Raw genomic sequence first — 114441 nt, forward strand, 5'->3', positions numbered from 1 at the left:
GATGACTTCTCTCTTCTACTCAAAAGGATGAATAGTCTAGTCATTCACTTTTCTAAAAATTCTCGCAGTTTGTTGTGTTCTATTTTTGCATAAATCGTGTGAAATAAAAACTAGTTTTTTGCAAGAAATATGATTCCTTTTCCTGTATGTTAAGTGAGCATACGGATGCAATCGATTGCATAATTACAAAAAAAGTAGAAGAAGATACGTTTCTTCTACTACTTCATTATGTAAACTAAATGGATTCATCGACGTTAATTGATTTTCATTCTCTCTTCAGAAGTCTTCTCGAATTTAGTATTGACAGGTATCGTTAACGCTCTAAGTGTCGGATGAATTAAGAAATAGCCGGCAAAGCCAAAATAGCCGATACCAGAAATCAATAAGATTGCTGTACTAGAAGACCATTCTCCGAAAATGCCTCCCGCAAAATATCCAAGCGGACTTAACGACCCTAACAGTGAAGAGAGAAACGAAAAACCTGTTCCTAAATAATCCGACGGAAGATTGACTTGGATGAGCGTATACAGATATATGCTGTTCACCCCAATTCCAATCCAAGCGATTCCAAATAAAACGATGGGTAGCACCCCAGCATCTTTTACTAAAAACGCACCAATCCAAAACAGACCGGATAAGAGCGCTGCAATCGGCATGACACGATTGAGGGCAAATGTTTCTAAACGACTTGACACCAATGTTCCGATCATCGTTCCAAGTGAAATTGCTGCTAACCAAAACCCGTACTCTGCTGATGTCTCAGAAATGATTGGTAACACCGCAAGTCCCATCGTCGCAAGAAAATTCATCCCGATGATGCCATAAATGATGGTCAGTAATTTCTTCTGTTGCTTGACAACATAAAATCCTTCATTGAAGTCTCGCTTATACTGTTGCCAAAAGTTTCGTAAGGAAATGGGTTGTTCTTTTTTCGAAGATGGGACTTTGAGAACTAACAAAAATAAGAACCCAATTCCTAGTAATACGATACTATTCGCAGCGAATACGATTCCGATGCCGACAAACAAAATCACGATGCCTGCTAACGCATCAGCAATCAAATCAAGCGTTTGATAAGAAAAGGCGAACACCGAATTGACCTTCGTCAACTGATCTTTTGATGCCAGCCGCTCGATGAGTGTATTTTCGGTTGGATACGAGATTTCCGCTAATGTTAACGCTAAAAACAGTATGACGAACAGCAATGGAATCCAGAGTGTCTCGTTTAAATAAAGCAAGGTGATGATTCCGACCAAAACGGCTTGCCCGACGCCTGAGAAAAAGAGGATTTTCTTTTTCGAATAGCGATCAATGATGGGACCGTACAAAAATTGAAGCGTCACAGGTAACACAGCAATCGTACTCGTTAATCCGACCAGGAATGGCGAATTCGTCGTCGTCTTCACGAACCAAACGATGGCAATCATATAAAAACTGTCTGATATGTTCATCAGAATTCTACCAAGTAACAAGATGACTAGTTGCTTGTTCAATCGCCTTCCCCTCTCTCCAATAGTTAAATTTTATTGAACTTTATTGTAGAGTAAAGGACTGGAAGAAAAATGTAAAGCGATAAGTTCAATTTAATTTAACTAAACCCTTAAAAAAATGCTTCTTCGTAAATAGAGCCTTTACGAAAAAGCACGTTTACTACTATGTAGATGATGTCCTTGCGTCGTACATAAAAACGATTCCTTCTTTGATCTATTCCGATTCAACACGATATCGCCTCTAATCCTTCTATCGTCCGCTTGAATTTCGGATGATTCTCGAATCAAACGTTGAAATTCTGAAATCAGCGTTCTAAAACGGTTCATCACGAATTTTCACTTCTCAAGAGATCGTTGTTTTATTGCGTTTGACGATCAAAAGAACGATCACGAACAGAAACTCAAGGACCGTAAAGATGCCGACGAAGAAAAAGACGACTAACACCTGACTGATCCCATCGACTGCGATCGTGTAAAACCACAGTAATGAAATGCCCGTCGTATAAAGAAGATTGATGATCGTTCCGCTAATCAAGCTCGCTTTCAAACTTTTCTTACTCCGCGCCTGACTCACGATGATGACGATGGCTCCGATCACCCAGACGATGAGTATGAGTTCAAGGATAGTCTTATCGTTCCACTGTACTTCCATGTCTCTTTTTCCTCTTTTCAATGTTTTGTTGTTTCGCTTCTATAACACGGTAATCTATTCTTCATTCCAATTCTGTTTTCCTTTTATTTCCTCATACAAAAAGCATGTATTCGACTTACGCGTCAAATACATGCTTCCCTAGTTCCTTATTTAATTGATCCGTTTGCCATCCCATCAATGATATGGCGCTGGAAAAAGAGATACACGACGAGGATCGATACGATGCCGACCACATACGACGCGAACGAAGGACCAAAATCACTAAAATACTGCCCCTGATAGTTGAATTGGAACAAAGGTAGGGTCCAAGTTGACTCATCGCGATTCAGCAGAAGCAACGGTAAGAGGAAATCGTTCCAAATCCAGAGTGCATTCAAGATCAACACAGTCGCGTGCATTGGTTTCATCATCGGGAAGATGATCTTGAAGTACGTATTGAACTTCCCGCTCCCGTCAATCGCTGCCGCTTCATCGAGTTCTTTCGGAATGACGGTTTTTACATATCCTGCGTAAAGGAACAGCGATTGTGGCACCGCGTACGTCAAATACAACAGGATCAAGCCGAATTTACTAGATAATCCGAGTCCTGACATCATCGAAGTGATCGGAATCATGATGACTTGAAACGGAACGAAAATCCCGATGATTAAAAAGATGTAGATGCCTTGAAACACACGACTTCGATCCATCGTACGTGCCAACGCAAAAGCTGCCATCGGTACAATCAGGATGATCAACGCAATCGCTGAAGTCGTGATGAGCATCGAGTTTGCGAAGTACTGGACGACACCATCATCCCATAAACGCTGAAAGTTATTGAACGTGAATGGATCTGGCCACTCAAAGAATCCGCCGGTGATTTGACGTGTTTCTTTGAAGGAATTCAAAATCGTCAGATACATCGGTAGAGCAATCAATACGAGTCCGATGGATAAAAATAGATAGGTCGGAATATGAATACGATCTTTTTTCATGATGCCCTCCTTAAACTTCGAACCGTTTGGACGAATTGATTTGAATGACCGAAACGATCGCGATGATGATGAACAGTACGATCGCAATCGCACTGGCATAACCGAACTGGTTATTTTTGAACGCATAGTTGTAGACGAGTAGTCCGAGGGATGTCGTCGAGCCACTTGGTCCTCCACCCGTTAACGCGTAGATTAAATCAAACGCAGTCAAACCCGCCTTCATGGCAAGGATCAAGACGATGCTGATCGCTGGCGATAGGAAAGGTAGTTCAATTTTTTTAAATGTCTGCCATGCATTTGCTCCGTCAATGGACGCCGCTTCACGAATCTCGTTCGGAATGCTTTGGAGATTCGCTAAGAAGATGACGACCGGAATCGCGACCCCTTGCCAAAGCGCAACGAAGAGTAGACCCCAGAAGGCAGTTCCTTCGTTTGCGATCAAGCTTTGCGACAGCCATTCAATCTGTAAGTATTCACCGAGCGGTACGAGACCGTAGTTGAAGAACTGCTTAAAAATCAAGCCGAGCGTGACGGTGCTGATGACAGCAGGAAAGAAGTAGGCTGTCCGAAACAGCCCGACTCCTTTGATCTTACGGTTCAATAATTTAGCAATCGCGATGCCGAGTACGATTTGACCAGCGACGAGACCAATCGTAAAGAGTAATGTAAAGCCGATGCTATCCCGGAAACGTGTGTCTGATAAAATCAAGATATAATTATCAATTCCGATGAAGTGATAGGAGCTAGTCAGCCCTGTCCAGTCGGTGAAGCTGAAGATGACACCTTGAACCAAGGGAATGAAGAAAAATATGATTTGAAGTAAGAGCGGCACGATGATGAAGAGATAGGGCCAGTAGCGGTTGACGAATCCTTTTTCTTTCATGGAGGCAACTCCCTTTCGATTATTTCATTTCATTGAAGAACGTGTTGAGATCATTCGAAAGCTTCTTCTTATCCCCTTTGTTCATATAATCCACCGTCAAATGCCAAAACTCTTCTTCCGACGGCCACTCGGAATGCAACCAGATGATTTGTTTATCCGAGAAGACGAGATCCGAGACGGCTTTTGTTTCTTTGAAGGATCCGTCTGCTTTCACGGCTTTGACGGACGTTGGCGAGCCATCCTTATCATAGTATTTCTGCATGACGTCCCCTTCCGTTAAGTACGACAAGAACTTCTTCGAAGCTGCCTGCTCTTTTTTCGATCCTGAAGCTGAGACGGATAACGCCAAGTCGGCTGCTCCGACTGTCATCTCTTCTCCCGCTTGTTTTCCTGGGTACGCGAACATGCTGACTTCAAAATCAGGCTGTTGGTCCCGAATGACTGGAAGTGCCCAGATGCCGTTCGGGAAGATCAACGCGTCTTGATTCGCAAATACAGCGACCGCATCGCTGTACGAAGCACCGTTTGCATTCTTTTGCGTATTTCCGCTGACGAGACTCAGTTCGTTCGCGACCGCTTCAAAGTTCGGATCTCCGACTTTGATGCCATTTTTCGGACTGTTCTTGAGTGCATCTTGTGTTTGTTCGAATCCACCTGTGACCGTCGCCCAGGCAAGTTGATGATATCCGTTCACTGTCCACGAGTCTTCTGTCGTCAATGCGCTCGCAAATGGTGTCTCGCCCGCGTCTTTGATTTTTGCGACGACTTCCTTCATCTCATCCCACGTTTTAGATGGCTGTAGACCGAGCTCATCGAATTTCGTCTTATTGTAGAAGAAGCCCCAAGCATTCGAGTTCAGCGGTAACGAGTAGACTTTTCCATCAACAGCATACGACTCGGCAGCACCGTCCTTGAGATTTCCTAAAAACGACTCCTTCGATAAATCAACGAACTTCCCGTCTGCTGCCCACCCTTTGAAATCCGCGTTTTGTGGATAGGTATGAACGATTTCCGGAACGTCACCACCAGCAATCCGCGTTTTTAAAACGGTACCGGCATTGCTGACGCTCGTCAGCTTCACATCGATGTCGGGATTCTTCTTCTCGAAATCTTTGATGATTTGATCTAACGTCGCTTTCATCTCGACTTTTTGTGAAAAGAACTCAATTTCGGTCTGATTCGAATTCGCTCCCATCGTACAGCCTGCTCCAAACAATAATGAAGACGAGAGAATGCCTGCCATTCCTAATTTCATCGACTTATTCATCATGATTGCCTCCTGAATATTCTTGTATTTTTTTCAAGACATATAACCGGCTGTCAAAATCTCCGTTGACGGTTGGTGGCACATACAACCCGATATACATGAGCTCATCTCCGCCGTAACGAGTTCCTTCTAATTCGTAGATCGCTTGAGGATCGAGACCGCTCAATTTCAGTGTCCGAATCGGTGCAGCAGCTTCACTCAAGACGGTGACATCATAGACGATGATCTCGTCTTGCTCCTGTGAGATGAACATCCAAGCTGGATGATTGCTTGTGAACGCACTCTCCAACCGATAAAACGTTCCGTATTGCAGCGTACGCCGATGTGTTTTGTAAAACGCGATTTGCTGTTTGACGATCGCCTTCTCCTGTTCCGATAACCGTGTCGCATCGAGTTCATATCCGAATACACCCGCCATCGCAACGTGACCTCGCATTTCAAGACTCGTCTTGCGATGCGTTTGATGGTTCGGGACCGCAGAGACGTGGGCGCCCATCGACGAGATCGGATAGACCATGCTCGTTCCGTGCTGAATCTTCAGTCGCGCGACGGCGTCCGTGTTGTCACTCGTCCATGTTTGCGGCATGTAATACAACATCCCGGGATCAAAACGACCGCCGCCGCCGGAACAACTCTCGAACAGGATATGCGGATAACGCGCAGTCAAGAACTCCAGTACTTCATAGAGTCCGAGCACATAGCGATGCAGCAGTTCGCCTTGCAACTCGCTTGGTAACGCGGTCGAAAAAACTTCCGTGACGTTCCGGTTGAAGTCCCATTTGATGTAATCAATCTCGACTGCGTCAAGCACAGCTGTCAGCTGTTCGATGATATTGTCTCGCACCTCTTTTCGGCTGAAATCCAGGACGTATTGGTCTCGTCCTTTGGATCGTCCACGACCTGGAATATGGATCGTCCAGTCCGGATGATCTCTGAAAAGTTGGCTGTTCCTTGAAATCATTTCCGGTTCGAACCATAACCCGAATTGCATCCCTTGAGCATGGGCATGATCCGCGAGATGTTTCAGACCGTTCGGTATTTTTTCTTGATATTCGAACCAATCTCCGAGTGAGGAATAATCGTCATCTCGTCGTCCGAACCAGCCGTCATCTAGCACGAACAATTCGATGCCAAGAGCCGCGCTCTCCTCCATGATTTGCTTGATTTTCGTTTCATCAAAGTCAAAGTACGTCGCTTCCCAGTTATTGATCAGAACCGGACGATCAGCGTCACGGAAGTTTCCGCGCGCCAAGCGCTCGCGATACAGTGCGTGAAAGGCTTGTGACATCTGCATCATGCCGTGTTGGCTGTAGGAGATGTTGACTTCGGGCGCTTGAAAACACTCGCCTGGATTCAGTTGCCACTGGAAACCGAATGGATTGATCCCGAGTTGAATCCGCGTCTGTCCATAGGGATCCTTCTCGACCGTCATTTGATGACTCCCGCTATAGACCAAGCTGAACCCGACGACTTCCCCGCTGTACTCCGTCGCCTCCGGTGAGACGATCGCAAGAAACGGATTCATTTGGTGGCTACTCGAACCACGTTTACTGTCAAACACTTTAATGCCTCGTGTAATCGTCTCTCGTTCCATCATCCGCTCACGCCCCCACGTACCATTCAACGTCAGACATTCTAATTCTTGAGACGGGAGATCCAGTGACAGACTCATCAGTTTTTGGATGTCATGTGTTTTCGTACCGACGTTATGCAACTGGACGGATCGCGATAAGATCGGTCGATCTCGAAAGACGGTATATGCTAGACGCAACTCGAGTTCTTCCTTTGCATCTTCTAATATCAAAACGAGTGTCTGCGCCTCTTCCTCCATTTCGATATAGGTGGCGGGAAGACCATCCAGCTTCGGTTTTCCGTTGATTCGCTCATATGAGCGATAGCGAAAGTCTGTTACATCTGACCCATCTTCGTGTTTGATCTGTTGCGCTGGTGAACGATAATCCCCCGTCCCATAACCGGGATACTCTTGCAGTAGCGTATCGAGCGAGAACAATCGATCCGTAGCATCCGGAAAGTTAGGTGAAAACGATCGATCAATCCGTGGGTATTTTCGTGCTCCATGATACGTTTTGATGGGTTGACCGAAATACTCCTGGGCGACGACCTGTCCTTCTTCGATCCGAAGGATATAGCTGTAATGACGATTTGTTAAGTGAAATATACCTTCTGTTTCGTTAACATGAATCAGTTCCAAAACCCAACCCCCTCAATTGATGACGCTTTCATTTTGAGGCAAAATAAAAAAGCGTTTACTAAACATATCTATAACTTAAAGTTTAGTAAACACTTTGTCAACACTATTTTCAATTTTTAGGAGATACACTTTCTCGTTTGATCAGTTGCGCGGGAATCATGAGACGGATGGGCAGATGACGTTCGCCACGAATTCGTTCCAAAGCCATTTTGATAGCGAACTTTCCTAATTCTTCTGTTTCAACCTTCACCGTCGTTAAGGAAGGTGTTAAAAATTCAGCGATTTCGATATCATCAAAGCTCGAGATGGAGATGTCTTCCGGTATCTGATGACCGTTTCGCTGGAATGCCCGGTACACACCGACTGCCATCGGATCACTGGCAACGAGTACCGCGGTGACATCCTGATGTTCAGCCAGCTGCTCCCCTAGACGAAGTCCTTCGAGTGTCTTCCATTCCCCAAGCAGACCGTGTATATGCTCAGACAATTCTTTTTGTTTCATCCAAGAGACGTACGTCTGATAGCGATCCTCTTCTTCACTCATGAACGACTCACCGTTCTGATTCATGATGACACGATGACCACCGATGAACGCGATCTGTCGATGACCGAGCTCATAAAAGTGCTCGAGACTCGCAATCGTCGCACTTTTAAAATCAGAATAGACGGCATCAAACCGTGCATCTGCTTGGGAATCGTCAATCACGATGATGTTCGGATTTTTTTGATATAAGACTTCTAGCATGTCTGGCGCAACGGTACCTAGTACTAAAATCGCACCTAGATGATTCAATCCTTCGAGGTCCGTCTTTTTCTCAGATAGACGAATAATTTTGTTGACACTTACTTTTTGGCGTTCCGCTTCACTTTCGATGCCGCGACGAATTGCCCTGAAATAAGGATCATCGATTTCTTGTATTTCGTTGACCGTCGTCACTAAGCCGACGGTCGCAATCCGCTGGTTATACGATTTTTTTTGCCGCGGACTATAGTTCAGTTGTTTTGCCGTTTGCAATACCTTATCTCTGGTTTCTGGACTGACTGATAACTTTTCATCCGCATTCAACACACGCGAAACCGTCGCAATCGACACACCAGCTAATTTTGCCACCTCTCGAATACTTGCCATGTTTCCTCACTCCTCTGAACAGTAGTAAAATGTGAACTCATTTTACTAAACAAATAGACTTGTTTCAACACAAAGAAAAAAGCAGGCGAATCTCTGCCTGCTTTCGTTCATCCAACGATTCTTTTTAATCGTGTTCAATCATCTAAACGATCGAGATCGATGTCTTTCATTTTCCTAACCCGAATACTTTCCTCCTGACCGATTTGATCGGTCTCTTTCAAGCGGTGCTGAACGACGAGCAGCACTAGTACGATCGCAGAAATCACAGAAATCGTCGCATAGTACGGTTGCGCGACGCGCTCGAACTCTAACGCTGATAGCACCTGTAAGATCGTCAATCCCGCGAGCATCCCGTGGAAATACCGTTGATAGCTGCGCGGCATTCCTGGCTGCCCGAATGTCTCATACCAGACGTATAAGCCGAGTCCGAACGCAAGTCCGTTCAGGATCGGCGAAGGAAGAAGGAAGAGCAGAATGCCGAGACCGAGCATCAACCAGGCGTATCGGATCGCAGGCTTAAAGAAAGCAGGATCGAGCTGCGCTTCCTCTTCCTCGATGACGGGCGTTGCTTTCTCCGCTTCAGTCAACGGTCGAAAACCAAGGGCTTCTTTCGCTTCCGCTAACTCAAGCATTCGTTTCTTCATCCCGAAATAAAACGGAAAACGTTCTTTGACGACCTCCCCTTCATCCGTTTGACCATCGGCTTGTTCTTGCACGGATACCTGATACAGCGTGCGCCCCATCCGGTAACTGACCCAGTAGTCGGTCGCTTGACCATTGTCGCGCTTGAGTTCAATCACCTTCGTTTGTTGATTCGTCATGATATGTGATTCCTTTCGTCGCAAGTTCCTGTAATTGCTCTGACGCATACAACAGGAGAATGAATCCTGAGATGAGACAGACCGCTCCGTTAATCGAGAGATTGATTGGTGATAAATAGTTTTTTGATGAGCCCGCTAACGCGAATAAGAAGAGTCCACCAGACCAAAAATAGAAGCGAGCACGTGCTGATTTTCCTTCGAAATCACGCGGCCAGAACAGAGTCAGAACAACGAATGTCACATATCCTGGAATCGGTAAGCTACCTGTCAGCGTCAGTAATCCACTGAACATGATCAATAAAGCGCTAAAAATACGCAACTTTATGATTCGTCGGTCGGCTCGAAAATCCATCGCTTCAGACAGAGCAAAAGGTGACCGGATGTATCCATTGTCTAATTTTTCACGAACCCACGTTTTTTTCTGACGATACGCGAGGAACGGATTTTTGAAAACAATCCGCTTCGTTGCGGACTCTTCATTCGTTTCCATCATATCCTCGCTATCGATTGCCTGCTCTTTTCGGGCAACTCCTTCCCGGCAAAATAAAGTGCGCCCCTCTTGGTGAAAGACGATGTGATGAACACGATCGCCGATTTGTTTTACTAATTGAATCATGATTTGTGCTCCTTTTATCTTACCTTCTACATTTTTATAGGTCTCACCATGCTGCGCTGACTACGTATAGTATGAACAGTCCACCTAAGACACAGACATAACCATAATGTCTGACGGTCAACGAACAAAATAAGATGACGCCAATTGACAAAATGATACTGAGTACGAATGAATCCACCGTGTCGACGCTATCCCCGTGTCCCGCTAGCGGTGTCTTTTTCGCATGCTTTGAGCGGATAAAATAGATGCCTAACGTCAACAAGAATATCCCGACACCAAGACCAAGAAACGGTACCACCATCGACGTCTCCTCCGACATATGTATTCTTTGAATATGTTTGTTACATGAAGTTATTATACAACTATTAATTACGATATTTTTCTTTATTAAGTTTCATTGAAATTTTTCCTATGTCTAGTCTGCATTTATGATGTTTGGCGTATGATTTTTTCTCTCATATCTCGATTTTTCACAAAAGGAGTGCAGAACTATGTACGCTTCCATCGCACCAGTCTGCACTCCTATTTCGCATGATGTATCTACTTTTCTTATTTAAGATTTTTTTCCGAAAAATAGGGTCATGGACCTGTACCACAAGAGACCGCATACTTTTCTTCACTCACCTTCTTCGAATAACAGACAAAAGGAGTTCCGCCTGTTTCACTTTTCCAATGGTACCAAAACATATGGTAACGCTCCGCTTGTGGATCTTGTTCCGTAATGATTGCAAAGTAACTTTGATAGAAATATCCTTCTTTATAGAGTTCATGTCTTAAAGCACCTCTCGGCGAAGCATCCGTAAACAGAACCGGTGATAGGATTGGCATGAGTAGTACGATGATGGCTAGCGTTCCGAAACAGATCAGGACTATTTTCTTTCTATTCTTTTTCTTAGAATTCGATTTACCCATCTTTTTCAACCTTTCCTTTTTTGGTTTTTTTTGTTATATAGTAACATTATCTATACAACAGAAAGAGGTTTTGATATTGAAGAAAACTATTTTATTATCACTCTCTTTAGGTGTACTTCTATCTTCTGGTTTTTTGATCAGTAACGCAATAGCGACTTCTAATATTTCACAGGAAAAATCTGAAAGCGCGATTTCAAAGGAGCAAGCCTACACTTTTTTCACGAACGTCCTGGAGCAACAAAAAGCGGATTTTTTAAACAATACGCCGTTAGCACACACCAATCAATCGAGATTATCTTCACGCGACGAGGCTGTATTAATTTTTCTATCTAGTACAAAAGTGGATAAACAACAGCTACATTCATTTAGTTATAAGATTTCTAACGTAAAAGTGTACTCTGAAAATCAACGAAATTATGCTGAAGCTTATGTAACACGAACTTTCAACTTCGGAAGTGGGCTTGAAACGGGTTTAGGTGATACATTAGTGCTTGAAATCCAATCAAGTCCAGATGATTTAAATGGATCATCTCCCACCATTTCCTCGAGTAAATCAACGAGTGAAGTAAATGAGAAGGTCTCTGTTGATGAATTTTTAGAGAAGTATGAAGCAGAGGCAACAAAATAAAATCACGTACAGCTACGTCTAAGAAAAACTACATTGGATATTTTGCTAACGTCCTGCTTTACAACACGAGTAATGCTCAGTACTAGTTAATATAGTCATACGAGTTCACTTCTTTTGAATAAAGTACAACTTATGCTATATTTCGTTTTGGTAATTCTTTTAACGAAGGAATCAGTCTTTGTATTTTAATTTTATGGATGAAGGAGTTATCGTGTTGAGTAAATTTAGCATCCCTGTCGAAGCTGCTTTAAAAGTAATCGGCGGGAAATGGAAAGTCGTCATCTTGTGCCACTTGTTTAAAGATAAGTACCGGACGAGTGAGTTAAAACGTCTCATGCCGAATGTCTCTCAAAAAATGCTGGTCCAGCAATTAAGAGAATTAGAACAGGACGGTGTCATTCGACGGGTCCTCTATCACCAAGCTCCACCTAAGGTCGAATATGAGTTAACGGACTATGGACGATCGTTAAAATCGACCATGGATGTCTTATGTGACTGGGGAGAGCAGCATCTCCAAAATGAACACTTGAAGAATAGCTGTTAATGTTTCCGTACTTCCCTAAACAGCCCTGCATTTTCGAATGCAGGGCTGTTTGCTGTTTGATTTTTTTTTACTTCCCTCGTCCCTGTGATTTAGGAAAAGTCACTTTTTGGTGACTATGGAACTTTAAAGTGCCGTCTTCTTATTTCTGATTGCTCCCGATATGATGATGTCACACAGACAGCATGATTTTTTTGCTGTAATTTTGATAAAGGAGCTAGATGAATATGAAAATCTCTACAGTACGGTTAAACAATGGCGTGGACATGCCACAAGTCGGATATGGCGTATTTCGTGTCGAGGACGGTGCGGATCTCGAGCAAGCGGTCGTGACTGCAATTCGTGAAGGCTATCGCAGCATCGATACTGCAGCCATCTATGGTAACGAGCAGAGTGTCGGCAGAGGCATTGCGAAAGCTATCGAAGAAGGACTCGTAACACGCGAAGAACTATTCGTGACATCAAAAGTCTGGAATGCACATGGATCATATGAAGAAACTCTTGCTGCTTACGCAGAATCCTTAGAAAAAATGCAGTTAGAGTACCTCGATCTCTACTTGATCCATTGGCCGGGGAAAGCCAAGTATCAAGCTCCTTGGAAAGCACTTGAAGAATTGGTTCAAACGGACAAGGTCCGCGCGATTGGTGTAAGTAATTTTCAAATCCACCATCTCGAAGACTTACTGCAACATGCATCCATCATACCTGTCGTCAATCAAATCGAACTCCATCCGAAGCTAACTCAGTCAGAGTTACGTCAATTCTGTAGCGAACATGGGATTCAAATTGAAGCCTGGTCACCGCTTATGAATGCGGAACTTCTAGAAAATGAGATCGTTCAGGAACTCGCTACACAATACAAGAAATCAGCTGCTCAAATCATTTTACGATGGGATATTCAGCAGGATATCATCACGATTCCTAAGTCCATGACGCCTTCACGGATGCAAGAAAATTTACGCATTACTGATTTCGAAATCCTTCCAGATGATATGGAACGATTAAACCAATTGAATGAAAATCTTCGGAGTGGACCGGATCCAGATACGTTTGACTTTTAATCAACATGGACACTTTATCAAATCTGAAAAGGAGCTTACCGATGTCGATCGAAGACTTGCTACAACAAACACAACAGGAAGAACATACTTTACGTTTTAAGCGATTCTCACACGATGATATCTTTCCGTTAGGATTGACCTTGATTCAAGAAGCACAGAAAAACAACGTATCCATCGCCATTGATATTACAGTCAATGGTACGTCGATGTTCCATTATAAGATGCCAGGTAAGACCCGCATCAACGGCGAATGGATCGAACGAAAAAAACGAGTCGTCGACTATCACCTTCACAGTTCTTACTTGATGCAATTACAAGCTGCACGTAGCGAGATGACGTATAACGAGGAACACCGACTAGACTCAAGCTTTGCTGCTTTCGGTGGTTCTTTCCCGATCATACTGGATGGCGGACTAATTGTTGGAATGATCACAGTTTCGGGGTTAACTCCTGAAGAAGATCATACGATCGTAGTAAATGCATTGCGTACTTATCTAAACGAACGGGAGGTGCTCTGATGCCATTACTTTCTCTAAATACTTGGCCAGCGATGTCACGTGATACGAAACGAAAACTCATCCATCAACTGACGAATATAACGGTCGAGACACTGAACATGATTCCTGACAAGATTCAAGTCTTGATTCACGAACAAGAACCAGAAAACTTTGGAAAAGCGGGTGCCATGGCATCCGCTTTTCCAAAGTTTTCTTCCGAGAGTCGCATAACGAATTGGCAGACACGAGCGTCTTATGCAACGGACCTCACTCCTGTCGCAGGAATGGCTATCTTGACGATCGATGTGTGGGATACGTTCAATCAAAAAACAAAAGATACTTGGGTGAATAAGTTAACTGAAGTTCTCTCGCTTTTCATCCATGCACCGGGAGATAAGATATTGATTCTTATTCGAGAAATGCCCCCAGGAAATTGGGCGCAAAACGGTGTCACAGGTATCCACGAAGATTTTTTAACGAAGAGCAGAAGAGTTGAGTGATCCACATTCATAAAGCTGTAGATGTAAGTAAAAAAGTCACCGTACTAGGTGGCTTTTTTACTTACATGAAGGTCGAAGAGATAGCCATCCTGTCTAAGACCAGTAGTAATAGTTCTTGTCACTTCACTTAGTATGTATATAGAAACATAACACATGTATTTCCGACTCTAAAATTACATATTTTGACTATAAAGAGACAGAATGTTATCTTAATTACAGCGATTATTTATTTTTTAAATAATCTTCCAGGATATTTATGTATGTGTTGAAGGGATGATCATATGTTGAAAAGAATACTTGTACCTTTTTTATGTGTTCCTTTAGTCGTTTTAACCGCTTGTTCGGAAGAAAGTCAAAGCGAAAAATTTAAATCGGAGTCCATTGAACTCAACAATGACAGTGAAGTGAATATCGTTCCTCTTTACTCCCCCTATCAAAAATACTTAAAAGCTTCACTAAAAGATAATGATATTGAAGTGAGTAAACAAAATTACATAAAATATGTTCTAAACGATATCGATAAAACGGGTGAAAAAGAAGATTTTGATACTACTTCTTTAAAAGGTTTCTTCATGATGCAATCGACTGCTTATCAGCAAGCACTGCTTGATCGAATCGATGCTCTGGAAGAACGACAAGACGAGATTAAAAAAATCATCACAAAAAACTACACTGCTGCGCATAAAGTCCTTCCAAAGAAAAAGAGTACGATTTTCATCGTACCGATCAACTCGGAATATACGATGATGACCGAACCGATGGGTGGAGTAGCAGCAGGAACGTACAAAGATGCGGTCGTGCTCTATCTGGCGGAAGATTTCGATAAGGATGCTCTCGCCTATACCGTTGCACATGAATACCATCATTTAATCCTTCAAGATAGACCAGAATATCAGATGAATAAATTACTCGATTCGGTCATTGTTGAGGGAAAAGCAGATGCTTTTGCTGATCGAGTCTTAAAAAATGTGAAGGCCCCGTGGGATGAACCCATGGATGATACGACGATCAAACATGTCGCAAAGTTGATTCAAACTGGTGAAGCTACTTACGAGGACCTTGTAGGCGGTAGTCCTCAAAAAGACATCCCCCGGTGGAGTAACTACAATTTAGGACACGATATCCTAGACCATTATTTTAAATTACATCCAGATTCTAAAATAGAGGAATGGTCCTTTAAAGGTGAAGCTGATCTTTTGAAAGGATACAAATACCAAAAGTTACTTCAATAATCATAAAACAAAGCTCTTTCTTTATGTACTTGAGCTCCCCTACATGTATGAGACAAAAATAAAACACCATCGAAATAGTACACTTTTAAAATATACTAATTTCGATGGTGTTTTACACTACTACTACTGAATTAAAGGTCTACAAAAATCCTGCAAAAATGAAGCTAAGTTACCTTGATTCTTTTGACCCATTGACCAAGGAAAGCCAATCATCAATCTACTTGGAAAGCACCAAAAGAATAATATTGATTGAATAACGTCCGTGCAATCAGTGCAAGTAACAATTAAAGTGTTGTCAAATGATAAATATGATGAGATGAGGGAATCGATATGGATGGTAAAACTGAGCAATTTACTAAAGCAATATACGAAACGGTTGTAACCGAGAGTATTCGTTCTTATAAGGTCATGTTTAACAACATAGAAATGAGTTCAGATATGGATGACTTCTCAAGACAGATAATTAGCTTATATCAAAGTTTAAGTGATGATAATCAGAAAATATTAATGAAATTGATTGAACAAACTATAATTGATGACGTATCACACATTTTCGGCATTATTGACGGGACTTCACCACTTACTAACTGTAAAATCGAGCCTTCATTACTACTAGATTCTGAGCAGGCTGATGAATTTTTACAAGAAATGTTTATTTCCTATATTGAAGAAGAAAATCTATTTCCTTGATATAAGATTTTACTTCGATAATACAATTCGATAATATAAATGGTAGAACGTAATAGCATTTGTCACTCTTAATGTTTCCAGAGTACGGTTTAAAGCATGAAAGCTACACTCATCTAGTATAAAAGATAGAAGCACACATCTCTTTTACGATGTGTGCTTCTTTGCAATCATCACTAGATTACGCAAGTGAATAGATTAGTTAGAAACATCATCAGACCAATGAATAGCAATCTCATCAAAAGAAGTTGTACTCTCCTCAATTCCTTCCATATCACTCGTATCTAATACTTGAATGTCCTCATGCGATAAGGTAATAGCTTGAGATGGATTCTCTATTTTCAGGTGATATAGTGTTTCTAGGAGCGCCAGCTGTTGTTCTGTGAGCTCGTAGTACTCTTCCCAATATGCCAGTCCAGCTTCGTAACCCGATGCCTGTATTTCTAATAGACTTGATCCCCGATCCATCATTTCTTCGTATTGATGACTAGAAAAAATTAGACGATCATCTCCCCACAAGACAGTAGTGACGACCGGGAAAACGACTCCTTCAATATCATCTAATAGATATTGAAAAGTATCATCTATAGCCGTTTTTTGTACTTTTTCTGGTGCTTCGATTAGCAAGTCATTCGCTTCTACAGTCTCTTCAAAAAAATCTTCGTTTCGAAAGCCCGCCACAAAAAAATCCGGTCCAAATGATACTGTTCCTCTACAGCCTTGACCATCATTCGTACTGTAATGATCACCATCCCACGAATGCTCATAAGCAAAATCGGGGTTGTTTGCGACAAAGATAGCATGAGCGATTGAAGCGAGTATACATCCCTGCCATATGGTTTGACGATTCCATCCTGAATCCATGATTTGATTCTTATTCATTCATACCTCCTGTTTTTAAAACAGTTATGGAAATTCTTCTAATTCACTTGAGGAGTTCAAGCATCCACTAGATGATTTACTGTCATTGTGCGATATATCAAGACTTTAGTTAAACTTCTTTCTAAGCTTCTGATGATCGTTATTCTCGTTTTTTTGGAGTTCTTTCACCCAATCACGGATATCTTCCTCACAGTGCAGATATACGGTAGGGCTATTAAGTAAGTCCATGCCATACACTGTAGTTAAACCTTGAAAAACTAAAATATCGTAATCTGTAGTCTCCCATCCTTCTTTATTTTCTAAAACCATCATCCATTTATAAGCCCAATCAGACACTTCTTCTCTAGAAAGTTTATTTTCTAAAACCAATTCTAATTTCGATATGATGTCAGGTATACGAGGCGTCTTCATTTGATCCTCCATTATTCTCTAAACCTCTAGGATTTTCTATCAGATCGTGTATGATCGATGTTCTATCTTTCAAATAGCTATCAATAATCATCTACACGAGTGGTTTACGGTTAAAATCTACTAACTCATCTGTCTCGAACAAAAGATCTTCGAATCGATCTGCTCCATACTTTTCAATATATTTCTCCTCAGATTCAAAAATCGGTACGAACCAGACTGGCAATACGGTATCTGGCTCATTCCCAACATTAGAATCTGTTTCAAATAGGAAGAAGGATTCATCAAAGTACACAGGACTTGTAACATAAACAGAGGAGAACTGATACTTTTCAAATATTCCTTCAGGGAGTGGATAATATTCTGCTGCAATAAATGAATGTCCTGTTCTCATAGCGTACTCAGCCAATTGCCAGAGTAAATAAATGATCTCGTCCTGAACGTCTGGTTGTTCCGCTGACATCATTATTTCTTGATGCATCAGTGAATCATCTTCCGTTTGGAGTGGATGAAAAAGTAATCCAAGGGATGCAATCGTATAGGTTTCCTTAAATGGTGCATCTTTGAATTTCAAGATTTGGACGTTCTTTTGTTCAAGTTCCTCGATTGGAAATGCTTCCGTGAATTCTCCGCAATGCTGTTCTAAATGATCAAGATAATTCATTAAATCAACCTCCGTTTGAGTATCGTTTTAATACTTCTAAACCAATCTGTGATCCCAACATAAATAGTCATTTCAAATTGTCATTGATTTCTTTTAATCGTTCTTCGTATTTGTAAACAGCAGCTATATCCCCACTTGAACCATATGGATTTACGACTGCTTTAGCCTCTTTTTCATCCACAAAAATTTTCTCTCCCCATAAGCCTTTCGTGATGAAATACTCTTCATCATTCGATTCTAAAGTGTCAAATAACAACGGAGTTGAAAATGTTCCTTCTTCTCGATGGCGTCTTCCAAGTACAATCCATTCCCGATTTTTTATACCATAGTAACCCGTTCTAATGACTATACAAGGTTCAGGATTTTTTTTATCTAACTCATGAAGTGAAAGAATTCTTTCTGTTCTAAGATTATAGTATTGGATGTAATCCATAGACTCTAGTTTTCCAGTCTCATGGTTCTCATCTTTAGAGATTCTCATTTCTGCATATCCATACCCTCCAAGTCGAGGTAAAGGAATCGCATAGACAACTCCTGATGATAAATTCCATCGCGAAGGTTTCTTTTTCATACGAATCGAGACGCTTGAAATCACTTGTTGTTCATCTTTCCGTGTACTCAATAAGCTATTTAGTCCATGTTCGAGCAGGTAACACCACTCTTCAACAGAAAATTCGTGATCCATCTTCTTTTCGAATTCTTGAAGTGTATTTCTCAATTGATTTACATACAGTTCTAATTGCTCTTTATTCTCCAATGGTTTGTTCCTCATCATCTTATAATGTGTTTCTAAAGTCATTCAACTCTTTCAATTGATCTTCGAATTCGTATACAGCTGCTCGATCACCCCACGTTCCTGAGGGATTGATTACCGCTCGTGCCTTTTCCTCTTCCACAAACACTCTTTCTCCATAAATACCTCGAGTAATGTAGTAGTATTCTTCATCAGAATCTAAGCTAGGTATACTACCAAATAGTAATGGCGTCTCAAACGTTTCTTCCCGATGCCTTTTTCCGATCGTTTTCCATTCCCCTTCTCTTATTCCCTGTTGTCCTGTATCCATGATGATACAAGTCTCAGGCTTTTTTTGATCTAACTCGTAAAGGGAAAGAATCGTTTCTGTTCTAAGGTTGTAGTATTGAACGTATTTCATAGAATTTATTTCTCCACTCTCAAAGTTTTTATCTTTTGAGACTCTCATTTCTGCATATCCGTATCCTCCTAGTCGGGGTAACGGAATCGCATAGACAATTCCTGATGATAGGTTCCAACGTACAGGCTTTTTTTGGGTTCGAATGGAAAGGGTAGAAATATCCTTTTCCTCATCTTCTCGTGTACTCAAAAGGCTATCCAATGCATGCTCCAGCAGGTACCGCCATTCCTCAATCAAAAATTCGTGACCCTCTCTCTTTTCGAATTCTTGAAGTGTACTTCTCAATTGATTTACATACAATTCTAATTGCTCTTTATTTTTCAATGTTTTGTATCCCCGTTAACTTATTATGAATTCTTAAAATCATTCATTATTTTTAATCGTTCTTCATATTTGTATACAGCAGATAAATCACCACAGGTTGCAGAAGGATTTATCACCTCTCGTGCCTTTTCTTCTTCCACAAACATTCTTTCTCCATTGATACCTCGAGTAACATAGTAGTTTTCCCCATCAGAATTTAAACTAGGTACACTACCAAATAGTAATGGCGTCTCAAACGTTTCTTCCCGATGCCGTTTTCCAAGTACGATCCATTCTCCTTCTGTAATCCCGTAATACCCCGTATCTATGATGATACAAGTCTCAGGATTCTTTTGGTCTAACTCCTGGAGTGAAAAAATCGAGTCTGTCTTGAGATTATAATATTGGATGTAACCCATAGGCTCTATCTTTCCAGTCTCATGATTCTCATCTTGCGAAATTCTCATCTCTGCATATCCGTATCCTCCAAGTCGAGGTAACGGAATGGCATAGACAACTCCTGATGATAGCTTCCAACGAGTAGGCCTTTTTTTCGTTCGAATGGAGAGCTTTGAAATCATTTGCTGTGTGTCTTCACGTGTGCTCAAAAGACTATTTAATCCGTTCTCCAGAAGGTACCGCCATTCCTCAATCGAAAATTTGCGTTCCATCTTCTTTTCGAATTCATAAAGTGTATTTCTTAATTGATTTACATGCTGCTCTAATTGTTCGGTCGATTCCATCGTTTTTTATCCTCCTGATCCATTACTCTAAACATTGTTACTTGATTAGCAGCATCTTTACTTTTAATTGCTCCGTTCATATTCAAAAATCGCCCACGGAAGCCATAAGACTGCTTCTGTCGCCTCGCCTAATTCATTACAATAATCTGAGTAACGATCCGCTTCTTCGAACGTATGGATCAAACCATGGCTGTTTAGTAAAGTGTTGAAATGATGATAAAAATCGCGTTCCAGTCCGTTACACAATTACGAATGAAATAATCCCGAATCAAATCCTAACACTTCATACCCGATTTTTTTGGCACCGTCCGTATCAGGGCTGAGATGTTGTGATACCATTTTTTCTACTCCATAAGGCTCTGAATTTTTACTACTAAAAGCCGCTACATCTTCCAGAAAATCTACTTTAAACTGTTCAGGCAAACCGAGGCTGATGATGCGTATGTCAGGAAGTTGATTCAAAAAACGATCTACGAACGTTTGCGCAACATTTAAGTTAGAGAACACTTGAGGAAACAACACATCTCCTGTCTTCCGCTGTTCTTCTATCCATTGTTCAAGTAACTGAAAGGTGGTAAGTGAGAGACCGAGTTGTTCCATATAATGGTCTTTCTTTACTTCCACGTTTCCCCATAAGATACTGATGTCAGGATAGTGTGTACAGATGCATTCACTTACGGATAGAACGGACTCAGGAACAACAGCCTTGTCCATGTATTCTTTTCGAGGAGTTGGCAGAATAAGATAATATCCCGCAGATAGGTAGCTCATAAATTGGCTCCTTGTCATGTAAAATGAATTCAATGAGTGTATGTAATGGATTTGATTCGCTAAATTGAGTAGAAAGGAAATGAAAATATGGATAAAGAACAAGAAAGAGTGCTCGTCCAATCATTTTTTGTCAAGCGCGTTCAAGAGCGCGTTCTACATGAATTGTTCACGCCAAAAAAACGAGATATGGCGCTTCAGCGGTTAGATCACCGGTATTTAAGCATGCTGAAGAATGATTATTTGATTGAAATCAAACCACCTAATTCATGGCCAGACGATATGTATGATTTGTTGAAACAATATGGTGCACCGGATACGTGCTATTGTCTATCAGAAAACGAGCTGATTAGCGGGAAAACGTTACCTCTCCGAGAGGCACTCGAACACGCCATCGGCTTTGGATTCGCCTCGATCATTTCTTGTATTCCAGGCGAATTGGCGTATTTCGAAGCGGAGCAATCTTTCGGTCCACCACCTCGCTATTTGTTGAAGAAACCAAGCAATCGGTAATCATCATCCTTGCATGCTTGGTTTCTAACAACTACGTCACGTGGTTGTACTCCAAAATTTTCTGAATGCATATCATCATCCTCATGTTCCTCTTAGTCTGCTTCGTATATTCCCTCTCTGAAGTCATACACTTGACTCCATATCTTAATTTTTGTGCCATTGATCGTCACCGTATCCTTCGTCCACTTCACTTCTTTTATTTCGCGACAAGGATACTCCCAGTACATTCTACGCTTTTCTCCGTCCTCATTCTCCATAATACCAAGCATCGCATAATCCACCGTCGCGCCACCATTCGCGCGGTAAAAGCGAATCGTATACGCCTGATCGGGCGAGCTACTTTTCGAGATATACTCTTCTTTTGGTACAACATTGATATCAACCAAGAAAAATAGTCGGTAGATCGTCCACACGACATATATCGAAAAACTTACACCTGCTATGATTCCCGTGATCTTCAGCTTTTTTCTCACTTTTCAAAACTCCAATTTTTACATATATTCTTTAATATTCAATCGTTTAGTCGCCCCAAAAACAAACCAACGCATTCTGATAGACGGACGCGATGCACATCCGCTTCAATAATTCTAAAAATTCATGTAGTTCCATGATTCGTTTATCTGACTGATGCATCATCCACGCTTCCTTAGGTGTGCAATAGCGTTGAATAAGCAGCTCGCAAATTCCAATCAACTCGTTCACTTCTCTTGCTAAGAACAACTTATCGCCGTAAGGATCGAGATCAATCAAGAGGTCACAGCGATTGGAGGTACTTGCGAATTCTTCTCTTAAAAAGCGTTGGACGTTACTCGGAAATGGTAGAATCTCTTTTTCGTTTTCTGGCACTTCTTTTAAACTCGTACTAATCCCAAACATGATCGTCCTCCCTTATATCACCCGTCCGGATGTCATTCATAATAGTCAATGCCATCTCCTTTAGGAAGAAACGATTTTACCTTCTCTTCAGTATCAAAACAGGCTTCATTTGAAAACAGATAATAGCCCATGAAATCATGCTCCATTGTGATGAACGACATCTCTTCCGTCGCATGGATGACGGGAACGATACGTTCTTTTTTGAAAAACCACCCTTTGACTATTTTCCGTTCAAACGTCAGGAGATTCGTAAACGATAGGAAATAAAAATCGTTTACTGCCGCATACCAATACGTTTCGTCCAGCAGACGCTCAAGTTCGCTCGCATCGTTCACTTGAACGCTATAAAAAAGACTGCTCTTATCTGGTTGAATCTTTGTGTAGAACAGATTTTCCTTCTGAAAAAACGGTTCCACTTCTTCATTGGTAAAACCACCACCGAACGTGACGAATATTGGAAAGCGATTCAGACGCGTCAAAAAATGCTTCAGTACTTCATTGGAGTCATGTTGATAGTCTCGGTTCTCGTCATTCGGAAGACATCCCATCGAATAAATCGACTTAATAGCACCCGGTGGATCAATATCGAGATAGCGGTCTTTGATCACTTTTGCATGATTCGTATGTTCTTCGAGATCGATGTATAACATGAAAATCCCTCCACGTATTCTGCTTGATCCATCTACATCATCCAACTAAATCGAGTTGCTGGTTTCATCAATAGAATTCAATGGTACCGTCGTCAGGAAAGATGGCTTTCACCTTGTCCTCGGTATTAAAACAGGGTTCATTCGAAAACAGATAATAGCCCATGAAATCATGTTCCATCGTGATGAACGACATCTCTTTCGTCACATGAATGACGGGAACGATACGTTCTTTTTTGAAAAACCATCCTTTGACCATTCTCCGCTCAAACGTCAGGAGATTCGTAAACGATATAAAGAAGTCTTCGTTCACTGCCCCATACCAATAGGTCTCATCTAGCAACAACTCAAGTTCGGTCGCGTCATGCACCTGAACGCTATAGTATAGGTTCTTGTTTGGTCGAACCTTTTTATACGATAGATTATGCTTTTGAAAGTACGGCTCGACCTCCTCATCCGTAAATCCTCCACCGAACGTGACGAAAATCGGGAACCGATTGAGACGCGTCAAAAATTGTTTCAAGACTCGATTTGAATCGCCTTGATAGTCACTTTCAGTGTCATCCGGTAGACAACCCATCGAATAGATGAAGTCGATACGTTCTGGTCGATCAACGTACAAGTATCTGTCTTTGAACACTTGTGCATGATCCACATGCTTCTCGAAATAGACATCCAACACGTTCCCTCTCCCCTCATAATCTCTCCATTACCGCTCGATTTCATCCTCTGGAAACAGTGCTTCTATTTTTTCTAATGCATCGAAATCTGTTTCATTCGAGAAGATCAGAATATTCTCGAAATCAAACCCGATTTTAAAAAATGTCGTTGGTTTCGTCATATCGATTACTGGTACTACTCTCTCTTTTTTGATCAACCACCGTCTTACTCTCCTCGTTTCAAACTTCAATAAATCTGTGAAAGCAATCAAATAGTAGCCATTGTAGTTAGCCATTGTAATTGACTGCGTGAGTACCTGAAATAAGTCTTCTGGGCAATTCACTTCGACGGTCATATATCTTTCACGCTTAGTGATTAGGATCTCTGTATACGGTAATTGTTTGTGCTTAACCGTAGACAGCAAATCTTCTTTTTCTAAATCAGTCAGTTCATGAAATCCAAAAGAGAGATAGATTGGAAAACGATTTAACCGCGAGAATAATTGGGTTAACACTATTTCGTAAGAGATGACTTCACCTTCCTTTGAATCATCGTTATAATACTCGAAAGAAAAAATGGATGTGATTCGGTCTTGTCCTTTTAGTGTCAGATGATATTCCTTGATCGTCTTCACATGATTTTGCTGTTCTTCGATGTAAATGTGCACGTTAATCCCCTCACTTTCTCTGGATTGTCACGGTCTTCATCAGGATTCTCTATCAACGGGTGTTACACTATAAGTATGCTCTCTTCTAACGTTCGACAACGAGACATACATAACTCAACTTAGAGGTGATTCCAATGAAAAAACTTCTGCCTTGCGCCATCTGTGGAGAACGCCACGATGAACTCCCGACTGAATATGAAACACTCGGACCGGTCTACTACGAACAAATGTCTGAGAAAGAGCAAGAAACGAAAAGCGAGATGCATGATACGTGGTGTGTCTTAGAACTGGACGGTCCACATTATTTCGTGAAGGGCATTCTTGAACTCCCGATTGCTGGACAAGACGAACCCTTCTGGTGGATTACATGGGTGAGCCTGAGCCCTGAAAACTTCGCTCGCTTCATCGAGAAGAAACGTCCTCGCATCGAGGAGCCGATGTTCGGCTGGTTTTCAAGCGATCTACCAGCTTACCCGGATACCGTCAACTTAAAAGTGATGGTCCATGATGAAGGAACCGGTCAACTTCCTTTCTTTGAACTCGAGCCGACGGATCATCCTTTGTCGATCGAATTCTATTCTGAGATGACGCTTTCCCAGGTCCATGCCATCGCAGATATCGTCTATGCACAAGAGTAAATCACCTATAATGCCGCTGATCCACAGCGGTTTTTATTATGTCTCACGTGTTTACGATCATTCATCTGTTCTACTGATATTCCCAAAATGAGCAATCTTTCCATTCGTACAAAAGTGATCGAGCATGCCAAATCGATCCGCTGCATCGCGGGTCACGATGAAGTTATAGGCCGTCATTAACGAGAATTCAGACATGAAGTCCTCAAGCGTTTGCTTCGTGGGACGTGCATCTTTCGAAAATAATCCTGACGTCACTTCCTTTCGATTCAGCAAATGCAATACATGTTCTTCCAACACCGCTTGCCAATTGGAATCGTGCAACGTCATCACGTGAATCGAATCATCATTTTCTAAAACATCCCGACCACAAAAGACGACTTCAAGCGGAAACGTGGCATTCGGTAAAACTGCATCGAAAAAGTTCTCATACTCTGTTCCAACGTCATCAAGCTCCTCATACGCGACTCCATACATCGAGACACAATCGTTCGTGACTCGGACGATTCCTTGTCCTTGTTTTTGGATAATGAGCGTCACTTCTGCTGTAGTCGCCATTTCCTGCTGTTCGATGACAAGAGGTTTGAGAAATCTTTCAAGCTGTGAGTCGTCGGTCATAATCATGTGAGATCGGACCGTCCAATCTGAAAAATCGTCGATGTGTAGATTCTGTTTGAGAGATCGGTCCAATAACTTTACTTCAACCGGATACGAATGCTGACTCACTTGAAGACGGACGAGGTCTTGCCAATCGTCGCGTGGTAGCAGTTCCCGGAACACATCGATCCAGTCGTCTCGTTCAACCAGCATCCTATTCTTATTTTTCATCTTTCATACGACCTTCTAGTTTGCTACAAAGATAGCCCACGATATGTTCATGCGTCGTCCGTTCTTCAAGATCATCATTGTCGACTAATTCATTGATTGTCTCCGAGATGACCTGCCATAATGCGGTTCCGTGATACTCGTCGTATGGTGTTCTCACTTCCGGTCCTCCTTTTATCCTCTTCGGATTTCATTCGAAAAACTCTCCGTTCTTTGAAACGCAGAGATCATGTCTTCTCCAAACAACGTGATGCTACCCTCCCACGGGTGACCGAGGTACCCCCAGCGAAAATCACGAGCGATGAAAAAGGAGTAATCGCCATCTGGAACTGCTGGAATCATCCAGTCTCCTTCTTCATTTCGAAGAAACGGGCGCCTTGGGTCGATCCAGTATCCTTGATGATTCCAATCGAGTGCCATCACGCGTTCTCCTTCAACGGTCAGCTCGGTCAGAATACGCTTTAGCGTTTGCTCGATCTCTTCGCGTTTCTCGTAATCCACTTCGTATGTAATGAACGGACTCGGGGCATGGTATGAGGGGAAAACTGTCGTACTGGGTGCGAATTGAAATTGTTGATCAATGACGTGCCATATCTTCTCGTCCTCCGCTTGCGTCATCGGAATCCAGCTCCATGATTTACCTTCACCAATCAAATCGAACGTCGCTCCTTCAGGGTATAGAACGGTGTACGCTGCTCCTTCTTGTACTGCAATTTTTGGTTCGTCTTGTACATCGCGTGCTTTCGTCTCTTCAAAAATTAGTGCAATGGCTGCCTCGACATCAAGGACATGGTAAAAGATATTCGTCGTACCGCTACCGATATCTCCCCCTTCGCAGTAGCCGTTCCCCGTATGAAGCAAACCATCATTGATTACTTCTTCCATCATGTGACGTCGCTCGAGCGCTGTTTCTTTCTGATCCTTTTCATAAGAAAACTGGACTACCAGTTCCGTATAATCGGTCTCGTTCAGCTCGCGATAGCCTTGACGTTCAAACTTCTCGATCAGCTGCAAAATCTGTACACCTAATCGTTTGAAGCGCGAGACGCGCATTTGCTTTACGTTTTCTGCTTTCACCCACGCTCCAACGATTCCTTGATGTTGAACGATGAGGCGTCCCTCTGTATAGATTGTTTGGTAGAGCGTATCCGAGCCGTTTTGTTTTGTCAGTTGGATCATGAGTGGTTTCCGCTCCCTCCATCACAATGCGTTCAAGTCACGATCTTCTATGTAGCCTAAAAACGTATCTTGCAATGCACCATCTGTCTCTACGGTATCGACCGGATCTCCTGCTTCGTCAACTCGGACAAGTGCCAGTTTCGCTTCAAGCGCAGATCCATTTAGTCCTGAACTCCCATCGATGATACTAAATACATGGGAAACCGTATCGATGATCGTCTGTTCAATCATCTGTCTCATTCGTTTTTGATCCGCTTCGCTCGACTGTTGGTAAAACGCGATGCAGGCCGTATAGTCATTGACGTTTGGATCGACTTCTTCTTCATAGATGTCCTTATAATCTGCCATACCGTCCTGAACGACCGTCCGATGGACCGCTTGAACAAACTCTTCCATCTCTTGGTTCATGATTTTTCTCTCCTTTTATCAACACTTCGTAGTTCATATCTCTCATCTTGAACGCTTACCGATTACATCTATTCGTCTGAACAGTGTCTTATTCTGCCCATACCGACAAACGGGTGCGAGGATCATTGTCATCTGTCACCCATTCGATTCCGGTATATCCACGTCTCATGGCGTTCTCATAAAATGCTTCAGATACGTGCTGCTCCTTGCAATAGATATCGACGTACATGCAGTCATATACCAAAATCGCGATTTGACAATTGCTTTCCTGAAACCACTCATAACTTGTTCCCACTTCTTCAGTCTGACCACGTTGAAATGCAAATAATTCAGCAAAGATCAGGTAATTGCTTGGTCCCCTTAGCCATTTCGCTAATTCATGTCCTGTCGTTTTCTGATCGATTAAAAACTCTTCTAAACTGTCATACCATTCCCCGTCCATGGCTTGGATCGGAAAATCAAAATTACGAAGAAACCAATCATACGCTTTCATCTCGATCGCACTTAGTATATCGAGCAAGACACGTCCCGGTTCATTCGGAATTTCAAACGATACGCCACGCAGACTCATCGAATTCCTTCTTTCTACATTGTTATAAGAGGGCTGCCGTATAAAAACACTGTAGTTCCTGTTCTTCACTCGAACTTCCCCACGTGCAGACGGCATAACCTTGTGCGGTTAGTGTCGTGACCATCTCGACGACTGGCAAACCCCCACTCTCTGTTAAGCCGATGTCGACCACCTGATCAAGTAACTCCTGACAGTGTGACGGTCGATCATGATTTGCACAAATAATGGTATACATAGCTGGTGAGTCACTAATCATCTCGATGGCTGTTTTGAGCTGTTCGATGCCAAATTCAGCAATCCCAACGTAGTACGGTTCTTTCCCCACTTGAACCGGTACTTCTATTCGAGAGATGAAGCCCTCGAGCATTTCTTCTCGTTCGAGTAGACGCCACAGCTTGTAATAATCAAAGATTCTTTTGGACTGAAACTCATTTCCGACACACACTACTACATAAAAGCGATACGTGCTCAGCGCATGCTTTTTCGCTAGCTTGTCACGGAACATCTCACTACTGATTTGTTTGAATTGGACGATGTCTTCTGGAAACAAAAGCATCTCACCGACTGCACATAGACAGCGAATTGATGAACTCGCATCCGCAAGCCATGGAAAGATGCGTGTCGCATCGCTATGCTCTTCAAGATACGTTTTCATGAAGTATCTCCTTTTTCATTCCCATTGACACGTTACGCTTTGATTGGTTTCAAATCGTAGATGTACGAGTTCATTTGTTTTGAGATTAGACAGTTTCAGCGAACTTTGAGCTTCATTCGTATAAGGCAATTCGAATCTGACACCTTCGATTTTCTTCAGTAAAAAATATGCCCAGTGGCGATTGTATTCATTCTCGGACAGGACATCCCATAACGCATCCTCACAATGATCCGCCTCGTAGAAATATAATTTCATGACCGTGTTCTCCGCTATCACGGATAACCCTGAGAATACGGGAGGATTCGGAATTCGCGGTTTTTGAATGACCAAGGTGTAGCCCTCTTTCAGAAGGCGATCTAATTGTTCGCGGCTATCCGGAATCTCCTCTTCGATGACGGAAGCCGGCAGTTCTCTGATGCGGATTGGCAACCCCACCTCATATTCAAAAGGATCTTCGAGTGCGAGTAAGTCTTCACGAGAATAGATTATTTTCATGAGATCATCCTCACATTCTTTTATGGAGTGCTTTCAGATTACACGCGTGCCATGCATCACGGACGATATCTTGGAAAGTCGTTGCCTGACGTTTGAGTTTTAACGTTCTATAATCAAAGCAATAGACAGCTTCGTCTGGACGCTCTTTCAATACCGCATAGTATTCGTCCTGTCTAAACGACGACCCAAAAAAGAAATACTTGTCACGGATCGCATCGAACTCGGTTAACGCGTATTCATCGAGACTGTCTGAGAGATTGCCTTGGATCTCATGCGATAACCCATTCCAACTCGTCAACGGAATACCGTTTAAGTTCAACTCTTCGGAAAAACGCATACCGTTACAGACTCTCAAAATCTCTTTATACCACTCCGGAATCGCAAAATGATTGGTCTCGAATGCTTGGAGGCGGGCTTCTGGACAAGGACTCTCCACGGACACTCGGTAGCTTTGAATTTTTGGTAAGCGATCATACAAACAAAGCTCGTGACTTACCTTTTGCCCCTTGATTGGAATACTGTATTTTAGTTTTTTGTGGTCTTTTCCATAGAATCTCTCCATGGAAGCTAGTACATTCGCCAGAAACCTATCATCAGCTCCTGATGGATGTCTTTCTTTTTTGATGATTGGCATTTCAACGTCTTCTAGTGACACGTCTTCCTGGTCATCGTGTTCTTCAAAAGCCTCATGTTCTCCGAGGACGATCGCAATCCCTGTCACGTTACCGTCTTCTCGTCGGACAAGGACTTCATAGTGTCCGTCCCCCATTAACTGAACGGCGACACCGAACGGAAACAGGAAGATTTCATCTTCCATCATTTCATCTGAGATTGCGATATAGAACGGGTCGATTTCTTCGTCGAACTCTAGCGTATTTCGAATCTCCCAATCAATGACTTCCCGTCTCCCGTAATCCGCTGTGTTCATGACGACGAGCTGCGCTGAATCGACGACGACTAGATCGGATAACGGCTCGAAATCGGATGGATCCATCTTCGTTTCTTCATTCATTGTTAGGTAAAGCAAATTGATTGATTCGAACTCATCTTCGTCATAGAAGACCGTCCAATTCGAACCTTGTTCAACTGGAATTGTCACGTTGTATTCTACATCCGGCTCAAGAAAAGCAGGATCCGAGACAATCAAATTCCCTTTGTGACTTGTAAACGCGCCTAGTTTTTTCATGTTAAATACCTCTTTCTTAAATATAACGGAGAGGACATTTCTAACTTGCTAATGCCATTGGATTAATCAAACTCAATCCTTTGATTCTTGTTGCATCCGCCATTCCATGAATCCGGTGGTTCGCTCTTGCCGGAAACGAATCCAATCCGTTAAGGTTTGATTCATCTTCTGCCATTCGTTAATACATTCCGATTTCAAAAGCGCATCTTCGAGTTGCTCGATTAACAACCAAGCCTCTGTTAAGGTTGCTGCATCCTCTTTTATTTCTCCTAAATACAAGTCTTCATCGAGATGGTGGAAAGAATACCAAAGTCCATACAAGTGATGATCAATCATTCTCTCGATCGCTAACTGCTCCCGTCTTCCCCCACGTGTAATCGCCTCTTGTAAATAGATGAAGCGGTCATCTTCATCAAAGAAAAGACCATACCAACGATACGGTCGGACGTCATCCGGCATCTCTTTCATCCACTTCTTCAAAGTCGGTTTTAGAAGACGTTCTTTTAACGGATGAATCAAGAGGAACGAAGCGTCTGTCTCTCCTTCACAGGTAGATAATAACCAACTCACAAACGACCGCTGTCGCTCGAAGTTCCACGTATTCGCTTCTTCAATGAATCTATCCATATGTACTAACCACTCTTTGCGTAAGCCACGATTTTTGGCAAGAAGAGCGGTGTGAAGACGTGGTAGATCAGAAACGATAGGGTCTTGTAATAACTTATCTAGAAGCGACATGTTTCATCTCCTTTTAAAAATGTCATTGCTCCACTTTCATTTGTTGTCTCGTTTTTCGAAGATGAAACCATAATAGTATTCCCGTGCCTATCGAAAGAACCGGGAAAAGATACGGGATGTACGATTCCTGCTGATGAATCACGTGCATGAAAAAGTAACTAATGAAGCAGACAATTCGAAGCCATGTAGGAAGATAACCTTTACCGATAAAAGCTAAAAACATCAAGGGAATACCCATTCCAAATACTACAATTGGTAAGACAGAGAACGGTGTCACGAACTGAAACAGACCAAGTCCCACCAGAAGATAGGCGAACCAGGACGTCCGTCGTCGAAACTTCTCGCGTTCCTTTCGTCCAGGTTGTATCCCGTAAATATCATTCTGCTTGTATCCTTCCGCTTGTTTCTCGGCAATTAGTTCCTCCATCCGTCGTTTCGCTTGACGCCTCGTCGAGTACTGTTTTTCCTTCTCATCGCTGACATCTTGATCAAGCTTCCATTGCTCGGTGACACCGTGATAGGTCTGAATTGTTCGACCATCACGATACAAGTACCAAAAGTACGTAATGCCATCCACCTGTTTACTGAGTGTCTGAATCATGTTAACCCTCCAGATCTGCTAGGACATCTTCTGGATCCAGCTCAAGTCCGACGAGCTCCGGTCCCCAATCCAAGCCACAATACAGTCCGTCGTTAATCATGCTCGGTAACCAGCCATTCATGTACAAATCCAGGTCTAAGCGAATCAGATGATAGTTCGCCCATTCCTTCGTCTGCAGTGCTTTTGCCGCCGCTTCCGTCGAAAAGAATAATAGGACGTCTGTTTCCTCTTGATTCGACGGACAGTACGCCCAGCCCGACTGTTCCAACTTCGATAGACCATAGACAGCTCTCGTTTCAAGAACCGTCTCTAAGAAAAGTTCTGCTTGTTCCGCGCTCTGTTCCTTTTTTATAAACATTTTAAGTGTCGGTGCTATCGGAAACAGCTCTTGTTCCTCATGATCCCATAAGACGATTGTCTCTTTGTCCGGGAGCTGATATCCGAGTTCGTCACCTGTTCCGTCCGCCGCAATCCGCAAGAACCCTTCTGGATACTCTTCTGTATCTGTCAAATTGACACGAACAAGGTCATCCCATGTCTGCTTGATATAATGCTCGTCCTTGATCGGATGAAACTCCCATTCGCCAACGCTGAATTTGTTTTCGTGCTTGTATCTATTTCGTAGTTCTTTCGGAAGCTCGAAGCCGAGTACTGCCTCTACTTCTTGTAGTCTCTCTTCCTTAACGCCAGGTAATCCACTTTGATATGTCATTCTGTATGACTCCTTTGATCTTAAATTAAATTATTTGTAGGTATTTAGTGCATAATCAATCTGAATAATCCGTTGGTAAAATCGCTTTTAGCTGATCGACGGTTTGAAAGGCATCTCCATTCGAAAACCACATGAAACCGAGCGCATCATGCGATGGAAGGATAAACGGCAATCTATCACGTGCATCAATTACATGCGTGTATTTCGCTTCTTTAAAAATCCATTTTCCAGAGGTTTTTAATTCAAATGTGGGTCGAGCGAACGTGATGAGGAACGTTTCACTATAAGCAGCTCGAAAGAAGGATTTTTTTAAGACGAAACACAGATCATTCGCATTCAACACTTCGATACAACAATAAAAACTGGTACGTCGCTGATCGCCTTCGTACCGGAGATGTTCGTGGCAAACGAATGGTCGCAATTTTAAACGCTCTAAGAGGTCCATTTCATCTTCTCGAATCTCATCAAAATTAGTCGTGATATATAAAGGAAAATGATTGAAGCGAACCAGCGTGTCATATAATACTGCCTCCGTCAATTCACTGGTAAAACTGCCTACTGTATGGTCATAACACATGATTTCGTAGATAGTTTGCAATGGACCAAGCACGTTGATTTCGGATGTCTGAAGCATACGTTGGATACTCTTCGACTGAAAAGAATATTCGTCGATTGTCAGCTCGTTCATACTGTTCCTCCTAACTGTGTCGTCATCGTTCAATTTTTCCGGTTAAAATTCTTTCCTGTGGGATAAAGTCCGGTCAAACGTCTGCCGTAATGAACTTTTGCCTGCCCCATTCGGATTTTCTTCAGATTAAACTGGTCCTTGAAATAATCAATGACGGGTTCAACGATATAAGACGGCTCCAAGATATGAAGGACGAATTCGATCGCTTCTGGACCATATTCATCTTCAACAAAATACCCATTTCCGATTTCAAAAAGAAATTCATTGAGGTCTTCTTCAATGCTCGAACGACGCTCAAAGATGACGTCATACTCTGTATCCTGACAAAAGATCTCGACGACAACTTCGTGGTAATCCGCTTCTTGGACGACCGAGTATCCGTCCTTTTCTTTTTCAGCTACGAGTTCTCGGATATAGGCATCTAGATTAAAAAAGCGCGAGAACTTTTGCTCGCTCATTGGTTCTTTCAATCTCTCTCCCATGATGCCGTGAAACGTGTAGAGTGTCCGTCCATTCTTTTCGAACAGCCAAAAATGATTCTGATCGTTCATTGGTTTGATGAGTTGCATGAAGTTCCCTCCACTCTTATAGATCTGCGAACAATTCGCCATTCAGCTGGCGAATCACCGTATCGTTCGGTAACTGTTGTCGTAGTCGTTTCGCCCAGTCCGTCCGAAGATCATAAGCGAAGTGTTCTTCGTTCGATAGCAGATAAAGCATTGTTCCATCATGGCCGACAATCACGACGGTCGTATCTTCCGGATAAACGAACCGATCTTCTAAGACACGTGTTTTTCGGTACGTCGTTTCGACCTCTTGTTGAATCGACAAGCGATTGGAATACGAAAACATGAACAGTTCGTTCATCGACGCAACTCTATAAGCGTGTTCAAGGATGAGTTCGAGCATCCTAGCATTTTCAATCTTTACCGTGAAAAAATGACTCTCACTTGTCGATGTTCGTTTTCCACGTAACCAACCGTTCGTTTGTTTCTGTCTAGACAAGACATGTGAAGTGAACGACATATGATGTTGCGAGAAAAAAGCCCTGTTGTCTTTGTCTTCCTCTTCAAAAGCAAAAAAGGTCGCGTAGATCGGAAAACGATTTTGATGATTTAGAAAATCAAACAGGAAAGTTTCATTTTGATCTGTATCGCCTTGTTCTCCCGATTCAACACTCATGTGATACGCTTTCGCTAGCGGTCCATTTAGTACTAATGGTCGTTGGATATCGTCTTCAAAAAGGGCGTCGGTAATTTCGCATTCGCAAACGAATACCTCCCTGTTAAAAATCGATTCTTCAATTTCTTCATTGTCTCCCACGAGCGGATGTCGTTTTAAATTAAGCAGCTGCATCTCAGTTTCATATAACATCTCATTAAATTCCTCAGTACCGTATTTTTCGATGTAAGCGACTTCCGAAGCAAAGATGGGTACGAACCAGACTGGTAACACCGTCTCCGGTTCCCCGAATGCCGCGTTCCCTTTATAGACTTGAAATGATTCTTCAAAGTAGAACGGTGTCGTCACGTATAGGGCAGCGAAGCCGTACTTTGATAACAACCCATCTGGCATCGGTAAGTACTCGCCTAAATCATAAGCGTGTCCAGTCTTTAATGCTTCCAGCGTCAAGCGATAGATCAATTCAATTAAATCCGATTCGGCCTCTTGTTGCATGACAGATAGCATCACTTCTTGATGGACAACGGCACCGTTCTCGAATTGCAATGGGTGGTGCAATAATCCAAGTGATGTCACGGTATTCGCATTCGCAAACGGTGCATTTTGAAACTGTAACAATTGAATCGCATGACCTTGTAATTCTTCCATCTCAAGATGACCTGTATTTTCACCACAATGGGCTTCTAAGTGTTCTATGTAATTCATATTTTTATATCCTCATTTCATGACATCAAAAAATGTCATTTTCAATAAATATCTTCTACCATATATTATATATTTCATAATACAATTTTGGGATTTTTTATTTTTTCCTAATACGAGTATCGTGACATCTGAAAACGACAAAAAATGACTCCGGTTCAATACCGAAGCCATCTCATAGCAATGTAAAAAGATAAAGCGACTTTTTAAAATGTTCATCCGTTAGGCTTCACTCACATGTACCGTTTTCGTTTGTAGGACTTTCCTTCGATCCATGTCCAAATCCGAATTGATAGGTAAACATCAATTATGCCAATGATTAACGCAACGACAATCATGAGAACACCATTATTACCAGAAACGAATAGAGGGTGTAAAATTGTAAAAGTAATACTCAAAAGAATTGGCAATGTGATACCCATCCATACAGAATTAAACAATAGTGCCTTCCACATCCACATCATCCTTTTATGTGTAATAGTTGGTCTAAGTGTAGCATCTAGTGAGCAGAAGAATAGAATTGCATGTTAAGAGCGACTCTATGTCGCAATCACTTGATAAAAAATAATGCTTTCTTTAAGCCTTTATTTTTTGTTGCTTAACCAAAACAGAGTCATCATTCTTCCGATAAATTTTGGTTCGTAATCTATCTCCCACTGTGTTTATGATGATGTCGATCGTATTCTCATTTTCCCAATACAATTCATATCCATATAAAGAGATAGGGTTCAATATACTTCTTAACGGTATAATGACCGATTGCGGTAATTCAAATATACATCCATCATATAGGCTTTTCCGAGACTTCATATCAGTAATCATTAGAAACAAATTTAGATTTACAGGTGTCAATTTTGCTTTTAGAGTAGCTCTCATTGTTTTCGTTTTGTTATTTTTCCTGCCTATGTTCTGTACGAATATAAAGTTCTGTTCATACACATAATTTTCTATTTTATTTAATTCATCATCGGTTATACATTCTCGGAATATTGAATGTCTAATTCCTTCTAATAAAGTACTCAACGTTTCTTTTAAAAAATCTAAATTCTTTTTTGACTTTAATTCCTCCATCTTAGTTTCTTTAAAATAATATTCGCGTCCTTCACCATTTTCACTTCTGATTTTTAGTTTTTCTTCTTCTGTTAAACTTTCATAAAAAATAACATAAAGCGAACTGTATTTCGGAAATTGTACCTTTAATTTTTTCAACATCCTTTGAAACATAAAGATCAATGGTTCATTTTTTGGATCAAAATAGTTAATATCCAACTTATTATTTGCATTTTTCTCAATATATAACACTTCGAGTTCTAACATGATTTTCACCTCTCTTAAAAGCTGTAATGATATGGTGGTTTCAACTTATATCTTAAGGCACTTTTTACTGATCTAGACGAAAAATATGCCTCAATTGGATTGAACGGATGTATAAGTACGGGTATTTCCATTTAAATTTTTTCTTCAAGATCTCTATATATCAAAATCCAATTCAGTTGATATATTCCATTTTGATTACAATTCAAAATTAACACGTTTATATGTAAGCGTTATCATTATACTGTAAACGATACTAATTCTTTGTTTAGGAGTTGAATCGAATGGATACGATCATCAGTCATTATTCGAAATTCAAATGTCCGCGTTGTCGCGAGAAATTCAAAGATGAGATCCTTATTGAAGATTTACATAGTGTATCGTACGAGGAGCGACGTTTAGGTGTTGAAATCCAGTATGATTTCTCTTCGGAAGTCGCTTGTCCGAACTGCCACCATCAATGGCTCATCGAAGGAAACGTCTGGGAGTATCCTGAAGGCGTCATCGATGCGATTGAACTATAATATGCCTATTGGCACTTCCTTATTTCTCAAGTACGTTACATATGAAGGGTTGCCTTAATGTACACTATCGGTAATACAAAACGTGTACTTCGGAGGTGTTCGTACTTGAAAATAAAACTTTTATCTTTCCTACTTTTTTCGATCGTCTGCCTAGCAGGATGTAGCGATTACGATCAAGATGGAAATACGACGAGTGAGAAAGCAAAACAGAAATATGACGCAGCCATCAATCAAGTCTTCAAATCTGAAAATCAGTACTTGAAGCAGCAACAGGTCGATCGACAACTAAAGCGAAATTCTGGAGAAACGGGCGTCATCGTCTATGAGGATCAAAATCTCATTGAAATCTATTACGACCAATCATCTGGAGGAGAAAGAGCCATTTATCAGAAAAAAGGATCTACTTACGCGCGGAAGACGTATACGAAACAAATCAGCCGTAAAATCGATGACTCTGAAAAAAAATATCTTGAGAACATTGGAATCAAGTAATTTCAATTTTTTATGACCGCGTTTAAATGGTCGATGACTCCCTTCTTTAGATTGGGTCATCGTCCTTTTTTGTATTTTCTCACTTTTCTTACGCTTGAGAGCATCCATTTTGTGGTACAGTTCAAATGGTATTTTTTAAAATATTTTCTTTAAGGTGGGAATTACTGTTGGGAAAAATTGTTTCAATCATCATTCCTGTATACAATAAAGCGACGTATCTCTCGACGTGTATCGCGTCGATTCAGGCACTCACGCTTGACCATTCAACGATGGAAGCGATTTTCGTTGATGACGGTTCGACCGACGAGTCGTTATCGATTCTCCAAACGGCTGCAGAAACGATGGATTTCATTCGCATCATTGAACTCCCCGAAAATACGGGAAGTCCTGCCCATCCGCGAAACGTCGGAATTGAAGAGGCGACAGGTAGATACGTCACGTTCTTAGATGCTGATGACCGCCTCGATCCGGTTGGATTCCCTCAGCTCGTCGCACAAGCCGCTTCGAACGATGCCGATATCGCATTCGGTCAAACGATCAAACATACCGACACGTCGATTCAAAAAGTCGGGCGGTTCGCATCGTTCACGACTGCCAATCAGCTCGTGCCGTATGAAATCGATAAAGTATTTCGCGCGGTTGGACCGCCGGGGAAAATCCTGAAGCGCTCCGTCTTGATCGAGCATAACATCCGGTTCAGCCCGATGCAGTTCGGTGAAGATAAACTTTTCTTCTTCGAAGCTATCTCCAAATGTCAGACGGCTTCAATGAATCCGGCACCTGTCTATCACGTCAACCGATTTGCGATGAATGATTCGTTAGTCGGACAGACGAGCATCTTCGAGAAGACGACTTTTAATTTACAGGTGCTTGAGAAAACGCTTGAACTGGATATTCCGACAGTCGCCAAGACCCATGCCTTGAGCCGTCTGATCGAGATGGATTTCCTCTCCCGTCTGTTCAACAACAAACGGTTCCTCGAGCATCCGCAACAGCAGACCTTCTTTGATTTATTCGGTGAAATGATCACCATCTTTGAACGTCATGGCGCAGATCCAGCCGATTTCATTTTCGATGACATCTTCCAAAAGCAGTACGCTTTGCTGCAGCAACAAGATTATGACAGCTTCGTCACCTTCATCACGCTACTCGTCCAAAAACATAAAGCCCGGCGCTATGTATCGGAGAACCGTCTTTATTTCCGGATGCCGGAATCACTACACCATCTCGGACCTGTCCTTGAGCCGTTCTTTGCCACGTATGCAGGCACGCGTCTCGTTGATGGTGTCTTCTATGAAGTCGTACAATTATTCAAAGACGACACAGCTTCGGTCGATCAAGTTCTCTTAATCGCGCCTAACGATGAAGCAACGGAAACCGCCGTTCCGTTCCATATCGAAGGGACTGAATTATTCATTTCGACGGAGGCACTCGAACGACATTCATATCCATTCCAATTGATGCTGATCCATGACGACTATCATCCGTTCCTCGTCCGGATGACGTTACCGAGTAGTGTCAATGGGATGCATCTGCATTACCAGCAACTTAAAGTCGAATTTCGTCCAGCGGAATCCAGATCACCTGTACAGAAAATCGACGCGACGAAGTATCATATCGATGCACCGACGCAAGTCGTTGTACTCGAGAAGGCTTTCTTGTATGACGATTTGGAATTCGAGCATAAGCAGACAGCACTTGAAGTCGGGCAATTGCTGGCGATTTCCGATCTTCAGTTGACACTGGCCGGCACACCACGACTCGTCACGGTTGATGGTGCTTACGTCACGGCAAACAAAAAATACGTCCATCTTCCGCCTATGATTGATGACGAGACGTATCTGACTGATCTTCCGACAACAGTCCGGATTTTAAAGACTTGTAAACAGTATGCTGATCGTGACTTTAAAAACGAACTACCGACAAAAAATACACCGGGTACGGTTCTTTCGATTGAGAAGATCGTTTTGTCATCGAAAGGCACCCCACGCTTGAAAACGGCTCAGGATACGTACATCACAGCCAATCTTTCATTCGTTCAACCCATTCATGAAGCTTAACGATATGCCTAGGGACATCTTCATTTCATCCCTAGGTTCCTTATTATTCCAACATTGTATGCTATAGTATGGGCAAGGTTCACCAAAGAGATTCACATTTCATGACGCTCATTAAAATTGTAAGCGCTATATAAGGAGATGCCCTATGAAACGAGATTTGTTTTTTACATTGAATACGTTAGCGACCCAACGTGGCGGTTTATCAAAAGCAGTCATTAAACGAGCGAACGCGATCATCGCGGCTGATCCGGAGCGAAACGTGACGCTCGTGACGTTAGGGATTCAACCGAATCTTGAAACGATTCGTCAAGAGATGGTCGAGGCACGGTTGCTTGATCCTCGCATCCAAGTCGTCAACGTCATCAATTTTTTAGCACGTCGCCAGGCAGACAAACGGTCCGTCGTCTCTTCGAAAGCCGAATTGATTCCACGCTGGGAAAAACGGTATACGTTGTTCCTCGATGCGAGTCGCGGCGAAAAAGATTCGTATCGGTTGTTCGACAATGGTACATACGTCCAATACGCCCGGTTTGACGCGAATGATCAGCTCAGCTTCATCGATTATTTTTCAGAGAATCGTCATCGCCTGCGCCGCGAAGAATATCTGGATAACGGCCAGTTGGTGCAGACGATCCAGTATTCGTTTACGTCGAACAAGCCGGTCTCTCGCTCCTTCTTCCATAGTGACGGGACGTGTTATTTAACGATTTGGCATAAAATCAATTCAGCGGACTGGAGTCATCTGTTTTATTTCGAAGCCGGTCAGGAAAAACAGTTCAATGATCCGGCGACCTTTAATACGTTCGTCTTGAATAAGCTGTTAGGTCAGCATGAGGCGGTCTTGATCTCGTCGGAATACCGGGATCGTCTTGCCAACCTACCGAAAAAGAATTTAGACGCGGTCATCTTGGATATCAAGCATCCGAATATCAAAAAAATCGCCTTCGGACACAGCAATCACTTCGTCTCCCCCTTCAACGAGACGGCAACGGTCAGCGGTGTCTGGGATACGTTATTCGGTCGCATCGACGAGTGGGATCGAGTCATCACGGCAACCCCTCGGCAACAAGCACATATGACCGATCAGTTCGGTCATCCGGAGACGTTCCATGCGATTCCTCACGGTGTCGGTGCGGTGCCGGAAGCGGATTACATGGTCCTTCCTGAACCTGATCCGAATCGGTTCATCGTTGTCTCGCGCATCCAAATCAAAAAGGATGTCGCCGCCAGTATCCGTATCATGCGAAAGATCGTCGACCAGCATCCGAATGCTTTCCTTGATTTCTATGGCTTCGGTTACAACGATCAGCTCGAAAAGGATCTCCACGCTTTGATCAAGGAACTGTCACTGACGAAACAGATCCGATTCAACGGATTCATCACGAACATTCAAGACGCCTACCATGGTGCCATCGCGACGATCTTCACGTCGCAATCCGAAGGGTTCGGGATGGCGATCCTTGAGAGTATGGGGCACGGTGTTCCGGTCATCGCCTATGACATCTGTTATGGTCCGCGTGAAATCATCGCGCACGGGACGACCGGTTATATCGTTCCACCCGGTGACACGTCAGCTTTTGCAGAAGCAGCAATCCGCTTGATGGAGCAGCCCGTTCTACGCCGTCAAATGGGGGAAGCCGCCCTGCACTCGATCAACCGGTTTTCTGATGAGCTCTTTACGACAAACTGGTTAACGCTTTTAAGTGAGCTTGACTAATCGGTTATTGACCTTCTCCTCTGTGAGAAGGTTTTTTTCGTCTACCCACCAAAGTCCGTATTGTTTTTCAAAATTTGGGATGTTTTAGCTATTGATTGTGATAGAATGCTAATGGAAGATAACGCTTTCATAAAATATCACTTAGTAGGAGGTCCCTTGATTCCATGCTGTTTAAATCTGTTCTCCGGGTGCTCCAATTCGGGCACACTGTACTTCCGAAGAAACCAAAGAAACTTAAACGATCGGCGTTAAAAGAGTCGTTACAGATTCAATCCTCGCCGACAGACTATACGCTATCCGGTCAATTAAACGATCCGTTGCTGACGATCACGTCCTTACTCATTCGCGATCGATTGCAAGAGACGATCCTTGAAGTGCCGAACCAACAGCACGATCATCGCTTCTCTTTCCAACTGCCGCATACGCTCGTCTCTCAGCTGAGTCAACATGCTGCTCAGATGCAGGATGCGGACGTTCCGACAGTCGAAGAGGATGGTCTCGCTGAGATCGAGTCTGTCGAAGCCGATCAAGATACTGCCTATCCGATCGGTCGTTTTTCACTCTGGCTGACGTTTACGAAAAAAGTCGAACACCTCACACCAGAACAATTACACAAATGGGAGTCTGACGGCTTACCGAGTCATGCTACGCTCGATGCATCCGTCTTCACCCGTGAGATTTTGTTAGGACGTTTCCTTGACACGCAGATTCCCGCGCCGGTCGCGCCATTGATGGATGAGACGTCCAACGAATTCGTCCAGTTGTATACGGATTTAAAAGGCAACCTGCGTCTATTGTTGAATAAAGAACCGCAGATGAAGCCGAAGATTCAGATTGATGCGGTCCGCAATGAGACGAAAGCGACGACAATCATCAGCGGGAAAGCCTTTACCCGTCACGCGTTCATCAAGACGGGACGATTGCTCCTCGTGCACCGGGAAAGTGGCAATCAAGTCCCGGTCCCGATTGATTGGTTGTACCAAAATGAAACAAGTGCGAAAAAATTCGGATTGTATCGTTATCACTACACGGCGACGATCCACTGGTCGCAACTCTATCAAGCAGCTCAATTACAAGAAGGGGTTTATGACGCCTTCGTCGCACTCGACTTCTATCACCGGTCGGAACCAAAATTACACCGTCTCGGTCGCGCCCGGTACATCACGCGTCAACTGACACCGGAAGCGTTAGGGAAAGATGATACGTCGACAATGCACATCATTCCGTACTACACGGTCGGTCACCGGAATCTATCGTTTGAGATGACCGAGTTTACGAATGAAAATTACGCCTATCTGAATCACCTGATGACGTTCGCCCCGCTCTACCGGCTATTTGCCGAGAAGAACACGTGGCTCGTCGGAGAACGTCCCTATAAAGCGCAGGACAACGGATATCACTTCTTCAAATACATGCGCGAAACCTATCCGGAGCGACCGGTCTATTACGTCATCGATCCGACGTCGAACGAATACGCACAAGTCGCTCCGCTCGGAAACGTCTTGCCGATCAAATCGAAGGAACACATCTATCACTCGTTGATGGCGAAGAAGGTCATCGGGACACATCATGCGGAATACTTGTATCCGCTCCGGTCCGAACCGTTCAAACGGAAGATGCGGGCGGATCGTGTCTTCATCCAACACGGGGTTCTCGGAACGAAGAACATGAATGACCAGTACGGCAAGTTTGCAGCTGCCTTCGATACGGATCTGTTCCTCGTCAGTTCCGAGCGTGAGAAACGACTCGTCACACAAGACATGGGCTACGCTGAGCGAGAGGTCAAAATCACCGGTTTGTCTCGTTTTGATGCCCTTTTGAACGACGACGTCCCAGTCAAACGTCAGATGCTCGTCATTCCGACGTGGCGCTCGTGGTTACAGACGCCACTCCAGTTCTTCGAATCGGAATATTATCAGCAGTACCAAGCGTTCCTATCGAGTGAGCGTCTGCATGCATACGCAAAACAACATCGTCTCGAGATCGTCCTTTGCCTGCACCCGAACATGCAGCAATATTCGAGTCACTTCGAGAACTTACCGATCACGGTCATCCATCAAGGAGAACGTGATGTCCAAGGGTTGTTAAAAGAGAGTCTCTTGCTCGTCACCGACTACTCGAGTGTCGCCTTTGACTTCAGTTTCTTGAAGCGACCGGTCCATTACCTGCAATTCGACCCGAAACGCTTCATCGGTCCGCTCGGTTCGTATCTCGATCTCGAAAACGAATTACCGGGGCGGATCTCAAAGACGATCGATGACTTGTTCGAGGATCTCGATGCGACGGCACGTCGTGATTTTGAGATGGATGACGAATACAAACTCCGCGCTGACGTCTTCTTGACGAAAACGGATACGACCTATTCCGATCAGGTCTATCAAACGATCGCGAACTATACGAAACAGACGAGTCTTTTAGAGAAGATTCAGACGAACGAAGCGGCGAACATCCTCTTTAAGGTCTATCGTCGGAGCCGGTTCTACTTCCCGACGATGAAGGCAGGATACCGACTCATGCAACGCGTCTTACCGGTCGACCCGAAACTTGTCGTCTTCGAAAGCGGTCTCGGTAAACATTACGCGGACAGCCCGCGTTACATTTACGAAGAACTGAAGAAGCAAGCACTCGGCTATAAAGTCGTCTGGATCTATAACAAAAAGCTCTATCTGAGTGATCCGAATGCAAAAGTCGTCAAACGCCTGTCTCCCGCCTACTTCTATTACATGGCAACGGCGAAATTTTGGGTCAACAATCAGAACTTCCCGCACTACATGACGCGGCGGAAAGAGACGACGTACATCCAGACGTGGCACGGCACGCCGTTGAAGAAGATGTTGTTTGACTTAGATGAGATCCATGGTCGGGATGAAGGCTACGTCGAACGAGTGACGAATTCGATCGCGCAATGGAGCGTCCTCTTGTCTCCGAGTCCTTATGCGACGAACATCTTTAGAAGTGCATTCCAGTATAGCGGTCCTGTCGTCGAATCTGGTTATCCGCGAAATGACCTCTTCTTTACAGCAAATGATGAGGCAACGATCGATCGGATTCGGACGCAGTTGCAACTGCCGGAAGGCAAAAAAGTCATCTTGTATGCACCGACCTTCCGCGATCATCAATCGCTCGGGAAAGGGAAGTTCTACTTCGACTACCCGTTTGATTTCGACCGTGTCGCGGAAGCGTTAGGCGATGAGTACGTCTTCTTGATTCGGACGCACGTGCTCGTCACGAAAAAACCGAAGATTCCAGTACAGCACCGGGAACAATTCATCGACGTGACGTCCTATCCGGATATTCAGGAATTGTATTTGATCACGGATCTGCTGATCACGGACTATTCCTCTGTCTTCTTCGACTTCGCGAACATGAATCGACCGATGATGTTCTATGCGTATGACCTTGATCTCTATCGGGACACGCTACGCGGATTCTATCTCGATTACTACAACGATCTTCCGGGACCGATCTTAGAGACAGAAGAGGCTTTGCTTCACGCCTTATCGGACATTCCGCGTCTGACGAAAATGTATCAAGCGCAACTCGATACGTTCCGTGCGACGTACGGTCCGATGGAGGACGGTTTTGCCGCTTCCCGTGTCGTCGATGCGTACTTCGGAACAAATCCACAGGTTCGCACTGAAGCACTCGAATTACGTGAGCAACCGGATGGCAGTTATTCCGTTTAATGCTTCAATCTGTTGAATAAACGCTCCCTCTCAAAACAGACGGTTTCATTCTTTCAACCGTTAATTTTGAAGGGAGTTTTTCTGTGTTTTCGTTCAGCCCTTCTGTATGGTTCATATGTTAAGTAATGCTAAGAATAGGAAAACGGCTTGAGTCCTTTTGAATTCTGGACTCAAGCCGTTTCATTGTGCTACTTATTCGTTTGACGAAAAAGTCGAGCATTTACGTAGTCGATCGGATGATATTAGCTATTGACCTCAATGGTGTCTTGAATAATGTAGTAGAGAAAATCGGAGAACGATTTGAATGCATCACGATCATCATAGTCTTCTTCCGGTACGTTCACTTCTCGATACACTACTTTAGGCTCACCATTCACTACATTTTTGAAATCAAGACACGCATAAAATTCCTCAAGATCATCAAAATAGACAGCTACTAGATGTTTTGAAAGAGCATGCTCAAATTCTGTTGGATGATACAATTCGAGATTCGTTTTTACTAATTCATCATTGAACATCGTAAAAAACTGGTTGTCTCCAAAGATACCCCCTCCGAATTCTTTCATGAATGTCACGTAACTTTCAGGTAAGGTGACGTTTAACTCTTTTTCAATTACCTCGACTTCAGCGTCCGATAACCCTTCTCCAAACTCAGATAACTCCGGATGTGCATGGATCAATGCTTTTGCTTCGGAATAAACATCCTTGTGTCCCGTCTTGATTGCACTCACTTTTTTGATTGGAGTAGAGGATTCGTCCTCTGTATCCTCTAAATACGTTGACACGGCACTATCACACACTTCAAATAATCTTTCCGTGAAGGAATCTGCATAGTAAGGTTCGTCATCACTTGGGTAAAAACATACTTTTGCCTCTTGATCATTGTAGGTCAAGGCTTGTAAGTCTAGACAAATGAGCGATGAACTAAAGTCTTCCATTTGTATTCCGATTAAATGTGAAGGAACTTCACTTTGAGATTTGCTACGGAGTTCCTTGTTATATTTTTCAAGTCTAAATACAAGATCTAACTGGTTGTTTGATGGACTGATTCCCCAGATCTCTTCATCATGCGTAGCCAGATAACTGAACTTTTTTAGAAATTCTTTGTACATTGGCGGAAACGTGACCTGAAGACGATGTTCGACTTCAAGAATCTCATTTTCCGTTGACCCATTCCCCACTATGAAAGCTTGTGGGTATTTTTCGATTAGTTTTAAGCACCGATTAAACTTTGCCTTAATATTTGCCATGGTTTCTTCCATTGCCTCCTCGTTAAGCTTCACGACACGCTCTAAATTTCTATTGGTTCGTGTTAGCTGTTGTACTCGCTAATTTGTCCGCGAGCACTTCGTCTAGCTTTTTCTTGAACATCGGAGCAAAGCTTTCCGCATACGTATTCGTCATATGGCTGTTGTCACGATAGATGACGACATTGCCGATGACAGGGCGATACTCGCCTTTGACGTGGAAGTAACGCGTCAAATCCAGCTTATGGAGCGACTGATTCGTTTTTTCGAACTGTTTCCAGTACGCCTCATCCGTTTGGTTCGGTTCCGTATTCATCTGTTTCGTCGTATCCGCGATGCTTGTCGTCTCGAGCGCCTCGAGTACGTTGAAGTCATACCGTGGATTATCCCGGAGTGCTAGACCGTCGATCCCATACTCGTCTTTGACGAACTGCATCTGGTCGACCATTTGTTGATGAATGCTGTCTTTTGAAGCATCCGCTGCAGTCACGTGCGAGATGATCAAATCAACATCGGCATCCTTCAAATAGTTCAAGACGTTCTGGTTCCAGATCCCTTTTAAGGAATCCGGTTCATAGCCGGTCGAAAAACGTGTTCCTGACCGCGTCAGATTGAGTAAACGGATGTCCGTTCCTTTGATTGCTTCATGCAATGCACCGAACCATTGCTCCGAGTGCGAGCTTCCGACGAGCGCAATCGTCGCTTTATAATCCTTCGTTTTTCCGTATTCACCGACTTTCGCTTCCGTCTTTTGCAGTCCTTGGTTGCTACCATCCGTATGGACGAGCGGTAAGTCATTGAAGACGTTCGCATAAGACGGGAAAGGATCTTGCTTCGGTACAGGCATTGTCTGTTCGATCGCTAAAGCACCCGGATACTTATTCTTGCTGACAGCTTGTTTCAGCTCTTGCTCTTCCAGATAAGCGAGTCCGAGTAAGGATCCAATCAACAAAACGTTGACCGTCAACAGCGCACCTAGCTTCTTGAACGCTGTCCGATTGACAGTCGAAGTGCGAATCGGTTTTTCAACCCATTCCGTCATCAAGTAGGATAAACCGATCGATGCAACGATAATCAGTGTACCGACGAGCAGACCTGGCGTTTGTTGAACATTGTAGCGATAGAACTCAAGCAACACCCAGTGCCAAAGGTAAATCCCGAACGCGATCCCGCCGAGTTTGACCATCGGCTTTGATCCGAGGAATCGTTTTAATCCGAATCGTGTCTCCTGCGTTCCTGATAACACGATCATCAAGGCGCACGTCATCGGCCAGAGTGCGATATAGCCAGGGAACATTTGCGAGACATTAAACAGAACACCAGTCGTCAGCAAGCCAAGCAGACCGACCCAGCCGATGATCGTAGCTATCCACTTCGGAACACGAATCGCCGACAAGTTCACACATAATAGACTACCTAAGGCGAATTCCCAGACCCGCGTCGGCGTAATGAAATACGCCCACGGCTGATTCACTTCTGTCAGGTAGATCGAATACGCGAGTGACGTGACGAACAAAAAGCCAAGCAGACCGTTCAGGACGGCTTTAATCGACCGAATCTGATACGTGTTCATCATCCATAAGATGAACGAGAACAAGACGAACCAAATCATATAAAACTGCCACTGGATCGATAGTGCCCAAAAATGTTCGACGGGTGACTTCATCTGGGTCGCGTCTAAGTAATCCGTACTTGAGACGGCGAGTTGCCAGTTTTGATAAAAGAACATCGAGGCGACGACTTCACGAATTGTTTTCCCGAGAATCGATGCCGGTAATAAAAATGTGCTTAGTACTAACACGACGCCTAAGATGAACAAAACGGATGGCAAGAGTCGTTTCAGCAACTTTGTCACGTACGGCAGAAATTTGAACTCCCCTGTCCGGTTGATTGTCGAGATGATCGATGTCGTGATCAAAAAACCCGAGATGACGAAGAAGACATCGACACCTCCTGAGACACGATTGAACCAAATATGATAGATTGCGACGAGTAAGGCAGCTACCGTGCGTAACCCTTCGATTTCCGGGCGAAACCGGCTTTCAATATCAATCCGCTTCTGACCCGGTTGACCAGATACTTTCCATTCCTGCATGCTTCTATGTCCCTCCATCTACTTCTACACCTACGAATCCTGACGATTGCAGCGCATTTCTTGTACAGTTCGGTATGTACTCACCATTTTAAGAAAACGTTTCCATTCACTATGATAGAACATATTTCAAAAAATACAATGCTACTGAACTATATTGCCGCAAGAAACTTGGAAAATATGTAAAAGAAGTGCACTGATGAAAGATTACGTTAGAAACCGGTATAAGTAGTCGGCAAAAATCCGTTGCATGACTTTTGGTGTGTTCTCGATATAGATCCGCATCTGTTCGACGTTTGCTTCGACAGCATTTTCTTCCTTCTCTTCGGTCGGAAAATCGGAGATACCTTTGATGATAATACATTCGACTGCATTTTTCTGACAGATGTACGCGATAGCCCCCGCTTCCGTATCAGCAATCGTCAATCCGTTATCCCGCAGTTCGATATAGTCTCGCCACATGACGACAGCACGGTCTGCCGTTCCGATCGTTCCAGGATGAAAATCGTTGCCATACTTCGACACGTCGAGATCGACGACGAACGAGGGTTTGATGAGTGGTTCAATCTCTTTGACCGTGCAATCATATTGAACCGCACGATCCGGAACGATGATGTCGAGTACGTCGTACCTCGGCTCGATTCCGGCACACGTTCCGGCAACGATGACCTTCGTCAATGAGAAACGGAGGATCATATATTGATTCGCTCCGATGCCATTTACTTTTCGAACGCCTGTGCTGTAAAACAAGAGCGTTTTCCCATTCACCTCGCGCGTGAAATATTCACCATACGGATAAGTGATTCTTTCTTCAGGTGAGACATGAAAATACGCAAGTGTTGCGTCGAACTCCCATGTGGTGGCGATGCTGATTCCGATCATGACTTATTCCTCCTTTATTGCATTCGCTAGAAACCACTCTATTTTTTAAACTATTTGATTTAACAAAAAATCTTATCAGTTATATTGCTTGTATTTAAACAAAATCACATTTATATTAGTACCTAGTACTAATATCTAGTTTTAAATTTTATAGAAATATTTTTTACAAGGAGGAACAATTCTTGAATGCATCTTATGCCCGAATTACAGCAATCGGCTCTTACGTTCCAAATCAAATCATGACGAACCATGATTTAGAGAAACTAGTAGAAACAAATGATGAATGGATAGTTCAACGAACAGGCATCAAAGAACGAAGAATCGCGGCTCAGACTGAATCGACAAGTGATCTTGCATATCAAGCGGCCATGAATTTAAAACTGCGTTACAATAAAGAATTTCAAGATGTCGATATGATCATCATCTGTACGATGTCACCCGATTTTAAGACACCAAGTACCGCATCATTGGTTCAAGCAAAACTCGGTATCAAACATGCCGGTACAATTGACCTGAACGCTGCTTGTGCGGGATTTACATACGGATTACACTTGGCGAACGGATTAATTTCATCTGGTCTTCATAAAAAAATTCTCGTTATCGGTGCAGAAACACTTTCTAAAATTACTGACTACACGGATCGAAATACATGCATTTTGTTTGGAGACGGAAGCGGAGCTGTTCTTGTGGAACGTGATGAAGTCCAGTCTGACTTTATTTCCTTCTACTTGAACTCGGAAGGAGAAAAAGGATCAAGTCTATATTGCTCAAACCTGTCAAATCAATTGTTCGAAAATCCTATTATTCACAATAACAAAATCGTTCAAAATGGACGAGAAGTATACAAATGGGCAGTCAGCACGGTTCCTCATGGGATGAAATATGTACTGGCTCAAGCATCGATGACTTTAGATCAAATCGATTGGTTCATTCCACATAGTGCAAACCTTCGCATGATTCAATCAATCTGCGATAAAAGTGGGGTTCCCTTTGATAAAACGCTTTTCAGCCTAGTCAATTATGGCAACACTTCTTCAGCGACCATCCCCTTATCTTTAGATAAAGGTATATCTGAGGGGAAAATCAAAGCGGGAGATATGCTCCTGTTATATGGGTTCGGTGGCGGTTTGACACAAGCAGGATTACTAATGAAATGGAGTCTGTGATTCATACAAGGAAGAAGTACAGATGCATCGTACTTCCTCCTTGTTTTTAATTCTGATGATGGATAAGCATAGCGACATCCAGCCATTCATATGCTTCATCTTCAACCGTAACATTCCCAAAACGACTCTGACGATGACCTATGTATTTGCCGCCAAGTCGTTTGTAAAATGCACGCCCTGGCTCATTCTTTTTCATTACCCAAACCATCATCGAGGAGACCTCTGCTTTCAGGAAATGCACGCTGACAGTCTCCATCAACTTTTTGCCGATTCCTAAACCGTGTGCTTCGGGTAATATATAGAGGGCAGACAACTCTCCTTTCCGTACTCCAGCATTAGCATGAATTTGAGCTGCTGCGAATCCGATTATAATTCCCTTTTCATTCAATACCACATATAGGAATGTATCTTGTGAGAAATCGTTCAAAAACTGTATCCATTTTTGTTCTGCCCGTTGAACAGTGAGTTGTTCTAAATATACATCGGGTACTAAACCGGTGTATGTCGTCCTCCACGTATCAACGTAAATCTTTGCTATTACCTTCATGTCTTTGGATGTTGCTAAACGTATTTTCAAAATTTTTACCCCCTACCTGACGGATTGCATTAGCAGCTCATACTACTAACACATTTTCTCATTAAATTACCTTAGTCCCAAACTCGTACCCGCTCAACATCTGCTGTTCTTAAGTAATCGAGTAACTGTCCTGTATGCACTGCTTCGTGATAAGCAATTCGTAACAACATATCACCGAGCGAACGCACATAACCTGATTCCGAACGATCAATCTGAACGATCGCTAAATCTGATTCCGTTAGTTGCTCGACATATGCCATGAATTCCTCATGATAGACTGCCGCAAAGTCTAGTTCAGCTTGCACTGATACGAAGTCGCGCCCTTCAAACGGGGACTCATACGACGGTAGACTGCCTCGATTCTGTAACGCTAAGAAATAATAATACTCGCTGTCTAACACATGACGGATCATCTCAAAACACGTCATGGCGTTCTCATCCGGTTTCCAGTTCAATTTATCTTCAGGAATCGACTGCCAGACTTTGATGCTTCTTCTTCTCACTTCGTTTAAATTCCATACCGTCCAATCGATTGCGTTCATGATGCGACCTTCCTTTCAATGACGAATAAGTGTTCTCTTATCTCTATTTTGACAAAGCAATTTGAAAATCCTTTAAAATTTAAAAACAGGAAGCATCCGCAGATGTTTCCTGTCTTGTCGTCCACCGTTCAGTTATTCTCTTCCTCAGATAACGCATCAATCTCTTTTTGGCGCAAGATCTCCGCAATCTGATGGTGTTCGTTATCAAGTGCCGCATCACGCGCTGTCCGTCCATCTTCATTTCGATGCAGTGGATCGGCTCCATAAGAGAGTAATAACCGGACGACCCGTTCATAGCCGTAAGCACTCGCTAATGCGAGGACTGCCGTATCGCCATCCGCGACGTTTTCCGCTTCGATGTCAGCTCCTGCCTTTAGAAGCACTTTGACCGCTTTCGGATGATTATTTCCGACTGCGAGATACAGCGGTGTGAATCCGTCTAGTCCGACAGCATCGACTTCTGCTCCTGCCTCCAGTAATAGCTGGACTTTTTTCGACTTACCTTCCTGCGCCGCATAATGTAGCGGTGTCACACCTTCCCCGTCATCGGTCCGTTGATGTAACAACTCGACGTTCTGCGCTAGTTTCCGTAAGACTTTTTTATTGCCGCCCCGGCCCGCTACTAAATGAAGCGCTGAGAATCCGTGTTCATCTAAATCAAGATGAGCGCCTCGCTTGATCAAAAGTAACGCAATGTCGGTCTTTTGATCATAAAGCGCAATATGCAACGGTGACATCCCGTCCTGATTCGGAAGGTTGACATCCGCGCCATGATCGAGCAACAATTCGACGATCCGTAGGTACCCTTCCTGAATCGCCCAATGAAGCGCCGCAAATCCTTCTTCATCCAGTTCGTTCAGATCGTCACCACGTTCGATGCAGCGCATTACTTGTTTTCGTTTGCCCAAAAAAGCAGCATCTTGGATGGATCGTTTCGTCATGTCCGTTCGCCCCTCACCTGTTCCATTGTCCTCCTCATTTTACAACAAGAACCTGTTATAATGCGCGAAAACCATCCTACTTGAGGATGGTTTCGACGATTATTCAGCAGGGTTAGACTCATCGCTTATCAGTCGTTCGACCAAAAACACGAATACAATAGCTGATAGGATTCCAATTACACCTGGTAAGACCGAAACGATGGGGTCATTGAAAAAGGATGTTGGAATGAGAAATTTGAGGATCCACCTCACACTATTGAGAACGGCAAGGGATATTAATAAAATTAAGAAGACCGTCGATTTCTCGACACCTGCAAAAAATGGACGTCCTGCGCTATTCGTTTTCTTTATACCTAGCCAAGATAACATTTTCATCCTCTCCATTCTGAAACAATCAAAATCTTTTTCTATTCAAAACAAGATCTAATTACTATTCTGTAACTTTATTGCCACGTCGATAAGTTTAAATCAAACAAAATTGCTACCGCTTGCTGTCGCTCATTTAAAAATAAGAATTGATAATTACGTGTATCCAAAAATAATGGTTTCGTTTTACTTGATATTGGTGCATTTAAGTATAACTTTTGATGGATATGCATCACCTGATTCGAATCTAATTGAAAGTTAACCTTTACGACTTCAGGAGATTTTTTCAAAACAAACTTACTCAGTACATCTTGATTCATATTTGCAGCAAAACTAAACGTCGGTTGATGTTTCAGGTGTTTGAATACTGTATACAGCCTTTTCGATAATTTCATCTTCATTAGCAAATCTACTTGATCGCCATTCGAAAACGTTATGTTTAATGCTGATCTCGAGACCTCTTTGCCATTGATTTCAGTTACAACCTCATCCAGTGACTCAGACTTTTGCTTCAGATTTTTAGCTATACCGACTGCTCGTTCATTCTTCAAGTGAGATGTTATTCCGATTAACATACAAATTACTAAAAGACTAAGTAGTAACACATATCTTTTTTTACGTAACAATGTCATGTCTCCTATAGTTTATATGTTTGTATAACTATCTTATTTACTACATTAGCCTAACATTTTTACTTCTCATCATGATTACCATCTCAACGAATCAAGTAAAAGAAATTATCAAATAAATAGCCATTCCATCTCTTTTATCAGAGGAAGTCCATAATTGCGAAATGAACTGACCAGAAAAAACCACCCTGCATCATGTCAGGGTGGTTCGTCATTTAAATATCTAGTGTCTTGATGAAAGCTTTCAGCTCGTCACGCATCTCTGCATCTTTCAACGCATATTCGATCGTCGTCTTAACGAAACCGAGTTTCTCTCCGACGTCATAACGGTTACCCTCGAAATCATACGCATAGACTTGGCTATCCGCATTCAAGCGTTCAATCGCATCTGTCAATTGAATCTCACCGCCCGCACCTTCTCCTTGATTCGCTAGATAATCAAAGATATCCGGTGTCAGTACGTAACGGCCCATGATTGCGAGGTTCGATGGTGCTGTGCCTGGAGCCGGTTTTTCAACGAATTTCTTCACGTCATACAGTCGTCCGTTTTGTGAAACAGGATCGATGATGCCGTAACGATGCGTATCTTCCGGACGGACTTCTTGTACACCGATGACCGATTTCTCCGTCTGTTCGTAGACGTCCATCAATTGTTTGATTGCCGGATCATCCGACTCGACGATATCGTCCCCGAGTAAAACTGCAAACGGTTCGTTCCCGATGAATTGTTTCGCCGTCAAAATGGCATGACCGAGACCCTTTTGTTCTTTTTGGCGGACATAGAAGATGTTCGCGAGGTTCGTCGAGAATTGAACCTTCTCGAGTAATTCGGTCTTCCCAGAGTTCTCGAGCGTAATTTCGAGTTCTTTTTGGTTATCAAAATGATCTTCGATCGCCCGTTTGTGTTTACCTGTGACGATGATGATATCTTCGATGCCGGCTTTTGCCGCTTCTTCGACGATATACTGGATCGTCGGTTTATCGAGAATCGGTAACATCTCTTTTGGCATTGCTTTTGTCGCAGGCAAGAAACGTGTCCCGAGTCCTGCTGCTGGAATAATGGCTTTCGTAATTTTCTTCATAACGTTCATCCTCTTCATCGTTCAAGTAGTAGGTTTAGTTGCTTAATTCTTCTAGTAATCGTCCGTAGTTCTTTACAGCCGTCTCGAGGTAAAGCGATGGCTTCGTCTCGACGCGCGCGAGTGGTCGTTCGACGAGTTGCACCATCGCGGCAGCAAAAGCTTCCATGTCGTTCGCTGGAACGAGGTAGCCGTTCTCGCCGTGGGCAATGATTTCGCGTGGTCCGTATTTGACGTCATAAGAGATGACCGGACAGCCGACATTGATACTTTCCATGACCGTCAGTCCAAATCCTTCAAATTCACTCGTCAACAGTGATGCTTTCGATTCCCGGAAGACTTCTGCCGGATTCGACGTGAAACCGTGGATTTCGATATCATCCTGTAAGCCGAGCTCCTCGATCAAACTCTCCATCATCGTCAGTTGCCCTTGTTCGTCCATGCCATAGAGTACAAGCTTCGTCGCGTGACCCGAGTGTTTGAAGATCGCATAACTCTTGATCAAATGATCCATCTGCTTTTGCAGACCGAATCGACCGATGAAACAGAATTGATCCTTGACCTGTTCGCGTCGTTGCGTTTGTTCTGGGACGATAAAGTGCGGAATGATGGAAATCTTCTCTTCCGGGATGTTATACCTCTCCAAAATGTCTTCTTTTTGGTGATTCGTCAGACTGATGAAACGTGTCACTTTATCAGATTCCGAGAACATCGTCGTATATGATCCTTTGACGGTCGAACCATCCAAGTGTGAGTTGTGGATGACCATGACTCGTTTGACATCTGCTTTGATGTTGAGAATCGAGCGGTCCAGTAAACGCGCATCGACGAACAAGACATCACCGTCTTTAAACAATCGATTGAAGTAATACTCAAATAAGTCCTTCTCTTTTTTGAACGCTTTGTACATTCTGCCGTTCCGGTATAACTGAATCAAGATAAGCTTCGGGCGCGCCATTTCATTGTAGAACTTCTTACAATAGACATTGCCTTCCGAATCATACAACTCTTCCATCATCTTTCCATGATGGACCGGCGAATAAATTGTCTTTCGGTGCAATTGGCCGTAGACGTTATATTCCCAGCGCTCGACTTTTTTACGGGAAGCGTTCGTCATGAAATCCTCGAATTCAACGACTTGCGTTTCAGGGTAAAATTTACGGTAGAGGACATACTCATCTTCCTCATCATAATAACGAACGGCGTCACTGACTTTTTTCTCGACGCTTTTTAATCCTTCGATTTCGCGCGCTGTTTCTTTGATGATCGGTTTGTTACGAAAGCGAGTCGTTGGAATACTTAACAATTTGTAATCTGATAGCCAATCGTAGATATTTTCAAATTGTACTTTCGGACCGACCTTCTCTTCTGTTCGGAACAATTCGTAGACTTCCATGTAGTTGGCATTGTAGTTCGTCGTAACGATTGTTGAACCGGCGCCAAGTTCTTGTTCCATGAGCGCGATTCGACTCAATAACGACTTCGTTCTACCACCGTGTTTTGGTGGTAATGTCGATGTTACCGTATACAGCATCTGTCATTACTCCCCTTCACCCTTCAAGATTGATCCCTGTTTTTTTCTGTGAGTTCAACCTCTATATATAGCCGACTTTGCTTTTTCATAAACCTCTTGCGATACTAGTCGCATTTACCAATACAGTTTCTATTTATCTCCTTTTTTACGAACAAAGTCAATCGGTTTTGCATAATATCCAATCATTGTCATGGTTCTGCAACTAATGATCTGTCGAAGATGCGGTAACGTCTGTCTTTTCCCAATATCCTTTAGCCAGAATACTATACTGTATTGGTTTCCAATCAATCTACATCTTTGCAGAAATCGGAAGATATTGTATGGTAAGTGATGTAGTTTAAGAACGACTGAATCAGAGTATGAAAGGAAGCCATGCACCAATGAAAATCACTTGTCGTGATCATACGTTTTTGATCGAGAATCTTCCGCACCAAAGCCTACAGTTATCGATCAATGAACAACTGATACCACTCCAAAAAATAGAGACAGCCTTTGTGCTATCGATTGATACATTGCTCGATATCTTCAAAAAAAAGAATCATCCTGTTAAATTCGTCGATGAATCCGGTAAACCGATTTCGTTCAAACATCTTTCGGAACCACTGGACATCGCACCGAATAGCTACATCAAACAAGGGAAACATTCCTATTTCATTTTCATCGACCAAGACGACGAGCTCAGTCTGATCTATAACAAAAAACCGTCCATCATGAATTTTTATGATCAAGACGTCCTATTTGAGGGCATCACTCGTCAAGACGACGTCCTTCTATTGAAGTTTTCGTTTCACTCAAAGTATTTCGAAGTGAAACAGCCACATTGCTTCATTAAAATCAGACATCAGGAACAAAAAATCGCTCTGCCGATTAATCGCTTCAGCGTCACACCAGTTGATGCTCGTCGCTTCAAGACAGAAGTCGAAGCCGTGATCGAACCAAAACTCGTCGAGCAGTTACTCGGTGACCGGTATAACTACGACGCGTTCAATGCGAACATCTATGACCTCATGTTCGGATTTACGATTCGTGAGATGCCGATCTCTGGTTTCACACCGCGGATTCGTCACTTCAAAAATCACCCGGGACTCTTGAACGATGAGCACTGGTTATCGTTAAATGATCAACATGACGTGTTGGTCCGCCCCTATTCAACCGTGTCGGAACGACTTGCGATGCGTCTAATACCGGTGCCGGTCGAGACCGTCGAGTATTACGCGGACCCTCAACCGTTACTTGGACTGGATCCAAATAAGAAGACAATTATCTGTTTTGAATATCCGGATAAAGCACAAGATAATGGGATGATTTTCTTCAAGTATCTCGTTGACCAGCATCAGAAGCGCTTCAATATCTTCTACATCATCAGTCGGTCGAGTCCGGACCTCAAAAATCTTGTCGGATATGAGAACCATATCGTGTTCTACAAGTCACCAGAGAACATCGAGGTCGTCCAAGCAGCAGACATTCTCTGCCATACGCATTCTTCAAGTTATGCATTACCGTTCGCTACCTATCACACGGAAGCATTGATGCAAACGAAACAAAAGCTGTTCTTGCAACACGGTGTCATCGGATCAAAAGATGTTAGTCACATTTATGGGAAAAAGATGCCGCATCCATTTACCGACTTATTCGTCGTCTCCTCGGAGCGGGAAAAACAACTCATCGCCCGCGATTACGGTTTTCATCCTGACGAAATCATCGTGACGGGTCTCGCCCGATTCGATCACCTGATCACGGAACGATCACGTTGGCTCAAGCGATACAAGAACCGGAAAAAGCTACTGATCATGCCGACGTGGCGACCGAAACTCGATACGTATTCAGACGAACAGTTCATGGAAAGCGACTATTACCGGGAGTTTCAAGCGTTGATCACGGACGAACGATTAAAAAGCTTAGTGATGGACAACAAAATTGAAGTCTCGTTCTATCTTCATCGCAACTTCCAAAAATTCAGCCACTTGTTCCTCTCGGACTTCGTCGATGTCATCAGTCAGGATGCGTTCACAGTCAAGGAGCTACTTGAAAATCATCATGTGTTGATCACAGATTATTCGAGTGTCGGTCTCGATTTTTCCTTGATGCACAAAAAGGTCATCTACTACCGCCCACCTATCTTAGTTGGCGAAGATAACGTCGGCGAATCGACGGATTTGTTACCAGGAGACGTCATCGAAACAAGAGACGCCTTGATGGAGTCACTACGCGAATCGAAGATGCCTAAAAAGTTCAAACGTCACCTCAGTCACATCTATGCGTTTGACGATACAAAAGCAAGTAAACGGATTTTCGAAGCGATGCAACACCATTTTCAGCTATAACAAATGGAGCTGACTCAAAAAAGAATGACGCGTCTTTTCACGCCCTTTCCTCAGGCGAGACACAAGCCAGTTTTCCTGCTTCATTTAAGCAGGAAAACGGGTCTTGTTTGTCTCTGACAGCGCATAATGCGCTTTTTCCTGTAGGAGTGGCGTGTGACGCGTCATTTTCACGAGAAAAGGGTGGCAGATCATCATTCTGCCACCCTTTTCTTTGTAGAGACCAACTTTTGAGTCAGCTCTTTTTTTCATCGACGAAATTCCAACGAGATCCCGTCCGCAATCTGTGAGGACTGCTTTAACAGCTCCCGCTTGACTGGATCAATCCAGTAATACTGAACACGTTCACCAAACGCAACGTGAACGCAAAGTGTCTCTAGGTGTTCGCCTGACTCGGTCATCAATAGATCGTACCGCAGAGGTTGCACCTGAACCGGCACCTCACGTCCGGAAACGGCACTAAAGCCGCTAAACGAGAGCGTCGAATCGACAGCCAGTGGTAATACTCGCAACAAAAATTCGATTGAAAACAGATCAACACTTTTCGTACGGATGGGCAAGACAGATTGCTCATTTCCTCGCGTGATCACGACTTCATCCGTTCGATACAACGCATGAACGGTTTGAACACCTTCTTGGTACTCGACGAATTCGAGCGGCGCATAACTTTCTGCATCCATCGTCAAACGAATCGTTCGATTGCCAATTTTTTCTGACACTAATTCTTGCTCCCGTACAAGGATGGATTGATGTGATGTTTTTTCTAACCGAATCGTTTCGTAAGTCTGTCCAATCTGAACCGATTCTCCTTTTTCTATCCAGTAAACCTGTTTTTCGTTTTTTCCCTCGATGAGGGGATAGGTCATCCCTTTTACATTCATATCTCATTCTCCCTTCCTAAGATTCCGGTGACAGCCAACCGATGAACCGCTGCTTGTCGGACTTGCTCCAGCGTTTTCGCTGTCGTATCAATCGGATGTACCGGAAACCGTTCAAACCAGTTTTCTTCAAGTTTCCAAAGCGATTCGTGTTGTGCGAAAGATTGGCGCGTTCTTGTCTGATCGGCGTCGCGCCGCTCTCGTAAGAGATGGTCTGGTGCCCGTAAATAAAGAATCAGGTCTGATCGGCATCTTCTTAATGCCTCTAGTTCTGTCTTTAAACGGAATTCCATATCCCAGTCATACCCATGTACCTGTGGATAATGAAGCGTATAAAATTCAAGATCTTCCGGACCACGATCTAATATGATGTGTCCGTCGGGAAAATGGCGAAACCGTTCGAGTTCCGCTTGAATGAACAAGCGCTGATTCTCAACGAATCCGTCTTCGGTACGGATGTCTAATTCGAGCTCCTTTCTTTTTTGAACGATCGGATACGGATTTTCATAATAGACATGCAACTCCGGGTAAGCGTCTTCGAGCGCTTGCGCAAGCGTCGTCTTCCCGGATGCCATAGCCCATTGGATCGAGATGATGGTTCTCATGAATGGCGTTCCTCCTACCTGTATATACTTAAGTATTAAAAAAATATGAGCTGAGGTCTGGATGACTGATCAATTCCTTTAACCGACTTTGTTCAGCATCCGGGATTTGCTCAAGCGTCCTAAGAATGACCATGAGTCGTAACCAGTCTGCAAGATTCGATAGCTGGATTGACGAAACAGCTTGATAGCGGTCGAGGTATTCGCGACAGACGTATCGTCGTACCTCGTCCGGCACTGCTATTTCACCTGCTATTCGCAGCAAGAGCAACGTCCGCGCGACATCCGCGATCGGTGGCCCTGTCGTCGCATCATGCCAATCAATGACGACGAACGTTTTATCCGCTGTCACGAGGATATTCTGGAAATGGTAGTCCCCGTGGAGCAATCCTTGTTGTTGCGGAATGTGAAGCGTCTCTAACAATCGTTCCGCCTTCAAGCGTAACGCAGGTGATAGATGACGCATTTTTTGATGGGTGACATCGTGCCATCCAGGTGCTACACGAGATTGATGCTGATGAATCCGTTGATGTAATGTCGCGAAGGCATTAAGAAAATCCGTTATTCGGGAGGGATCAAACCACTCTAACATTTCGTTGCCGTCGATCTGCTGCATCTCAATGAACGGCGAATCTTCTAATGCAACAGCATATACGTTTGGCGTCGGGATAACCGTCCGCTCGAGTTCTTCGAGCATACGAAATTCCTGTACGATTCGTTGTTTTTCAATCGATTCATGGAAGTATTTGCGTACTCGTTCGTCAGAGATTGTCATCACGGTTGCGGTAGAACCTTTATTTACGTTAGTCATCGCCATATTTCTCCTATCACTTATTTCGTTAGGTCGTTTCTCAAATCATCCAGCCAATCCTTCTAATAAACGCATCACTTTTCCATCTTTTATCGTCTTCTTGATGCTTCAGGCTGAAACGCGTCCCAGTGCAACAAAAAATCTTGAATGAAAAGTTCATTCAAGATTTTTGTTTTTACTCTTTGCTTCAAATAGAGACGTGATGTGCTGTCCGTTGTTTTTGAACATACTCCATCAAGATCGGTCGTTCCGGTGGATTGAGGTTTTCTGGTAGCTGATCGATAACGAAAAAGCGTAATTCTGCGACTTCTGACGGATCCCGAACCACTTCACCCGTATAAGCTGTACACAGAAATGCCGAGATCACATTATAGACTTCATCCCCATGCGGATACTTATAGTAAAAAGCATCACCCGAATAGACGTTCAATAATTCGAGATGCTCCACTTCAAGACCGGTCTCTTCCCTTAATTCACGTTTTGCTGTTTCTACGAGCGTCTCACCGATCTCAAGCGCTCCACCAGCGAGTCCCCAGCAACCATTATCTTGCCGAAGTTGTAATAAGACTTCTTGTTTATCGTTGACGACGATGACACACGCCCCTGCCATGACGAGTGGTCGTGTGCCGACGAGTTTGCGTAATTCTGTGATATATCCCATGTCATTCAGTCCTTTTCCATTTAAATCACTTTCGTTCGGACGCGCACCCGTTTGAGTCCCGTCAATAGAAGACATAACAAGATGATGCCCGAAACAAAAAGTACGTACGTATGAATCGTAAAGAGAGAACGGAAATCGATCAGTGCCACATTCTGCTGCACCTCAATCCAACTACTTAGTATGATTCCACTGATTGCAAGTAAGATGAGTACGCCGACCTGTCGACGTGTCAACGTAACATACGTCAAAACGCGCATGCCTTCTCGGATGACGAACGGTAGGAGAACGAGGAGTGCTGCGACCGGTAAGATGACCGGGTCACCGCCTTGCTGAATCGGCATCGACCGGGTCAAATAGCCAAACAGAAAAAAGAAACCACATACGAACAACAATAATCCGAACGCGATACTCGCATTCACCGCTTTATTCATCTTACTTCCCTCACTTTTTAGAATAATGAATTATGAAGAAACGGCACTTTGATGCCATACGCCCGCTGCGTCAAGCCGAACCCGATGTCTGCCGTCGAGTTCCATCTCGATCGGACTGACCTTCGCCGTCTTCGGTGAGAACAACCATGTCCGTCCTTCCGGGACGAGCAAGATATGCGTTCCATCCGCGACCGGTCCGAGGAAGTTGAGTGACGCGCCGTTGAGCGGACGTTCCCGTCGCTCGAGAACGCCGATTTCTGCTAACTGCTCACCCACTTCAAGCACGTCTTTCACCGTCAGACTCATCTCACCGATTCCGAGGATGTCGGATACATCAAACGTCGGTTCCGCTTTAGATGGATTGATTTGATGCCGCGCGATCAGCTCCAAGACATTCTCATCCGGGTCATAAAAATAGCAGGAATGCGAGTCCGTGAAGTCAAAATAAATCTCGTCCTGTCCATCTTCGATCAAGAGTGGTGTCCGTTCTACGAGCCACGCTTTACCTTGTTGGAAGACGTTTTCCGGAATGTTGAACGCCATATGGTATTGCGTATCAACATCGTCCGTCTGTCGATATGTCAGTTGATCGGTACCGATCTGCATCGTAAACGACTCGTTCGTTTCCGAGACGAGCGGGAATCCGATCTGGTTTATGTAAAAAGCCTTCATCGCCGGTAGATGGCGTGTCACAAGAATGGTTTTTGAAATGTTCAAGCTGATGACCTTCCTTCATTTGCAGTAAAATTTATCAAAAAGCGATATGCTTTATTTTACCACTAATGGTAAAATCATGACGAATGGAAAGTCTGATTTTTCAGATATATTTATGCCTGAGAGGATGTTTTGATGAAATTATTAATCGCCCAACCGAAACGCGAGACCGGGCTCGAGCAATTCGAACGTGAAATCGCCGCTTATCCTGAAGTCGACCTGATTGTCTACCCGGAAGGCTATTGTACGGTCGCAGAACTCGAACGCGTGCAACATCTTGCCAAGCAGTTCGAAACAGCAATCGTCCTCGGTTACAAAGATGAAGCGAATCTCGATTGCGCTGTCATCATCGATGCGACCGGGACGATTCTCCTTGATCGCGCAAAAACACCAGAAGCTGGACCACTTTATACACCATCAACAGCAAACGACGGGTCGTTCCGCTATGGATACGTCCTCTGCCGTGAAATCTTCTTAGGAAAAGACGGACTACGCGAGGAATCCGGACTTGATCTCATCTTCAATCCGATTGGCGTCGGCATGTTCAGCGAGGATCAGTACGTTGAGTGGTCCGGTGAAGCGCGTATCATCAGTCAGGCGCAACGAGCACTCATGATCGGAACGAGTCATGCCGATGGTTCGTACCGCAACTGTGGTTTTTCGATTCCGATTGCCTTCATCTATGACGAGACCGGTGAACCGTTGCTGTTGTCTCATAACGATACCCGGACACGTCTGTTTGATACGGTCACGCGTCACGTCGAAGTCGTCGGTACACCCTCTTTATCGTAAACGAACACACGCTTCTTCTGACTGGAAGAAGCGTGCCATTCCTTCAGGAGGTGCTCTTATGTCTCAAACAGGTCGTGCGTCATTCTTTTGGAAACGATACTTCTATGTCTTCTTTCCTTTGTTCATCTTCGGCGTTAGTCACGAATCATACCTGGTCGATAATCCGTTAGCTAACCTTGAGGACATCGGCGAGTTCGTCTTCTTCTTTTGCCTTTATCTGTTTAATTTTGCCGTTCTTGCCGCTCTTTTGACTAATCTGTGGTGGTTCTTCCTTCCGAAAAAACCCGCTCATGCCGAAACCGATTTTTGATAAGAAACAAGTGTCGCCCGTTCGTTGAGCGGTTGACTGACACCGGTCAATCGATAGCCCATCTTCTCATAGAAATAACAGTTACGTGTCTCTTCACGAATCGTCCGCAGTTCCCATGTCGTTGCAGTCGGATAAGCTGCTTCAACGAGCTGTAATGCGCGTTGGGCGATCCCTTCACCATGACGGGCTGGATCTAAGAACATCGGACTGATCGCGTAGCGCCTCGCTGCTTTCGCAACGACACAAATCCCGCCGACGACGACATCGTCGACGATGATTTGATGAAACGTACTACTCGGATGTGTGATCCGGTGAATGACACGATCGATCGATTCGTTCGCCGGATTCGTTGCAAAATCCTGATACCGCTCGAGCGTCTCTGAAAACGCCTCGAGTTGAAGCGTGTGAAGCTTCGGAGCGTCTGTAAGAGACGCTACCTTTAATTGAATATCCACTGAACCTCTTCCTCTCTTACCGGAACCATTCCCAAAATTGCGTGCCTTGCGCGACGATCAAGTAGTCGAGCCATCGCTCGAAGCCAAACGGCATTGCGTCTTCTTCCCATTCCTCGAAATTAAGAAATTCCCCACTCCAGATCCGATATCCTGCCGGGCGATTCATCTCGTAGACGATCCACTCCCCGTCTGGTCCTGCGCCAATCGCTAAGAAGTTTTCGGGACATTCCCAAATCTCGCTATACGTCAGGCAATCCTCGATCGAAAAGAGTTCGAATCCATCGTTGTAGGATAACGTTTCGTGCTGAAACAGCTTCGCCCCGTTATGTTGACGCAAGAACGCCTGATAGTCGTCTGCCGTCCACGCAGGTAACAGCGCGAGCTGTTCGTCCGTCGCCCCTCGGTTAAAGATGAAACGTTCTCGGGCAACATATCCTTCTTCTTTTTGGACCTCTAACAAACCGTCGACGAGTCGACCTTTTAATGCTTCTAATGCAATCATGCTCTTCTCCTTAACAATATTCTTTCGTTGGTGTGAACGAGACACCGACATCGTGTCCGCCTAGCTGAACATCCCCTGCTCCCTGTAGCGGTTCAGTTCGCACGGAGGATAAAGCAAGGTGTTTGAATAACAAAGGCTCAAAGGTCTCGACGATTGGTTGGAACGTCGTATCGACCGATAAGACGAGATCGATTCGGGCGTCCCGCGATAACGCTTTTGCCTTTCGTTCCGACTGGATATAGCGGACGAGCTCCCGCATCCAGCGTTCCTGCTCCAGTGCTTCCGTGATCCGCGTATCGAGCGTCACGGTGAGTCCACCATTCGTCGCAGCAGCAAAACCCGTCTTGACGATTGGTTCGACGATGACGTCCGCTTGACGCACCTCGACTTCATCGCCTGATGTGGTCCGGTAGATTAATCTTCCTGTCTCAAGCAAGTCGGAAGTCTCCTGTGCAGACAATTGTTGTAGCCATTGGTGGATCGCGTTCGCTTGCTGTGCGAATTTCGCTCCGGCTGCGCGGAAGTTCAGTTTAAGACGGAACCGTGTCGTCGCTTGCGTCGTCGGAACGATTTGGACGTCTTTTACATTCAGTTCCTCTTGGATGATTGCCGTATAGTCCGACCACGAAAAGGTTTCACTCGATTGGACGCCTAAGCTAGCAAGCGGTTGTTTGACTTTTAAAGCGTGCGTATTACGTACTTGTCGTCCTAACTCGACGACAGAGACAACCTGTGCCATTTCGTATTCCAGATCAGGTCGGAGCATCGATTGATCGGCAACCGGATAATCCGCTACATGTACGCTCATTCCTGTTAATCGCTGATAGACATCATCAGCAAGGTACGGCGTGAACGGAGCGAGTAGTCGTGCCGTCGTCGAAAGTGCGAAGTGAAGCGTCTTGTACGCGGCTTGTTTCTCTTGCGACCAGTCAGCTTGCCAGAAACGTTCCCGAGAACGGCGGATGTACCAGTTACTGATCTCATCGACGAGTTGCGCAAGACTCCGTGCTGCTTGAGTCAATTGATAATCGTCCATCGCATCCGTCACGTCTTGCGTCGTCTGATGGACACGCGAGAGCAACCATTCGTCGAGACGCGTCCGTTTTTGCGGACGTGAGCCATCAAATCCGTCTAGCTTGGCATACGTCAGATAGAACTGGACGGCATGATCCAGTGTATCGACTAGTTTTGATTTTGCTTCTTGGACGATCCGCTCAGCAAACCGTTTCGCACTCCACGGACTGCTGTCGACGAGTAGCGCCCAGCGTAAGCTATCAGAACCATATGCTTCGATTAAAGCCACCGGGTCGAGGGCATTTCCACGACTCTTCGACATCTTCTGCCCGTTCTCATCGAGGACGTGCCCGAGTGCGAGGACGCGCTTATAAGCAGGCTGTCCCGTGAAGAGTGTCGAGATCGCTTGCAAGCTGTAGAACCAGCCCCGCGTCTGATCGATGCCTTCGATGACGACATCGGCTGGATAGCGGTTAAGCGTCTGCGTCCGTGACGGATAATGCTGTTGCGCGAACGGCATCGCTCCGCTATCAAACCAGACATCGATGACTTCTGGTGTCCGGTGCATCACTCCCTGACACGTCGGACACGAGACCGATAACGCATCGACGTATGGTTTATGCAACTCGACGGATTCCGTCGATGTCGTCGTCCGGTGCAACAACTCAGCCTTGTTTTTCGGAACGAACGTCGTATCACACGCTTCACACTCCCAGACGTTCAGTGGGGTGCCCCAGTAGCGATTGCGACTGATGTTCCAGTCGACGAGTTGCTCAAGGAACTTCCCGAACCGCCCTTCCTTGACGTGATCGGGATACCACGTCACAGACGCATTGTTCGCAAGGAGTTGTTCCTTGACGGCCGTCGTCTCGATGAACCAGTTGTCTTGTGCGTAATAGAGCAGTGGCGAGTCACATCGCCAACAATGCGGATAGCTGTGCGTATAGCGTTTTTTCGCAAACAAGCGTCCCCGTTCAGCGAGCAGCTGGATGATCGCGACGTCTGACTCCTTGACGAATCGACCAACGAGTGGTGGAACGGCGTCCGTGTAACATCCAGCAGCATCGACGACATTAACGAATGACAGACCGTTTTCCCGGACGACCCGGTAATCTTCTTCCCCGTACGCTGGAGCAAGATGGACAAGTCCGGTTCCGCTCGTCGCTTGGACGAAGGACGCCCCGACGACCGTGTGACCGTTCTCTGGCGTCACGAAATCAAACGGTGGTTCATAACACAAGCCGACGAGTTCCGCACCGAGCTGTTCGGATACGACCTCGACGGATTCTGAGAACAGTTCAGCGACTAACGCTTTTGCGACAATGAATTGCTCTCCTTCAAACGCTACCGTGACATACGTCAATTCCGGATGAACCGCCACCGCGACGTTTGCCGGTAACGTCCACGGTGTCGTCGTCCATGCAAGTAGAAACGTCTGCTCCATGCCGACGATCGGGAGTTTGACCGTCGCCGATAAGTCCGTCACGTCCTGATAGCCTTGCGCGACTTCATGGGAACTAAGTGACGTCTGACAGCTCGGACAATACGGTGATACACGATGTCCCTTCGTCAACCAGCCTTTGTCATGGATCGTCCCGAGGATGTGCCAGACGCTTTCGATATACTCGTCCTCCATCGTCACGTAAGGGTCATCCATGTCGACCCAGTAGCCGAGTTTTTCCGTGAAGGAACGCCACTGTGTTTCATAGGAGAAGACACTTTCCTTACAGCGTGCGATGAATGCTTCAACACCATAGTCTTCGATCGCTTGTTTGCCGGAGATGCCGAGTTGTTTCTCGACCCCGAGTTCGACCGGTAGTCCATGTGTATCCCAGCCGGCTTTTCGTTCGACCCGGAATCCTTGCATCGTCTTATAGCGGGCGACGGTATCCTTGACGGTTCGTCCGAGTGCATGACCGACGTGGGGTAAACCGTTCGCAGTCGGCGGTCCTTCGTAGAATACGAATTCCGCTTCCGTGCGTTGCTCGATCGATCGTGCGAAGACCTGATCTTGTTTCCATCTGTTTCGGACACGCGCTTCGCGTTGTTGTACGGTTTCTGCTTGGTTTTGTGACGTCATCTCTTGTTCGCTCCTTTGTCGGTAACTAAGAGAATACAAAAAAGTCCGCCCCCTTTGTCAGGGACGGACTTCACCGCGATACCACCCATATTCCGCCGAGAATGCTTATTCTCGACAGCACTTAGTTGCACACTATCATGTGCATTCCATGTAACGGTGGACACCCGGTCACGCTTACTGAATGGTTCAGCGTGACTTCTCAGAGAGGATCTTCATGATTGATCTGGCTACCGGTTCTCAGCAATCCCGGTTTTCTGTAGGGCAGAGGGACAATCATTACTCTTTCTCGTCAACGAAATGATATGCTCTTGTTGTGGAGAATCTTACCATATGACTTAAAGACTGCACAACAGCTTTTTACATTTTCTTGCAAAGGAGATTTTTGAATGTTACATACTTTCCCAACGCTTAAAACGAACCGTCTCGTCTTACGCGAAGTGTTACCCGAAGATGCTACAAGTGTCCTCGCCTATTTATCAGACGAACACGTCGTCAAACAGATGGGGCTCGCTCCGTTCCAATCAGAAGCAGACGCGCTTGAAGAGATTGACTGGTACGCCTCGATTCGTCGCGAAGGCTCGGGTATCCGGTTCGGGATTGCGTTGCAAGAAGACGATGTCATCATCGGCAGTTGCGGTTTCTTGAATCAAGCAACACGTCATCAGCGGGCAGAACTCGGGTTTGAGTTGAATTCTGCCTATCAGGGACAAGGCATCGCGAAGGAAGCAGCGCTTGCAGTCATCACATATGGGTTTGAAGAGCTCTCTTTAAATCGTATTGAAGCACTCGTCTTACCAGAGAATTCCGCTTCACAACGATTGCTTGAACGGCTTGGTTTTCAACGCGAAGGGTTGCTTCGTCAATATGAGAAAACACGTGGTCAGTTTGACGATCTGTATATGTACTCGATTTTGCAGAGTGATTGGTCTGTCTAAAATCTCACTTTAGGTTCTTCGACTCTAACTTTTTGATCCGTCGGTAGACTTCTTCTACTTCTGTTTGCGCAAACCAGGCATCGGGATGCTTTTCAAACATCAATAAATTGATATACCATTCGATGTTATCAGGATCTAATTCGACTGCTTTTTTTGCATGGAATAAAGCGATTACGCAAGCTCCCTCGAGATGGCAAAGTGGATGTAACATCAATGAAGACGTCAAATCATGTATCTCGCTTGATTCATGGTGTTGGAGTAAATAATTCATAAAGGCATATATCGTGAGATGAAACGTATCAAACCCTGCACTCAGGATCATGTTGGATTGCTCTTCTTTTGTTAACTCTAAAAATAATTTCGCTGCTTTCTCGAAATCCATCTCGGCAATATGTTTCCTTAATCGGTACTCTAATTCCGTCACGGTGATTCCCTTCCTCCATAAAAAATCGCTGTTAATTGGCACTTGCACTATTACCCGAGTCGTCTCTCCCAGTAATGTATCTAACATCCGTTGCAGAAGATCGACTGCCATTTCTTTTCATCGATAGGATCGTGCCTTTAGGAATTCAATGATCGGCAACAGTGTCAGTCCGATCGCGAACAAGACGATCAATAACAGATTCGTTGATCCATGTAAAAAGTAATCGAGACAAATAAATCCAAAAATCAGGACGATCAGAATTTTGTAGCTAACGAGCCCACTCTCCGTCGTAATCTTTTCTCCAAGTTCATCATTCGGTGTCGGTCGACTGTCTTCTCCTGAACGCGCCCACGTAAAATACGAGAAGAACATGATCAACAAAATCGCCAATTGAACAATCGAGAAGAACGTTACGTTGTTTTCGATGATCATACTAATGATGGTAAGACTCGCCACTATCACGAGCGTCACTAAAAATAAAACCGTTTTTTTCTTAGACATCCCATTCCTCCTGTTCTGAAATGAACAGATGATCGACTTGTGTCTGCAAGACTTTGGCGATATTAAACGCTAATTGTAAAGTCGGATCATACTTGTTGTTTTCAATCGCATTGATCGTCTGCCGACTGACCTGACAACGGTCAGCCAGTTCTTGTTGCGATAATTTTGCCGCTAGACGTCGCTCCTTGATGTGGTTTCTCACGTTCATACCTCCACGACGTGTCAAATTCTTTTTACATCTCTACTGTAATGAACTTCCATCCTCATGTCAAAAACATTTGACATGAGGATCATTAAAAAACACGTTCTGATGCTCAGAACGTGTCGTATATGATAGCTCAACCTCGTGGTGGAAATGGATCGTGTCCGTAGGAATCTTTTTCGCGAATCTGCCCTTCTTTGTTATGAATGACGAGCTCTGTCTTCTGACTTTTCGCAATGCGACGCCCTTCTGCAATCGCTTCTTTCTGTGTAGCGAATCGTTTGGTTGCTCGAGTCGCACCGGCAGCTTTCACTTGATAGCCACCTTTTGGATGCGGCGTGACATGTTGCTCTCGTTTCATCACGTGACCTCCATTTCCTTAATCTATTTCATCTTCATGACACTATTTTAAAGTGCGGTTGCCTCTTCACTTGAATTTTCTACTAGCCTTTCGGGAGATGCAGTATACTAAAAGAAACGTTTGTTGCCTCGAAAGGAGTTGATATCGTGAATCATTTCGTCTGGCAAGTTCGGTTTTTACGCTTTATCGTCTTCGGTATCATCTTCAGTCTGTTCGGTTTAGCTGGTCTTGGTATCCCACTTGTCTGGCATGGTATCACGAAAAACTTGTTACTCGAGCGACCTGGCTACAGTGTTCTATTGACCGCATACCTTATCTTCTTCCCGACTCTTTTGATTTTATTCCATGCGCTCCGCATCCTTCGATATATGTCGATGGCTCCTCCGGCTTTTCCGCTCATCACAGCTTCCATTCAATCGATGAAATTGTCTTTTTATATCGTCGCCATTTTAACGGCATGTCTCTTTCCTGTCTTTTTCTATATTGGTCAGATTGACGACGCGCCTGGTCTGATTATCATCGGAATCGGTTTGATTCTTGCTCCGTTGACAATCGGAACGCTACTTGCCTGTATCCAACAATTATTATTACGCTATGTGTTGCCTATGAAATCCTAACGTGAACGACCGAAAAACAAGTGCTCATGATTGTTTTTGTCATTCTAGCCGTTGCTTTTCCTACCTATACACTTTGTTCAATCTCGCTCCTAAGAGCGGGATTTTTTAGTTCGCGTCACATTGATGGCTATCCTGATGTCCCTGTTTCAACAGAATCTTCGATTGGCAACGTAGACATGTCATCAATCGAAATGTGGTTTTTTTTGTGCTGACCGCGTGTCTTCGTAATTCATTTTCATATACATGTCTTGCCTCGATTCGATGATCGACTTCACTTTCCATCTCAATCCCTCTTCCCTCAACTTGTATTTTTTTTCTATCTACTATGTGCCCTGAATCATTCTTAATAAATCCTTTTTTAAGAAAAAACGGTTTTTCTTACGACCTTTTATAAAAAAATCGTCAAAAGGTCCTGTTTAATATGTATTTTAACGACCGATAAATGAATTACAGATAGAAAATATGAGTTGAAAGGACGGTTGCATGTGAAAAACACAACCAAGAACCATTCCATCCGAACACGTCTTTTAGTAATGATTAGTTTGATTTTGATTGCCTTTTTTGTTTTTAGTAGTCTGGCCTTATACTTCAATACAAAACAAACTGCAGTCTCAACGCTGAAAGCGACCGCCGAAAAGGACGCGCTTCGCATCAGCAAAACATTCGACACAGTGGCTTATAGCGAATTCCTACAATCGCCTGTCGCGTCCGAGCAGTATGAAACCCTACGGAATCAACTTGATACCTTACGTAAACAAAACTGACTCTTGTATACATACACAGCACGCATCGACCAAAACAAGGTTCGTTTGCTGATTGACGGTCTTCCGAAGAAAGATGCCGCAAAGATTAATGAACCGGCGAGTGGCGCAAAAGTCGCTGATATGAAGGACGTATTAAATGGTGGAGCACACGCGACGGACATCATTGATGATCCTGTATATGGACAGTATATGAGTGTCTACGTTCCGTTAAAGGATGCGTCTGGTCAAATCATCGGAATTCTTGGCGTCGACATCGCTGCGAAAGAAATCGATGCCCTCACAACAGAAATATTAAAACAAAATGCACCGATTTTCATTGGACTTTTACTTCTTCTGTTAACGATCACACTCGTCTTGCTCTACATCGTACTCGGTCGAAAATTACGTCCGCTCGAGACGTTACAGAAAGTCGCTGCCTTGATTGCCGAGGGACGACTGGATCAGGCAAAACAGACGTTGACCGATTTGACGATTGCTTCGAGAGACGAAATCTATGCGCTTGCGATCTCGATTCGTGATATGAACGAGATGTTACGGACGATGATCGTTGATATCAAACAGACAGCCACTCTCGTCTCGACAACGAGTCAATCGATTGATCAAAGTACATCAGAAGTACTCGACGGTTCCGAACAAATCGCTCATACGATGTCGGAAATCGCGACCGGAACAGAAAGTCAGACGCAAGTCACGCTTTCGTTGAATGACGAGATGAATCGGTTCGCAGCATTGATCGAGACGACGAATCAGTCTGGTGTCGAAATTCAAGGAACGACGGAGCAGATGGCAACACTGACACGAGTCGGACGGGATCAAATGTCCGCTTCTGTCGAACAGATGCGCCACATTCATCAGCACGTCACGCAGTCTGCTGAACAGATTGATTTACTGAAACAGCAATCATCGGATATCCAAACGCTCGTCGGTATCATCCGCGGTATCTCCGAACAGACGAATCTACTCGCCCTTAATGCCGCGATTGAAGCGGCACGAGCTGGTGAACAAGGAAAAGGATTCGCTGTCGTCGCGACCGAGGTCAAGAATCTCTCAAGCCACGTCGCTAGCAGTGTCAGTGAGATCGCAACAATCGTCACGTCGATTGAAGCCAGTGCGCAGCAGATGCAACATAGCTTCAAGACGACGGTCGAAGCAACTGCAGCCGGTGAACAGATCGTTCTCGATACAGATACGACGTTCGAACGGTTGACGGATCAAGTCACGCACGTCTCGTCAGCAACACAGCAGATGACCCAACAGATGGAAGACGTCTTGCAGGCAGAACGGTTCATTCGTAATGCCTTGACGGAAATTGCCGCTGTCGCGGAAGAACATACGGCAAGTAACGAGGAAGTCGCCGCTGCATCTGAACAGATGATCGCGACGATCACGACGTTGCATACACTTGTCGGTGATTTAAACACACGAACGGAACACTTAGAACAAGAAGCCCGTCGCTTCGAGATTTAATCTTTCATTTGTCATTTCTAGGTTCTCACTCTATACTGGTGTGAACTTACATATGAAGGAGTCGAACCAGATGTCCCATTATGATGTCATCATCGTCGGTGCCGGTTCCATGGGGATGGCAGCCGGCTACTATCTTTCACGAACCGATCAAAAAATCCTATTGTTAGATGCCCACAATCCACCGCATGATCAGGCGAGCCATCACGGGGAGACTCGGATCATTCGCCATGCCTACGGTGAAGGTGAAGCCTACGTACCACTGGCATTAGCCGCGCAACGCTTATGGTATGAGTTAGAACAGATCAGCGGCCGAAGTCTATTCCTGAACACGGGAGTCTTAAACGCTGGTCACCGTTCGTCCCGTTCGATGCAAACGATCATCAGGAGTGCAGCGCAATACGATTTGCCGCTCGAGGTCCTGACGGCTGAGGAAGTTAGAACCCGCTGGTCCGGCTTAACGATGCCCAACGATTATATCTGCTGTTTTGAACCGACGTCTGGTGTATTGAAGTGCGAGGATTGTATTGAAGCGTATCGCGATCTTGCTGTCGCGAACGGCGTCGACATTCGGACGAATGCGAAAGTGACGACGCTCACTGCCCACGCCACTGGCGTTGACGTGACCGTCGGATCAGACACCTATTCGGCTGACGCGTTGATCGTCGCAGCTGGTGCCTGGTCTGGTCCGTTACTGGAACAGACTGGACTCTCCTTACCGCTGCGACCGGTCCGCAAGACGTTCGCCTGGTTCGAAGCAGCGGAAGAGGTATTTAACGACGCGGTGTTCCCTGCCTTCGCCTTTGATACACCCGCCGGTTATTATTACGGTTTTCCAAGCATCGCTCAAACCGGCCTGAAAATCGGACGCCACGACGGTGGGATTCCCGTTGATCCGAATCAACCACGCCGTCCATTCGGTCAAGAGACGGGTGATCTGGCTGATTTACGACAGTTCACGAATACGTTCATGCCCTCAATCGATACTTTAGCTCACGGCAAAACGTGTCTCTATACGATGACGCCAGATGAGGACTTCATCATCGATTTGCATCCGGACTATCCGCACATCGCGATCGCCGCCGGCTTCTCCGGTCACGGGTTCAAGTTCAGCAGCTTAGTCGGAAAAGTACTCAGTGAATTGATCATGCAACGATCGACGACTGAACCGATCGGACCGTTCGCGATTAAACGTTTTGCGAAATAAGGCTTATGAAACGATAAAGACCGGCAACGAAAAATCGTTGTCGGTCTTCTGTATCAACGGAATGATGTCACACCGATTCATTCGATTCTTGTTGATTTTTTGCAACTAACTTTTCACGCTGTTTTTTCTCATCTTCAGTCCACCAGCCGTGGATCAGTAAGACGAGTCCAAGAATCAACGCACTCATCGGGAAATATGTTAAGTAATACTCACCAAGGTTTTCTCCTAGAAATTCTGGAGATAATTCAATATACGCTCGGAACATCTGAACGATGAAGAATAAGAAAAAACTTGTAATGAGTGCATATGTACCGTAGCGATAACTTGTATTTTTCATATGAAGGCTCCTTTCTAAAACATACTCTAATGTAAATCATTCAAGGAATACATCAAATTCCCTCTTTTTACATTATCATTTTTAAGAATGTTTCCAAAAGCATGATAAGATAGTTTTAGAATCGATTGAACGAAGGAGTGGAACACGTCGTGAACTTTAACTTATTCAAAAATCATGTCCGGTTTAAGATTGCACTCGAATTGATTGATCGCGAAGACGGCTTATCAATCATGCAACTGAATCAACGTTTAACGGATGTACCGCAGTCGACCTTATACCGGCAAGTCAATGCGATGATGGACGATCAGTTGTTGAAAATCGTCGCCGTCCAGCGCGTCGGAAAAGTCGAGGAAAAAATCTATGCCTTGAACACGAGCGGTTATCAAATCAGCGAAGCAGACTGGAACAGTGCGACGTACGATGAAAAAGTGAACTTCGTCTCGTTCTACTTCATGTATGTCTTGCAGCAGTACCAGACGTACTTCGAACAGACCGTTCAAACGCAAGGTCAGGACCACTCGACGTTCTCGATCGCGAAATTGCAACTGACGGATGAAACCTTCAATGATTTTCAACAGGACATGCGAACATTGCTCGAAAAATATCATCACCTAGAGACAGAAGACCAGGCAACTGAACGGACCGTCTCACTCGTCATCTTGCCCTAAACACGCTCCGTTTCTAGAAGAGTATTTTCACCAAACTGAAACGAGACAACATTGTGAGGGAGAGAAAATAGACCCCATGAAACGGATCAAAGAAGATCTTGATGCAATTGTACTGGATACGTTAAACATAAAAGCAGAACAGATTCTAAAGATTGGTGAAGGAGCTTGGCACACTGTATATAAGTTAAAAAGAGTAGATGATCAAGACCTTGTAATTCGCATAAAAAAGAATGAGGCTTATGGGGAGTTGCAACAGATTGATGAACAAGAGCTGACTACAGAGTATGAGTCTACGAAAGCTTACTATTTACATGCCAATACAAGTGACCAAAATGTCTGTCCTGACTTTTATCAGTATTTTATTGAAGATGACACAGTATTTACAGTAGAAACGTTCATGGGTCGTGGAACAGATTTATTGTTACTCGATCAGAATAAAGCCCATTCTTACGGTACGAAATTAGGACAAATTTTTCATCGTATACACAACCAGAAAACCTCTATTGTTGGTTTCGGGGAACTGCACTGGCAAGTGGAAACTTTACAAGGTAGTGATTTAAGAAACGAGGATGAATTATGGCTGGAAGAAAATGAACACGTCTTAACCGCCTTAAATGCTCTCATTCACTCTAATCTTTGCTTTGATAAAGAAAAAGTCAGTCAGCATATTCATGCTTTAATTGAAAATAGACGAACTCAGGTTCAAAAGATCTCGCTCGTGAATCAAGATGTAACACCAGAAAATTTAATTTTAAGTGATAAACACATTGCAATCATTGACCCGTTTCCAAGATTGGACTTTGATTTGAAATATGCAGCTTACTTTGTTTTTTGTTACAATTTTTTGTTACCAGCCTTCTCAAATGCTCCACGATACATAAATCAAGCATATCAAGAAAAAAGTTATGTTCTTAACAAAATAGCTGATGGATTCATAAGCGGATATTGCTCTAACGTGGTTGGAGACGAACTCACCACTCAAACTCGACGGATACTGGATGATTATACATTATGGGTATTGCAAGAAGCTTATGAGCACTACGACATTCTAAATCATCCTCATCTCAATCTTAAAACAACGCAACAGATGGGGAATCGAGAAATGATAACTGTTCGGTTACATCTATGTCTCGAAGAATTAGAAAAACGGTGTACGGAATCAGAGTAGAGGCTGACGCAAACTCTAGTCTCGACAAAGATAAAAAGAATGACGCTTTACACGCCACTCCTACAGGAAAAGCGCATTTTTGCGCTGTCAGAGACAAACAAGACCCGCTTTCCTGCTTGAATGAAGCAGGAAAACTGGCTTGTGTCTCGCCTGAGGAAAGGGCGTGAGAAAGCGAATCATTCTTTTTTTGAGTCAACTTCTTTATGTATCCCACTTAGTTTCGTCATACGGAAACGAGAGATGACGTATCCAGTGACTCACTTTCGATCACGATCGCTGTTAAACCCGTATCCGTCTTCGTTTCGTGCCATTCTCCTTGTTTCCAAAACACGGCTTCCCCACACTGAACATTTATGTAGTCATCCGTTTCCCCTCTTACAAAGCCCTCACCCTCTACAATTAATAGAAGTTGCGGCACGACAGCCTGGTGATAACCGACCACGCCATCCTTCTCTAAATGGATGCATCCGATATGCGTCACTTTTTCCGTCTGCATGATCCGTGACATCACAAAGTTCGAATCAAATTTCGTGATCTTCTTACCAACCTCTTTTTTGAATTGATAAATCTGCATATAAGCCTCCTTAAAATCATGATTCGTTTGATAGTTCGTTTTTCATTTAAACTATTTGATTCAAATCGCATTTGGAAAATTTTGATAAGAGAAGTTTATCATAGCTCTAACTGATTGAGAACTAACGATGATTCGTCTATGGCATTGACTTTTCTATTTTCATTATTGATAATGGTAATAGAAAAGGAGGGTTTTTTATGAACACAGATTTCTCTGCCTTATCACAAATCAACTGGGAACAATTCCTGCCCCTATTATTGATTTACATCTCCATCAACCTGATTCTACTCAGCTGCGCCTGTATCGATTGGTTTAGACGGAAGGACCGGATCGCGACACCGACTACTTGGTTATTGATTATTCTCCTCGTCCAGCCGATTGGCTCGATTCTCTACTTCGTCCTCGGAAGGAGGATGACAGCATGATTCAGATTTCTCATCTCCAGCTTTCACTTCAACGACGTCTTATCTTAGACGATATTTCCTTTACGATTCACGAACATGAATGTCTTGGACTGATTGGTCCGAATGGTGCCGGAAAGACGACACTCCTGAAATGTCTGAGCGGCATGATCGAGAGTGACCGTGGTTCGATCACGATGTCTTCGCGCTCCATCCGTCAACAGCAGCAATCGATCGGCTACTTATCACAACAGACCGACTTTAAGCCTTGGATGACGTGCGAACAATCATTACGTTTTTTCGGTCGCTTGTCAGGTCTCGATCGCGCAACGTTAAATAAGCGGATTCCGGACGTTCTAAATGAAGTTGGACTCCACGATCAACAAACAGAAGTCATCGAACGCTTGTCCGGCGGGATGCGCCAACGTCTCGGAATCGCCCAAGCCATCTTACATGAACCGATATTTTTGATTCTCGACGAACCGGCTTCCGCCCTTGATCCGAGTGGTCGACATGATATCAATCAATTGATCCTCCGCTTAAAGAAACGGATGACGATCATCGTCTCAACGCACCTCTTAGAAGACGCAAAGACGTGTTGCGATCGCTTCCTCGTCATTAAACACGGAAAATTGTTAGGTCCACTCGACAATCAACGCAACGTGGATCAATATCGGATTCAAGTCGAGACGCTTACAGCTGCCCCGTCTTTTTCTGCGACACTATTTCCACGAGTCGAGATTGATCGAATCAACCCGTGCTGCTATCAGTTCTCCGCGCAGCAGCCGCTTGATCTCTCGCAGTTAGCGACTACTCTGATTCAGCTAGGATGGTCGATTGCTTCGATTGCCTATCAACCGATCAGACTCGAGGAACGGTTCCTCGACATGGTGGCAGACGTATGAGGACCTTTTATACGCTGACATGGACCGAGTGGTTGGAAGCATGGAAAGAATGGAAGATCGTTTGGTTACCGCTGTTCTTCATTGCCCTCGGGGTGACACAACCATTACTGTTGATGTACATGGATGTCTTGCTCGCACACGTCGGAAATGCAGACGGAATCATCGTTGATCCGAATCGTCCTACTCCGCAACCGCTTGACGTCTTCAGCGCAACGATCCACGGACAGTTCAATCAGCTCGGCTTGATTGTCCTGATCATGAGCTTCATGGGATTGCTTGCTTCAGACCGACAAACTGGCATGCAGGATTTCATTCTGACGCGTCCCGTCTCGCGAAATATCTATCTGCTGTCGAAATGGTTCAGTCACGGGATGATTAGTCTATTCGGGATTCTGATCGGCGCACTCACGTCCTATAGTTTGACCGTCTATTGGTTCGGATCTCTCTCACCGATGCTTGCACTTCGCATCATTCTCGATTTTAGTCTTTGGACGTTATTCGTCGTCAGTCTGACACTTCTGATCAGCACCTTTTTGCAACGCGCCGTTCCGATCGGCATCCTGTCGCTCGTCGTTTCCTTGCTACTCGTCGCACTTCCTTCGCTAATGCCAGACATTCTATTCTTTATGCCTGGTGCGCTACTGTCGCTTCCATCGCACACGTCGTTTTTTTCTTCGTCCCATCTAATCGGTGTCGCTTCTTGTCTCATTTGGATTCTTCTCACACTCGGCTGGTCAGCACTTCGGTTCCGAAAAACGGCTTATTGATCCACCGCTACAACACAAAAAGGATAACGGAGCCGTTCAGCCGTCCGTTATCCTTTGTTTGCTTGTGTCTTTCGAATCGTTCGTTGCCTTGGATGCACGGCAAGTTTTGCTTGGCGCATCTGTTCGACGGCAGGATCCGTCGCAGCATCGAACGCAACTAAACTCGGGTAGTGCCCGACGAGACGTCCCTGCTCTAAGATCGCGAAGCTGTCGCAAAGTTGCTCGGCAGCTTTAATGTCATGGGTGATGAAGACATATGTTAGACCGTGTAGCCGCTTCAAGTCAGCTAGCAATGCAAGAATCAATCGTTTGTTGACCATGTCGAGGCTACTGACTGCTTCGTCTAAAACGATCAGACGTGGTTCAGCAGCAATCGCTCGCGCAATCGCGATTCGCTGCAGTTGCCCGCCACTGAACTGCGCCGGATATTTTGTCAGATCCGTCGCCTTGAGCCCGACTTGTTCGATAAGCGTGACGAGACGCTGTTGCCGTGCTTCACCCTTTAAACGAATGAAGTTATCAAGCGGTTCGGCGATGATATCGGCAGCCGTCAGCTTCGGATTGACCGCAGCGAAGGAATCCTGAAAGACGACTTGGACGTCACCTTGAAATGGTCGTTTTGTCGCATGCCGGTCGATACCGTTGAACCAGATCGTACCGCTTGACGGGCGTTCGAGTCCGAGCAACAATCGTCCGAGCGTACTTTTCCCGGCACCACTCGACCCGAGCAATCCGAGACAGCGTCCCGCTTCAAGCGTCAACGACACATCATGTAAGACGGTCTGTGCTGGTCGAAACCGGCGTTTATAGACGTGTGAGACTTGATCGATCTGTAGTAAACTCATCCGAACGCCTCCCTTCCTAGATGCTGTGCAAGAAGTGACTGTGTATACGGATGTTGCGGTCGATCAAACAATTCAAAAACATCTGCTTGCTCAACGATCCGTCCTTGCTGCATGACGAGGACATCGTCTGCAAGTTCAGCGATCACACCTAGATCATGCGAGATGAGTAACATCGCCGTTCCGTAAGTTGCCCGCATCCGTTCGAGTAATTCAAGAACCGTCTTCTGATTGAAGACATCGAGTGCCGTCGTCGGTTCGTCGGCAATCAAGACGCTTGGGCGCAGGGCAACGGCTAAGGCGATCATGATCCGTTGCAACATCCCCCCACTCAGTTCGAATGGATAAGCTTTGAGCAATCGGGCGGCATCCGTCAGATTGACTTCTTCGAGTGCCGTCATCGCTTGTTGTTTCGCTTCACGTTTCGAACAACGTGAATGGGTCTGAATCGTCTCGATCAACTGGTGCCCGATCGAATAGACCGGTGTGAAGGCACTCATCGGATTTTGCATGATGAACGCAATCTCACCGCCTCGAATCGTTCGGACGGTTCGTTCGGATAGAGACATGATTGATCTGCCATTCAGTTGGATGTCACCGGTGACGTCTGTCGTCTGCGGATTGAGCAGACGCATCAAAGCGAGACTCGTCACCGTCTTCCCACAACCACTCTCTCCGACAAGACCGAGGATCCGACCAGGTTGAATCGAGAATGATACCTCTTCAATCAGTGTCACTTGTTGTTTCGTACGGACGGTCAGACCGTCGACAGCTAAGATCGGTTCGATACGGGCACCTCCTCTCATTTCATCGTTTTTGACACACCGAATCGTTCTGCTAACTGTTCTCCTACTAGGTTAAAGCTGATGATGACGAGCATGATCGCAAGTCCCGGATAAATCATCAATTCCGGATTCGTCCGGATGTACGATTTTCCTTCGTGAATCATCGCCCCCCACTCGGCTGTCGGTGACTGGACACCAAGACCGAGGAACGACATCGCCGAGATATCCATGATCGCCCAGCCCATCTCAAGCGTCCCGATGACGAGCAGCGGTGGTAAGATGTTCGGCAGAATATGCGTCCGAATGATCTTCCACGAAGACGAACCGTTGACACGAGCAGCGGCGATGAACGCTTCCGTCTTCAACGTCATGACCATTCCGCGGAACATCCGCGCGTAGTAGACCCACTGGACGAGCATCAAGGCGATGATGACTTGCTTGAGACCTGGACCGAAGATACCGACGAGACCGAGGACGAGAATCAGACTCGGAAATGCCATCACACCGTCACACAGGCGCATCAAGAGTTGATCGATCCAGCTACCACGATAGCCGGCTAGTGTTCCGACGAACAGTCCGATCGCAAGTGAGGCGATGAAAATCAACACGGCGCAACCGAGTGAGATCCGCGCGCCGTAAATCAAGCGCGATAAGAGACAGCGTCCGAGCTGGTCCGTTCCGAGCGGATAGGCTGACGACGGACCATGAAGCTTTTGCGTCAAGTCGACGAGGTTCGGATCATGCGGCGCGATCCATGGTGCGAACAAAGCAATGCCTGCCATCCCGATTAAGACGAATGCACAAAGATAAAGAAGCGGTGTATACCGCGACCGGATCATTGTTGCTGGAAGTGGAGTATTCATACCGTCCCTCCTTTTTTCGCTAGGCGTGGATCGAGCACGGCTTGAATGATGTCGACGAGCAAACTGCTACCGATGAAGACGAGTGCCGCGAGAAAGACGTAGCCTTGGATGACCGGCATATCCCGATCAAAGATTGCTTCAATGAAGTAGCGACCGAATCCTGGCCACGAGAAGACGGTCTCGACGATGATCGTTCCCGTCAGCAACTTCCCAAGGTTCATCCCAAGACCCGTGATCATCGGCGGAATCGCCATCCGAAGGACGTGTTTCCCAAGAATCCGTCCTTCCTTCAATCCGCGTGTCCGGGCAAATAAGACATACGGTTCATTCAACGCTTCGATCACACTACCGCGCAGCAATCGCGTATACAGGGCGATCAACGGAAAGGCGAGTGTCAATGCCGGTAAGATCAAGTGCATCACACTTCCCGTCCCACCGACCGGAAACCAATCCAGCTGGACGGCAAAGAAGAAGATAAATAGATATCCGAGCCAAAACGACGGGATTGAAGCCCCGATGAAGGCGATTGCCCGACTGAGATGATCAAAGAATCCATTCTTCTTGATCCCGGCAAGGAACCCGAGCGGGATACTGATGACGAGTGCGAGCAGTAGACTTGTCACTGCCAGCTCGACCGTTGGTGGTAAGCGGAGCAAGACATCTTCTAGGACCGGTTTTCCGGAAAGATACGATGAGCCGAAATCGAGCTGCGCCAGGCGGATGACGGCATCGAAGTATTGTTGATAGAACGGTTGATCGAGTCCGAATTCTGCTCGTTTGGCAGCGAGTAGTTCATCCGTCGGTTGGATATGAGCAGCGGACAGATAGGCCTGTGCCGGATCAACCGGTGACAAATGAATCAACCCTGTCAGAATCAAGACCGCCAGTAACAAAATCGGGATGACGGATAATATGCGTTTGACGAGGAAGACCCCCATGTCATCCCTCCTTTACTTAATGCCGATCCGGGCAAATGGACTCTCATCCCGGTTCGCCGGGAACTGGAAGTTCGTCACGTCCGACTGATAGACCGCCATCTTCTTCAAGTACGAGATCGGAATCAATGCCCCTTGATCTTGGAGAGATGGCAGAATGTCGGCGTACATCTTCTGACGCTTCGTCTCGTCTGTCGTCTTCAAGACATCTTTAATCTCTTGCAACAGTTGTTCTTTATTCGGATAAGCCGAAATCGCTTCTTTGAAGCCGAAGCCATCCGTATCAATCAGGTTCACGAACGTATGCGGATCATACGGTGCACCGAAGTTGCTGTAGAAGTTGATGTCAAATCGGTTGTCCTTGAAGCGCTGGACTTGATCCGGTAATTCGACAGCTTCCGTCTTCAGCTCGACGCCGATTTTCGACCATTCCGACTGGAGTGTTTCGGCCATCGCCTTTTGGACCTGCTCGGCCGCATCATACATCATTCCGATTTGCAGCGGTTGACCATCCTTGACGCGGATCGTTTCACCTTTCGGCAGTTTCCAACCTGCTTCATCTAGGAGACGATTCGCTTCCTTGACGTCATAATCTCGTTGCTTCACTTTCAGGTTCGACGTGTACGGCATGTTCGGTGGCAACAGGTAGTCAGCTGGTGCTTCTATTCCCGACGTGATCCCTTCGACGAGAGCGGCTTTATCAAACCCGTGCTGGAGCGCCTGGCGGACGCGTTCGTCAGACAGACGCTTATTTTTCGTATTCAAGACGAGAAGACGCGTCGCGACTGGTTCGGACATTTCTGTCTTGTAGGATTTATCCGTCTTCAACTGGTTGAAGGCATCGATGCTGATCGCCCCTTCACCGTAAATCAGATCAACTTGTCCTTTTTCGAGTGCTAAGACACGTGTCTCCGCATCCGGGATGATGTCGACCTTAATGTGATCGATGTTCGGCTTCGGACCCCAATAGTTCTTGTTGACCTTAAACGTCGCATACTGATCCGGTTTGTATTCGTCGAGCATCCATGGACCTGTCCCGACTTCCTTTTTGACACCCTTCGACGTATCGCCGTTTTCAGGGAATCCCGCTTCTCCGAGGAAACGGACCGGGCGGACGACCGCGAGTTCCTGAATCGTCGGGTAATAGGCTTCGGATAATGTCAGGCGGAACGTCTTCGCATCGACAGCTTCTGTCTTCTCAATTTTCGTGATGAAGCCAAGCCAGCTATGTAAGGCTTTTTGTTTGAGGATCGCGTCAAAGTTCTTTTTGACGATCGCTGCGTCGAACGTCGAACCGTCCGAGAACTTGACGCCGTCACGGAGCGTGAACGTATACGTTTTTCCGTCCGGAGAGATCTTCCAAGACGAGGCTAAATATGGCTCGAGCTTTCCACCTTCTCCGTAGTGGACGAGTGGCTCATAGATCATCGACTGTGCGAACAGTTGTGATGGGTTGTAGACGTGCGGGTTCATCGTTCCGACGTCGCGTGGCCACGCGAGCGTCAATGTATCTTTATCTTTTCGCTCTCCTGTCGACTCGCCCGGGTTCGAGCAGCCGATCAATAATGATGTCAAAGACAGGATCGAGACAGTAGAAATCAGTAATTTTTTACGGTTAACGTTCATGGTAGGCAGAACTCCCAACTTGTATTGATAATCATTTTCAATTGTAAGAGGGAAAGGTAAGGATTGTCAATGGATAATCTAGATGTTAACTGGACGTAAAGGCGCTTTTTGACAGGATTTCCACGCTTAACTGAGTAACATTCTGTGTACGCCTCTTGTTTGTCAATAATTGTAATCAACTGTGTTAAGCGGTATCCTAGTTTGTATGTTGCGTTTCTTCTCTAACGAAATCATTTGCACGGAAAGGATGATATGATGTCACGACTGGTTTCCTCCATCTCGCTTGTGTTGCTCAGTCTGCTCTTAGTGCTCCCTTTACTGATGCTCGATGGACTGATTTTCTACGTCGGAGATGTGTCCTACGACTCGTTCGTTGGTTGTCTGGTGTTTCTCGTATGTTTCTATCTCGCTAGCCTGGTCGTCAGCATCGTATTCGACGGGATGATGCGTGCGCTCGGTGGACTGTTTAAGCGTCGCCTCTCGAACATACTGTTTGCTGTCGTGAACGGTTCCGTCAGTTTGAGCGTCTTACTTTGGATGGACCTCTACGTTGCGTCGATCACGATTTCTCTCGCGACAAAAGTCGTGCTGGTATCTGTACATACGGTATTGTTTTACCTGATTCATCAATCGAGCGATTCGACTGTTCCGTCTTCTGAAGACAACGTACAACATGATCCAATCGTCCAAGACGCCATCCGCTTGTTAGAAGATACCGATCCTGTGTCCTGCGTTGAACAGTTATGCCTCAAATACCCCGAGCTTCCGAAAAAGGACATCATTCGGATCGTTTATCGACTTAATGGCAACTAAAAAGACCTGATCGTTTCTGAAGGGATTCAGAAGCGTCAGGTCTTTTAGTGTAACTAGAAATGAAACGCACAACTTTTTATAACGAAATAAGATGCAATGGAACCCGTTTAGCTGAATAGAGAAACAATCCAACTGATCAAAATACCGACGAACGCAAAGTCAGAATCCCCGAATGTCGTCCCTTCGAATCCGAGATTGCCGAGCAGTGGTAAGAGGAATGCCGGTAAAAAGCTAATCAGAATACCATTTGCAAATGAGCCAAGTATTGCACCTCGTCTTCCACCAGTCGCATTACCGAATACGCCAGCAGCAGCACCCGTGAAGAAGTGTGGTACTAATCCAGGCACGATGATTGATAATCCGAGTAAAGGTAAGAAGAACATTGAAATCAATCCAGCGACAAAACTGGATAGGAAGCCGATGATGACCGCGTTTGGTGCGAATGGGAAAACTGTCGGGCAATCTAGCGCCGGTTTGGCATTTGGAACTAGTTTATCCGCAATTCCTTTAAACGCTGGTACGATTTCAGAAATTAACATCCGAACACCGGCAAGTACGATATAGACTCCTGCTGCGAACGTAATGGCTTGAATGATGGAGAAGACGATATAGTTCGAACCACTCGATAATTCTTTTTCAATAAATCCTGGTCCAGCAAACAGAGCAACGACAACAAAAAGTAATGTCATCGTCAAAGAAACGGCAACGGATGTATCTCTTAAGAAGCCTAGTTGTTTGGGCACCTTAATTTGCTCAGTTGAGTGTTCTTTATTTCCTGCATATTTACCAATCGTTCCAGAAATAAAGTATCCAAGGGAACCAAAGTGGCCGACTGCAAAGTCATCAGAACCAGTGATTTGTCGAACGAAAGGTTGCAAGAGAGCTGGAAAAAGAACCATACATAATCCCAGTAGAACCGAACCTACAACAACTAATAGAACGCCACTCAATCCGGAAACTGAAAGTATTGCCGCAAGTAAACTCGCCATGAATAACGTATGATGTCCAGTCAAGAAGATGTACTTGAATGGTGTAAATCGAGCCAAAACAATGTTCATGACCATTCCGAACACCATGATCATTGCCGTCTCTACACCAAATGCATCTTGAGCAACTGCTACGATTGCTTCGTTATTTGGAATGATTCCCCGAATGCTGAATGCGTGATCGAACATTTTACTAAAGATTTCGAGTGCTGCGATGATAACACCGGCTCCTGCTCCAATAATGATAAAGCCCATGATTGTCTTCAGTGTCCCCGAAACAACTGTCGCAATATCCTTTTTTTGCAACAGTAATCCAACAAGAGCAAATATACCGAGCAAAATTGCTGGTGTCCCTAAAATATCTCGCATAAGTAAATCAAGCAAGGTCAGTCCCCCCTTCTGTTATGTGTTGTTAGTTAAAGTCTCGTACTAAGTTGTGCCTTAATGTCTTCGATATTCATGACATTTTCAAGAGCAACAATGTCACGAGTGCCGTTGTCGAGCGAAATAATGATGTCTTTTGCACCTAAATAAATATCAGCCGGTTCCGTTTGTGCAGTCGAGAGATCCGTATGAGAAACATCTGCTTGTTTCCCCATTTGTTCAAGTGCCTTTTTAACGTTAAGTTCCATGATGAAACTTGATCCAAGTCCGTTTCCACATACCACTAAAATTTTCTTCATGATTTAGTCCTCCTCAGAATATGGTTCAATGATTGTTTCGATATCTGTTACAGAGTTTGCTTCTAGTAAACGTGTGACATCTGCTTGATTTCCTAAAAGATTCGTCAGTTGGCTTAGCGCTTTTAGATGCGTTGTTTGATCAATGGCTGCAAGAACAAAAAACAGACGTACTTCTTTATCTTGAGGAAATAAAACAGGTTCTTCTAACTTCAAAATACTCATTCCTAGTTGAAGTACACCGTCTTCCGGTCGTGCGTGTGGAATCGCCACATCTGGCATTAAGACAATATATGGACCATGAGACTCAACGTTTTGAATCATCGTTTCGATATACGCTGGTTGAATTTTCTTTTCAAGTAGTAAAGGACTTGCTGCCACTCGAATGGCATCCATCCATGATTCCACCCGTTGGTGTATCTGTATTTGGTTTGTTGTGATTAAATCATTTAGCACCGGTTGCCCTCCTTGTAGCAGTTTTGGTTGTCTTGGATATAACAGCTGATTTAATTCCTGTCGTAACGCTGATTCACTTTGGATTGTTGCATGTTGTTTGATGACAGCAATCAAATCCTCCAATTGAATTTCATCTGATTGGTTTCGTTTTAGAAAACGCTGCTCCACCGACCGTCTTAATGTAATTTGCTCAAAACGTGTCGGCAAGGTAGGTACAAGCATGACATCTGCCTGCAAATGAATACTCTCTTCTAACGGAACTGTCGTAAAAATCACATCGATAATTTCCACGAATTGACCCACTTCACGTTGTGACACCGGTGGTAAAAATACAATCTCAGGAAATTGATTTTTTAGAATGTAATCAAGCATATGCGATACACTAATCCCACTTGGACAGACAACAATTGCTTTTAACTTTTTATCCAATTGCTCTCCTTGCTGATTTAGATGTGTGGCAAAGTGAAGCGTATAATACATGATTTCGACATCTGGTATGTCTTGATTCATCAACTTGCGGAATGGTTCTAACGCTTTCGATACAAGAACATGTAATACTTGGTGTTCTTCCATGACATACCGCTTTAATTCCGATGATGATTCCAAACCTGAATAGAGGCGCTGCATCGTAGCTTTCGAGTGAAGTACTAACTTTTCACAAAGAGCCTCTTTTTCGATAATGAAAGTGCAAGAAATCGTCTCAAAATGAGTAATCACCTCATGCATGATTTTGAAAAGACGAGCATGAAGATCTTTTTGAATTTCCTCTTCCACCTTCGGACCACTTTGGATAAGGAGATCTAACGTATCAACAAATAATGTCCGTTCTTCGAAATAAGAAATGAGAGTTGAATCAATGTTCTTCACGAACAGCGGTTCTTCACTGGGTACAACTTCCTTGATAGCTATTGATCGACCTAACATCAAAAAATAAGATAGTTTCTCTCGATGCTCTTCTACAAATTGGAATTGTTGTTCTGCTTCATATGATTCAATGTGTTGTTTCGCTTTAATTAAACGCTCTGACCAATCATCAATGATCATAGACATCAAATCGTTTTTCGTAGAAAGTCGAATTAATCGCTCAATCGCTCGGTACATATACAAATAAATCGTTTGTAGATGCCCATAGAAGTGATATCCATCTTTTCGAGAATAATTGAGTGTAATCCCAAATTGAACCGCGTCTTTTTTCACAGCGTTTAAACTTTCTTGCACTGTAAACTTCGATACATTTAACAACTGCTGATAATGAACGGAAGATACAAAATCTTTTTCCACCATCGTATAGAATGTGATCAACAACTCACGTTCTTCTTCCGAAAAGATTAATTCAGCTTTCTCTAATTTCTCTCCAATCCCCTTATCAGATGGAATCGTCAAAATCGGTCCATTCACATCAATCAACGGTAATTGATGATATCCAAGCCATTCTTGAATACGTTCGATTTCATACTCTAAAGTTCGTTTAGAATACGGTAAGATTGTTAATAAAAATGGAATTTGTACGATTTCTTCATGAAGCATCACATGAAGGATTCGTTTACTTTTTTCGTTCAATAACATAAGTGGAGGCCTCCTACGCATTCAGTATAAAACGAAAACACCATCTTTTTGTAAGCGTTTACGATTGATGTTTGTTCTTGCTATTAACAAAAAACTGTCTCTAATTCTTGAGAACAAAAAAAACACTCATTCGTCACATGAGTGTTTTACAAGCGATTTAATTTTTATTTGTATTTTACCATAATAAGCCAAACAACCTGTTCTATACCGAATAAATATTCTTCAGATTGATAGTCTTCACTCTTTTACTAACTCATAAAACTGATACGTATTCTTCCCAGACGACTTAGCGGCATATAGCGCAACATCCGCCTGTTGTAATAAGGCTTGCAACTCTGGACGAAACGCAGTGTCATACAACACGATCCCGATACTCGTCGACACCCGGTAGTCCGTTTCCCACTCACTTAACGCAGTGACGATCCGCTTTGCGAGTCGTTCCCACCCTGCCCTTGAATCCGAATGACCGAAATGAAGAATGAATTCATCACCGCCTAAGCGTACGGCTATCGCGTCGTCTTGTTGGCGGACGAACTGTCGTAAGCGTTGTGCGACTTCTTGCAGGACGATGTCCCCCGTCTCGTGTCCATAGACATCGTTGACCTGCTTAAAGCCATCGAGATCAAGGAAGAAGACAGCTCCTGTCTGCCCGGGATGCTCCTCGAACTGCTTCGTTAAGTACCGCCGATTGTGCAGTCCTGTCAACGCATCCTTCCAAGCATGACGCTCAAGCTCCAAGTAGTACAAGAAGAGTCGAACGATTCGTTGCAATAGCTGAACATTCTTCTGTTCATACAAGCTGACCCGATTATTGATCGCACATAATGTGCCGAACGTCTCCCCGCTCGTCAAGACGATTGGAATACCCAAGTAAGACCGGACGTGAGCCTCCTCCAGACCCTTTCGCCAGTCGCCGAGTTGTTCCGCGTTCGGAATATCTTCGAGGACGACCGGCTGTCTCGCCTCGAAATCAATCAGCTTACACAACGATTGGTTCAATTCAATCTGCATGCCTTCCACCATCGGGATATCTGCTTTGTCGTTCGCAATCTTCAACATCCGTTGTTGTCCTGCTTCGATCGCTGATAAATACAGCATCTGGTCCGGTAGAATCTCTTTTGCAAAATCGAGGACATCATCCGCCAATTCATCAAAATTTTGATACATCTTCAAGTCTTCAAATGCTTGATTCATACAGCACCTCATTTCGAAGTCATCTTCTGCAGCGTATCTGATTTGAAAAACGAAAAGGTTACATTTATTACCACTTTCTCTTTTGACTATCGTTTAAACCTGTTTTTGTAAAAAGCGTTCGATGGTCCTATTTCTAGTCCTAAATGAGAAAGATTATCATTTTTTTATTTTCGTATAGTTTATAGAAGTAAAAAATTCAGACAGCCAATTGACTGGAAATTAGCGTTGCGTCTTCCAAATTCATTTGCTATGATTCTCGGTGAACATGACAATGATAATCATTATCACTTATTGAGAACAGATTAATCACGTAGATATACATAATCCATCTGCTACTCAATCCTTGATTTATGCGTTATCAAATTAAACAAAAGGAGCTGAATCATCATGGGGAAATGGAAAACACCACTCGTCGTGAGTTCGCTTGCTGTTTTACTCGCAGCATGCGGGAACGCAGGAGAAGCAGACACGAAGAAGAACGCGGAGGCACCGAAGACGGTCAAAATCAAGGACGCACACGGAACGGTCAACGTCCCAGTTGATCCGAAGAAAGTCGTCGCACTCGATAACCGAACGTTCGAAACACTTGCTGCATGGGACGTCGAACTTGCAGCAGCACCAGTCGGACTACTCCCGGCTGAGTCACCATACGCAAAAGACAAGGATATCGTCGACGTCGGCATGCACTTCGAACCGAACCTCGAAGCGATTGCTGGTGTTAATCCAGACGTCGTCATCGTCGGCCAGCGTTTCGCTGATCATTACGAAGACATCAAAAAACTCGTCCCGAACGCCGCTGTCATCGACCTTGACATCGCTTTACCGGAAGACTCTGGTACGCCAGGTGAGTTACTCGTCAAAGGACTTGAAGATACGACTGAGACACTCGGACAAATCTTCGATAAAAAACAAGAAGCTGACCAGCTCGTGACAACGCTTGAGCAATCGATCAAAGACGTTAAAAAATCGTATAACGGACAGGACAGCGTCATGTCGGTCATCGTCTCGGGCGGCGATATCGGATTCTCGGCTCCGATGAGTGGACGTGTCTTCGGACCGATGTATGATCTGTTCGACTGGAAACCAGCACTCGAAGTCAAACAAAAATCGGGCAACGACCAAGGTGATGAAGTCTCGGTCGAAGCGATTGCTCAAAGTAACCCGGACTGGTTACTCGTCCTTGACCGCGACGCACCACTTGGAAACGCTGAAGGTGCCGTACCGGCGCAAGACGTCATCGACCGCGCGCCTGCCCTGCAGAAAACAAAAGCAATCAAAGACGACAATATCGTCTACGCACCAAAAGATACGTACTTGAATGAATCGATCCAGACTTACTCGGAATTCTTCAACGATATCGCGAAAGCACTTGCGAAGTAATGGCACACGCACAGCAACAAATGAATGGAAGAGTTGAGCCACCCGCTCGACCTTCCTTTTCTGTCGTTTGGACGAAGCCGTTCGTCTTGACCTTATGTCTCGTCTTAGCGCTCGCAGCGGCTTCCCTCTTCACGGGCGTCTACGAACTACGTAGTGCTGCGAACGATTTCGATATGTTCTGGATCACGCGAGTTCCGCGAACGCTTGCCTTGATGCTGACGGGTGCTGCGATGGCAATGGCAGGACTCGTCATGCAACTGATCACGCAAAATCGGCTCGTTGAACCGACGACGACGGGAACGATCGAATGGGCGGGACTCGGACTGTTAGCCGTTTACTTACTCGTTCCGGCACCGTCCTTGTTGATGCGGATGACCGGAGCCATCGTGTTTGCGTTCATCGGGACGATGGTCTTCTTCTGGTTTCTCCGTTCGGTCCGACTGCGTTCATCGTTGATCGTCCCGATCATCGGTCTGATGCTCGGAGCCGTCATCTCCGCGATTTCGACGTTTCTCGGACTATTTTTCCGTGCCAGCCAAGCGATCGAAGGCTGGTTCGTCGGTTCGTTCGCGTCCGTCCAGATCGGTCGCTACGAATACCTCTGGATCATCATCGGTGTCACAGTCTGTATCTTCTTTCTTGCGAGTCGCTTGACGCTCGTCGGACTCGGCGAAGACGTCGCGACGAGTCTTGGCGTCAACTACAATCGACTGATGCTGATCGCGACCGGGCTGATCGCCCTATCAGTCGGTGTCGTCGCGACCGTCATCGGCAATCTGCCCTTCCTCGGCTTGATCGTTCCGAACATCGTCTCGATGTTTCGCGGTGACGATCTCCGTAGTAATCTGCCGTGGGTCTGTCTGATTGGGATGGCGACGATTCTAATCAGTGATTTGATTTCACGCACGATCATCCGTCCGTTTGAACTACCGGTCTCCTTGATTCTCGGAACGGTCGGGGCAGCCGTCTTCATCATCATTCTGTTACGTCGACGGAAGACTGGAGGTGTCAGATGAGTACCGCGATTAGACAACAGAAACATACACGAATTCAACCGAGCGTTACACGTGAAACCAATCGCCGGGCGTCTGCGTTTCAGTCGAAACGACTCGAGCGCCGCTACTGGATTCTCCTCATCCTGTTCCTCAGCGGCGGAGTGCTCAGTACGATTGGTCTCTTGCTCTACAATAATCCGGTTCCGTTTGATTCTCCGTCCTTTTGGCCGGTCGTCGAACGCCGGATCACGGCAGTCATCACGATGGCGATTGCAGCAATTTGCCAAAGTCTTGCGACCGTCGCCTTTCATTCGGTCACGAGTAACCGGATCATCACACCGTCCCTGCTTGGTTTTGACGCTCTCTACTCGACGATCCAGACATCGATGATCTTCTTCTTCGGTGCGGGAGCACTCGTCGGCTTTACCGGCACGAGCGCCTTTTTGACACAGGTCGCGATCATGCTCGCGATGAGCCTCTTATTATACGGATGGCTCTTATCCGGAAAATACGCGAACCTGCAGCTGATGTTGCTCGTCGGAATCATTCTCGGCACTGGTCTGAACTCGCTGTCGTCGTTCATGCGAAAGATGCTCGCACCGTCCGAGTTCGATATCTTACAAGCACGATTATTCGGTTCGGTTACGAATGCCGACGCGGCTTACTTCCCGATCGTCATTCCGGTCGTCCTCATCGTCGGTCTGTTGCTCTTCTTCTCGTCAAGACGACTCAACGTCGTCGCGCTTGGAAAAGAGGTCGCGACATCGTTCGGCGTCAATCATCGTGGCAGTGTCATCTACTTCTTGATTCTGATTTCACTCCTGATGTCGATGTCGACGGCATTGATTGGACCGTTGACGTTCTTCGGCTTTTTAGTCGCGACACTTAGTTATCAGGTCGCTGCGACGTATGATCACAAATACGTCTTCCCGATGGCATTCGCGATTGGTTTCTTCGTTTTGACGACTGCCTATTTCTTCATGTATCACATTTTCAACACGCCAAGCGTCGTCTCCGTCATCATCGAACTGTTCGGCGGTCTGATTTTCCTTGTCGTGTTGCTTAGAAAGAGGTCCCTATGATATCACTCGAACGCGTTAAAAAATCGTATACGGATGAGGTCCGGATCGGTCCAATCGACTTAACGATTCCAAAAGGTGGATTCACGGCGTTGATTGGTCCAAACGGTGCCGGGAAGTCGACGACATTAATGATGATCGGTCGTTTGCTTGATCTCGATGCCGGGCAGATTGAAGTCGCTGGCATGGATGTCACGAGTAGCAAATCGAAAGACTTAGCGAAGATCATCACCATCCTGCGGCAGGAAAATCATTTCGTAACCCGGCTGACAGTCCGGCAGCTCGTCGGCTTCGGACGTTTCCCCTACTCAAAAGGTCGCTTGACGGCTGACGATGAGACGATCATCTCGAAATACATCGATTTTCTCGAGTTGACGTCGCTTGAGAACCGCTACCTCGATGAATTATCGGGCGGACAGCGGCAACGGGCATATGTCGCGATGGTACTCTGTCAGGAAACGGAATACATTCTACTCGACGAACCCCTCAATAACCTTGATATCGCCCGCTCGGTCCAAATGATGGGTTATCTACGACACGTCGCCGATACGTTTGGACGGACGATCATCACCGTCTTGCACGACATCAATTTTGCTGCGAAATATGCCGATCACATCTGTGCGATGAAGGACGGACAAATTGCCGCTTTCGGAACGGTCGCCGAAGTCATGGATGAAGCGCTGTTATCCGAGATCTTCGAGACCCATCTTGAGATCATCGAAGGTCCATACGGTCCGATTGCCGTCTATTGATACTTTATATAGAAATGAGGAATGAATGATGCAGATCGATTGGCTACCCCTAGAACAGGTAACGCAAGAAGGCGAACACACTTACACGTTTCATTTGCAACGTCCGGATGGTTTCGTTTGGGAGGAAGGCGCCCATACGCATATGGCGCTAGAAGGGTTTAATGCAGGTGAAAAACCGAACCGTAGTCTGATTCGGCATATGTCGATCTCGACGCTCCCTCATGAAGAAACGATCGGCATCACGACACGGATCAAACCGGAATGTTCCGTCTTTAAGGAGACACTTCGGCAGCTGAAACTAGGTGAGAAGATTGCTTTGTTTAAGACGCATTCGAACATTCCACTACGTCGGGAAAATCGTACGGTGTACTTACTGTCAGCAGGCGTTGGTCTGGCAACGTTTCGACCAATCATCCTGCAACATCAGGCTGACAGAAGTGGCATTCCGCACATGTACTCGTTGAATGTCGACTCGGCGCGCACTGAACTATTCAAAACTCAGCTTCCTTCGCACGAGCAGTTTAGCCCCGCTTATGTCGAGAGTCGCTCCGCTTACTACGATGCTGTCAAAGCGATGACAGAGGATAAGGAAGGGTTGTTCTACATCGTTGGCAGTGATGAATTTCTCCGAGACACGATTGACGTGTTGCAGGCTGCTAACATTCCGGCAGCACAGATCATGATTGATAAACGCCAGGACCAGCGAGATACGTTTTTTGCATAAGGTATCAATGATTAGACTTCAGCATTGACTGGAGTCTTTTTGTTTTCTCAAAATAAAGAATTGGTATGTGATCTGTAAATATTTGTTATGATAAGTGCATCAACTGACTTTTGGAGGGTTGCTTATGAATTTTGTATTTGATCTCGACGGCACAATCTGTTTTAAAGGAAAACCGATGTCTCAAGACATCGTACAGGCGCTTCATGCAGTCGAGGACGACGGACACCGTGTGATTTTTGCTTCAGCACGTCCTATCCGTGACATGCTACCCGTCATTCATCCTTCTTTCCACGACCATATCTTAATCGGCGGAAACGGATCGTTGGTCGCATCGGAACAAACAATCGTTCAGTCCAAATCGTTCGACGATCGTGAGCTTTCCCTTATTACGGGATTACTCGACAAGCATAAAGCCACATATTTAATCGATAGTGACTGGAATTATACATATAACGGACCGCAAGACCATCCTATCCTGAACAATTTAGATCCGGCTAAGACGGCACAAAATGTTCCGCTATCTCACCATGATCGAATCATAAAAATCCTCATTTTGAGTGCCAACAATTTGAAATCCTTAGAAAACGAGCTACTTCGAATGGATGTCGTTGTTCATTATCATGGATCGGAACAAGTATTGGATATCAGTCCAACCAGCATCAATAAACGGACTGCTTTACAAAGTCTTGGTATCGAGAACGAGGGATACATTGCTTTTGGGAATGACGCGAATGATATCGAGCTATTCAAAGGAGCACAGTATGCGGTCATGATTGGAAGCCATAAATCACTCCGTTTTTACGCAGATCACACCATTGACTCCACCAGTCCTTTAGAATCTCACATAGTCGAACAAATCAGGCATCTAAGCCAAAAATACGTCTATTCCACGTCGTATTCCTAAATAACGCCTGGTGAAATTTTCGGATCAATAGTTACTCATCCAAAGAGGAATACGATGGGTAAGAATAATCCGCTCATCAAGAGCATTCCTACTAGGACAGCGATACTCGATTTGAAAACCGACAGCGTTTGTTCTTCTAGTGGCTTAAATCGTTTTACGGGAATGAGCATGGTCAATGAAGCAACGACTAATGCAAGCGGCTCAAGAATCGTTCGGCTCACTGAAAAGAAAATATCGATCATTAAAAAGACATGTAATACAAAGAAAAATCCCAATAAGCGAATGATCATTGCTTTATTCATATGTACTCCTTCATGGTTACTATATATTTGATTTGTTTCATGAAACAGAATGCACTTTAATTATAGCGCTCCACAGAATAATTTTGGAAACGCATTCAAATAACTGGTGATTTAGTATCGTTGTAAGTCATACTGACAGTAGATATTAGAAAAGGAGTGTTGAAGATGGAATACAAAAAAGGACTCGAAGGCGTCATTGCCGCTGAAACACAAATCGGTTTAGTAGATGGAACGTTAGGTCACCTTATCTATCGCGGACACTGGGCAAAGGAACTCGCATTATCCTATTCATTCGAAGAAGTGGCGTATTTCATCTGGAATGGTGAATTCCCGACTGAATCGGAACTTTTGACATTCAAAGAACAGATGACGAGTTATCGCGAACTTCCTTCTTACGTTAAAACGATTCTCGATACATTGCCGAACGAGATGGATGTCATGAGTACGATGCGAACAGCAATCTCGGCACTTGGTACACCCGCTTTCGCTTGGCCACCGACAATTGATCAAGCGATGCACGTAACAGCACTCTTACCAACAATCATTGCCTATAAATATCAAAAAAATCAAGGTGCTGACTTCATCGAACCGAATCCGGAACTCGATCATGTCGCGAATTACATCTATATGATCAAAGGACAATTACCGAGTGACGTCGAGATCAAAGCATTGACGGCGTATCTGATCTTAACGATTGAACACGGTATGAATGCTTCGACGTTTGCTTCCCGTGTCGTCGTCTCGACGGAATCGGAAATAATTTCTGGCGTCTGTGCTGCGATTGGTTCCATGAAAGGACCGCTTCATGGTGGCGCCCCGTCAGAAGTCATTGAGATGATTGATGAAATCGGAACGATCGATAACATCGAACCTTGGATCCGGAACAAATTAGAAAAAGGCGAAAAACTGATGGGCTTTGGTCATCGTGTCTATAAAACTCGCGATCCGCGTTCAGAAGCCTTGAAAGTCGTCTCAAAGGATCTCGCACAAGAGAGCGATTGGTTCAACCTAATTACACAAATGGAGCAAACAGCAATCGATTTACTCGAGGAATACAAACCGGGTAGAAAACTGTATACGAATGTTGAATTCTTCGCGGCAGCCGTCTTAAAAGGACTCGACATTCCGAAAGAACTGTTCACACCGACGTTCACCTCTAGCCGTATCATCGGCTGGACGGCACACATCCTCGAACAATCGCAAGACAACCGGATCTTCAGACCTCAATCGTCATATACAGGACAGATGCCGGAACAAGCAGCTAAGTTTTGATTAATCTCTAGTTACGATCAAAAAATGGACCGATGCCTGACATCGGTCCATTTGCTATGGCGTTTTATTTAACGATAGTTTCTAATGAGAAATCTAGTACTTCCACTTCACACCCTGCCGCTTCTACATCCGGACTACACGCATACGGTCCAATCTTCAAATCGGTCACGTCATGTAAGTGTGCGATCCGGAGTTGCTCTTTGTGCTCTCCTGTTACGTGATACAACGTGACATCTTGATTGAGATAGTGGAGTTCAAAGACAAGCGGTGCATCAAACAGCGTATTGTCGACATCCCGGCACGACCAGTCCGAGTACCCGAAGCTCGTCACGACGGCACCCAGATGCGATGGACCATCCGGAATGAACTCAGCCGAGATCTTCACCCAGTGATCGTCGTTCACATAAAGCAAAATCCCCGCCTGATCATATGTCGCATTCGGGTTTAATTTTACTTCGATTCGGCACTTGAACTCCCCTTCCGGAGCATCCTGCAACAGTGCATGCCCCGTCAGACGGTTGAACTGATAATGGGTATTGCGCCAAAAATCCGTATCCGGATCCGTCATGAAACGTAACGGTGTTTCCTGTTCGATACGTGTCGGTGGGTTTAACCAACTTGTATTCTTCATCGAATTCTCCCCTTTTTAATCATTGATGATTGATTGAATCTTTATTTTAGTGACGCATCGATCCCTTTTACCATACCGTTCACTAGCTTTTTTTGATAACTGTCAGATGCTAATTTTTGATCTTCTGTTGGATTTGACATGAAGCCCATTTCAATCAACACAACAGGAGTCTTCGACCAATTGAAACCCGTCAGATCTTTTCGTGGAACAAGTCCAGTTCCGTAACTCTTTTTCGCCTTCGTCGATTCAATCAAGTGCTTCAACATGATGGTTGCTTGTTTTTTACTCGTCTTATTGATCGCCTTCGTCACTTGATCATCTGGATATAAGACGGAGATTCCTTCTACCTTTCGATCCGTGCTTCCGTCTGCATGAATCCGAACGGTTAAGGCAGCTTTCTTCGCATTACAATATTTTGCACGCTCTGCATTACTGATGTTGACATCGTGTGTCGTTCGCGTCATATGTACCCGATATCCCTTTTTCACTAATGCAGCTTTTAATTTCAATCCGACTTGTAAATTCAGTTTATACTCTGGAATTTTCGTCTTTACTCCGCTCGTCCCCGCGCTCACTTTCACTTTCATGACCTTCGAACGTGGAGCGACCGGTTCTTTTGCTAAGTTTTGCTTTTTTTGATGACCTGGATCAATACAAATCGTTTCCTTCTTTGACGTCGATTTCGCCTGTCCATCGAGTGGCATCGCACTTCCAATCAATAAACCTAACATGATGAGTAAACCAATCCGTTTCACTTTTCATCACACTCCATACCATCCATTTTGCAAAACTTATTAACGTCCTCTTAGCTTCCGTAACTTTCGATAGCCACGAATGAGCATATCGAGCATACAATCCCTCCTATTTTCTATGAACCCTTAGACTACTTGACGAAGTCGTTGCATATCCTTATTCAATGCTGATCGTTTCAAACGTCTGTTCCGTATTAAGTATTGCACATCTGACCGGTTATCGTACATAAGTTGGATATGGAAATAATTGATATATTCAAGAATTGCGAATACATATAATAACAAGGCAAGTTGTATTCCGGAGACAGGAAGCTCAGATCGGAAACGCATCCAATCGATTCCGAACGCACACGCTGTCAGGACGATCAAAGCCAGATTGATGACACGACAGTGACGTAATCGTCGGACGACGGGTAACGGGGTGAATGACGTTCCTTCCTTCTTCAGACGCTTTGACTTGCTGTACCAATACCAAGCTCCTTGAATCAACAACAGCTCAAACAAAAACAGTGACATCCAAAAGGCACTGAGTTCAAATAACTGCAGTCGTGGAAAGACACGATTACCAAACCAACTCAGCGGTAAAATCGTGACGACCGTGAACAATTCTCCTCGGTACAGATAGGCGAGTCGTTCCGCAACGAGCTGCTTCATGGCGTCACCCATTCGATCCGGAACTTACTTCCTGGACCAAGCCGTGCGATCAATGGTTGATCAGCCTCAATCACGCGTCCGAGGACGTTGACTCGCTCATCCGCAGGTAGATTACGTTTCGTAATTTGAACCTCGCCCGCGTATCGTCCGTATTTTTCATTATCGATCGTGATCGTTCCAAGCGGACGGGCAGACGAATCTTGCAGTGTTAGATCGATCGTCGACGGCTTCATCCGCGACTCGACGGATCGAATGACATCCCGCGCTGGATCAAACCGATTCGTTTCCGTCTCCCGTTGTGCTTGCTGTCCGTTCGCGAGTGCCCGCAGTACGATGATTCCGTCTTGCTCTGCTTCGAATTGCCGAATCGTCGCCTCCGTCAATCGTGGATCCCCAACAAGAATTCGATCAACGGTCGCTTTTAAGTCGATGTAACTGGCAAACGGTGCCGCATGCCGGTGTTCTTCAAGTGTCGGTAACGTCTCAAACAACGGTCCACGGAGTATTCCGTCACCCGGTATGAACGCTTGAACTCGTAATCCTTGCGCCTGCAACCAGGCATTCTTTGCATCAAACCACGTCCGGTCGAGTCCTGTTTCCGGTCGCGGATAAAAATTATGCCACGCTTCCGTTCGATCGATTCGCAGCCCGTGTGCCTGCATCTCCGTCAATTCATCTGCTGTTAACGTACTGGCGTTCAGTGCGACCATCATCTGATTGGATAACGTCGCGATTTGCTGCGGACTGATGCCGTAATCAAGACGGAGTCCGGTTACACCCCAGTCCGTTAACGTCGCTGCCGTCTCCCATGTCTTGCCAAGCGTCGCGAGCGACGCTGGTGCGATGTCCGCCACGAGTTCGAATCCGAGCTCACGTGCTAAGCGACCGAGTGCTTGCAAGCGTTCGACGTACAGTGAAGAATCGTCCTCGGGAATATGTAGCGATGTAAAGAGCGACGTAAAGCCAACAGCGCGCATCCGCTGTAGCCACTCGCTCGTCTCGTCTGTGATCGGTTCACTTAAATAGATTGATAATCCTTTCATCGACTCACTCCTTCCCTTCTCTACTTAGAGAAAAAGCAGCTGATTCCTTCTTTTGGGAAGGATTCAACTGCTTTTCAATACCTTAAATACCGTCTGCCATTTCTTCTTTAAAGCCGAACCAATACGTGAACAGGAATCCTGCCGCGTACGAGATGACGAGACCACCGATGTACGTCAAGTACATTCCGTTGTCGATCAACGGTGTCAATGATAAACCGGATACGCCGACTCCAAGCGCCGTCGTCTTCATCGTTGCTTGGAAGGCACCACCGACTGCTGCGCCGAGACATGCCGTTACGAACGGACGACCGAGCGGTAACGTGACACCGTACAATAACGGTTCACCGATTCCGAGGAATCCGACCGGAATCGCACCTTTAATGATGTTACGCAGGCGCGGATTGCGCGTCTTGACGAAAATCGCCATTGCCGCCCCGACTTGACCCGCTCCTGCCATTGCAAGAATCGGTAAGAGTGGCGTATTGCCAATCGTATTCAAGAACTCGAGATGGATCGGTGTCAGTCCATGATGGAGACCGACCATGACGAGTGGTAAGAAGAAGCCGGCCAGTACTGCCCCGGCAAGTGGTCCACCGACCTCAAGTACGGCATTGATTGCTTTCATGATTCCGTCTGACAGCAGTCCAGCAACCGGCATGATTGCATGGAGCGAGGCGAATCCGACGATCAGCACCGTCAACAGTGGCGTAAAGATGATATCAATCGATGCGAGCATGAAGCGACGGATATGCTTCTCAAGATATGTCATCAACCAAGCCGCGAAGATGACTCCAAACAAGCCGCCCCTGCCCGCAACGAGTGGTTCCCCGTAAATCGTGATGTCCGCAAGTACCGGGTTGAATAAAATCCCACCAGCGATTGCTCCGAGCACCGGCGTCCCACCGAATTCCTTCGCCGTATTCCACCCGACAAGGATTGCGAGATATAAAAAGACCGTCCCACCGATCAGTAGTAAAATCTGCATCCATGTCTGCGTTTCGTCGACACCCGCATTCTTCGCGAAGTTCGCACCCCCGTTGATGATACCGGAAGCAACAAGACCCGGAATGAGCGGGATGAAGATATTCCCGATCCGGCGTAAGAAGCGCTTGAACGGTGACTGTTGTTTCGCTTTCACTTTTTGCCGCTCGACAGCTGCTCGTTCTTCTGGTGTTAAATTCGGATCCACGGATTCTTCCCCGATCGCGAGTCCTGTTTCGCGACTTAAGTGGTCGGCTACCCGATTGACCGTTCCCGGACCGACGACGATTTGTAACGTCTCGTCATCGATGACCCCCATGACCCCATCAATCCGCTTTAACGCATCGATATCTGCTTGCGTCGGATCCTTTAACGATAAACGAACCCGCGTCATACAGTGCGCGAGCTGCCGGAGATTATCTTTTCCACCGACGTGTTCGAGTATCGCGTGTGCCAGCACTTCTTCCTTCTTCATCGTGTTTCCCCCTTAGAGTGCGTCCCGGACGAATCCGTTTGCTTGCTGTAATCGTTCGACGGCTTCCGTGTACGGAACATTTGCAAGAATCATGACGATCGCCGTCTTGACGTGCCCGTGTGCCTCCCCGAAGACACGCTCCGCCGTTATGGCATCGACTCCTGTCGCCTCACGGATCATCCGCTTCGCCCGGATCTCTAGTTTTTCGTTCGTCGACTGAACGTCGACCATCAGATTTTGATAGACCTTACCGACACCAATCATCGCCGCTGTCGAAATCATGTTCAAGACGAGCTTTTGCGCCGTTCCAGCCTTTAATCGAGTTGACCCCGTCAAGACTTCCGGACCCGTTTCGACTTCAATCGCATAGCGTGCGTGCCCACTGATGACCGCATCCGTGTTGCAAGAAATCGCAGCTGTCACCGCTCCAATTTCCTTCGCGTAGTCAAGCCCGCCGATGACATACGGTGTCCGACCGCTTGCAGCGATCCCGATGACCGTATCACGTGCTTCTAGCTGGAGCCCTTTCAAATCGTCGACGGCAAGCGTCCGACTATCCTCTGCTCCCTCGACCGCTTTGATTAACGCGCGTTCGCCACCAGCAATCAAACCGACGACCATGTCTGGTGAGACCCCGAACGTCGGCACACATTCTGCCGCGTCAAGAATCCCGAGTCGTCCGCTCGTACCAGCACCGATGTAAATCAAGCGTCCTCCGTTTTTGAATGATGCAATGACGTGTTTGACGACTTCCGCGATGACAGGAATTTGTTCCCGAATGACCGTCGCGACCGTTTGATCCTCAGCGTTCATCACCCGTAAGACATCTTCGACTGTCATCTCATCGAGTTGCATCGTCCGTTCATTCCGACGTTCCGTTGCTAATTGATCTAACATCTGCTTCACCCTTTCTCTTCCCTCCCTTTATTATACAATTAAGAAATTTAAATTCAATATTTTTTATTTAAATTTGAAATTAAATTTCGGTATATAAAAATAAGGTTTTGTCCTTCTTTTTCAGGATCGGTCTCTTGATTTCCTGCTTGTCGTAATTTCCTCATCCGCAAAGTCCAGTAACGCAGACATTCGCTCCCGACCAATCGTCGCGACGAGTAACGGGATGCGTGGTCCGTAGGATTGATTGATCGTCAGTTGATAGAGTAGCGTCGCATAGTGTTTCTGCAGGCGAAGCGTCTCCTTTTTTTCAGCTTGCCGTGTCAAACGGTAGAAGGCAGAGAGGATGTCTTCATCCGTTCGGAGAGCAACGACGAATTGTTGGATCCAGTCCTGTTCCGTTCCCGTCAGTTGCGCATGTAGTTCATAATTCGGAACAGAACTGATATGAAGTTCCCGCTCCGGACACCATTGCGTAACGAAAGTACGAGCACGGTCAATCTGTTGAGGCGGAACGCTCGCGCAAAACACATTTTCAATCAAATCAGGGTCAAAACCAACCATCGGACCAATCATCGTCAACTGCGTAAATGAAACGAGATGAGCAGTTCCACGATGACTCCAACGTAGACTTTGCTGAATGTCTTCGGATTGACGCGATGAGTGTGCGACAAATCGCTCGAACTCACTGTAATTGCGTAACACATCTTCATCTAGCCCGATATGAAAGGCGTGATTCGGACGATGTTTCGCAAATAAGAACAGAAGAATGCTCGGTGGATAGACGGCGAGTAGATCTTGCGGAGTCAAGACACCACCGCTTGAACTCGACATTTTTTTCGACTCCCCTTTTAGACGAATGAATTCATACGGGAGATAGAGCGGTGCCGGCTGTTGGAAAATTTCTTGCGCAATCCGGGACGAAACCGTGTAACTTCCGTTTGCTGCAGAATGATCCTTTCCACCCGGCTCGAAATCGACGCCTTCATGTGCCCATCGCATCGCCCAGTCGACTTTCCAGTTCAATTTCATCCGATGTTCCGTCCGCATATCGACCGTTGCCATATGACCACATCGACAGCTGTAATGGTACGTGGCTTCAGCTTCATCGAACGAATCGATGGTAGTCGCGTCGGTTCCACAAGCAGCACAATAGACGGTCGCCGGGTAAAACGCTGCTCGCTCAGCATCGGATCCTGCCGCTGTCTTATGGTCGATCAAGATGTCATAAATCGCGTGACGATGGCGAAACGCGTGGATGATTTGTTCAGCATAAGTGCCAGACGTATAGGCTTCATGTTGATAACGGTAGTCTGGTGTGATCTCGAACGCTGCCAGCATCGTTTCGAATTGCTGTTCAAAGTACGTCGCGTAACTCATGTCGGATCGATCCGGTGCCGGAACGGCGTTATAAGGCATCCCGATGTATCGAGTAAATGCTTGATCGACATCCGCGGGTACTTTGCGGAAGCGATCGTAATCGTCCCATGAAAACAAGAAGCGGACATCTTTGCCGAGATCTTGCAGCGCACGCGCAACGAAGTACGTCGTGACGACTTCCCGGAAATTGCCGATATGAACGGGACCTGATGGACTGATCCCGGCAGCACAGACGTATGTCTCTTTATCTGGCTGACGCTCGATGATGGTTCTTGCAGTGTGTTCTGCCCAATGCATGATGATTCCTCCAGTAGTAGACAAAAAGCTGATTTTCGCCCGTTAGTTGCCTAAAGGACGAGAATCAGCTTCCCGTGGTACCACCTTTGTTCGTCCGCCTGTCACCAGACGAACCTTCACATGTACAATCATACATGCTCTCGATAATGGGAGAACCCATCGTAGCATCATCCATATCGGAATCCGTACGAAGCTCGGAGGCTTTTTTCAGAGAGAAACCCGGTCATCCGCTCTCACCATCTCGGACTCGCTTGGCACCGTCAATTTCTTCCTACTCTTCTCGTCATCGCCTTGACTATGTAATTTTGATTAGCATACAGATTCATCCAGTTCATTGTCAATTCTTTTTTGAAAGATGAGGGGATACAAGATAAAACTTTATTTTGAGTTTCGATGGTGAAAATCATCGAATTCGAACATTGATTGTATCATTCCCACCCTGGAAGTGGTCGTGGTTGCTCTTCAACGAAAGCACGATATCCATCGAAGCGTAGTCCTTGACGTTGCGGATTATGGTTACGAATCAACGGGTCACCTGTCTCGTCCTCGTTCTGCCAAAACCGATGTTCCGTTTGAAAGACCATGATCGACGAATACTGGAATCGCTCTGCCATTAGATATTCTCGAACCGATTGCATCACTTGTTCAAAGCGCGAATCCGAGTCGTAGCTACTGCCAAGACGTTCTTGTTCTTGTTTCCCTTCGAAAATCTTAACTGAGAAATACGCATCCCTCTTCGCAATCGGATACTCGATTTCAACGCGAACCGAGTCGACGAAGCGAATCGGTCGTGGTTTGTTCACTTCCTCTTCAGAATTGTGATTCTCTACATAATAAGCATCTGTTGCAATCGAGAAGTCCTTGAACTCCCAGAACATATCGCCTTGCGCAATAATCGCATATTCGAGGAACGTGCCGAAGTTCTGTCCAATCGGATCAGTCTCCTCTGTCGACAACTCATGAAACATCCAGTGCATATACGGTGTCTCATCTGTCTTTGCATCTTCCGTCTGGATCAAGACGTATCCTTCGTTCATTTCGCCAATCATCAAGAAGTGATCATAGTCTTCATGGATCAGGTCGTCCTCTTTAGCCTGGATTGTCATTTCAATGACTTTTTCAAGTGGATAGAGTTCGATACCAAGACCTTGGATCATGAACAACTCCGCTCCGTCATGTAAACGAAGGAATGTCTTATATTCACTTGGTAACGTTAGTTTGAACTGTTTTTCAAATGACTGAATCGCCTGTTCCGTCACCGGATCATTTAAATTGAATTGAGCGATTCCTGTATCGTATCGCCGCTGAATGAAGGTCGACCCGTGATTGATTTTTTGTGATAAGACGTCAAGTACCGCTTCGATTTGGTTCATTTCTTTCATGGGTCCCATCCTTTTCATTTTCGTATTCGTGAATGATACGACTTCACCCTATACACCATACCATTTTTTCAATTATTTGGTGTATTCTATCCAACTCGTTCTATGGTATTCTCGTTCTAATATCATTTTAAAAAATTGCATTCGAAGAGGTGACCCATGTCTAAATCATCATCGATGTTGCTCATATTACTTGCTGCGATCTTTTGGGGCACGACAGGGACCTCACAAGCCTTTGCGCCGGAAGATGCACATCCGATTGCGATTGGTGCCGTTCGTCTGGCTGTCGGTGGACTGTTCTTACTCTGTCTCGTTCTCTTCAAAGGAACGCTGACGTTACGCGACTGGCCGTTGCGAACGATTTTACTCGCTGCCGTCAGCATGGCGGCTTACCAGCCACTGTTCTTCTCAGCTGTTTTGATGACCGGTGTCGCCGTCGGTACTGTCGTTGCGATTGGGAGCGCGCCGATCTTTTCCGGCTGTATCGAGTGGCTGTTCCTAAAGAAACGTCCAGCGTTGCTGTGGTGGGCATCGACCGGACTATCGATCACCGGTTGTCTGTTGCTATTGAACAATCAAGGAACGGTTGCGATTGATCCAATCGGAATCGTCCTTGCACTCGGTGCCGGACTATCGTTTGCCGGGTATACGTTCGTCAGTCGAAACCTCGTCAAGACACACGCACCGCTGTCAGTCGTTGCCGTCATTTTCACGACGAGCGCCTTGCTGTTGTCACCTCTGCTCTTCTTATTCGATCTCTCCTGGTTGTTCACGTCACGTGGTGCCGGAATCAGCCTCCATCTCGGCGTCGTTGCGACCGGAATCGCTTACTGGTTATTCGCGAAAGGACTATCGAACGTACCATCGTCGACTGCCGTCACGCTCTCGCTCGGTGAGCCGCTGACTGCCGCCTTGCTTGGTGTGTTCGTCCTCGGTGAAGAATTAAGTGGTACGGCCTGGTTCGGAATCTCGTTATTGTTACTCGGAATCGCCTTATTGATCGGTTCGTCTCGCCTAGCAGCGCGCCAAACCGTTTTGACAGAAGAACGACAAACTCGGACTGGAGGCTAAATCATGCAAGAAATCACGCTTGAGAAACTACAATTTCGCGAAGATTATCACATCGGACTCAATCAGTTCTTGATGGATGTCGCAAATGGTAACCGATTGATCTTTCATTTTCGTGGGCATACGGAGGAGACGATGGTCATCGTCGGCGACTACAGCTGCAATTACTTCCGATTGACCTTCGAGGCGGATGCGATTCTGCTTCGTTCACCGGACCTCTATGAACTAAAAGAAGATGTCGAGATCAACCCGATTCCACTTCTGACGCTGACCGATTCAAAGCTGCTGACATTCGCACGTGAAATGATGAATCTCGATCCTACAAAAGACTGGGTTCATTACTGGCTTCGTGCGTTCGAGCAGGATTTTCATGTCTTGTCCCCCCGTCCACCGGTTCTGACCGATCTCGGGCATAAGCGCAGCGATGCGATTGTCAAGCATTCCTTTGATTCGTTCATCGTTGAATGACATAAAAAAAGCCCTACCTCGCCAAAGGTAGGGTATTCGTTCGTCCCGCCCAACGACTCGCGCCGGACGGTTACTATGATTATAGATACAAGGATAAGGTTTTCTCAACCGACTGGACGGAATCGACCGGACTGAACCGCTGTACGACACGTCCTTGGCGATCGATTAAAAACTTCGTATAGTTCCATTTGATCTTTGACGACAGTAGACCCGACCGTTCGCGTTTTAGGAATGTATAAAGCGGATGTTCATTTGGTCCATTGACATTTATCTTCTGAAACATCGGAAACGTCACGCCATAGTTCAGCTGACAGAACTGCATCGTCTCTTCCTGACTCGCGAACTCCTGCTGATTGAATTGATCGCACGGAAAGCCAAGCACCGTGACTCCTTGCTCGTCATATTTATCGTACAATGCCTGTAGTTCGCCAAGTTGTTTGACGAGCCCACATTTGCTTGCCGTGTTGACGATCACGAGGACACGCCCCGCATAGTCACCTAATGAAACAGTCTCGCCCGCTGCATTTTGTACGGTTGCATCGTATACGGTTTGCATGTTTCCCAGCTCCTTTGCCCCGAGTATAAGACAAAACGCGCACCCTGTCGTTTTCAGGCATGCGCGTAATGCTTTACCAGATCGTCTCTTCTTTGTCGCTCAGTTTGATGACGAACGGTAGGATCAAGACGAACAAGAGACTGACATAACCGAGCGATAAGTAATGTTGCGAGTCTTTTGAAATGTATTGCTTCACGCCGCAGTTCGGACATGCTTTCCCATGTTTCGCAAATCCAACAGCGAGCACTTCTTTCGTTTTGAACTTATATTGGCAATTCGTACAACGTACCATCTGATCATCTCCTTCTTCCTTATCTACTGGTGGATTCAGGAAAAAGTTTCATGAAATCGAAGGTAATCGACATCTTACCTCATCGATTCTTCTCGGCCGCTCAACCGAATCAGAAACGGCAAGAACAGGACGAACAAGAGACTGATATTCCCGAGTAAAAGATAAAATTGTGACTTCCGGGACATGTATTGTTTCACGCCACAGTTCGGACACGTCTTGCCTTCCCCATGTATCGCAACACTGACAGCGAGCACTTCTTTTGTGCTGAACTTATACTGACAATTCGTACAGCGTGCCATGATATCATCTCCTTTTCTGTTATCTACTTGATAATCCAGGAAAAGGTTCCGTCGAGTGAACGGGTTGTAAACGCATCTTCAAAAATTCATAGCTTCCACCATTCGTCGCCTGTTGGAACCGTTCGACGGGAAGGAAGCCACTTTTCGTATACAAGCGAATCGCCCGCTCGTTGAATGCCGCGACAGCTAATTCAATTTGTTTAGGTGCATATCGGTCCATGATGAACGCAAGACCGGCTTCTAAAAATGCCACTCCATTTCCTCGGCCCGTCAAGTCTGGTCGCATGCCAAGCCCGACGTCAACGACGTCTGCGTTTGGTTCAAATACATAATAACCAATCAATTCTTCCCGATCCAACACAGCAAAATAATGTTCCGTCCGCTTTGCTGGATCGAGAAATTCTGCTAAATCTTCTTCGTCATTCGGCATATCATAAAATGCAAACGCCCCGTCATATTGCCACTCGTAGGCAATCTGTTCCGCCTGTCGTTGCGTCAGCGGTGAAAATGTATAGCTCATCAGGATTCAGCTCCTCTTCGATTCCTCAACGAGATCGATTCTTTCGGTAGTCTAACAGTAGCGGCAATACATTTAATCCGATCGAGATGAACGTCAATACCCACAGTGCCCGCTCCATGCCCGGTACGACGTCCTGTAACGCTGCCCAATCCTCCCGCGCCACGAATTCCGCAACGAGTCGGTATTCAGCGCACAAAGTCAGTGCCGTAAAACTCAGTCCGAGTACCATCAGGAAACGATAGTCCTTACCGATCAAATAAAAGATGATATTCAGTGCCGTAAATCCAATCGCCAGTAAACCCAGTATGATCCACATCGTATCGTCTCCTCTCACCTCTCCTTTTTACTATATTTGGAATCCATTACTCGGTATATCCGCCTAGAGTTGGATTTTCCGACGAATGGATTCATACGAATGATAAAGGATATCATTTGTGAATGAGTGTTTCGAGCGCTATACTCTTACTTTCGCATCCACTGCTTAGGAGAAGATTACGAATGGAATCACTGAAGGAGTCATATGTAAAGCTTGACGAGTACGTCGTCGTCAAAAAAGATGGTGGTCATGTACCACACGAGGAATTTCTCGTCGAATTCACCAGCTGGCTAGAGACAAAAGGTCGTGGCTAGACAGGACTTTCTACTCAAGTCGATCAAGACGGCAACGCCATCGACAACATCAAATAACTACATATCGCAAAAAGACCGGTCGAAGAAGCATTCCTTTGATCGGTCTTTCGATTGCTAATCCATGAAATTGATTCGTACTCCGATGATTTGTTTATCTCGATTTTTCTTTACTTTCAGATCATAGATGCCGTCTCCATATCCAGACTCGGTCATGATACCCGCTTGAAACAAATGGACGTCCTGTTGACCGAAAAAGAGTTCCTCGGCTAGTTCCCCCTCACGAAACGCAACATCATCACCAATCAGTACAAATCCCGAATCAATCGTAATCTTATGTGAGCGCGTCCATCTTCCCGTCGGCTGATCGACACCTTCGTATACTGAAAGCAAACGAACCGTTCCATCTGAATCATATGTGACGGAAGCCGTCCACGTTCCGGACTTTACTTGCTCCAAGACAATCGATGCTACATCTTTTTCATTCGAATCCGTCACGAACAGTCGATGACTACTAACACTAAAAGTACCCAGGGTAATCTTTTTATTAGCCCGGTCACGTAACATTTCGGATTCTACCCATTCGTTGAGAGAAGAGGCACAATATTTTTCAAGTCCTCTTTTAGGATGCCACGTGAAGACGAGCTCTTGTAAAAAGCGACGTCGAATCCGGTAGCATAACCGTCTTCCATCTAAATGTTCACCAAAGCAAATCATATCCTCCGGTAAACCATCTGGACGATTTGCGTAACAGTGGATGATATCTTCGACTTCAGAATGACTCGATTCAGTTGGTATCGAATAGAGTTGCCAGTCATGAAAGGCTGCACCATTTGATTCCTGCATGAGTGAAATGTAATCCATCGGGAATTTTAAACCGAGGATTTTTTCTGCACGCTTTAGTTCGATTAGTGATACACCCGGGCGTTTAGACGATGGATTGATCTGTTTGATGGCTGGTTTCATGCAGCACCTCCGATGACTGAATAATGTATCATTGACTATTCATTTAATTCACATTGATTTGATTATAAATAATATTATTTATCACAGTGAGTCTCAGATGCATGCTTCCCTTAATAATGGCTTTAAATACCTACATACATATATCTTTAAAATATAAAACAATAATAAGTTCCTTCCACTTAAAATAATTGGTAAAATAAATAATAATTAGAAAAAAATGTTAAAAATCAATGATGCGTTATTTTAGTATTAGAGTATTTACTATGATTTTAAGCTTGGAAATTAAAATTACCAAAGGAGGATATATAATAAACAAGGATTATTTTCAAGAGAAACTAGAAGAACATAAACGCAAGGAACGGGCAAAGCTAAATCAGCGACGAATGAACGGCATCCTGCTCGCGATCGTCTTTATCATCTTTGGTGTTGCAATCTCAAATCAGGATGACAATCAAACGGTAGAAGATCCACCGAGTGAACGAGTCGAAGCGGAAAGTGCTAAGGATGACGGCGTGAAAATCGAAAATATCGGGCAACCGGTGAAGCTAAACAACCTGAAGATTACCGTCGAAGGGAGTGAGGAACGGACGTACTTGGAAGGTGCTGACGAGACACAAGGCAAGATCGTCCTCGTACAGGTAACCGTCCAGAACGACGATAATGAAGCACGCACGATCGATGACTCGATGTTCCAACTCACAGCAGGTGGCAAAACGTACGAAGCTGATACAACTCTTTCACGCCATGCGAACGATGGATCTTCGCTCTTCTTCGACAAGATTAACCCTGGACTCTCGTTGACTGCGAATATTGCATATGAAGTACCACAAAACTTGTCCGGATATGATGTCCTTGCTGATAGTGGAATTGGAACCGAAGCTGGCGAACAAATTTTGATCGAGCTAAACTAATTGGCTTCAAGTTACAATTAGAACTTATATACGCAATATAAGGAATCAATATGACTACAATCAGTAACAATAAGAAAAAGAAAAAGGAGTTATGATCAAGCCCTCTTCAACTCGGTACAGGAAGATATGGGATATTTATTTGACTCTGTTTTTTCTAGAAAGCGAAAAAAAGCCGCTCAACCGAGCGGTTCATGACATTTTGGCGAAAAAAATAAAAAAGTGGGAATTAAGTGGGAACTGACTCCCACTCACCTCTCACAAATCGCTTAAGCCTGCGGACGTTTCCGACGCAAACCATAATACTGATAAAATTGAACTTCGATATTCCCGTTATAAAGCTTCCGGCGCTTCGTCGCTGGGCGACCGTACGCTTTTTCGAACTCAACATACGACGTGATCATGTAGACGCTGTAGTATGGGAATTCTTTATACGCCGTACCAATCTTGCGGTACAACTGATGGACTTCACGTGCGTCTTCCAAACGTTCCCCGTACGGTGGGTTTCCGATGATGACACCGAAGTCTTCCTTCGGTTTGAAGTCTGCTGCGTCGCGTTGCATGACGTTGATTGCATCGCGGACGTCTGCGAGTTCTGCGTTTGTTTTCGCGAGCTTGACCATCTCTGGATCGACATCGCTTGCGTAGATCTTCAGTGGTTTGTCCCACTCCGCTTTTTCGTTCGCTTCCTTGATCGCATCGAACCACGCCTTCTTCGGAATGCATTTCCATTCCTGTGAGACGAACTCGCGGTTGATCCCTGGTGCGATATTACGCCCGATCATCGCTGCTTCAATCGCAAGCGTACCTGAACCGGTAAAGACGTCGTAGAGCGGCATGTCCGGCTTCCAGTTCGTCAGCATCAACATCGCTGCTGCCATCGTTTCTTTGAGTGGAGCGGCTGAGTGGAATTCACGGTAGCCGCGTTTGTGTAACGCGTCGCCAGACGTATCGATCGTTAATGTTGCGATGTCTTTTAACAAAGCAACTTCAATCGGATAGCTCGCACCCGTCTTCGGTAACCATTCCGTCCCTTTGTTGTACTGTTCTTGCATGTGCGAGACGATTGCTTTTTCGGTGATTTTCTGACAGTCACGGATCGAGAACAGCTTCGACTTGACCGAACGACCGTTGACGATGAAGTTCGCATCCCACGGCATCAATTCGTGCCACGGAAGTGCCTTGACTTGATCGAACAATTTTTCGAATGTCGTCGCGCGGAACTCGGCAACGACGAGTTTGATCCGGTCCGCTGTCCGAAGCCACATGTTCAAACGGGGAATGTCCTCCATCTCACAATCGATGTAGACCTTTCCATCCTCGACCGTACATTCGTATCCTAACGCACGGACTTCTTTTGCGACGAGCGCTTCGATTCCCATCGCCGCTGTCGCGATGACTAAGCGTTTTGCCATATCGCGTTCACTCCTTTATCGTTTCTTCCACTGGATCGTTTCATTGCAATAAAAAAAGAGCCCAGGGTGGACCTGGACTCTCGTTCAACTTAAAAATAACAGCCTATGTGGTCCTGTAAGCCATGTTCTGTTCCTTAGTGTTCCAAACGGTTTGACCCTCACACGCAGGCGACAATCATCTATCTCCGTATTTGCATACGCTCTCCTTCGCGTTCAATTCCGCTCCGGAAATTCCCCTACCAAATTTGGGTTTCTCGCTCGTGGGGTTTACCTCGTTCCACCTTCATGGTTTCCCATGAAGCTCCGTCACTGTGGCACCTTCAAGAAGTTTCGGCCATATCCGAAGACTTAGGCGTTCCTTCTGCCGTCAGCTTGACGCTGCCTACACTTATCTTTTTGTGTAGCACGATCACTACAGCCATCGCAGGCTGTGCGAGCATGGACTTTCCTCAAAGCACCGAAATGCCCCGCGATTGTCCGAACCAACATAGTCACTGCTTATGAGTGTAGCGTAGATGCCGCTTTCCTGCAAGAGGCAATTCTCGTTTTATAAACGAAAAAGTTGCGTCCCTGCCTCATTTCACGGTATAGTACAAGAGTTCAGAAGGGGGCATGCAGTATGAAAAAACGACGCTCTGGTACGAACCGGCGAACGGTTCGCAAGTTGACATTCTTGATCGAAATCGATGAGATCAAGGCACTTCATCTGCGAAACGGCATCTTCGCCTTCTATCGTCAAGGAGAGCTCATCCACGCGTTCGAGCCGTTCAACGTCAAGGCGCCCGATGCACTCTCAAAACGTAGCTATCATTTCGATCAACACGATATCTTGCTTATGAATGAACGTTTCCCTGAGCAAATCCCGTTGTATGATGAAGCAATGACGTTACGCTCTTGGGCCGACCAGGTCGCTTATGGTTTATACCAATTGATCGATTCCAGTCGCCTGTCATTCGTCCATGAGGATGACACAGGATACAAGATGGAAGCGATGATCACGTGGACTGGAGAGGCATTGACACCTCCGACGCTCGTCTATAAAAAAGGAAAAGACCCGAAGTAATCTCCGGGTCTTGTACAGCGTTTCTCACTAAGTGGGAGGCGCTTTTTTTATTTGACGGTCAGCAAGCGTTCGACGGTCCGCGTATGGCGTCCGCCTGTCGTCGTAAAGACGAGCTTGTAAGACCCCTTGTCTTTCAACTTATACGTAAACTTATGGGTTCCATTTCTTAAATTCGATTGCGTGAACGTTTTGACGACCTTCCCGTCCTTATAGAGACTTGTCGTCGTCTTCGCACTCGCGTACTCATCGAAATAGAATGAAAACAGCTGATTCGGCTTGACCGTTGACGGCAACGAGATCTTTGAGATCGGTGCCGGTAACGTCGCCAAGATTCCGGCGTTCAAGCGACCCGTCCCGTAATGCGACTTCGTATCGCCTGATTTTTTCGTCGCTGCGGCATATAACTTACTGCGCATCGTCGTATTCGAGACGAACGGATTCTTCGATTTCGCGAGTGCCAGTACACCGCTGACGACTGGTGTCGCCATCGACGTTCCGTCCAAGTAGCCGTATTTATTCCCGACGATCGTCGAGTAAACCCCTTCACCCGGCGCCATGATGTTGAGTCCTTTACCGTAGTTCGAGAACGTCGAGGCACGACCGAGCGTCCCGACTGATCCGACGGCAACGACTTGACTCATTGAGCCTGGGAAAAGGACTTTCCCCTTCCCGTCGTTCCCGGCTGCGCCGACAACGAGGATGTTTTTCGCCTCTGCTTTTTTGATCGCGGACTCCATATACGGATCGTATTCATATTGTCCGAGCGACAGATTGATGACATCTGCCCCTTGCTCGATGGCATACAGAATACCGTCGCCGATATCGATCGACCCGGCATATTCTCCGTCAAAGACGTCCGCCCCAATCAGTTTGACACCCGAAGCGACACCGACGATTCCTTGACCGTCTTCACGCGCCCCGACGATCCCCGCGACATGTGT

General features: G+C 45.1%; 128 protein-coding genes, 1 other RNA gene and 1 other annotated feature (1 of these 130 running past the window's edge). Of the genes, 40 read left to right on the top strand and 89 right to left on the bottom strand.

The window, feature by feature from the left end; genetic code table 11:
* Positions 1–254 precede the first annotated feature (254 nt).
* The 11 genes from KNQ18_RS07725 to KNQ18_RS07775 all read right to left on the bottom strand — a co-directional run bounded on the left by KNQ18_RS07725 (position 255) and on the right by KNQ18_RS07775 (position 10956).
* Complete coding sequence (locus tag KNQ18_RS07725) at positions 255–1493, bottom strand: MFS transporter (RefSeq protein ID WP_215084339.1); 1239 nt, start codon at positions 1491–1493, stop codon at positions 255–257.
* A 340-nt stretch (positions 1494–1833) separates the two neighbouring features.
* A complete protein-coding gene (locus KNQ18_RS07730) occupies positions 1834–2142 on the bottom strand; it encodes a hypothetical protein (protein ID WP_215084341.1) in 309 nt (102 codons plus the stop codon).
* Positions 2143–2288: 146 nt separating this feature from the next.
* On the bottom strand, positions 2289–3116 hold the full coding sequence (locus KNQ18_RS07735) for a carbohydrate ABC transporter permease (RefSeq protein ID WP_215084343.1): 828 nt from the start codon (positions 3114–3116) through the stop codon (positions 2289–2291).
* Positions 3117–3126: 10 nt separating this feature from the next.
* Positions 3127–3999, bottom strand: coding sequence for a carbohydrate ABC transporter permease (locus KNQ18_RS07740; protein WP_215084350.1), 873 nt, complete (start codon positions 3997–3999; stop codon positions 3127–3129).
* 19 nt (positions 4000–4018) lie between these two features.
* Positions 4019–5266 carry an extracellular solute-binding protein gene (locus tag KNQ18_RS07745; RefSeq protein ID WP_215084352.1) on the bottom strand — a complete coding sequence of 416 codons (1248 nt, stop codon included), beginning with the start codon at positions 5264–5266 and terminating at the stop codon, positions 4019–4021.
* Complete coding sequence (locus KNQ18_RS07750; RefSeq protein ID WP_215084825.1) at positions 5259–7472, bottom strand: alpha-galactosidase; 2214 nt, start codon at positions 7470–7472, stop codon at positions 5259–5261. The genes KNQ18_RS07745 and KNQ18_RS07750 overlap by 8 nt, the downstream gene beginning before the upstream one ends.
* Before the next feature lie 115 nt (positions 7473–7587).
* Positions 7588–8607: a LacI family DNA-binding transcriptional regulator gene (locus KNQ18_RS07755; protein ID WP_214804778.1), complete on the bottom strand. Its 1020-nt coding sequence runs from the start codon at positions 8605–8607 to the stop codon at positions 7588–7590.
* Between the two features lie 134 nt (positions 8608–8741).
* Positions 8742–9428: a hypothetical protein gene (locus KNQ18_RS07760; RefSeq protein ID WP_214804777.1), complete on the bottom strand. Its 687-nt coding sequence runs from the start codon at positions 9426–9428 to the stop codon at positions 8742–8744.
* The gene (locus KNQ18_RS07765; RefSeq protein WP_215084354.1) at positions 9400–10044 is read right to left on the bottom strand and encodes a hypothetical protein; all 645 of its coding nucleotides are present in this window, start codon (positions 10042–10044) and stop codon (positions 9400–9402) included. Before KNQ18_RS07765 ends, KNQ18_RS07760 begins: the two co-directional genes overlap by 29 nt.
* Before the next feature lie 43 nt (positions 10045–10087).
* Positions 10088–10345: a hypothetical protein gene (locus KNQ18_RS07770; protein WP_023468074.1), complete on the bottom strand. Its 258-nt coding sequence runs from the start codon at positions 10343–10345 to the stop codon at positions 10088–10090.
* Between the two features lie 278 nt (positions 10346–10623).
* On the bottom strand, positions 10624–10956 hold the full coding sequence (locus KNQ18_RS07775) for a hypothetical protein (RefSeq protein ID WP_023468073.1): 333 nt from the start codon (positions 10954–10956) through the stop codon (positions 10624–10626).
* Positions 10957–11032: 76 nt separating this feature from the next.
* Between KNQ18_RS07775 and KNQ18_RS07780 the strand changes: the two genes are divergently transcribed.
* The 7 genes from KNQ18_RS07780 to KNQ18_RS07810 all read left to right on the top strand — a co-directional run bounded on the left by KNQ18_RS07780 (position 11033) and on the right by KNQ18_RS07810 (position 16105).
* Entirely contained in the window at positions 11033–11584 is a 552-nt protein-coding gene (locus tag KNQ18_RS07780; RefSeq protein WP_215084356.1) for a hypothetical protein, read from the top strand.
* A gap of 214 nt (positions 11585–11798) precedes the next feature.
* Positions 11799–12128 (top strand): winged helix-turn-helix transcriptional regulator, encoded by a 330-nt coding sequence (locus tag KNQ18_RS07785; RefSeq protein WP_064300010.1) that lies wholly within the window; start codon positions 11799–11801, stop codon positions 12126–12128.
* A gap of 218 nt (positions 12129–12346) precedes the next feature.
* A complete protein-coding gene (locus tag KNQ18_RS07790) occupies positions 12347–13186 on the top strand; it encodes an aldo/keto reductase (protein WP_215084358.1) in 840 nt (279 codons plus the stop codon).
* Positions 13187–13227: 41 nt separating this feature from the next.
* Entirely contained in the window at positions 13228–13704 is a 477-nt protein-coding gene (locus KNQ18_RS07795) for a heme-degrading domain-containing protein (protein WP_215084360.1), read from the top strand.
* The gene (locus KNQ18_RS07800) at positions 13704–14183 is read left to right on the top strand and encodes a tautomerase family protein (RefSeq protein ID WP_215084362.1); all 480 of its coding nucleotides are present in this window, start codon (positions 13704–13706) and stop codon (positions 14181–14183) included. The genes KNQ18_RS07795 and KNQ18_RS07800 overlap by 1 nt, the downstream gene beginning before the upstream one ends.
* Positions 14184–14464: 281 nt before the next feature.
* Positions 14465–15415 carry a DUF2268 domain-containing putative Zn-dependent protease gene (locus tag KNQ18_RS07805; RefSeq protein ID WP_251133318.1) on the top strand — a complete coding sequence of 317 codons (951 nt, stop codon included), beginning with the start codon at positions 14465–14467 and terminating at the stop codon, positions 15413–15415.
* Positions 15416–15745: 330 nt separating this feature from the next.
* Positions 15746–16105 (top strand): transposase, encoded by a 360-nt coding sequence (locus KNQ18_RS07810; protein WP_215084364.1) that lies wholly within the window; start codon positions 15746–15748, stop codon positions 16103–16105.
* A 195-nt stretch (positions 16106–16300) separates the two neighbouring features.
* Here KNQ18_RS07810 and KNQ18_RS07815 read toward each other — a convergent pair whose 3' ends face one another.
* From KNQ18_RS07815 to KNQ18_RS07845, 7 genes are all read right to left on the bottom strand, one after another.
* Complete coding sequence (locus KNQ18_RS07815) at positions 16301–16984, bottom strand: hypothetical protein (RefSeq protein ID WP_215084366.1); 684 nt, start codon at positions 16982–16984, stop codon at positions 16301–16303.
* A gap of 105 nt (positions 16985–17089) precedes the next feature.
* Positions 17090–17407 (bottom strand): hypothetical protein, encoded by a 318-nt coding sequence (locus tag KNQ18_RS07820; protein ID WP_215084368.1) that lies wholly within the window; start codon positions 17405–17407, stop codon positions 17090–17092.
* 79 nt (positions 17408–17486) lie between these two features.
* The gene (locus KNQ18_RS07825) at positions 17487–18056 is read right to left on the bottom strand and encodes a suppressor of fused domain protein (protein WP_215084369.1); all 570 of its coding nucleotides are present in this window, start codon (positions 18054–18056) and stop codon (positions 17487–17489) included.
* A gap of 67 nt (positions 18057–18123) precedes the next feature.
* Positions 18124–18813, bottom strand: coding sequence for a hypothetical protein (locus KNQ18_RS07830; protein WP_215084371.1), 690 nt, complete (start codon positions 18811–18813; stop codon positions 18124–18126).
* 19 nt (positions 18814–18832) lie between these two features.
* Positions 18833–19534, bottom strand: a complete 702-nt coding sequence (locus KNQ18_RS07835; protein ID WP_215084373.1) for an Imm26 family immunity protein — start codon at positions 19532–19534, stop codon at positions 18833–18835.
* Between the two features lie 23 nt (positions 19535–19557).
* Positions 19558–20256: a hypothetical protein gene (locus KNQ18_RS07840; RefSeq protein WP_215084375.1), complete on the bottom strand. Its 699-nt coding sequence runs from the start codon at positions 20254–20256 to the stop codon at positions 19558–19560.
* Between the two features lie 246 nt (positions 20257–20502).
* Positions 20503–21027, bottom strand: a complete 525-nt coding sequence (locus KNQ18_RS07845; RefSeq protein WP_251133319.1) for a hypothetical protein — start codon at positions 21025–21027, stop codon at positions 20503–20505.
* An 87-nt stretch (positions 21028–21114) separates the two neighbouring features.
* Between KNQ18_RS07845 and KNQ18_RS07850 the strand changes: the two genes are divergently transcribed.
* Complete coding sequence (locus KNQ18_RS07850; protein WP_149427213.1) at positions 21115–21537, top strand: hypothetical protein; 423 nt, start codon at positions 21115–21117, stop codon at positions 21535–21537.
* A gap of 92 nt (positions 21538–21629) precedes the next feature.
* On the opposite strand, the gene KNQ18_RS07855 is transcribed toward KNQ18_RS07850, so the two are convergent.
* From KNQ18_RS07855 to KNQ18_RS07875, 5 genes are all read right to left on the bottom strand, one after another.
* Complete coding sequence (locus KNQ18_RS07855) at positions 21630–22010, bottom strand: DUF5412 family protein (protein ID WP_149427212.1); 381 nt, start codon at positions 22008–22010, stop codon at positions 21630–21632.
* Between the two features lie 46 nt (positions 22011–22056).
* Positions 22057–22413: a hypothetical protein gene (locus KNQ18_RS07860; protein ID WP_215084377.1), complete on the bottom strand. Its 357-nt coding sequence runs from the start codon at positions 22411–22413 to the stop codon at positions 22057–22059.
* Between the two features lie 32 nt (positions 22414–22445).
* Positions 22446–23063 carry a hypothetical protein gene (locus tag KNQ18_RS07865; protein ID WP_215084379.1) on the bottom strand — a complete coding sequence of 206 codons (618 nt, stop codon included), beginning with the start codon at positions 23061–23063 and terminating at the stop codon, positions 22446–22448.
* A 67-nt stretch (positions 23064–23130) separates the two neighbouring features.
* Positions 23131–23742 carry a hypothetical protein gene (locus tag KNQ18_RS07870; protein WP_149427209.1) on the bottom strand — a complete coding sequence of 204 codons (612 nt, stop codon included), beginning with the start codon at positions 23740–23742 and terminating at the stop codon, positions 23131–23133.
* 27 nt (positions 23743–23769) lie between these two features.
* Complete coding sequence (locus KNQ18_RS07875) at positions 23770–24387, bottom strand: hypothetical protein (protein ID WP_149427208.1); 618 nt, start codon at positions 24385–24387, stop codon at positions 23770–23772.
* Between the two features lie 134 nt (positions 24388–24521).
* Between KNQ18_RS07875 and KNQ18_RS07880 the strand changes: the two genes are divergently transcribed.
* Positions 24522–25025 carry a DUF2199 domain-containing protein gene (locus tag KNQ18_RS07880; protein WP_064300024.1) on the top strand — a complete coding sequence of 168 codons (504 nt, stop codon included), beginning with the start codon at positions 24522–24524 and terminating at the stop codon, positions 25023–25025.
* Between the two features lie 57 nt (positions 25026–25082).
* Here KNQ18_RS07880 and KNQ18_RS07885 read toward each other — a convergent pair whose 3' ends face one another.
* From KNQ18_RS07885 to KNQ18_RS07955, 15 genes are all read right to left on the bottom strand, one after another.
* Complete coding sequence (locus tag KNQ18_RS07885) at positions 25083–25850, bottom strand: hypothetical protein (RefSeq protein ID WP_251133320.1); 768 nt, start codon at positions 25848–25850, stop codon at positions 25083–25085.
* Complete coding sequence (locus tag KNQ18_RS07890) at positions 25840–26007, bottom strand: hypothetical protein (RefSeq protein WP_167368361.1); 168 nt, start codon at positions 26005–26007, stop codon at positions 25840–25842. Before KNQ18_RS07890 ends, KNQ18_RS07885 begins: the two co-directional genes overlap by 11 nt.
* Before the next feature lie 14 nt (positions 26008–26021).
* Positions 26022–27026: a DUF2716 domain-containing protein gene (locus KNQ18_RS17300; RefSeq protein ID WP_251133321.1), complete on the bottom strand. Its 1005-nt coding sequence runs from the start codon at positions 27024–27026 to the stop codon at positions 26022–26024.
* A 21-nt stretch (positions 27027–27047) separates the two neighbouring features.
* Positions 27048–27434, bottom strand: coding sequence for a hypothetical protein (locus KNQ18_RS07900; RefSeq protein WP_058705264.1), 387 nt, complete (start codon positions 27432–27434; stop codon positions 27048–27050).
* Positions 27435–27522: 88 nt separating this feature from the next.
* Positions 27523–28005: a DUF2691 family protein gene (locus KNQ18_RS07905; protein WP_215084380.1), complete on the bottom strand. Its 483-nt coding sequence runs from the start codon at positions 28003–28005 to the stop codon at positions 27523–27525.
* 22 nt (positions 28006–28027) lie between these two features.
* On the bottom strand, positions 28028–28660 hold the full coding sequence (locus KNQ18_RS07910; protein WP_215084382.1) for a hypothetical protein: 633 nt from the start codon (positions 28658–28660) through the stop codon (positions 28028–28030).
* A 15-nt stretch (positions 28661–28675) separates the two neighbouring features.
* On the bottom strand, positions 28676–29155 hold the full coding sequence (locus KNQ18_RS07915) for a hypothetical protein (protein WP_064300028.1): 480 nt from the start codon (positions 29153–29155) through the stop codon (positions 28676–28678).
* A gap of 10 nt (positions 29156–29165) precedes the next feature.
* Positions 29166–30341, bottom strand: a complete 1176-nt coding sequence (locus KNQ18_RS07920) for an SMI1/KNR4 family protein (protein ID WP_215084384.1) — start codon at positions 30339–30341, stop codon at positions 29166–29168.
* Positions 30342–30413: 72 nt separating this feature from the next.
* A complete protein-coding gene (locus KNQ18_RS07925; protein ID WP_215084386.1) occupies positions 30414–31079 on the bottom strand; it encodes a hypothetical protein in 666 nt (221 codons plus the stop codon).
* A 22-nt stretch (positions 31080–31101) separates the two neighbouring features.
* Positions 31102–31680, bottom strand: coding sequence for a hypothetical protein (locus tag KNQ18_RS07930; protein ID WP_215084388.1), 579 nt, complete (start codon positions 31678–31680; stop codon positions 31102–31104).
* 1 nt (position 31681) lies between these two features.
* A complete protein-coding gene (locus tag KNQ18_RS07935) occupies positions 31682–32392 on the bottom strand; it encodes a DUF2750 domain-containing protein (RefSeq protein WP_214857417.1) in 711 nt (236 codons plus the stop codon).
* Positions 32393–32447: 55 nt separating this feature from the next.
* Complete coding sequence (locus KNQ18_RS07940; RefSeq protein ID WP_215084390.1) at positions 32448–33080, bottom strand: hypothetical protein; 633 nt, start codon at positions 33078–33080, stop codon at positions 32448–32450.
* Between the two features lie 29 nt (positions 33081–33109).
* Positions 33110–33649 (bottom strand): hypothetical protein, encoded by a 540-nt coding sequence (locus tag KNQ18_RS07945; protein WP_215084392.1) that lies wholly within the window; start codon positions 33647–33649, stop codon positions 33110–33112.
* A 16-nt stretch (positions 33650–33665) separates the two neighbouring features.
* Positions 33666–34967 carry a suppressor of fused domain protein gene (locus KNQ18_RS07950; protein WP_215084394.1) on the bottom strand — a complete coding sequence of 434 codons (1302 nt, stop codon included), beginning with the start codon at positions 34965–34967 and terminating at the stop codon, positions 33666–33668.
* A 573-nt stretch (positions 34968–35540) separates the two neighbouring features.
* Positions 35541–36281 (bottom strand): hypothetical protein, encoded by a 741-nt coding sequence (locus tag KNQ18_RS07955; protein WP_214769624.1) that lies wholly within the window; start codon positions 36279–36281, stop codon positions 35541–35543.
* Positions 36282–36562: 281 nt separating this feature from the next.
* Between KNQ18_RS07955 and KNQ18_RS07960 the strand changes: the two genes are divergently transcribed.
* The 5 genes from KNQ18_RS07960 (at position 36563) to KNQ18_RS07980 (ending at position 44757) form a co-directional block, all read left to right on the top strand.
* Positions 36563–36802: a hypothetical protein gene (locus KNQ18_RS07960; protein WP_214769623.1), complete on the top strand. Its 240-nt coding sequence runs from the start codon at positions 36563–36565 to the stop codon at positions 36800–36802.
* A 105-nt stretch (positions 36803–36907) separates the two neighbouring features.
* The gene (locus tag KNQ18_RS07965; RefSeq protein ID WP_214769620.1) at positions 36908–37294 is read left to right on the top strand and encodes a hypothetical protein; all 387 of its coding nucleotides are present in this window, start codon (positions 36908–36910) and stop codon (positions 37292–37294) included.
* Between the two features lie 167 nt (positions 37295–37461).
* On the top strand, positions 37462–39354 hold the full coding sequence (locus tag KNQ18_RS07970; protein ID WP_215084396.1) for a glycosyltransferase family 2 protein: 1893 nt from the start codon (positions 37462–37464) through the stop codon (positions 39352–39354).
* Positions 39355–39499: 145 nt separating this feature from the next.
* Positions 39500–41071, top strand: coding sequence for a glycosyltransferase (locus KNQ18_RS07975; protein ID WP_215084398.1), 1572 nt, complete (start codon positions 39500–39502; stop codon positions 41069–41071).
* A gap of 164 nt (positions 41072–41235) precedes the next feature.
* Positions 41236–44757: a CDP-glycerol glycerophosphotransferase family protein gene (locus KNQ18_RS07980; protein ID WP_215084400.1), complete on the top strand. Its 3522-nt coding sequence runs from the start codon at positions 41236–41238 to the stop codon at positions 44755–44757.
* A gap of 242 nt (positions 44758–44999) precedes the next feature.
* Here KNQ18_RS07980 and KNQ18_RS07985 read toward each other — a convergent pair whose 3' ends face one another.
* The 3 genes from KNQ18_RS07985 to KNQ18_RS07995 all read right to left on the bottom strand — a co-directional run bounded on the left by KNQ18_RS07985 (position 45000) and on the right by KNQ18_RS07995 (position 48978).
* Positions 45000–46019, bottom strand: a complete 1020-nt coding sequence (locus KNQ18_RS07985) for an SMI1/KNR4 family protein (protein ID WP_215084402.1) — start codon at positions 46017–46019, stop codon at positions 45000–45002.
* A gap of 37 nt (positions 46020–46056) precedes the next feature.
* A complete protein-coding gene (locus KNQ18_RS07990; RefSeq protein WP_149427191.1) occupies positions 46057–48099 on the bottom strand; it encodes an acyltransferase family protein in 2043 nt (680 codons plus the stop codon).
* A 204-nt stretch (positions 48100–48303) separates the two neighbouring features.
* Entirely contained in the window at positions 48304–48978 is a 675-nt protein-coding gene (locus KNQ18_RS07995; RefSeq protein WP_215084404.1) for a 5'-methylthioadenosine/S-adenosylhomocysteine nucleosidase family protein, read from the bottom strand.
* 182 nt (positions 48979–49160) lie between these two features.
* Here KNQ18_RS07995 and KNQ18_RS08000 point away from each other — a divergent pair, with 182 nt between their 5' ends.
* Positions 49161–50144 (top strand): ketoacyl-ACP synthase III, encoded by a 984-nt coding sequence (locus KNQ18_RS08000; RefSeq protein ID WP_082874196.1) that lies wholly within the window; start codon positions 49161–49163, stop codon positions 50142–50144.
* 46 nt (positions 50145–50190) lie between these two features.
* On the opposite strand, the gene KNQ18_RS08005 is transcribed toward KNQ18_RS08000, so the two are convergent.
* The 6 genes from KNQ18_RS08005 to KNQ18_RS08030 all read right to left on the bottom strand — a co-directional run bounded on the left by KNQ18_RS08005 (position 50191) and on the right by KNQ18_RS08030 (position 55812).
* The gene (locus tag KNQ18_RS08005; RefSeq protein WP_133208744.1) at positions 50191–50721 is read right to left on the bottom strand and encodes a GNAT family N-acetyltransferase; all 531 of its coding nucleotides are present in this window, start codon (positions 50719–50721) and stop codon (positions 50191–50193) included.
* A gap of 71 nt (positions 50722–50792) precedes the next feature.
* Positions 50793–51263, bottom strand: a complete 471-nt coding sequence (locus tag KNQ18_RS08010) for a DinB family protein (RefSeq protein WP_133208745.1) — start codon at positions 51261–51263, stop codon at positions 50793–50795.
* 128 nt (positions 51264–51391) lie between these two features.
* Positions 51392–52204, bottom strand: coding sequence for an ankyrin repeat domain-containing protein (locus KNQ18_RS08015; protein ID WP_064300045.1), 813 nt, complete (start codon positions 52202–52204; stop codon positions 51392–51394).
* A gap of 443 nt (positions 52205–52647) precedes the next feature.
* Positions 52648–53196, bottom strand: coding sequence for a hypothetical protein (locus KNQ18_RS08020; protein WP_215084406.1), 549 nt, complete (start codon positions 53194–53196; stop codon positions 52648–52650).
* Between the two features lie 218 nt (positions 53197–53414).
* The gene (gene galU, locus KNQ18_RS08025; protein WP_064300048.1) at positions 53415–54281 is read right to left on the bottom strand and encodes a UTP--glucose-1-phosphate uridylyltransferase GalU; all 867 of its coding nucleotides are present in this window, start codon (positions 54279–54281) and stop codon (positions 53415–53417) included.
* A 34-nt stretch (positions 54282–54315) separates the two neighbouring features.
* Positions 54316–55812 (bottom strand): glycosyltransferase, encoded by a 1497-nt coding sequence (locus KNQ18_RS08030; RefSeq protein ID WP_215084408.1) that lies wholly within the window; start codon positions 55810–55812, stop codon positions 54316–54318.
* A gap of 380 nt (positions 55813–56192) precedes the next feature.
* Here KNQ18_RS08030 and KNQ18_RS08035 point away from each other — a divergent pair, with 380 nt between their 5' ends.
* A complete protein-coding gene (locus tag KNQ18_RS08035; protein WP_215084410.1) occupies positions 56193–58136 on the top strand; it encodes a CDP-glycerol glycerophosphotransferase family protein in 1944 nt (647 codons plus the stop codon).
* A 245-nt stretch (positions 58137–58381) separates the two neighbouring features.
* On the opposite strand, the gene KNQ18_RS08040 is transcribed toward KNQ18_RS08035, so the two are convergent.
* From KNQ18_RS08040 to KNQ18_RS08065, 6 genes are all read right to left on the bottom strand, one after another.
* Positions 58382–59014 carry a DUF3108 domain-containing protein gene (locus tag KNQ18_RS08040; RefSeq protein WP_215084412.1) on the bottom strand — a complete coding sequence of 211 codons (633 nt, stop codon included), beginning with the start codon at positions 59012–59014 and terminating at the stop codon, positions 58382–58384.
* Positions 59011–59616 carry an AAA family ATPase gene (locus KNQ18_RS08045; RefSeq protein WP_215084414.1) on the bottom strand — a complete coding sequence of 202 codons (606 nt, stop codon included), beginning with the start codon at positions 59614–59616 and terminating at the stop codon, positions 59011–59013. The genes KNQ18_RS08040 and KNQ18_RS08045 overlap by 4 nt, the downstream gene beginning before the upstream one ends.
* Positions 59617–59644: 28 nt before the next feature.
* The gene (locus KNQ18_RS08050) at positions 59645–60424 is read right to left on the bottom strand and encodes a phosphotransferase family protein (RefSeq protein WP_215084416.1); all 780 of its coding nucleotides are present in this window, start codon (positions 60422–60424) and stop codon (positions 59645–59647) included.
* Between the two features lie 187 nt (positions 60425–60611).
* Positions 60612–61085, bottom strand: coding sequence for an NUDIX hydrolase (locus tag KNQ18_RS08055; protein WP_215084418.1), 474 nt, complete (start codon positions 61083–61085; stop codon positions 60612–60614).
* A gap of 20 nt (positions 61086–61105) precedes the next feature.
* Positions 61106–61516: a hypothetical protein gene (locus KNQ18_RS08060; RefSeq protein WP_215084420.1), complete on the bottom strand. Its 411-nt coding sequence runs from the start codon at positions 61514–61516 to the stop codon at positions 61106–61108.
* Positions 61517–61546: 30 nt separating this feature from the next.
* The gene (locus KNQ18_RS08065; RefSeq protein ID WP_251133322.1) at positions 61547–62233 is read right to left on the bottom strand and encodes a glyoxalase; all 687 of its coding nucleotides are present in this window, start codon (positions 62231–62233) and stop codon (positions 61547–61549) included.
* A gap of 132 nt (positions 62234–62365) precedes the next feature.
* Here KNQ18_RS08065 and KNQ18_RS08070 point away from each other — a divergent pair, with 132 nt between their 5' ends.
* Both KNQ18_RS08070 and KNQ18_RS08075 read left to right on the top strand, forming a co-directional pair.
* The gene (locus KNQ18_RS08070; RefSeq protein ID WP_215084423.1) at positions 62366–63022 is read left to right on the top strand and encodes a carbon-nitrogen hydrolase family protein; all 657 of its coding nucleotides are present in this window, start codon (positions 62366–62368) and stop codon (positions 63020–63022) included.
* 58 nt (positions 63023–63080) lie between these two features.
* Entirely contained in the window at positions 63081–63332 is a 252-nt protein-coding gene (locus KNQ18_RS08075) for a hypothetical protein (RefSeq protein WP_215084424.1), read from the top strand.
* Here the strand turns inward: KNQ18_RS08075 and KNQ18_RS17305 are convergent.
* Genes KNQ18_RS17305 through ileS form a run of 3 tightly spaced genes read right to left on the bottom strand, consistent with a single transcriptional unit; the run spans position 63311 to position 67383 of the window.
* Positions 63311–63787, bottom strand: coding sequence for a GNAT family N-acetyltransferase (locus tag KNQ18_RS17305; RefSeq protein ID WP_215084426.1), 477 nt, complete (start codon positions 63785–63787; stop codon positions 63311–63313). The genes KNQ18_RS08075 and KNQ18_RS17305 overlap by 22 nt on opposite strands.
* A 16-nt stretch (positions 63788–63803) precedes the next feature.
* On the bottom strand, positions 63804–64289 hold the full coding sequence (locus KNQ18_RS08085; RefSeq protein ID WP_214804680.1) for an SMI1/KNR4 family protein: 486 nt from the start codon (positions 64287–64289) through the stop codon (positions 63804–63806).
* A 10-nt stretch (positions 64290–64299) separates the two neighbouring features.
* Entirely contained in the window at positions 64300–67383 is a 3084-nt protein-coding gene (gene ileS, locus KNQ18_RS08090) for an isoleucine--tRNA ligase (RefSeq protein ID WP_215084428.1), read from the bottom strand.
* 56 nt (positions 67384–67439) lie between these two features.
* Positions 67440–67685 (bottom strand) — a binding site (T-box leader).
* Positions 67686–67769: 84 nt separating this feature from the next.
* Between ileS and KNQ18_RS08095 the strand changes: the two genes are divergently transcribed.
* Positions 67770–68318 (top strand): GNAT family N-acetyltransferase, encoded by a 549-nt coding sequence (locus tag KNQ18_RS08095; RefSeq protein WP_215084430.1) that lies wholly within the window; start codon positions 67770–67772, stop codon positions 68316–68318.
* A 4-nt stretch (positions 68319–68322) separates the two neighbouring features.
* Here the strand turns inward: KNQ18_RS08095 and KNQ18_RS08100 are convergent, their stop codons facing one another.
* From KNQ18_RS08100 to KNQ18_RS08115, 4 genes are all read right to left on the bottom strand, one after another.
* Positions 68323–68742: a hypothetical protein gene (locus KNQ18_RS08100; protein WP_215084432.1), complete on the bottom strand. Its 420-nt coding sequence runs from the start codon at positions 68740–68742 to the stop codon at positions 68323–68325.
* 117 nt (positions 68743–68859) lie between these two features.
* Positions 68860–69243: a hypothetical protein gene (locus tag KNQ18_RS08105; RefSeq protein WP_215084434.1), complete on the bottom strand. Its 384-nt coding sequence runs from the start codon at positions 69241–69243 to the stop codon at positions 68860–68862.
* Entirely contained in the window at positions 69236–69451 is a 216-nt protein-coding gene (locus tag KNQ18_RS08110; protein ID WP_197484517.1) for a helix-turn-helix transcriptional regulator, read from the bottom strand. The genes KNQ18_RS08105 and KNQ18_RS08110 overlap by 8 nt, the downstream gene beginning before the upstream one ends.
* A gap of 130 nt (positions 69452–69581) precedes the next feature.
* On the bottom strand, positions 69582–69806 hold the full coding sequence (locus KNQ18_RS08115) for a DUF2188 domain-containing protein (RefSeq protein WP_029341445.1): 225 nt from the start codon (positions 69804–69806) through the stop codon (positions 69582–69584).
* 146 nt (positions 69807–69952) lie between these two features.
* On the opposite strand from KNQ18_RS08115, the gene KNQ18_RS08120 reads away from it, so the two are divergent.
* From KNQ18_RS08120 to solA, 3 genes are all read left to right on the top strand, one after another.
* Positions 69953–70423, top strand: coding sequence for a DUF2975 domain-containing protein (locus KNQ18_RS08120; RefSeq protein ID WP_215084436.1), 471 nt, complete (start codon positions 69953–69955; stop codon positions 70421–70423).
* Between the two features lie 767 nt (positions 70424–71190).
* A complete protein-coding gene (locus KNQ18_RS08125; RefSeq protein ID WP_251133323.1) occupies positions 71191–72654 on the top strand; it encodes a methyl-accepting chemotaxis protein in 1464 nt (487 codons plus the stop codon).
* A gap of 52 nt (positions 72655–72706) precedes the next feature.
* Positions 72707–73858 carry an N-methyl-L-tryptophan oxidase gene (solA, locus tag KNQ18_RS08130; RefSeq protein WP_215084438.1) on the top strand — a complete coding sequence of 384 codons (1152 nt, stop codon included), beginning with the start codon at positions 72707–72709 and terminating at the stop codon, positions 73856–73858.
* Positions 73859–73925: 67 nt separating this feature from the next.
* On the opposite strand, the gene KNQ18_RS08135 is transcribed toward solA, so the two are convergent.
* Complete coding sequence (locus KNQ18_RS08135; protein WP_058705074.1) at positions 73926–74195, bottom strand: hypothetical protein; 270 nt, start codon at positions 74193–74195, stop codon at positions 73926–73928.
* Positions 74196–74344: 149 nt separating this feature from the next.
* Here KNQ18_RS08135 and KNQ18_RS08140 point away from each other — a divergent pair, with 149 nt between their 5' ends.
* Together KNQ18_RS08140 and KNQ18_RS08145 are read left to right on the top strand one after the other, a co-directional pair.
* On the top strand, positions 74345–74863 hold the full coding sequence (locus KNQ18_RS08140) for a helix-turn-helix domain-containing protein (RefSeq protein ID WP_149427172.1): 519 nt from the start codon (positions 74345–74347) through the stop codon (positions 74861–74863).
* Between the two features lie 76 nt (positions 74864–74939).
* Positions 74940–76031: a hypothetical protein gene (locus KNQ18_RS08145; protein ID WP_149427171.1), complete on the top strand. Its 1092-nt coding sequence runs from the start codon at positions 74940–74942 to the stop codon at positions 76029–76031.
* Between the two features lie 223 nt (positions 76032–76254).
* Here the strand turns inward: KNQ18_RS08145 and KNQ18_RS08150 are convergent, their stop codons facing one another.
* Complete coding sequence (locus KNQ18_RS08150; RefSeq protein WP_064300068.1) at positions 76255–76605, bottom strand: hypothetical protein; 351 nt, start codon at positions 76603–76605, stop codon at positions 76255–76257.
* 197 nt (positions 76606–76802) lie between these two features.
* Here KNQ18_RS08150 and KNQ18_RS08155 point away from each other — a divergent pair, with 197 nt between their 5' ends.
* Genes KNQ18_RS08155 through KNQ18_RS08165 form a run of 3 tightly spaced genes read left to right on the top strand, consistent with a single transcriptional unit; the run spans position 76803 to position 78678 of the window.
* Entirely contained in the window at positions 76803–77030 is a 228-nt protein-coding gene (locus KNQ18_RS08155) for a PLDc N-terminal domain-containing protein (RefSeq protein ID WP_064300069.1), read from the top strand.
* Positions 77027–77911 (top strand): ABC transporter ATP-binding protein, encoded by an 885-nt coding sequence (locus KNQ18_RS08160; RefSeq protein WP_215084440.1) that lies wholly within the window; start codon positions 77027–77029, stop codon positions 77909–77911. Before KNQ18_RS08155 ends, KNQ18_RS08160 begins: the two co-directional genes overlap by 4 nt.
* Entirely contained in the window at positions 77908–78678 is a 771-nt protein-coding gene (locus KNQ18_RS08165; protein WP_149427169.1) for an ABC transporter permease, read from the top strand. The genes KNQ18_RS08160 and KNQ18_RS08165 overlap by 4 nt, the downstream gene beginning before the upstream one ends.
* 47 nt (positions 78679–78725) lie before the next feature.
* Here the strand turns inward: KNQ18_RS08165 and KNQ18_RS08170 are convergent, their stop codons facing one another.
* The 5 genes from KNQ18_RS08170 to nikA are packed head-to-tail and all read right to left on the bottom strand — an operon-like array spanning position 78726 to position 83729.
* Positions 78726–79523 (bottom strand): ATP-binding cassette domain-containing protein, encoded by a 798-nt coding sequence (locus KNQ18_RS08170; RefSeq protein ID WP_215084442.1) that lies wholly within the window; start codon positions 79521–79523, stop codon positions 78726–78728.
* Positions 79520–80326: an ABC transporter ATP-binding protein gene (locus KNQ18_RS08175; RefSeq protein ID WP_215084444.1), complete on the bottom strand. Its 807-nt coding sequence runs from the start codon at positions 80324–80326 to the stop codon at positions 79520–79522. The genes KNQ18_RS08170 and KNQ18_RS08175 overlap by 4 nt, the downstream gene beginning before the upstream one ends.
* A complete protein-coding gene (gene nikC, locus KNQ18_RS08180; RefSeq protein ID WP_483299401.1) occupies positions 80323–81168 on the bottom strand; it encodes a nickel ABC transporter permease subunit NikC in 846 nt (281 codons plus the stop codon). The genes KNQ18_RS08175 and nikC overlap by 4 nt, the downstream gene beginning before the upstream one ends.
* Complete coding sequence (gene nikB, locus KNQ18_RS08185) at positions 81165–82106, bottom strand: nickel ABC transporter permease (protein ID WP_215084445.1); 942 nt, start codon at positions 82104–82106, stop codon at positions 81165–81167. The genes nikC and nikB overlap by 4 nt, the downstream gene beginning before the upstream one ends.
* A 12-nt stretch (positions 82107–82118) precedes the next feature.
* The gene (gene nikA, locus KNQ18_RS08190; protein WP_215084447.1) at positions 82119–83729 is read right to left on the bottom strand and encodes a nickel ABC transporter substrate-binding protein; all 1611 of its coding nucleotides are present in this window, start codon (positions 83727–83729) and stop codon (positions 82119–82121) included.
* Between the two features lie 255 nt (positions 83730–83984).
* Between nikA and KNQ18_RS08195 the strand changes: the two genes are divergently transcribed.
* Positions 83985–84542 (top strand): hypothetical protein, encoded by a 558-nt coding sequence (locus KNQ18_RS08195; protein ID WP_215084449.1) that lies wholly within the window; start codon positions 83985–83987, stop codon positions 84540–84542.
* Positions 84543–84649: 107 nt separating this feature from the next.
* Here KNQ18_RS08195 and KNQ18_RS08200 read toward each other — a convergent pair whose 3' ends face one another.
* The 4 genes from KNQ18_RS08200 to KNQ18_RS08215 all read right to left on the bottom strand — a co-directional run bounded on the left by KNQ18_RS08200 (position 84650) and on the right by KNQ18_RS08215 (position 89424).
* Positions 84650–85912: a PTS ascorbate transporter subunit IIC gene (locus KNQ18_RS08200; protein ID WP_047395867.1), complete on the bottom strand. Its 1263-nt coding sequence runs from the start codon at positions 85910–85912 to the stop codon at positions 84650–84652.
* Positions 85913–85944: 32 nt separating this feature from the next.
* Positions 85945–86211: a PTS sugar transporter subunit IIB gene (locus KNQ18_RS08205; protein WP_058705306.1), complete on the bottom strand. Its 267-nt coding sequence runs from the start codon at positions 86209–86211 to the stop codon at positions 85945–85947.
* Between the two features lie 3 nt (positions 86212–86214).
* On the bottom strand, positions 86215–88230 hold the full coding sequence (locus tag KNQ18_RS08210; protein ID WP_214857347.1) for a BglG family transcription antiterminator: 2016 nt from the start codon (positions 88228–88230) through the stop codon (positions 86215–86217).
* 237 nt (positions 88231–88467) lie between these two features.
* Positions 88468–89424, bottom strand: a complete 957-nt coding sequence (locus tag KNQ18_RS08215; RefSeq protein WP_215084451.1) for a sensor domain-containing diguanylate cyclase — start codon at positions 89422–89424, stop codon at positions 88468–88470.
* A gap of 387 nt (positions 89425–89811) precedes the next feature.
* Here KNQ18_RS08215 and KNQ18_RS08220 point away from each other — a divergent pair, with 387 nt between their 5' ends.
* The 6 genes from KNQ18_RS08220 (at position 89812) to KNQ18_RS08245 (ending at position 95258) form a co-directional block, all read left to right on the top strand.
* Positions 89812–90804, top strand: coding sequence for a siderophore ABC transporter substrate-binding protein (locus tag KNQ18_RS08220; RefSeq protein ID WP_215084453.1), 993 nt, complete (start codon positions 89812–89814; stop codon positions 90802–90804).
* 20 nt (positions 90805–90824) lie between these two features.
* Positions 90825–91820: an ABC transporter permease gene (locus tag KNQ18_RS08225; RefSeq protein WP_215084837.1), complete on the top strand. Its 996-nt coding sequence runs from the start codon at positions 90825–90827 to the stop codon at positions 91818–91820.
* Positions 91817–92881, top strand: coding sequence for an iron chelate uptake ABC transporter family permease subunit (locus tag KNQ18_RS08230; protein WP_215084455.1), 1065 nt, complete (start codon positions 91817–91819; stop codon positions 92879–92881). The genes KNQ18_RS08225 and KNQ18_RS08230 overlap by 4 nt, the downstream gene beginning before the upstream one ends.
* On the top strand, positions 92878–93630 hold the full coding sequence (locus KNQ18_RS08235; protein WP_214722862.1) for an iron ABC transporter ATP-binding protein: 753 nt from the start codon (positions 92878–92880) through the stop codon (positions 93628–93630). Before KNQ18_RS08230 ends, KNQ18_RS08235 begins: the two co-directional genes overlap by 4 nt.
* A 28-nt stretch (positions 93631–93658) precedes the next feature.
* Positions 93659–94354: an FAD-dependent oxidoreductase gene (locus tag KNQ18_RS08240; protein WP_215084457.1), complete on the top strand. Its 696-nt coding sequence runs from the start codon at positions 93659–93661 to the stop codon at positions 94352–94354.
* 124 nt (positions 94355–94478) lie between these two features.
* On the top strand, positions 94479–95258 hold the full coding sequence (locus tag KNQ18_RS08245) for an HAD-IIB family hydrolase (protein WP_215084458.1): 780 nt from the start codon (positions 94479–94481) through the stop codon (positions 95256–95258).
* Between the two features lie 35 nt (positions 95259–95293).
* Here KNQ18_RS08245 and KNQ18_RS08250 read toward each other — a convergent pair whose 3' ends face one another.
* Positions 95294–95560 (bottom strand): hypothetical protein, encoded by a 267-nt coding sequence (locus tag KNQ18_RS08250; protein ID WP_149427158.1) that lies wholly within the window; start codon positions 95558–95560, stop codon positions 95294–95296.
* A 165-nt stretch (positions 95561–95725) separates the two neighbouring features.
* On the opposite strand from KNQ18_RS08250, the gene KNQ18_RS08255 reads away from it, so the two are divergent.
* Positions 95726–96832 (top strand): citrate synthase/methylcitrate synthase, encoded by a 1107-nt coding sequence (locus tag KNQ18_RS08255; RefSeq protein ID WP_215084460.1) that lies wholly within the window; start codon positions 95726–95728, stop codon positions 96830–96832.
* Between the two features lie 64 nt (positions 96833–96896).
* Here the strand turns inward: KNQ18_RS08255 and KNQ18_RS08260 are convergent, their stop codons facing one another.
* From KNQ18_RS08260 to KNQ18_RS08295, 8 genes are all read right to left on the bottom strand, one after another.
* Positions 96897–97463, bottom strand: a complete 567-nt coding sequence (locus KNQ18_RS08260) for a DUF1349 domain-containing protein (protein ID WP_215084462.1) — start codon at positions 97461–97463, stop codon at positions 96897–96899.
* 41 nt (positions 97464–97504) lie between these two features.
* Positions 97505–98218, bottom strand: coding sequence for an N-acetylmuramoyl-L-alanine amidase (locus tag KNQ18_RS08265; RefSeq protein WP_353049769.1), 714 nt, complete (start codon positions 98216–98218; stop codon positions 97505–97507).
* A gap of 123 nt (positions 98219–98341) precedes the next feature.
* Positions 98342–98869: a general stress protein gene (locus tag KNQ18_RS08270; protein WP_215084464.1), complete on the bottom strand. Its 528-nt coding sequence runs from the start codon at positions 98867–98869 to the stop codon at positions 98342–98344.
* Positions 98866–99912 carry a DUF871 domain-containing protein gene (locus tag KNQ18_RS08275; RefSeq protein WP_215084466.1) on the bottom strand — a complete coding sequence of 349 codons (1047 nt, stop codon included), beginning with the start codon at positions 99910–99912 and terminating at the stop codon, positions 98866–98868. The genes KNQ18_RS08270 and KNQ18_RS08275 overlap by 4 nt, the downstream gene beginning before the upstream one ends.
* Before the next feature lie 82 nt (positions 99913–99994).
* On the bottom strand, positions 99995–101368 hold the full coding sequence (locus KNQ18_RS08280; protein ID WP_215084468.1) for a PTS transporter subunit EIIC: 1374 nt from the start codon (positions 101366–101368) through the stop codon (positions 99995–99997).
* A 12-nt stretch (positions 101369–101380) separates the two neighbouring features.
* Positions 101381–102265 (bottom strand): N-acetylmuramic acid 6-phosphate etherase, encoded by an 885-nt coding sequence (gene murQ / locus KNQ18_RS08285; protein WP_149428119.1) that lies wholly within the window; start codon positions 102263–102265, stop codon positions 101381–101383.
* Positions 102266–102385: 120 nt separating this feature from the next.
* Positions 102386–103939 carry a lysine--tRNA ligase gene (lysS, locus tag KNQ18_RS08290; protein WP_215084470.1) on the bottom strand — a complete coding sequence of 518 codons (1554 nt, stop codon included), beginning with the start codon at positions 103937–103939 and terminating at the stop codon, positions 102386–102388.
* A gap of 428 nt (positions 103940–104367) precedes the next feature.
* Positions 104368–105321 (bottom strand): SMI1/KNR4 family protein, encoded by a 954-nt coding sequence (locus KNQ18_RS08295; protein ID WP_251133325.1) that lies wholly within the window; start codon positions 105319–105321, stop codon positions 104368–104370.
* A gap of 156 nt (positions 105322–105477) precedes the next feature.
* Here KNQ18_RS08295 and KNQ18_RS08300 point away from each other — a divergent pair, with 156 nt between their 5' ends.
* Together KNQ18_RS08300 and KNQ18_RS08305 are read left to right on the top strand one after the other, a co-directional pair.
* On the top strand, positions 105478–106389 hold the full coding sequence (locus KNQ18_RS08300) for an EamA family transporter (RefSeq protein WP_214804625.1): 912 nt from the start codon (positions 105478–105480) through the stop codon (positions 106387–106389).
* A 3-nt stretch (positions 106390–106392) separates the two neighbouring features.
* Complete coding sequence (locus tag KNQ18_RS08305) at positions 106393–106854, top strand: hypothetical protein (protein ID WP_064300092.1); 462 nt, start codon at positions 106393–106395, stop codon at positions 106852–106854.
* Between the two features lie 79 nt (positions 106855–106933).
* Here KNQ18_RS08305 and KNQ18_RS08310 read toward each other — a convergent pair whose 3' ends face one another.
* From KNQ18_RS08310 to KNQ18_RS08330, 5 genes are all read right to left on the bottom strand, one after another.
* Entirely contained in the window at positions 106934–107410 is a 477-nt protein-coding gene (locus KNQ18_RS08310; protein WP_064300093.1) for a glutathione peroxidase, read from the bottom strand.
* 73 nt (positions 107411–107483) lie between these two features.
* Positions 107484–107702 (bottom strand): hypothetical protein, encoded by a 219-nt coding sequence (locus tag KNQ18_RS08315; protein WP_029341406.1) that lies wholly within the window; start codon positions 107700–107702, stop codon positions 107484–107486.
* A 74-nt stretch (positions 107703–107776) separates the two neighbouring features.
* A complete protein-coding gene (locus tag KNQ18_RS08320) occupies positions 107777–108001 on the bottom strand; it encodes a hypothetical protein (protein WP_215084472.1) in 225 nt (74 codons plus the stop codon).
* Between the two features lie 19 nt (positions 108002–108020).
* Positions 108021–108521 carry a GNAT family N-acetyltransferase gene (locus KNQ18_RS08325; protein WP_215084474.1) on the bottom strand — a complete coding sequence of 167 codons (501 nt, stop codon included), beginning with the start codon at positions 108519–108521 and terminating at the stop codon, positions 108021–108023.
* A gap of 25 nt (positions 108522–108546) precedes the next feature.
* A complete protein-coding gene (locus KNQ18_RS08330) occupies positions 108547–108837 on the bottom strand; it encodes a hypothetical protein (RefSeq protein WP_035397924.1) in 291 nt (96 codons plus the stop codon).
* A gap of 182 nt (positions 108838–109019) precedes the next feature.
* Here KNQ18_RS08330 and KNQ18_RS17420 point away from each other — a divergent pair, with 182 nt between their 5' ends.
* Entirely contained in the window at positions 109020–109151 is a 132-nt protein-coding gene (locus KNQ18_RS17420) for a hypothetical protein (protein WP_285800527.1), read from the top strand.
* 114 nt (positions 109152–109265) lie between these two features.
* On the opposite strand, the gene KNQ18_RS08335 is transcribed toward KNQ18_RS17420, so the two are convergent.
* The gene (locus tag KNQ18_RS08335) at positions 109266–110114 is read right to left on the bottom strand and encodes an SMI1/KNR4 family protein (protein WP_215084476.1); all 849 of its coding nucleotides are present in this window, start codon (positions 110112–110114) and stop codon (positions 109266–109268) included.
* Between the two features lie 263 nt (positions 110115–110377).
* On the opposite strand from KNQ18_RS08335, the gene KNQ18_RS08340 reads away from it, so the two are divergent.
* Positions 110378–111025, top strand: coding sequence for a DUF4352 domain-containing protein (locus tag KNQ18_RS08340; protein WP_215084478.1), 648 nt, complete (start codon positions 110378–110380; stop codon positions 111023–111025).
* Between the two features lie 266 nt (positions 111026–111291).
* Here the strand turns inward: KNQ18_RS08340 and KNQ18_RS08345 are convergent, their stop codons facing one another.
* Positions 111292–112437 carry a THUMP domain-containing class I SAM-dependent RNA methyltransferase gene (locus KNQ18_RS08345; RefSeq protein ID WP_064300101.1) on the bottom strand — a complete coding sequence of 382 codons (1146 nt, stop codon included), beginning with the start codon at positions 112435–112437 and terminating at the stop codon, positions 111292–111294.
* A gap of 111 nt (positions 112438–112548) precedes the next feature.
* Positions 112549–112922: RNase P RNA component class B (rnpB, locus tag KNQ18_RS08350), an RNA gene on the bottom strand.
* A gap of 134 nt (positions 112923–113056) precedes the next feature.
* Here rnpB and KNQ18_RS08355 point away from each other — a divergent pair.
* Positions 113057–113500 (top strand): hypothetical protein, encoded by a 444-nt coding sequence (locus KNQ18_RS08355; protein WP_215084480.1) that lies wholly within the window; start codon positions 113057–113059, stop codon positions 113498–113500.
* Positions 113501–113547: 47 nt separating this feature from the next.
* Here KNQ18_RS08355 and KNQ18_RS08360 read toward each other — a convergent pair whose 3' ends face one another.
* A protein-coding gene (locus tag KNQ18_RS08360; protein ID WP_214804612.1) for a S8 family peptidase crosses the window boundary here: on the bottom strand, positions 113548–114441 show its 3' portion. 450 nt of this gene lie beyond the right edge of the window; only the last 894 of its 1344 coding nucleotides appear in the window; its start codon lies beyond the right edge, outside the window; the stop codon is at positions 113548–113550.

The organism is Exiguobacterium sp. s78 (assembly GCF_018618985.1).
In the GTDB taxonomy this organism is placed as follows: Bacteria; Bacillota; Bacilli; order Exiguobacteriales; family Exiguobacteriaceae; genus Exiguobacterium_A; species Exiguobacterium_A abrahamii.

Bases quoted from the DNA above. Each gene is read 5' to 3' on its own strand.
- KNQ18_RS07730 (WP_215084341.1), bottom strand. From the start codon at position 2,142: ATGGAAGTACAGTGGAACGATAAGACTATCCTTGAACTCATACTCATC.
- KNQ18_RS07735 (WP_215084343.1), bottom strand. From the start codon at position 3,116: ATGAAAAAAGATCGTATTCATATTCCGACCTATCTATTTTTATCCATC.
- KNQ18_RS07740 (WP_215084350.1), bottom strand. From the start codon at position 3,999: ATGAAAGAAAAAGGATTCGTCAACCGCTACTGGCCCTATCTCTTCATC.
- KNQ18_RS07745 (WP_215084352.1), bottom strand. From the start codon at position 5,266: ATGAATAAGTCGATGAAATTAGGAATGGCAGGCATTCTCTCGTCTTCA.
- KNQ18_RS07755 (WP_214804778.1), bottom strand. From the start codon at position 8,607: ATGGCAAGTATTCGAGAGGTGGCAAAATTAGCTGGTGTGTCGATTGCG.
- KNQ18_RS07760 (WP_214804777.1), bottom strand. From the start codon at position 9,428: ATGACGAATCAACAAACGAAGGTGATTGAACTCAAGCGCGACAATGGT.
- KNQ18_RS07765 (WP_215084354.1), bottom strand. From the start codon at position 10,044: ATGATTCAATTAGTAAAACAAATCGGCGATCGTGTTCATCACATCGTC.
- KNQ18_RS07770 (WP_023468074.1), bottom strand. From the start codon at position 10,345: ATGGTGGTACCGTTTCTTGGTCTTGGTGTCGGGATATTCTTGTTGACG.
- KNQ18_RS07775 (WP_023468073.1), bottom strand. From the start codon at position 10,956: ATGGGTAAATCGAATTCTAAGAAAAAGAATAGAAAGAAAATAGTCCTG.
- KNQ18_RS07790 (WP_215084358.1), top strand. From the start codon at position 12,347: ATGAATATGAAAATCTCTACAGTACGGTTAAACAATGGCGTGGACATG.
- KNQ18_RS07795 (WP_215084360.1), top strand. From the start codon at position 13,228: ATGTCGATCGAAGACTTGCTACAACAAACACAACAGGAAGAACATACT.
- KNQ18_RS07800 (WP_215084362.1), top strand. From the start codon at position 13,704: ATGCCATTACTTTCTCTAAATACTTGGCCAGCGATGTCACGTGATACG.
- KNQ18_RS07805 (WP_251133318.1), top strand. From the start codon at position 14,465: ATGTTGAAAAGAATACTTGTACCTTTTTTATGTGTTCCTTTAGTCGTT.
- KNQ18_RS07810 (WP_215084364.1), top strand. From the start codon at position 15,746: ATGGATGGTAAAACTGAGCAATTTACTAAAGCAATATACGAAACGGTT.
- KNQ18_RS07815 (WP_215084366.1), bottom strand. From the start codon at position 16,984: ATGAATAAGAATCAAATCATGGATTCAGGATGGAATCGTCAAACCATA.
- KNQ18_RS07820 (WP_215084368.1), bottom strand. From the start codon at position 17,407: ATGGAGGATCAAATGAAGACGCCTCGTATACCTGACATCATATCGAAA.
- KNQ18_RS07825 (WP_215084369.1), bottom strand. From the start codon at position 18,056: ATGAATTATCTTGATCATTTAGAACAGCATTGCGGAGAATTCACGGAA.
- KNQ18_RS07840 (WP_215084375.1), bottom strand. From the start codon at position 20,256: ATGGAATCGACCGAACAATTAGAGCAGCATGTAAATCAATTAAGAAAT.
- KNQ18_RS07845 (WP_251133319.1), bottom strand. From the start codon at position 21,027: ATGAGCTACCTATCTGCGGGATATTATCTTATTCTGCCAACTCCTCGA.
- KNQ18_RS07850 (WP_149427213.1), top strand. From the start codon at position 21,115: ATGGATAAAGAACAAGAAAGAGTGCTCGTCCAATCATTTTTTGTCAAG.
- KNQ18_RS07860 (WP_215084377.1), bottom strand. From the start codon at position 22,413: ATGTTTGGGATTAGTACGAGTTTAAAAGAAGTGCCAGAAAACGAAAAA.
- KNQ18_RS07865 (WP_215084379.1), bottom strand. From the start codon at position 23,063: ATGTTATACATCGATCTCGAAGAACATACGAATCATGCAAAAGTGATC.
- KNQ18_RS07880 (WP_064300024.1), top strand. From the start codon at position 24,522: ATGAAAAAACTTCTGCCTTGCGCCATCTGTGGAGAACGCCACGATGAA.
- KNQ18_RS07885 (WP_251133320.1), bottom strand. From the start codon at position 25,850: ATGAAAAATAAGAATAGGATGCTGGTTGAACGAGACGACTGGATCGAT.
- KNQ18_RS17300 (WP_251133321.1), bottom strand. From the start codon at position 27,026: ATGATCCAACTGACAAAACAAAACGGCTCGGATACGCTCTACCAAACA.
- KNQ18_RS07900 (WP_058705264.1), bottom strand. From the start codon at position 27,434: ATGAACCAAGAGATGGAAGAGTTTGTTCAAGCGGTCCATCGGACGGTC.
- KNQ18_RS07905 (WP_215084380.1), bottom strand. From the start codon at position 28,005: ATGAGTCTGCGTGGCGTATCGTTTGAAATTCCGAATGAACCGGGACGT.
- KNQ18_RS07910 (WP_215084382.1), bottom strand. From the start codon at position 28,660: ATGAAAACGTATCTTGAAGAGCATAGCGATGCGACACGCATCTTTCCA.
- KNQ18_RS07915 (WP_064300028.1), bottom strand. From the start codon at position 29,155: ATGAAAATAATCTATTCTCGTGAAGACTTACTCGCACTCGAAGATCCT.
- KNQ18_RS07920 (WP_215084384.1), bottom strand. From the start codon at position 30,341: ATGAAAAAACTAGGCGCGTTTACAAGTCACAAAGGGAATTTGATTGTC.
- KNQ18_RS07925 (WP_215084386.1), bottom strand. From the start codon at position 31,079: ATGTCGCTTCTAGATAAGTTATTACAAGACCCTATCGTTTCTGATCTA.
- KNQ18_RS07930 (WP_215084388.1), bottom strand. From the start codon at position 31,680: ATGATTCAGACACTCAGTAAACAGGTGGATGGCATTACGTACTTTTGG.
- KNQ18_RS07935 (WP_214857417.1), bottom strand. From the start codon at position 32,392: ATGACATATCAAAGTGGATTACCTGGCGTTAAGGAAGAGAGACTACAA.
- KNQ18_RS07940 (WP_215084390.1), bottom strand. From the start codon at position 33,080: ATGAACGAGCTGACAATCGACGAATATTCTTTTCAGTCGAAGAGTATC.
- KNQ18_RS07945 (WP_215084392.1), bottom strand. From the start codon at position 33,649: ATGCAACTCATCAAACCAATGAACGATCAGAATCATTTTTGGCTGTTC.
- KNQ18_RS07950 (WP_215084394.1), bottom strand. From the start codon at position 34,967: ATGAATTACATAGAACACTTAGAAGCCCATTGTGGTGAAAATACAGGT.
- KNQ18_RS07955 (WP_214769624.1), bottom strand. From the start codon at position 36,281: ATGTTAGAACTCGAAGTGTTATATATTGAGAAAAATGCAAATAATAAG.
- KNQ18_RS07960 (WP_214769623.1), top strand. From the start codon at position 36,563: ATGGATACGATCATCAGTCATTATTCGAAATTCAAATGTCCGCGTTGT.
- KNQ18_RS07975 (WP_215084398.1), top strand. From the start codon at position 39,500: ATGAAACGAGATTTGTTTTTTACATTGAATACGTTAGCGACCCAACGT.
- KNQ18_RS07980 (WP_215084400.1), top strand. From the start codon at position 41,236: ATGCTGTTTAAATCTGTTCTCCGGGTGCTCCAATTCGGGCACACTGTA.
- KNQ18_RS07985 (WP_215084402.1), bottom strand. From the start codon at position 46,019: ATGGAAGAAACCATGGCAAATATTAAGGCAAAGTTTAATCGGTGCTTA.
- KNQ18_RS07990 (WP_149427191.1), bottom strand. From the start codon at position 48,099: ATGCAGGAATGGAAAGTATCTGGTCAACCGGGTCAGAAGCGGATTGAT.
- KNQ18_RS07995 (WP_215084404.1), bottom strand. From the start codon at position 48,978: ATGATCGGAATCAGCATCGCCACCACATGGGAGTTCGACGCAACACTT.
- KNQ18_RS08010 (WP_133208745.1), bottom strand. From the start codon at position 51,263: ATGAACGCAATCGATTGGACGGTATGGAATTTAAACGAAGTGAGAAGA.
- KNQ18_RS08015 (WP_064300045.1), bottom strand. From the start codon at position 52,204: ATGACGAAACGATCCATCCAAGATGCTGCTTTTTTGGGCAAACGAAAA.
- galU (WP_064300048.1), bottom strand. From the start codon at position 54,281: ATGAAGAAAATTACGAAAGCCATTATTCCAGCAGCAGGACTCGGGACA.
- KNQ18_RS08030 (WP_215084408.1), bottom strand. From the start codon at position 55,812: ATGCTGTATACGGTAACATCGACATTACCACCAAAACACGGTGGTAGA.
- KNQ18_RS08035 (WP_215084410.1), top strand. From the start codon at position 56,193: ATGAAAATCACTTGTCGTGATCATACGTTTTTGATCGAGAATCTTCCG.
- KNQ18_RS08040 (WP_215084412.1), bottom strand. From the start codon at position 59,014: ATGAATGTAAAAGGGATGACCTATCCCCTCATCGAGGGAAAAAACGAA.
- KNQ18_RS08045 (WP_215084414.1), bottom strand. From the start codon at position 59,616: ATGAGAACCATCATCTCGATCCAATGGGCTATGGCATCCGGGAAGACG.
- KNQ18_RS08050 (WP_215084416.1), bottom strand. From the start codon at position 60,424: ATGACTAACGTAAATAAAGGTTCTACCGCAACCGTGATGACAATCTCT.
- KNQ18_RS08055 (WP_215084418.1), bottom strand. From the start codon at position 61,085: ATGGGATATATCACAGAATTACGCAAACTCGTCGGCACACGACCACTC.
- KNQ18_RS08060 (WP_215084420.1), bottom strand. From the start codon at position 61,516: ATGAATAAAGCGGTGAATGCGAGTATCGCGTTCGGATTATTGTTGTTC.
- KNQ18_RS08070 (WP_215084423.1), top strand. From the start codon at position 62,366: ATGAAATTATTAATCGCCCAACCGAAACGCGAGACCGGGCTCGAGCAA.
- KNQ18_RS08075 (WP_215084424.1), top strand. From the start codon at position 63,081: ATGTCTCAAACAGGTCGTGCGTCATTCTTTTGGAAACGATACTTCTAT.
- KNQ18_RS08085 (WP_214804680.1), bottom strand. From the start codon at position 64,289: ATGATTGCATTAGAAGCATTAAAAGGTCGACTCGTCGACGGTTTGTTA.
- ileS (WP_215084428.1), bottom strand. From the start codon at position 67,383: ATGACGTCACAAAACCAAGCAGAAACCGTACAACAACGCGAAGCGCGT.
- KNQ18_RS08095 (WP_215084430.1), top strand. From the start codon at position 67,770: ATGTTACATACTTTCCCAACGCTTAAAACGAACCGTCTCGTCTTACGC.
- KNQ18_RS08105 (WP_215084434.1), bottom strand. From the start codon at position 69,243: ATGTCTAAGAAAAAAACGGTTTTATTTTTAGTGACGCTCGTGATAGTG.
- KNQ18_RS08110 (WP_197484517.1), bottom strand. From the start codon at position 69,451: ATGAACGTGAGAAACCACATCAAGGAGCGACGTCTAGCGGCAAAATTA.
- KNQ18_RS08115 (WP_029341445.1), bottom strand. From the start codon at position 69,806: ATGAAACGAGAGCAACATGTCACGCCGCATCCAAAAGGTGGCTATCAA.
- solA (WP_215084438.1), top strand. From the start codon at position 72,707: ATGAAGGAGTCGAACCAGATGTCCCATTATGATGTCATCATCGTCGGT.
- KNQ18_RS08135 (WP_058705074.1), bottom strand. From the start codon at position 74,195: ATGAAAAATACAAGTTATCGCTACGGTACATATGCACTCATTACAAGT.
- KNQ18_RS08145 (WP_149427171.1), top strand. From the start codon at position 74,940: ATGAAACGGATCAAAGAAGATCTTGATGCAATTGTACTGGATACGTTA.
- KNQ18_RS08150 (WP_064300068.1), bottom strand. From the start codon at position 76,605: ATGCAGATTTATCAATTCAAAAAAGAGGTTGGTAAGAAGATCACGAAA.
- KNQ18_RS08155 (WP_064300069.1), top strand. From the start codon at position 76,803: ATGAACACAGATTTCTCTGCCTTATCACAAATCAACTGGGAACAATTC.
- KNQ18_RS08160 (WP_215084440.1), top strand. From the start codon at position 77,027: ATGATTCAGATTTCTCATCTCCAGCTTTCACTTCAACGACGTCTTATC.
- KNQ18_RS08165 (WP_149427169.1), top strand. From the start codon at position 77,908: ATGAGGACCTTTTATACGCTGACATGGACCGAGTGGTTGGAAGCATGG.
- KNQ18_RS08170 (WP_215084442.1), bottom strand. From the start codon at position 79,523: ATGAGTTTACTACAGATCGATCAAGTCTCACACGTCTATAAACGCCGG.
- KNQ18_RS08175 (WP_215084444.1), bottom strand. From the start codon at position 80,326: ATGAGAGGAGGTGCCCGTATCGAACCGATCTTAGCTGTCGACGGTCTG.
- nikC (WP_483299401.1), bottom strand. From the start codon at position 81,168: ATGAATACTCCACTTCCAGCAACAATGATCCGGTCGCGGTATACACCG.
- nikB (WP_215084445.1), bottom strand. From the start codon at position 82,106: ATGGGGGTCTTCCTCGTCAAACGCATATTATCCGTCATCCCGATTTTG.
- nikA (WP_215084447.1), bottom strand. From the start codon at position 83,729: ATGAACGTTAACCGTAAAAAATTACTGATTTCTACTGTCTCGATCCTG.
- KNQ18_RS08195 (WP_215084449.1), top strand. From the start codon at position 83,985: ATGTCACGACTGGTTTCCTCCATCTCGCTTGTGTTGCTCAGTCTGCTC.
- KNQ18_RS08205 (WP_058705306.1), bottom strand. From the start codon at position 86,211: ATGAAGAAAATTTTAGTGGTATGTGGAAACGGACTTGGATCAAGTTTC.
- KNQ18_RS08210 (WP_214857347.1), bottom strand. From the start codon at position 88,230: ATGTTATTGAACGAAAAAAGTAAACGAATCCTTCATGTGATGCTTCAT.
- KNQ18_RS08215 (WP_215084451.1), bottom strand. From the start codon at position 89,424: ATGAATCAAGCATTTGAAGACTTGAAGATGTATCAAAATTTTGATGAA.
- KNQ18_RS08220 (WP_215084453.1), top strand. From the start codon at position 89,812: ATGGGGAAATGGAAAACACCACTCGTCGTGAGTTCGCTTGCTGTTTTA.
- KNQ18_RS08225 (WP_215084837.1), top strand. From the start codon at position 90,825: ATGAATGGAAGAGTTGAGCCACCCGCTCGACCTTCCTTTTCTGTCGTT.
- KNQ18_RS08230 (WP_215084455.1), top strand. From the start codon at position 91,817: ATGAGTACCGCGATTAGACAACAGAAACATACACGAATTCAACCGAGC.
- KNQ18_RS08235 (WP_214722862.1), top strand. From the start codon at position 92,878: ATGATATCACTCGAACGCGTTAAAAAATCGTATACGGATGAGGTCCGG.
- KNQ18_RS08240 (WP_215084457.1), top strand. From the start codon at position 93,659: ATGCAGATCGATTGGCTACCCCTAGAACAGGTAACGCAAGAAGGCGAA.
- KNQ18_RS08245 (WP_215084458.1), top strand. From the start codon at position 94,479: ATGAATTTTGTATTTGATCTCGACGGCACAATCTGTTTTAAAGGAAAA.
- KNQ18_RS08250 (WP_149427158.1), bottom strand. From the start codon at position 95,560: ATGAATAAAGCAATGATCATTCGCTTATTGGGATTTTTCTTTGTATTA.
- KNQ18_RS08255 (WP_215084460.1), top strand. From the start codon at position 95,726: ATGGAATACAAAAAAGGACTCGAAGGCGTCATTGCCGCTGAAACACAA.
- KNQ18_RS08260 (WP_215084462.1), bottom strand. From the start codon at position 97,463: ATGAAGAATACAAGTTGGTTAAACCCACCGACACGTATCGAACAGGAA.
- KNQ18_RS08270 (WP_215084464.1), bottom strand. From the start codon at position 98,869: ATGAAGCAGCTCGTTGCGGAACGACTCGCCTATCTGTACCGAGGAGAA.
- KNQ18_RS08275 (WP_215084466.1), bottom strand. From the start codon at position 99,912: ATGAAAGGATTATCAATCTATTTAAGTGAACCGATCACAGACGAGACG.
- KNQ18_RS08280 (WP_215084468.1), bottom strand. From the start codon at position 101,368: ATGAAGAAGGAAGAAGTGCTGGCACACGCGATACTCGAACACGTCGGT.
- murQ (WP_149428119.1), bottom strand. From the start codon at position 102,265: ATGTTAGATCAATTAGCAACGGAACGTCGGAATGAACGGACGATGCAA.
- lysS (WP_215084470.1), bottom strand. From the start codon at position 103,939: ATGCATTGGGCAGAACACACTGCAAGAACCATCATCGAGCGTCAGCCA.
- KNQ18_RS08295 (WP_251133325.1), bottom strand. From the start codon at position 105,321: ATGAAAGAAATGAACCAAATCGAAGCGGTACTTGACGTCTTATCACAA.
- KNQ18_RS08300 (WP_214804625.1), top strand. From the start codon at position 105,478: ATGTCTAAATCATCATCGATGTTGCTCATATTACTTGCTGCGATCTTT.
- KNQ18_RS08305 (WP_064300092.1), top strand. From the start codon at position 106,393: ATGCAAGAAATCACGCTTGAGAAACTACAATTTCGCGAAGATTATCAC.
- KNQ18_RS08310 (WP_064300093.1), bottom strand. From the start codon at position 107,410: ATGCAAACCGTATACGATGCAACCGTACAAAATGCAGCGGGCGAGACT.
- KNQ18_RS08315 (WP_029341406.1), bottom strand. From the start codon at position 107,702: ATGGTACGTTGTACGAATTGCCAATATAAGTTCAAAACGAAAGAAGTG.
- KNQ18_RS08320 (WP_215084472.1), bottom strand. From the start codon at position 108,001: ATGGCACGCTGTACGAATTGTCAGTATAAGTTCAGCACAAAAGAAGTG.
- KNQ18_RS08325 (WP_215084474.1), bottom strand. From the start codon at position 108,521: ATGAGCTATACATTTTCACCGCTGACGCAACGACAGGCGGAACAGATT.
- KNQ18_RS08330 (WP_035397924.1), bottom strand. From the start codon at position 108,837: ATGTGGATCATACTGGGTTTACTGGCGATTGGATTTACGGCACTGAAT.
- KNQ18_RS17420 (WP_285800527.1), top strand. From the start codon at position 109,020: ATGGAATCACTGAAGGAGTCATATGTAAAGCTTGACGAGTACGTCGTC.
- KNQ18_RS08335 (WP_215084476.1), bottom strand. From the start codon at position 110,114: ATGAAACCAGCCATCAAACAGATCAATCCATCGTCTAAACGCCCGGGT.
- KNQ18_RS08340 (WP_215084478.1), top strand. From the start codon at position 110,378: ATGATTTTAAGCTTGGAAATTAAAATTACCAAAGGAGGATATATAATA.
- KNQ18_RS08345 (WP_064300101.1), bottom strand. From the start codon at position 112,437: ATGGCAAAACGCTTAGTCATCGCGACAGCGGCGATGGGAATCGAAGCG.
- KNQ18_RS08355 (WP_215084480.1), top strand. From the start codon at position 113,057: ATGAAAAAACGACGCTCTGGTACGAACCGGCGAACGGTTCGCAAGTTG.